Below are 114447 nucleotides of genomic sequence, written 5' to 3' on the forward strand. Positions count from 1 at the left end.
ACAGCGTAGGAAAATCAGCCCAGGCCTCGCCCAAGACGTTCCACCTGGCAAGGCTGCTATGCCCGTCGCAGATTCGGACTTCATCGACCCACCGGTCGAGCCCATCGCCCATCGAGTAGACGAAGAAATGTGCGTCCTCCACAGCTGGGGCCAGCAGCTCGATGAGGCGGTGAAGGTTGCGAATATCGATGTAACAGACGTCCGACAGCATCTCCCAGCAGAGGTAGTCCGCTTCCGGCGGGCCCAGATCGAACTCCCATCCTCTCCCGTGGACCCCCTGGTTGAGCAGATGGACGGGCCAGACCTGCCCAGGCACCTCGGCGGTCAGTACCGAGAGTGTCTCCTCGACCAGGGACCGCCACCCGGCGCGCACTTGAGTGAACGTCCGATGCTGGTCAGGCCACGGCGACACCTGCGGAAATCGCAACCGGAACCGCCCGCACCAGCGATCATCTCGCCCGGTGACGAACGTCTCCGGCAGTTCAACCGGGTAGGGCCCTCTCATCCGTTGAGCATAACGGGGACTTGAGGAGGGGCCTCTTCGAGCGCCCCGAGATACGGCCGCCAGCATGCGCTATCCGGAAGACACAACTATTGACAATTGCTCCCCCTGCCGGCCGCAGACCGACCGCAAGCCGGGGCCGGCCCGGATCGGCTCGATCGTGGACCTGCCCGCTTCCACCGAGGTGCTGGGAATGTCAGGTGTTCTGATCGGGTCAACGCGAGCAGTTCATCTGACCGAATCGACGCACCAGCCCTAGGTTCTTCCACAGAACCGGGTGAGCCCTTCGTAAGGGGGGCTCGCCCAAAGGTGTCGGGCGTGGCCTTGAACCCTCTGCCGACGACGGCGGGTATCGATGCGCTGGTAACCGAACTCCGAAGCCTCGGAGCTCGGAGGTCGGTAATTGCAGACCGTGGCCCATGGGAACATGGCGTCGGGTGGGGCGGGTGGGGGTGAAGAGTACGTGAACGGCAGGAAGAAGCGGTCGCCGAGGCTACACGTGAAGGAACTGAAGAGCCCTCACGGTCTGTGGGAGCCGCGGGCGATCACTGTTTCGATGGCGGCGGTGCTGATGATGGCTCCGACGGCCTTGGAGATCGTGGGCTTCGTGGAGATGGCAGGGGAGTCTCCGATGCGCAGTGAGGGCCCCGGCATCACGCTGTTGGTGTTTCCTTTCCTGCTCTGCTTCGGTCTTCCCGCGTCGCTGGTGGGCACGATGTTCGGGGTGTTGCCGACGTTGTCGGCCGCCGTGTGGGCGGGGCGGTGGTGTGCCGGTCGGTACGTGAAGTGGCGGATTTTGATGGTGGCCAGTTGTTGGGCGGCCGCGGTGGCGCTGTGGCCGGCGGTGACAGGTGGCGGACCGGGGGCCTGGCTGCGGATGTGGTTGTCCGGCACGGCGGCGCTGCTGACTCGCTGGGCCCTCACCCGTGGACGCCCGTACAGGACGGTTATCGGGATCGGCCTGCTGTCGGCGGTCACCGTGGTCGCCGTGGGGTCTTTGGCCTATGGAACCGGGCTGGTGGAGGAGTACTCACCACCCCCGGTCCACGCATCGGACCTGGCCGGCACATGGAACGACGGGCATGGCGGCACGCTGCGACTGGACACAGAGGGGCGTGCGGTCGCCACCAGTACCTGGGGCGACGGCAGTGCAGTGGGCTCGTCGGACGAGCGATGTGAAGGCTCCGGCACGTGGAGGTTCGCATCGGACGACAACCCCTGGCTGCAGAGCGTCAACGTCGATGTCGGCGATTGCTGGCCGGGTCAGTGGACACTGGGCGGCACGGCTGGCCACCTCAAACTGAACTACGAGTACGGAGATCCGGATTCACCCGACTGGTACGTGCTTACCCGGTGAGAAGGGCAGGCGCATCGGCTGGTGCGCAGTACCTGCATTGAGCTGAGCATCGTAGTTGGCCACTGCGGCGAAGCCATCGCCATGGCCACTACCCCAGATATCCGGCTCATCGTCGCCCTGGCAGCCGTCCACGCGGCACGGCCGAAGACGATTCGTACCATGCAGCGGGGCGACGTCGACCTGGGCAACCGGGCGGATCGGCATGCGGCGTTCCTGCGGTTCGCGGAGAACGTTCCGTTCGCGGTGGGTACGCGCGGTGGATGCGATGGACTGGAGAGCCGTGGACTGGGCGGTGGCACATGCGGCTGCGGTCGCCAGGCACGTGGCGGGCGAGCCTGTTACTGGAAGCCGAGCTGTACGCGGCCACCGGTATGGCTCCGCTGAACCCCCACCTGCCCCCGCACCCCGGGCGAGGCGCCGCGTGACCGGTGGGTCAGCCACACGGGCATCGAGCCAGCACGAAGGCACGGCGTCGACGGCCCGGTCGGGGAGGAACGCCCTCTCAAGGGCCGCCTGCAGAGTGATGTAACTGTGCCGCGCAGGGACGTCTCGGTTCCTTGGAGCAGTTCCGAGCATGGGCCGGGCACCGTAGCTTGATGGGGACTGTTCAGTCCAGCCGGTCGTACGCGCCCGCCTCCCAGTCCGCGAACAGCGTCAGTGCCTCCGCTGTCTCGGTACGTTCCGGCGACGTGGAAGTGGCCGGCCACCAGTTCTCCACCTGATGTGCGCCCACGAGGACGAAGTCCCGGTATCCCTCGAAGTCGCCAGGATCGTCCGCCACGCCGATGTGGATGGGCGCGTCATCGGGCAGGTTCTTGAGCGCGTCGCGAAGCTGCGCGGCGCTCCAGACCTGCGGGGTGTGCTCGAAGACATCGGTCATGGGCACAGCGTGCTGGACCGGGCCGCGTTCTCCAGTGGAGACACGACTGCGCCCGGGCCGGAGCACCGCTCTGGAGCACATTGCCGGGTGAAGAACCGTGGTGGATCAGCAGTTCGGCGCGGCCAGGTGATGGCCTGCCACGTCTGTTCGGGCGTACGGCTCATCGGCCGACAGGAACGGTGTCAGCGTTCCCAGGCGGCCGAAGTGAGCAACAATCACGCAGGCATGACGCTGCTGAGTACATCTTCGCCGGACTCCACGAGCCGAGGCGAGCTTTGGTCCGTGCTCAGTTGACTGCCCCGGTATGGGCGTACCGGCCCGGGGTTGTGCCCACGACGCGCTTGAAGTGCCGGGTGAGGTGGGATTGGTCGTAGAAGCCGGCGGCGGTTGCCACCTCTCGCGGTGGTTGTCCGTCGAGCAGCAGGCGGCGGGCCCGGTCGACGCGGCGGGACGTCACGTACTGGTGGGGTGCAATGCCGAAGGCGGCGCTGAAGGCGCGTACGAGATGTGCTGGGTGGGCGTGAACCAGGCGTGCGGCCTCTTCCAGGGTGATGCCTTCGATCAGTCGCTCGTCGAGAAGGTCACGCAGGTCCTGGGCGACACCGCGGTCGGGCGCCGCGCCGGGGACGGCCGGCATGGGGCGAAGGTGCGCGCGCAGGCGCTGGCTGATGAGGGCCAGACGGCTCTCCGCCTCGAACTCGTCTCCTCGGTTGGCGAGGGCTGCGTGGAGCTGCCCGACGCGTCTGCGCAGGACGGGATCGGTGAGGTCCGGGCTGTCCACCGCCGGCCCGATGAAGCGCTCGTCGAGTTGTGTCATATCGAGGTAGAGCACGCGCTTGCGGAAGCCGTGAGCAGTGGCGGGTGAGCCGTTGTGCGGGATCTGCGGCGGGAGCAGGCTGACGGTGCCGCTCGGCGTGCCGCGCTCGCGGCGGTCCAGGTCGTAGCGGACCGCGCCGTCGTCGACGATCAGCAGGGTCCAGGCATCGTGGACGTGCATGGGGTACGCGTGCTCGGTGAAGCGGGCGTGGAAGACCTCCACGACGCCCGTGACCGGCGGGCGCCAGGCGGAGATTTCCTGCCGGGGTATCACGCAAAGAACGTACAAGACGGAGAACGCCTGCATCCTGGAGTCTCAAATCATGAGAACCGAGACCGAGACCGAGACCGAGACCGAGACCGGCTCAGGCGCTGCAAGTGTGCCTGTCCGCTTCGACACGAAAATTGCCGTACTGCTGCGCGAGGACCTGGAGCCCTGGCAGCGCCTGAATGTGACCGCCTTCGTGGTCAGCGGGATCGGCACGGCCGCGCCCGAGGTGATCGGTGAGCCGTACGCGGACGCCGACGGCACCGCTTATCTGCCGATGTTCCGCCAGCCCGTGTTGGTCTTCGAGGGGACGAAGGAGACGCTGACCACCGCGCACGGTCGTGCTCTGTCCCGCTTGCTGCCGAGCGCCGTATTCACCTCGGATCTGTTCGCCACGGGCAACGACCGAGACAACCGGGCAGCTGTACGGGCCGTGGGCACGGACCAGCTCGATCTGGTGGGGATGGCCGTCTACGGGCCGCGCAACGGGGTGGACAAGGTCCTCAAGGGCGCGCGGATGCACCCCTGAGCAACGCGACCTCGCAGCAGAGGATCTTGTGTGCTGCACCGACTGCTGTCGATCGGCCCGGGCCGGGACCGAGGGGCGTACACGTCACCCCGTCCTTGGCCCAGACCGTGCCCGGTGGAATCGGGCGGGGCCAGGACGAGGACGGTGGCGAGCCGAGCGTCGCGGCTGTCGCCGACAGCCGACGCGGCCACATCGCATTCGACCGTCCACATCGTGATCGCGCTGCCGGGCCCGAGCGGATCGCGGCCGCCGAACCTTACGGCCCGGCCGGCCTCCTCCGATGAGCGGCAGCACCCTGCCTGCCGAGCCGACGTGCCCAGGGCCCGGCCCGGTGGGGGGCTCCGGCCGGTTCCCCTAGCGCGGGGGTGTTTCCCGGACAACATTCCGGGGCCTGAGGCGCGCAGTTCCGGGCCGGTCGGGTACCCAGTGCACGTTCACGCGCTGGTCACCTGATATGTCCCGTGGAGCAATGCCGGCAGCGCGCGGACCTGCAAGCTGCGTCACCTGATGGTCCCCGCGATCGATGGAGGATGTACGTGGTCACGAGACAGCGCGTCGTTCGCTCTCGCCGAGCGCGCCGATGTGATCGTCGACTTCACATCCGTGCCGGTCGGGACCGAGCTGTATCTGATCAACGAGGGCTCCGACAAAGCACTCCAGGGCGGGATGGCGGGTACGGACTTCTCCCGACAGGCGGAAACCGCAAGGACGGCGCCCGGTTTGCCCTTGCCCGCGACAATCCCACCACTCCCGGGACTCGTGGGACGACCGCGCCGACGGCCTGACATCGCGCTGGGCGAATGCGGTTACGACCACGACGAGTGCCGCGGCCTCGTCTGGGCCGCGGGTGTCAAACCGGTGGTCGCCCGCCGGGAGTCCCGCGTGGCTCCGGCTTCTCGGTGGCCATGGGCGCATCGTCGAGTGAACGATCGCCCGGCTCCAGGCTTTCGGTTCGGGACCCGGAAAGCTTCGTGGGGGAGTACTGGGACAGGCCTTGCACCTGCACTTCCCCACGGGAAACGGGGCGCCTTTCCTTGGGTCACCAACGCAGTGTCAGTCACTGCAAGTGCCAGCGAACCTTCGAGATCAACCGTAGGGCAAGCGGACCGTCGAATGAACCCGGCCGACGCGCGACGGATTGCCGGGTTTCCAGCTCCGGCGCGATTTCGTTGCCCCGGCGGGGCGGGGCGGGGCGGGGCGGGGCGGGGCGGGGCGGGGCGGGGCGCGGTGCGGCCGGCCACCGGGAGGGTGCAGGTGCCGGTCCTCGTCGGAGCGGCAGCCGGCACTGGCCTCGCTTTCTCGTGCCCTCGTGGACGATGCCGTCGCTCAAGGAGCCGGCCGCGGTCGTTCCATCGGCATTCACTCCGCTCGGCATGGGCGTGCCTTCCCGGCCGGCGGTCCAACGGCAGCCCACTCGATGACCAGAAGTCGATCACTCGGGAAGGTGCGCCCTTCGCATCCAACCCGAGGCCGATCCACAGGTCCTGAGCATTGCGCCCCCCAAGGAAACCGCGTCCACGGCAGCGGAGCGATCCGACCTGGTCCGATGTCACCTCCTGTGCGAATGCCGCCACTTGAAAAAAGTTCGTGCGCTATCGATCCGTTTCTGCAGCTCACCGGAGTGCGGATTGGTCTAGGCCACTAATGAACCGGAAAACTGTTTACCGCACGCGTGCTCCTGTGGCTCACTATGTCGTGTCCGCGTCAATCGACTACGCGTAGATCCCTCTGTGGGAAGCGTGCGGCCGATTCCTCCTGACCGGACGCACGCCGGTCTCTCTGTTGCCGCGCCGCTCTCACACCCGGCGCGCTGAGATCCACCGCACCGAAGGACCGCTCGGTACCACTGCATCTCCCCCCACCAAGCAGGAGGAAGCCTTGTTCCCTCGTAGTCTTTCCCCCACATCCGCACAGCCAAGACTCGCTGCGGCCGGTGTTGTCGGCATGAGTGCCGCACTGATCCTCAGCCTGATGTCGGGCACCGCCTCCTCGGCGCCGCTGCCGTCGGACGGCGCCGTACCGCCGGGCAAGGGTTACATGGGCGTGGGCTACGTCCAGGACAGTAAGGACTTCAAGCCGGACACCCGGCAGTTGCACGGTGACGCGACGCCGGATGCGAACCTCCTGGCGAACCCCGTGGGCGTGGATGTCTCCAGCTGGCAGGGCAGCATCAACTGGGGCGCGGTCCGCAGCGCGGGCATCGAGTTCGCCTGGATGAAGGCGACCGAGGGCACCTCGTACAAGGACCCCACGTTCAGCGCCAACTACCTGGGCGCCTACAACGCCGGTGTGATCAGGGGCGCGTACCACTTCGCGCGACCCGACGTCTCCGGAGGTGCGGCGCAGGCGAACTTCTTCGCCAGCAACGGTGGCGCCTGGTCCCGCGACAATCTGACCCTTCCCGGCGTGATGGACATCGAGGGCAGTTGCTACGGCAAGACACCCGCGGCGATGCAGTCCTGGATCCTCGACTTCTACAACACGTACAAGGCCCGCACCGGTCGCGACGTAGTGATCTACACCAGCCCGAGCTGGTGGAACTCCTGCACCGGCGGCTGGACCGGCATGTCCTCCAGGAGCCCGCTGTGGGTGGCCCACTGGACCTCCGCGGGCAGCCCCAGCATCCCGCAGGGCTTCCCGTTCTGGACCGTCTGGCAGTACACGTCCACCGGTTCGGTGAGCGGCATCTCCGGGAACGTCGACCGCGACCGCTTCAGCGGCGACCGCTCCCGTCTGCTGGCGCTCGCCAACAACACCCCGTGACAGCGGGTGCCGGCAACGGTGACCACCCACGGGGTTCGTGACCCCGGCGCGATCGGAACTGCGAGTCGGAGCAGGCCAACTGGTCTGCTCCGGCCCGGAGTCCCGGTCGATGTCCCGCCCGGGCACAATGACAGTTCACGAAGGAGCAAGTCATGAGTTCGACACCGCAGCCCCTCAGCAGGCGCGGCGCCCTGCTCGCCGGAACGGCGGCCTTGGCCGCCGGGCTTGGGCTGGCGGGCAGTACGGACGCGGCCGTGCGCATTCCCGAGAGGTCGCGCTCCCGCTTGCCCGCCCTGACCCCGGCACAGCGCGCTGGGCAGTCCGTCATCCACTCCTACCCGGGACTCACGCCTCCGGCCCGGCTGATGGACGCGATCAGGGAGGGCCGTACGGCCGGGGTGATCTTCTTCGCGGAGAACATCAAGAGCCTGAGCCAGATCGAGGGCGTCATCCAGACGATGAACGAGGCGAACGCCTCCGCACCCGTGAAGGCCCCGCTGCTCCTGATGACCGACCAGGAAGGTGGCATGGTGCGCCGTCTGCCCGGCGAGCCCGTGATGTCCGCGAAGGACGTCGGTGCCTCCACGGACCCGGAGGCACAGGCGGAATTCACCGGCAGCGGCGCGGGCATGAACCTCGCGGGCGTCGGTATGAACGTCAACCTCGCGCCGGTGCTCGACGTGTACCGCACGGGCGGCGACTTCACCGACCAGTACGAGCGGTCGTACAGCAAGGACCAGGAGACGGTCGGCACCTGCGGCGCGGCCTTCATCACCGCGCAGCAGGACGCCGGGGTGGCGGCCACCGCCAAGCACTTCCCCGGCCTCGGCCCCGCCTCCGCGAACCAGAACACCGACCTGGGCCCCGTCACACTCACCGCGTCCGCGTCGACGCTGCGCAGCGTCGACGAGGTGCCGTACCGAGCGGCGATCGCTGCCGGGACCAAGCTGGTCATGCTGTCCTGGGCCGTTTACCGGGCGTTGGACGCCGACCGGCCCGCAGGCTTGTCCCCGACCGTGGTCGGCGAACTGCGGAACCGGCTCGGATTCTCGGGCGTGACGGTCACCGACGCCTTGGAGGCCGGGGCTCTTCGGGCCTATGGCAGCACGGGAGAACGTGCCGTGCTGGCCGCCGCGGCCGGCATGGACCTGATTCTGTGCTCGGCCCGCGACGCCGCCCAGGGGGAGGACGCGGTGGCCGCACTGAGCGAGGCCCTGACGGCAGGCACGCTCGACGGAACCGCCTTCGACACGGGGGCCGGGCGCGTCAATGCCCTTCGTGTCGGCCTGTCCTGACCAGGCACGACATTCACGCTGGTCAGGAACCCTTGGCGACCGGCTCCTACCCCACGCACGTGTGAGGTCTCCGGAGGCCGTCACAGGGCATGGGCGGCACGGCCGCCTCTTGGGTGATTCGGCGCTGCGCGTCGACCGTGTCGATGGCCGACCTGTACTCCGTCGCGATCCTTGCGTCGGCCACCCTCGCCGCGCCCGTCAGGAAGCTGGACGCCTGCGACAGAACTTGGTAGGTGCCGCTCTTGAAGCGGCCTCTGTGACCACCGCGCACTCAGGGGCCTTTGTTTGGATCACGCCGGGCTCGCGGGGTCCGGCACGCACGCTCGCCACCCTGGCGGCTCACTTCTCAGCCTTGCGATCGCACGCACCGGACCCTGCTTCCTGATCCGGCCCGTGCAGATCTGTTCGTAGGCGCCTGAACGTGGGTGTTCTGCGGGGTTTCGAGGGCCAGGGCGGTGGCGTGGGTGCAGACGGCGGGCATGTTGAGCAGCAGGACGGCGAGGAAGCGGCTGAGCCGGTCGACCTTGTGCCGGGTCCGTTTCCGCCCGCGGCTGGGCCCCGTACGCCGACACGCTCGGCGTACGGCCCCTGTGCCCGTACCTGGACAACTAGGTTGTGCGTCCCGCGTTCGCTGTCCCGGCCTTCGCCCGGCGCGGGCTGGTGGCCTACAGGCCACTGCTGCGGGCAGCGTGCCGCAGCTCCAGACTTGGCTGAACTCCTGGAGCTGGTCAGCCAGGAAGCGACCTCGGTCTTCTTCGAGATGCTCAAGCTTCAACAGAACCGGTAACCCCGGTCAGCGGGCCCGGCCGGGGTCAGCGAGCCTGGACCGGCCCGGCGGCGTGACGATGTCCGGCCGATGCTGCCGTCGCCATGCCCCTCCAGGTCCGCCCCGGGGCCGTGCCGCCCCATGGTCCGAAAGATCCCTCGCCCCCCCCGGAGCCTGTAGGGCGACCAGGACGCCGCCTTTGGTGTGGTGCGGCGGCAGCGGGATCATGAAGCCGCATCCCCGCGCGTTGCGTCGCCGTGCGAGCGGAAGGCCACTTCGGCGTCGGCCGACTGCCGGTGCACGCCGCCGTACGAGCGGCCGGTGTCCTCGGCGAGCGACCGGATGGAGGCACCCGCCTCGAACCTCGCCTTCAGCTCGGCGGCCACCTGCCGCGTTCGAGACCAGGCATCGGCTTGCGGTCCGGATACTTGCGGGACATCGACGGGTTCCTCCCCTTTGTGAGGAAGCAGCTCGCCGTCGTGATTCCCTGCGGCAGCGGCAGCGGCAGCGGCAGACGGCCAGCTCCAGCCCCGGCGGTCCCACGTCAGCGTGCGCTCGCCTCCGGGCCCCATCGCTCGGCCCCGGCCGGTAGATCCGTCCGGGGCGTCGCTCCACAGGTGCCATTGACTCTTACGGGCGCCACCCCCACCCTCCCGGCATGACCGCATCTCATCAGGCCCCGTTCGCCCCGTTCGCCCCGTGCTCCGGCGAGAGCTGGCGCTCGCCGTGGGAGATGTACGCGACACTGCGCGACGCGCACCCGCTCCACCACGTCGCCGACGGCGACTACTGGGTCCTCTCCCGCTACGCGGACGTGCTCGCAGCCGCCCGCGACACCGATCGCTACTCCTCCGCGGACGGCCTGACCATCACCTACGGCGAGCGCGAACGCCTCGGCATCACTGACGCCGCCCCGATGGTGATGCTGGACCCGCCCGAACACACTGCTTTCCGCCGGCTGATCACACGCGGCTACACCCCGCGCCGGGTCGCCGCCATCGAGCCGGATGTCCGTGCCTTCGTCCGCGCCCGCCTGGACCGCATCGCCGATCTCGGCGGCAGCTGCGACATCATCGCCGAACTCTTCAAACCGCTGCCCAGCTACGTAGTAGGCCGCTATCTCGGCGTCCCCGAACACGACCGCGCCCACTTCGACGGCTGGACCCACGCCATCGTCGAGGCCAACGCACTGGGCGACCCGCTCACCGCCGCCGAAGCCGTCACCAGCCTGTTCGGCTACTTCACCGAGCTCATCGAACACCGCCGCACCAAACCCGCCGACGATACCGTCTCCGACCTGGTCGGCCTGATGCCGTCCGACGACATTGGCACCCTGCTGCGCATCCTCGGCTTCGCCTTCACCATGGTCGCCGGCGGCAACGACACCACCACAGGCCTGCTCGGCGGCGCCGCCGAACTCCTCACCGCCCACCCCGGCCAACGCCGCGCTCTCCTGGACACCCCCGCTCTGCTCCCGTCCGCCACCGAGGAATTCCTCCGGCTGACCTCCCCGGTCCAGTGCCTGGCCCGCACTGTCACCGAAGACACCACCCTCCACGGCCGAACCGTCCCTGCCGGCCGCAAGGTACTCCTCCTCTACGCCGCAGCCAACCGCGACCCACGGGCCTACGGCCCCACCGCCCACCACCCGGACCTCACCCGAGAGGGCCCCCAGCACCTCGCCTTCACCCACGGCCCGCACCACTGCCTGGGCGCCTCGGCGGCCCGCCTGGTCTCCCGAACAGCCCTGGAGGAACTCCTGGCCCGCTTCCCGGACTTCGAGGTCGACGCAGCAGCGGGCACCTTCGCCGACGGCAACTACGTACGACGGTACGGGTCCCTGCCGTTCACTGCGGCCGGAGCCTGAGCGGTTTCGTACGGATCAACGGGTGACGATGCCCGCCGCCGGCCGGGTGACCGGGGCGCTTCGCCGTGACCCGTTCCGCGCGCGAATGGAGGACATTGCCTCGATCTCCGTCGCGGCGCGCCCTCTGGTGCCGACCGAGCCGTAGGTCGTGGCGGGGAGATCCTGTGCGACGGCTGGCGGAGCATCCTGAACCGTACCGACGTCCTTGCCGCAGGATGCGCCCGCTTCGGGAGCATCATCGGCACCAAGCGGTCCGGCTCATGCAATGTCACCGCGGCGAATGTCGAGTCCGGTCTGCTGCTACCAGCACGCGGCCGCCTCGGTTTCACCGAGGGCAAGGGGGCGTAGGTACAGGCGGTACGCGGCGGCGAAGTCCTCGGCGCCAGCCGCGTACTGTCACCAAACCCTGGCCTCCTCAACCGCGTTGGCGAGCTGGAGCACGCCGCCCAGGAGCCGTGCCCCCGAGGGGCCGGGAAGCTGTTCGGGCCACGAAGCCCTGCAGGGCGGACGTCGGTGTGCGGGAGACCAACACCTCACCACAGGGTATCCAGCCTGGTACAGGGCGTCCGGGGTGAACAAGTCCGCCGTCACGTCCAGCCGGTAACTAGGGGGCTTTGTAGGTGAATCGCGCCGTTCTCACCCGCGTGACCACTCATCCGAACGCCGGGATGCTCGCGTGCGGGATCATGTTCCCGGTGTGCCGCGCGGCGGCCGACGCGGCCAGAAGCAAGGGCTGTTGCCAGGGGCGAAGCCGAGGCCGGCCCGGACCACTGGCTGCTGTGCATGTCATCGACGTATACGACTGCGTAGTGACCGGCAACGCAAGGCTGATAGGATCACTGATATGGGACTGATTGAAGTAGACAGGTTCTAGCCACCGAACTGCCGGTGGCTTTCACTCGTGTGGGCGTTGTCCACATTAGTGAACGATCGTTTCTCGACGCACGCGTGTGAGTCCGCCTTTCCGGGTGTTGACACCGCAGTGTGAATCCCTCCGGCACGTTCGCATCGCACCGAACTTGGTCCCGAGTGCATGACTGCGAACGCGCGACTACGACCTGCCATGTATGCAACCTCCTCCTGCCCGGAATTCGGGTTGCGGCCCCCATGCCGCAGGAGCGTGGCTCTTTGCCAGTTCCGCTCGCACCCCTCGCCGCATCGACACACGGCCCCGTGGTCGGTTGTCCTGCCAGTTCCGCTGGCTCACACAACCCGTTCACGAAGGGCATTGCCATGCAACATCGCACCTCGCGCTCGCGCACACGTCATTGCCGAGCGCACTGGAAGACCGGCGGTCCGGCGCGCGCCATCTGCACGGATCCCGCTTGTGGCAAGGCCACGCCCCCGTATCACGCCTGCCAGTACTGCGGCTTCTACCGGGGGCGTGAGGTCTTGCCTCCTACGGGTGGTGACGCATGAACACCGTCCTCACCGCAAGAAGCCGTTGGATGCGCATTCGCGATCACCTCGCGCAAACGGGCATGCCCGCATTCCGGTTTCACCAGCTCATCACCGCGTGGCAGAGCTCGACGGCCGAGACTTTCGCCGATGTCCACGCCCTCCCGGCGCGCCTTCGCGGCGACCTCGCGGAGCGGTTCGGGCCGCGGCTGCACCCGCTGACTGCGCTGGAGGTGCAATGCGACGAGCAGGTCGAGAAGGTGCTGTTCGCATCGGACAGCGGAGCGCGGATCGAGACCGTCGTCTCGCACTATCGAGCCGGATGGGACTCCATGTGTATCTCGTCGCAGGCCGGATGCGGTCTGGGCTGTACCTTCTGTGCCACGGGAGCGGTCGGCCTGATCCGCAACCTCACGGCGGACGAGATCGTCGCACAGGTGATGCATCCACGTTGGACGCGCGCGGGCCTGTCGAGGCCGGCCAGCGTCGCGTTCATGGGCATGGGTGAGACGCTCGCCAACCCGCATGTGTTCGACGCGCTGACGCTGCTGACCGATGCCGCCTATGCCGGCATGTCCGCGCGACGGGTCACGGTCTCCACGGTCGGGTTCGCACCGAATCTCGCACGCCTCGTGGACGAGCACCCCCAGGTGACGATCACGCTCTCGGTGCACTCGCCGTTTCCGCAGGAGCGGGCGCGGATCATCCCGCTCGAGGAGACGTTCCCGCTCGCACAGAGCCTCGACATCCTCGACAGACACGCTGCCATCAGTCGTCGCAAGGTCTATCTGGCCTATCTGCTCATTGCCGGCGTCAACGACAGCGACGACCACCGTGCCGCCCTAGCCGAGCTGGTCCACCAGCGCTCCAGGCCCGAGCTGTTCCACGTCAGCGTCATCCGCTACAACGAGGCGGTCGGCGCAGCGCCGGAGTATCGCGCACCGTCCTCGACCCGCGTGGACGAGTTCGTGCGCGGGCTCACCGCGCGCGGCGTGCACACGACCAGAAGGCGCCAGTTCGGCACGGGTATCGACGCCGCCTGCGGGCAATTGCACGCGAGGTATTTCGCCATGCCTTCCCCGGGGGCCGCCCCGGTCGACACGGAACTGATCCCCGTCACACCCGTTGGCTGACGGGCGAGAGAAGAGAGAAGCACTGCCCATGTCCACGAAGTCCGCTATCACACTGCGCGATCTGACCTTCGAGTGGCCCGACGGCACCGTCGCGCTCGCCGGTGTCAACGGCACCTTCACTGCCGGCAGAACCGGGCTTGTCGGCCGCAACGGCGCCGGCAAGTCCACCCTGTTCCGGCTCATCGCCGGTGACCTGCAACCGACTGCCGGGCAGATCGACACCGTGGGCGAGGTCGGCTACCTGCCGCAGACGCTCACACTGCGGCAGGACACCACCATCGCCGAGCTGCTCGGCATCCAAGGGGTCCTCGACGCAATGAAGGCGATCGAGTCCGGTGAAGTCGACCAGCGCTACTTCGATGCGATCGGTGACGACTGGGACATCGAGTCTCGTGCCGACGAAGCGCTGCATCAGATCGGGTTCTCCGCCGCAGACCTCGGCCGCCGCGTGGCCGAGGTCTCCGGCGGGGAGGGAATGCTCATCGCGATCACCGGGCTGCGTATCCGTCGCACCCCCATCACGCTGCTCGACGAGCCCACCAACAACCTCGACCGCGCCACGCGGGCCAAACTTGCCGAGTTCGTCGACCAGTGGCCCGAGACGCTCGTCGTCGTGAGCCACGATCTCGAACTGCTGGAGCACATGGACAACACCACCGAGCTCTACGGCGGCACTCTGGCCACGTTCGGTGGCCCGTACAGCGCATGGAAGGAGCACCAGGAGCAGGAACAGGCGGCCGCAGCGCAGGCCGCACGCTCAGCTCAGCAGGCGCTCAAGGTCGAGAAGCGGCAACGCATCGAGGCGGAGACGAAGCTGGCGCGCCGTGAGCGGACAGGGAAGAAGACCCAGAAGGACGGCGGCATCCCGAAGATCCTCGCCGGCAACCGCGCCAGCAAGGCTCAGGCATCCGCAGGTTCACTGCGCTCCACTCTCGATGACAAGGTCCAAGCCGCGCAGGCAGCCGTCGATGTCGCGGACGCACGCGTCCGCGACGAGGAGCACATCCATCTCGTCCTGCCCGACCCGGACGTCCCACGCGGACGACGGCTGGCGGAACTGGAGGACGAGGGCCGAACCGTCGTGATCCAGGGCCCGGAACGGGTGGCGCTCGTCGGCGCGAACGGTGCCGGGAAGTCGACCCTGATCGAGCAGCTCGTTCAGCGTGTCGAGCCGATTCCGAGGCGACCGCAAGGGCGCCTTGCCACCGAACTCGTCGGTTTCCTCCCGCAACGCCTCGATGGGCTCGATGATGACGCCAACGCGATGGAGAACGTGCAGGCTGTCGCCCCGGGCACGCCGGCCGGCACCATTCGCAATCAGCTGGCCCGGTTGCTCCTTCGCGGTGACAGCGTGGACCGCCCCGTCCGCACACTCTCCGGCGGGGAGCGATTCCGGGTCTCGCTCGCCCGGCTCCTCCTGGCCGCACCGCCTGCCGAGATGCTGATCCTTGACGAGCCGACCAACAATCTCGACATCGCCAGCGTCGAGCAACTCGCCGAAGCCCTCGACGCGTACCGCGGCGCGCTCCTCATCGTCAGCCACGACTTCGCGTTCCTCGAACGGATCGGTGTCGACACCGTCATCGAGCTCGACGGGAACGGGCGGATGCATCAGCGCCGGGGCCTGGGCATTTGACCGTCCTGGATCGGGCACTACGACAAGCGAGCCAGGAGGCAGGTCCTCACATGATTGACCAGCCTCCTCCTTCGCACGCCGTTGTCCACACGCCGATCCATGCGTGCCATCACACGCTCACCGGTGTCGTGGCGCCCGTGGCGTACGGCTGGGTGCGCCAGGTCTTCACCTGCGAGAGCTCCGCCGTCTTCCGCAGCGAGTTCGGTGAATGTCGGATACGGCCGGGTGACCCGGCGGTGCTCGGCATCAACACCCTCTGTGGCAGCCGGCTGATCGACCATTCTTCAGCCACGACGTCGTACCTCGTACCCAGATCACGGAAATATCCATTCTGTTCCAAGACTTTCGGCGAACACATCGAGAGGACGAAAGACGTATGAACAGCAACCGAAATCAGACGCAGCTCACGGCCCCACCCGTGCCCTTCGCCCCCGAACTCGAAGCGGAGTTGGAGAAGCTGGGCGCGCCCCCGGAGAACGCGCCGGCGTCGGCTGACGACATCCCCCGGTGGCGTGCGCAACTCACCACGACAGACCCTTCACTCAAGGAGCTCCGCGACCACGGCAGGTTCGAGATCCAAGAGTTCCTCGCCCCCGGTCCGGACGGCGCGCCGGACGTCTCACTTCTCTTCGCACGCCCCACAGGCCTATGCCGACAAGCACCGGTCATCTACCACATGCACGGCGGAGGCATGATCGGTGGAACCAACCGCACCGGAATGCAGACGATCCTCCACGAGTGGGCTGAGCCCCTCGAGCTGGCGGTCGTATCCGTAGGCTATCGGCTGGCACCTGAGCACCCGTACCCAGCGGCGATCGAGGACTGTTACGCCGGGTTGCTGTGGCTCGCCCGCCATGCCGGCACACTCGGCGTGGACAGCAAACGTGTCATCGCCGTCGGTGGCAGCGCCGGCGGGGGCCTCGCTGCTGTTCTGGCCCTGATGGCGCGCGACCGAAAGGGGCCCGGCATTCTTGGCCAGCTGCTGATGTGCCCCATGCTCGACGACCGTAACGACAGTCCGTCAGCACGTCAGATGACCGGACTGGGCGTGTGGGACCGCCGTGCCAACAACCTGAGCTGGACCGCTCTTCTCGGCAAGGAACGGGAAAGCTCGCAGGTCTCGTATTACGCCGCGGCCGCCCGCGCGGCGGACCTGTCCCAGTTGCCGCCGGCCTATGTCGACGCCGGTGCCGCAGAGACCCTTCGTGACGAGTGCATCCAGTACGCGACGCGCATCTGGCACGCCGGCGGAGATGCCGAACTGCACGTCTGGTCAGGCGGCTTCCACGGCTTCGACCAACTGGCGCCGCACGCCGAACTCTCCCGAGACGCCCGCCGGACCCGCTTCCGTTGGCTCTGCCGTCTGCTGAGCCGAGAGGTCCGCGAAGCGTCTTGACCCGCCACTGTCCATTTCGCGGATGGGGCCAGCGTGTGAGGACGCGGCAGAGCCGGGCGGACGCGGGCCTCCCCAGCTTCCCATGAGACAGCGGCGTCCGGCGCGATCTGGTCGAAGGTGTGGAAGCCGCGCACGGGATCGCGTCCGAGTGGCCACCGGGTGGGCGGCACCCGCCTGCCCACCCAGTCGCCACTGCCGTCGTCCTCCCCGTCGAGCCCTGGCGCGTCCGGCCGCATCGGACGATGAACTCCTCCAGCCGGGCCGGGTACACCTCCCGGGCTCCGCCTGCGCCCTCGCCCATTCAGTTCCGGGCTTGGTACTCCGCTGGCCCGCCCGGACCCCACCAGTTCCTGAGTCACTGGGGGCGATATCGCGAGCCGGGTACCCCTTTGCGACCGGCGCGTCGTAGAGGCGTCCTGCCGGGCGACAAGTCGCCAGGGTTTTCAGCGTCGGACGCTGCTGGTGCGCAAAGGAGTCCCGGAGCCGCCCGACCCGGGGACTCACCTCGGCGGGTACTTCTCCCGGACCTGGCGTGCACGAAGCTCCTCCGGTGATCCCGCTGTCGCCGGGTGCGCGAAGGCTGTGTGGACGGCCGCCCAGTGCGACCGGTAGGCCGTCACGCAGTCAACGGCTGGTCCTCAACAGCCTGCGGTGATGTTCTCGCAGTACACCCAGCCTGTATTGCCGTTGTCATTTCTGACGTAGTACCACTTGTTGCCCGCATCGTTGTATGCGTAGTGCGACCACCAGACGGGCATCTCCGGGAAGATGACGCCCGTCGACGCGCAAGTGGCGCGGTAGCACTCTCGGATGTTGGCGTACTTGGTGGCCTCTGTGGGTGTCCAGGCGGCGGCCTGGGCGCTGGTCGAGATGGACAGGGCGACAGCGACGGTGCCGAAGGCACCAAGAACGGCAGTGCGTTTACGCATGGTGAGATCCTCCTTCTGACGGCACGGAACAACCCTGAACACATCAGTGGACGTCGGTTGTTCCGCTGTAGCCTCTCCGGCTGCAGCTCACTTTGGACGCTCACCGCTGGGAGTGACCAGGGCTTCGGCCTGTCCCGGACATGTCCCGACCGCTGTCCCACCACCGGGTGCGGCGGCATTGATGTGTCTTGTCGGTGTGGACGCCTGGGCCTCGGCGCCGCTCATCACCGATGGCGTGCGCCGTGACGTGGCACAGGCTCATGCGAGGGTTTCCCACGATCTCGTTGGGCGTGGCGGCCGACAGGACGGTGTGGCACGTCAAGTCGGCAGGCGGGATCCATCAGTACGCCGGGGGCCAGCCGAGCTGATCCCGGAAACCGGCGAAGGTGGGCCCACGCGTGACGCGCGTGGGCCCACCTTCGCCCCGGTCGGGGCCTGTCAGGGTGGTCGTGGTGCGAGCAGGTGCAGATGGACGTCCCGGCGGACGGTGAGGCGGTCGGGGCCGGCTTCCCTCCACGGCGCCTCGACAGGGTTGTGCCGTATGCCCCTTCGGTAGAACCGCCAGGCGTCCCAGCCGCGTTCACCCGGACTCCGCCCCCGCCCCGCCGCCGTCCCCAGGACGTCCCCGCCGTCGTGCTCCTGGTCCTGGTCGTCGGTGTCCTTCCGGCGGCTGCGCACGCGGGGACCGGCCGGTGCCGCGGTGGTGTCCGTGTCGTGCACCCCCAAGGCTCCGAGGATGTTTGCAGGCGTCCAACGTCACCATTTCCTCCGGCCGTTCGCCCGGACTGGGGAGTACGGCACGGTCTGGGTCGCGCTTTTCCCGCGCCCGGGACACGTCCGCAGCGCACGCCCGACCATGTGCACCACCGACCCGCGTGCATGAGCGAAAGGCACCGCGTCGCCGGTCGGCCCTTGGTGGAGCCGGCCGGGCGGAGCGGGGTCAGGCGAGAGCGAGGAAGAGTTTCTCCAACTCCTCCTGTGTCATGGGCGAGGCGTCGGATCCTTCGGTGAGGCACTGCCGCATCCCGCTCGCCACGATCTTGAATCCGGCCCGGTCCAGGGCCCGGGAGACGGCGGCCAGTTGGGTCACGACGTCCTTGCAGTCGCGGCCGGACTCAATCATCGTGATCACCGAGGCCAGCTGCCCCTGAGCCCGCCGAAGACGGTTCAGGACGGGCCGCGCCGATTCTTCGTCCACCTGCACGAGATCCTCCTTCACTCCTGACGGATATACCCTTTGGGGGTATATGTCAGAGGTTTACTGTACTTTGCTCGCGTTTCTCCGGCAGAGTGGAGTGCTGGGGCCCGGAGGCGGCCGAATGCGGGCGCGGTGGGTGCTGGGCTCGCCGCAGCCGGGCGGCGACCGCGGCGGCCAGTGCGACTCCTAGCCCCGCCCATGTGGCCGGGTGGGCCCAGACGGCGGTGCCGAGCTGCTGGGCGAGCACGAAGACACCCATGACGACGACGAACCAGCCGAACGTCTTGCGCATGGCGTCCTGAGGGATGCGGCCCGCGAGCCGTCCGCCGACCAGGCTGCCGACCACCGCAGCGGCCGTCACGGTCAGCGCGAGACGCCAGTCGATCGCGACGCCGGAGAGGTGCCCGGCGAGTCCGGCGAAGGACTTCATCGCGATGACGAGGAGCGAGGTGCCGACTGCGATGCCCATCGGGAGCCCGCCGAGGATGACGAGGGCGGGCACGACGAGAAATCCGCCGCCGGAGCCGACCAGGCCCGTCACCGCGCCGACGACGAGACCCTCCACGGCGATGTGTTTCATGGGCAGGTCGCTGTGCGTGGGCCGCGCCCTCGTCCGGCCGTTCCGGGGCTTGCGGAGCATCGCGACCGCTGTTGCCAGCATCATCAGGGCGAAAGCGACCAGCAGGGCCGTGCCCGGGACGTACTCGGCGAGGCGCCCGCCACCGTACGCCCCGAGCATGCTGAACGCGCCGAACAGCAGGCCGGTCCGCCAGCGCACCCGCCGGGCCCGCGCGTGCGGGACCAGCGCGGCCAGGCTCGTGACACCGACCACGAACAGCGAGGTGGCGATGGCCTCCTTGGTGTCCTGTCCGGCCAGGTAGACCAGGATCGGCACCGTCAGGATCGACCCGCCGCCGCCGAGGATGCCGAGGCTGACGCCGATCAGCAGAGAAGCCGCGACGACCAGGGCGGTCACTGTGTGCTCCGCAGCTCCGCGATCACCTTGCGGATGTCGGGGCGCGGGCCCCGGTTGTACGGCAGCTTCGACAGCAGGACGCCCATCATGCAGGAGTTGCTGACGGCCGCGTACGTCAGGCCCGCGCCGATCGCGGTGCCGATCAGGTGCGTGCCGGGAACGAACACGCCGACCAGGCCGGTGGCCAGGACGACGGAGCCGGCCACGAGTCGTACCTGACGCTCCATGTCCCACCGCTCGGGACCTCGGTTGACGGGGGCTCCGACCGTCTCCCAGGCGATGATGCCGCCTTCCAGGACGCGGAGGTTCGGCAGACCGGCATCGGCCAGGGCCTTCTCGGCCTGCGCGGCGCGGGCTCCGGAGCGGCAGACGAGAACGACGTCCTCGTCCAGGTGGGCCAGCAGCTCGCCACGGTGTTCGCGCAGGGTGTCCAGGGGCACGTTGTACGAGCCAGGGATGTGCGCTGTGCGGAACTCGCCGGGCGTGCGTACGTCGAGCAGGCGCGGCGCCCGTCCTTCCTGGACGAGACGGTGCAGCACGGCGGGGGAGAGGGAAGATGAGGGTGCGGGGGCGGCGTTCATGAGGTTCCTTCGGTCGCACCTGTACGCAGGGAGGTACAGGTGAAGGTTGGTGGGGCCAGGGTGGATTGCGGGCCCCGGGAGTCGGCCGGAGCTGCGCCGGTCAGGCGCTCACGTGCTCGGCGGACAGAGCCCAGGCGGCGTACCCGCCGAGGATGTCGGAGACATCGGCGAAGCCCTGGTGTCGCAGCAGGCTCGCCGCGATCGAGGAGCGGTGCCCGCCGGCGCAGTGCAGGACGAGGGGCTGGTCGGCGGGCAGCTCGCCGCTTCGCGCGGGCAGTTCGCTCAGGGGGATGTGCAGGGCGGATTCGATGAAACCGTTCGCCTCGCGTTCGCCGCAGGTGCGGACGTCCACGACGACGGGAGGGTTGCTGCCGGCGAGGGCGGTACGCAGGTGCGCGGCGGTCACGCGGCTCGCCGGGGCGACGTCGTCGGCCAGCGTCTCCAGGGCGTCCTCGGGGTTGCGAAGGTAGCCGGCGGCGCGGTCGAAGCCGATCCGGGCCAGGCGCGTGACGACCTCCTCCTCCCGGTTCTGCGGCGCCATGACGACCAGTTCGTCGGCCGGGTCCAGCACGGTGCCGGCCTGCTCGGCGAACCGCCCGTCGGCGGGCACGTTCACCGCGCCGCGCAGGTGCCCGGCGGCGAACTCCTGCGGATCGCGGGCGTCCACGACGACTGCCCCCGCGGCACGCAGTTCGGTGAACTCGGCGAGCGTCAGCGGCCGCGGGGCCGACGAGGCGTCGTACCTGGCGCGGTCCCTGCGGTTCAGTTCGGCGTCGTAGGCGAAGTAGCCGGGCGCGGCGGACTGGCCGGCGGTGACGAGCGCGACGAACTCTGCACGGTCCATCGACGCACAGGCGTAGTTGGTGGCACGCTGCTCGCCGATGGTCGACTGCTTCGCGGTCGAGAGGTTCTTGCCGCAGGCGGAGCCGGCGCCGTGCGCGGGGAAGACACGGACCTCGTCGGCAAGGCCCATCAGCTTGTTCTGGACGCTGTCGTGGAGCATCGCGCCCAGCTCCTCGGCGGTGACGCCGACGGAGGCGAGCAGGTCCGGACGGCCGACGTCGCCGATGAACAGCGCGTCGCCGGTCAGGACGCCGTACGGGACGGAGTCGTCGGCGCGTTCGTACACGAGGATGCTGATCGACTCCGGGGTGTGCCCAGGCGTCTCCAGGATCTCCAGGGTGACGTCGCCGAGGGAGATGCGCTCGCCCTCCGCGAGCTTGCGGATCGGGTAGTCGGTCTCCGCGCGTCGGCCGTAGCCGATCCAGGCACCGGTCTCGTCCGCCATCTCCAGGTGGCCGGCGACGAAGTCCGCGTGGAAGTGCGTGTTGATCACGCCGACCACTGTGAGCCCGTGCGCGGAGGCGTCGGCCAGGTACTCGGAGACGTCCCGCCGCGGGTCGACCACCACGGCCTGACCGGTCGTCCCGTCGGCGATCATGTACGACGCGTGGGAGAGGCAGTCGAGGTAGTACTGGGTGAAGAACACGGCAATCCCTTCATGAGGAACACGCACGCCGAGGCGGGTGCGAAGGTGCTGGGGCGCGGGGCGGTCCTACGCCCGGAGTGGCGGGGCCCGGCCCGGTGGGTCCCGGTGGTCGGACGGTGTGAGGGGTCGTACCGCGTACGAGTTGACGACCGGTGCGGGCTCCGCCCGCGGTGCCGCCACCCGCGACGGTGACGGCATCCGCCCCGTCGGCCATGAGCTGTTCGGCCGCCCGGACGCTCCGGGTAGCTCTCGATACCCCCATGGGTATTTATGTACTCGACGGTAAAGCGGCTCCGTGAGGGAAGTCAAATACCCCCATGGGTATTGTGGGTCACATGGTGAACCCGCTTGAGGTGTTCGATTCAGAATACCCGTAGGGGTATTCTGAACTGCGTGTATGTAGGCCGATGGCAGCTGCAAGACCCGCTGCGAAGCCCGCTGAGCGGGAGCGGTCCCACGCAAGGCCCGCAGCAGGTGCACCTCCGGCAGGCCATCCGCATACGCCCGACGCTTTGCCCACCCCGTCACGGCACGGAGGAGATCCGCTCGTGAACGCCCTGCCCACGGCCACCTCGCCGACCCGCGCCCCCCGGCCTCCGGTCCGCCTCGGCCTGCGGGAGAACCGGCTGCAGTTCTCCCTGCTCGTCGTCGTCAATATCGCCGTGGGCGGCCTGGTGGGCCTGGAACGAACCACCGTGCCGCTCATCGGCACCGACACGTTCGGTCTGACCGGCGACCTGGCGGTCTTCTCCTTCATCATTGCTTTCGGCCTCACCAAGGCCCTTACCAACCTCGCAGCCGGAACCCTGACGGCCCGCTTCCGCCGCAAGCAGCTCCTCATCGCCGGCTGGCTGATCGGCATCCCCGTACCCTTTGCTCTCGCCTGGGCACCGTCCTGGGGATGGATCGTCGCCGCGAACGTCCTGCTCGGCCTCAACCAGGGCCTGACATGGTCGATGACGGTCAACATGAAGATCGACCTCGTAGGCCCCGCGCGCAGGGGCCTGGCCACCGGCCTCAACGAGGCAGCGGGCTACACCGCCGTCGGCGCCACCGCCCTGCTCACCGGCTACCTCGCCACCGGCTACGGCCTGCGCCCCGTCCCGGAACTCATCGGTGCCGTCTTCGTCGTCGCCGGCCTTGCCCTGGCCCTCGTCGTACGGGACACCGCCGCGCACGTCGCCCTCGAACTCGCCCAGCACGCCGCGCCGCTGCCCACCGGCGAGAGCACGGGACCGGCCGCCACGTTCGCGCGGACCTCCTGGCGCGACCGCTCCCTGCGCGGCGCCAGCCAGGCAGGGCTGGTCAACAACCTCAACGACGGCCTGACCTGGGGCGTCTTTCCCCTGCTCTTCACCGACCACGGCCTGGGGCTGGCCGCAGTCGGCCTCATCAAGGGCCTCTACCCGATCCTCTGGGGCATCGGCCAGATACCCACCGGCCACCTCGCCGACCGCATCGGGCGAAAGCCCCTCATCGTCACCGGCATGTTCGTCCAGGCCGTCGGCTTCGTCCTCGCCCTCGCCCTGCTGGACCGCCCCCTCCTCGCGGGCATCCTGTCCGCCGTCGCCCTCGGACTCGGCACCGCCATGGTCTACCCCGCGCTCATCGCCACCGTCTCCGACCACGCCCACCCCGCCTGGCGCGCCAACGCCCTGGGCACCTATCGCTTCTGGCGCGACATCGGCTACGCCGCCGGAGCCCTGGTAGCCGGCATCCTCGCCGACGCTTGCGGCCTGAATGCAACCGTCATCGCAGCCGCCGTCCTCACCGCCGGCTCGGGACTCCTCGCCGCCCGCTGGATCACCGACACCACGAAGCACTGACGACCACACGCGACTCCTGGCGACGACAAGGTGCCCTCACCGGATCGAACGATGCCACCACACCTGTGGCACCCACCGGGACAGAGTGCTCCTCAAGGCTGCGCGGGGGCGCCCCGGCGCGGGGGCCCGGTCACGGAGGTGGTGGCGGAACGCCGGGACGGCCGGGACCCGGGTCCTTCGGCTACCGCTGAGCCCACCGGGCGGCCCACGCGGCCCGGTGGGCTCAGCGGCGGATCACGACCAGGACGCGGCCACCAGCGAGCGCTCCGCAGCCGCCAGGTGCACGGCGGAGGCGAGCCAGGCCCTTGTGTAGGCGTCGGCCGAGGGGTCGGTCAGACGGCCGAAGGCGTCGCGGGGGCGGCGGCCCGCCTCCGTTGTCAGGGCCTGTGCGAGGTGGGCGGCTCTGCCGAGTCCCGCCCGGGTCAGGCGGGCGGAGAGCGAGGCCGCGTCCGTGCCGCGGCCCGCCTCGGCCACGGCACGGCGACCGCCCGCGACGCCCGTCTCCAGCAGGCGCCGGACACGCCACAGAGGTGCCTCCGCGAGCGGGTCGGGGCCCGCGGCGACCGGCCCGCAGGCCGTAGGTCCTGCGGTCTCGCGGGGGAAGTGCTCGCCCTGAAGCCGGTCGTAGCCCAGGTCGGCACGGCCCTTCCACTCGTCCGGCAGCCGCAGCGTGGCGGACGCCCCCGGCACCGGCCCGACCGCCAGCGACAGGAGCGTCGCCGCCCGGTCCAGGTCGGGGCGGCCGAGTACGCGCAGGGCGAGCCCCCGGTGTTCGGCGATCCGGCGCAGATTGGCTGCGTGCGGGAGCTCCGGGTGGGGGTGTGCAGGACGGAGCCGCAGCATCGGTCCCTCACCGGCGGCGCGGACGACGACAGAATCGCCGGCCGGGCCGATCACCTCGACGTCGCAGCCCAGCAGACTCGGCGCCGTACTACCGGGCGCGCCCGCCCCGGACGCGCCGTCGGCGAGCACGGCGGTCATCGCCTCCTGCACCGGTCGGGCGAAGAGGGCAGCGGCAGGTTCCTCGGACCAGTCCACCCCGCGCAGTGGCGTCGCGCCGACCCCCCGCCCCGCCCCGAGCCGCCCGTCCGCGGAGACGGTCGCGCCGACGATCCGTAGACCCCCGCGCGCCAGCCCGGCGTGGTCGAGGACGGCACCGCCGAGCGCCACGGACGCGGACCCCGCGCCCTTCACACGGGCGAGGCCACCGGGGCGCACGTCGGACACCGTGTAACCGGCGCCGTCCGAACCGACCAGGTGCGTGGTCACTCCGCCGTACCCCGTCGCGGAGAGCACCGGCTCCCGGCACAGGCCGTACACCCGCAGGCTGCCGCCCTGTTCGTAGACCCGGCGCGCGGAGCCCGCCGCATCCGTGCCGGCCGATCCGGATGCGAGCGGGGCGGTGCCGACCAGCAGCTCACGGAAGGCTCCGGTGAGGTCGGCGAGACGTTGTCCCTCGCTCCGCTCCCGCGCGGCCCTCAGGCCCCGTACGACTCGCAGCGCGGCCGCTTCGGCCCGCGGCAGCCCGGCCAGCCGCGCGGTGTGGGCGGCACGGAGCAGCTCGGCCTGCACCACGGCACCGCCCGCCACGACGCCGGCGGACAGGGCCTCGGCGGCGGCGTCCCACAGCGCCGTGGCGGCGCGTACCTGCGCCGCGGTCAGGGCGGCCGGTGCGACCGCCGTGGCCGCAACGTCGGCGTCGGGGGCGGTGGGCGCGGCCGCCTCTGGCCCCGCGCCCGTGTCGGGGGCCGTGCCCGAGCCTGCGGTCCCACCCGTACCCGGGTCGTCACCCCCGCCCGCGTCGCCCTCCCCATCGGCGATGGGCGCCGCGCCCAGAACCGCGGCCCGGTGCAGGCAGCGCGGGGCCAACAGGCAGGTGCACGCGGTCTGTTCCGGGTTCGTGACCGTGCCGGACGGGCCCGGGCGCAGCGTGACCGTGGCGTCCTCGCCGAAGCGGACCTCGACCGCCCCGTCGCCCGTGGCGGAACCCTGGTCGGCGCAGCCCGAGATCGCCGCGTCGAGTTTCTTGCGCAGCCGTGCGCTGAGCCGCTCCACGGCGTCGGCGAGGACGTCGGGGGCGACGGGAGGCAGGAGTTCGTTGCTCAACGGGGTTCTCCACGGAGGCGGTCGCCCACCCAGCGGGCGAGTTCGAGAGGGCTGAGGGCGGCCACCGGCATACCGGCCGCGACGAGTTGGCGCGCCACGGACACCGAGTAGCGCGGCGTGCCGGTGTCGTCGAGCGCCGCGCAGCCCAGCAGGTGGGCGCCGGAGGACGCCAGGGCACGCACCTCGCCCAGCAGCCCGCCGAGCGGCGCGCCCTCCTCGAAGTCGCTGACCACGACGACGAGTGTGCGGCTCGGCACGGTGATCAGCGAACGCGCGTGCGCGAGACCGGCCGCGATGTGCGTACCACCGCCGACCCGGACCTCCAGCAGCAGCGACAACGGATCCTCGACCCGGTCGGTCAGGTCGATCACCTGCGTGGAGAAGGCCAGGAAGTGCGTGGACAGGGTCGGAACCCCGCCGAGAACCGCAGCCGTCAGCGCCGACCAGATCACCGACGCCTCCATCGAGCCGGAGACATCGACGACGAGGACCAGGCGCCAGTCCGCCTCCTTGCTCACCCGCGTGCTGAACAGCGGGCGCTCCGGTACGACGACGAGCCGGCCGTCCTCCGTCCGCCGGGTGTGGGCGAGATTGGCCCGCAGGGTACGGGCGAGGTCGAGGCGCCCGCCGGGCCGTCGGGACGGGCGCGGGGTGGCCAGACCGGTGAGCGCCGGGCGCAGGCGGGTGGCCAGTTGCCGGGACAGCTCGTCGACGAGCCGCTTCACCAGCGGACGCAGCCGGGCGAGTTGGGCCTCGGGCATTCCTCCGGCCAGGGACAGCACCGAACCGAGCAGCTCCACCGACGGGCGTACCGACACCGGATCGAGCTGCGCGAGCACGTCGGTGCGACCCGCGTCGGCGGCCTCCGCGAGGACCTCCTCGCGTACGTCGGTGCCGAAGAGGGCCTCCAGCTCCTGCGCCCACTCCCGCGCGGTGGGGAAGGACGGATCCTGGCCGCCACCTTGACCTGGTGCGCCGCCGTCCAGGTCCTGGGCGCCTTCACCGCGCCCGCGGCCGTAGAGCTCGTCCAGGGCGCGGGCGTACCGGCGCGCGTCGCCGGTGAGCCGTTCCTTGTGACGGCCGAGCAGCAGCCGCCAGCGGTCGGCACGGCCGAGCCGTCGGTCCGCGTCGTCCGCGGCGGCGCTGTCCGCCGCGGGTGGGGACGCGGGGCAGGGAGCGCCGGCCGAGTCCGGGCCCGGGTCCGTTCCCGCGTCGGCGTCGGCGTCCGCGACCGGCAGGCCCAGGGCCTTCAGCGCTGCCGATCCGGCCGCATCGGCCGCTGCCCACAGGGCGAGCAGCCCGGGCGGGGCGTCCAGCGACAGGTCGAGCCGGTCGCCGAGGCGCTCCGTCACGGTGGTGAGTAGCCGCTCGCGTGCGGCCGGGGCCAGTGTGTCGAAGCCGCTGCGCAGGGCCGGGAGCCGGTCGAGGAAGTCCTGGTCGGACAGCGCGTCAACCCGGTCCATGAGTGCGGTGAGCGCATCCGGCGACGCCTGGAGCAGGGGACCGGCGGCGGTGAGCAGCCCGGCAAGACGCTTCGCCAGTGCCCGGCGCGTATCCGGAGCCGTGGCCCCGTCGATCCAGCCGGCGGTACGCTCGCCCAGCCCGGCCGCGTCGTCCAGGTCGAGCAGCACGCGTACGGCCACGGCCGCGCCCTGGATGAGCGGGGAGCCCTCGGCCGCCAGCTCGGCGAGCGCCCGGTCCAGCCGCAGTCCCAGGTGACGGGCGGCCGTCCGGTCCGCCAGCGCCACCAGCGCCCCGGCGTCGGCGCCACTGTCGCTGCCGGCGAGGCCGGGCAGGGACCGGACCGTGGCCTCGAGGAGTTCCTCCGTGAGCGCGCCGGCCGTCGTACGGGCGTCCTGCGTCGTGCCGGGGTAGTGGCCGCGCCGCAGTCCCTCCAACAGGTCCAGGGCCCGGAGGAGCTCGGGCAGGTCGGCGTTGTCGGGCAGCACGGCGGAGGCCTCGTGCAGGCGCGCGTCGACCAGTCCGGGCAGGCCGCAGCGCGCGGCGGCGGTCAGCCCGGCGAGGATCTGGGCCGGGGTGGGGCCGCCCTCGGCGGCCTCGTGACGCGCCGTCGCGGCGAGCGTGCCGGCGGCGGCCTGGGCCGCTGTCACCCCGCGCACGCCCGCGAGGTCGAGGCGTGCGGGCACGGACGGCGTCCACGTCAGACGCCACTTGGTGCCGAGCGCGGTGCCGTCGCCCGTACTCGCCACGTCCAGGGGTTCGCCGTACGAGGCGCCGATCACCAGCAGCCGCTGGAGCAGTACTTCGCGGCGGCCGTCCAGCGGCGAACGGAGCGGGTCGAGGCGCAGGTCGCGTCGGTCGGGGTCGTCCGGTCGGGGCAGCCGCAGTTCCGCGAGCTCGGCCTCGACCGAGGGGCCGAGACCGGACCGGGGCGCGTGCGGACTGATCCGGCCGCGTACGGTGCCGACGAACACGGCCTCCAGCGCGCGGGCCAGAGCCCGGCCCCGGCCGAGGGATTCGCCCTGGCCGAGCACGGTGGTGACGGCCTCCAGGACTTCGCCGCGCCCGGGAGCGGGCAGTCCGCGCAGGGCGGCCAGGTCGCAGGCCAGGCGCAGCGTCTCGGCGGCCTCGCCGGTCCCCGCGGTGTGACCGCCGCGGCGCATCTCGCGACACAGGCCGGTCACCGCGTCGGACGCCGCCTCCCGGATCCGTTCCGGATCGCCGGCGGCGGTGAGCACCGCCTGCTGCCACAACGGGTCGCGGATTCCGGCCGGGTAGCCGGACCGGGAGTCGAGCAGGTCGAAGGAGTACGGCACGAGGGAGGTCACCGCCGAGCCCTCGGCCGCTTCGGTGCCGTCTTCCCCGGCCCTGCCGGCCGCCCGAACCCCTGCCGCGTCCGTACCGGACCCCCACGTGCGGGGCCCCGCACCGTGCGGCCCGGCCTCGGACGGAACGGCCGCCCGCCCCGTGGTGCCGGAAACGTCCGCCGTCCCGGCCCCGGCCTCCGCTCCGGCATCCACCTCCAAGGACGCGAGAAGCGCGGGTGCGTGCAAGGCGCCGATCACGGCTGCCACCCGGCGCCCGTCCGCCGAGGCGGAGGCGATCACCTGCCGCATCCGTTCCTCCCGTGCCAGGTCGGCGGCGGGTACCGCGGCGTCGGCGCGCAGGGCCCAGCCCACGGCCAGTGCGGCTCGGCGCACCGCGTCCGGGGTGCAACCCGGAGCCAGCACCTCCACCGCGCGGTCCCACAGGTCATCACCGTCCCGGCCGGTCCCGGCGGCGGCGAGCCCTTCGGCGTACGAGCGCCGCACCTGCGTCGTCCCGACGCCGGGAGCAGGGCCAGGACCGGCACCGGGATCAGGACCGGCACCGGGACCGGTGTCGGGCGCACCCGTGGCACCCGTGACCCCCGACGGCGCATCGGCCCCCGGACGTACGGCCTCGCTCCTGTCCGGCTCGCCCACCGGTCCGAGGGCCCCCGACGGCGCATCGGCCCCCGGACGTACGGCCTCGATCCCGTCCGGCTCGCCCACCGGTCCGAGTGCCCCCGCCGACCAGCGCGGGTCTCCGAGGGGAAGGTCGCAGCACACGACCTCCACCCCGCGGCTTCCGGCCCAGCGGACCGCGGCGAGCTCCGGCGAGAAGTCCGCGAACGGGTAGAACGAGAGCCGTCCCCCCTCGCTCGCCCCGGCCAGGGCGACCGGGGCAACGGTTTCGGGGTCCGCCAGGTGTTCCAGCCAGGGCTGGAAGTCGGCCGGCAACTCGACGCAGACCACCTCGGCCCGCGCCTCTTCCAGCAGGGCGGGTACCACCGCGGCCAGCGCCGGACTGTGGTGGCGCACTCCCAGCAGGTACGGCGCACGCGATGCGGCCATTGCGTCCACGGCCATCCGTGGATCGGCGGTCGTCAACGCAGGCTCCCGCGCAGGTCCCAGAGCCGGCGCCACATCGCCGAGCCGTTCTCGGCGCGGCGACGCACCGGGCCGTCCCAGTAGCCCAGCAGCCGTGCGTGGTCGGCGGGGTCGTCCTTGCGGACCACGCCGAGCAGATGTCCCGGCAGCAGGTCGAGCACATCCCCGCCGGGCAGGTAGGCGGCCGCGACCCCGAGCGACGCCGTCACCTGGACTGCCTCGGCGGTGGACATGACCGTGCCCGGCCGCTCCACGTCCCAGCCCTCGGTGGAGCGGCCGGAGCGCAGGTCGCGGAAAACGGTGACGAGGGCGTCGAGGACGGCGTCATCGACGGCGAAGGCCGCGCCCGCCCGCTGCACGGCGGCGACAGCCTGGCTGCGTATCAGGACCGCCTCGGCGTCGGCGTCGGCGATCGGGTCGACGGTCTCGAAGTTGAAACGGCGCTTCAGCGCCGCCGACATCTCGGAGACGCCCCGGTCGCGCAGGTTGGCAGTGGCGATGACGGTGAAGCCGGGGGCGGCGCGCACGACCGCGTCCTCGGTGGCGGTCAGCTCGGGTACGCTGATCCGCCGGTCCGAAAGGATGGAGACGAGGGCGTCCTGAACCTCGGGCAGGCAGCGGGTGATCTCCTCGACCCGCACCACCCGTCCGGCCCGCATGGCGGCGAGAACGGGGGAGTCCACCAGGGCCTGCGGGGTGGGGCCCTGGGCGAGCAGCAGGGCGTAGTTCCAGCCGTAGCGGAACGCGTCCTCGGTGGTCCCCGCCGTGCCCTGCACCGTCAGGGCGCTGGTCCCGCTGACAGCGGCCGCGAGCAGCTCCGACAGCATCGACTTGGCCGTACCGGGCTCACCGGTGAGGAGCAGCCCGCGCTCTCCGGCGAGGGTGACCACGCAGCGTTCGACCAGCGCGCGCTCGCCCACGAACTTCGGGGCGATCACCAGCTTCGACGGCAGACCGGCGCGACGCCGGGGCAGGTCCAGCTCCACGCCGTCGCTGCCGCAGACGAACGTGACCACCGCGCGTGGGGTGAGCGCCCAGCCGGGCGGCCGCGGGCCGGGGTCCTGGGCGGCGAGGAAAGCCAGTTCGGTGGCGTGGCGCTCCTCGGCCGGCTGGCCCTGCCGGGCGGGTGCGGTCTGTTCGGTGGCGGTCATCCGGGTGTCCTTCGTCATGGTTCGACAGGTGTGTGTACGGGACGGGGGCCGGCGCGGCGCGCCCGGGGGCGGGCGCGCCGCGCCGTGCTGACGACGGGCGGCCGGTCAGCGGCGGCTCAGGTGCCGTTCGGCGGCTTCACAGCGACGGTGCCTCAGCGGCGGCGCCTCGTACGCCGCACCTTCAGCTCCTCGAAGCGCGGGACGTCGCCGTCGAGAATCCGCTGCCAGGCCCGGGTGAACAGCTCCGCGGCCGGTTCGATCGGCACCAGGGCACCCAGCACCGACCGGCCGCCCGTGGGCACCCCGTACATCGGCAGCTTCCAGTGCTCGACGGGCAGGACGGGCGCCGACTGCTCCGCCCAGGCGCCCGGCAAGAACAGTGAGCGTCCCGCCCGGGTCCGTACGGCCGACACCACCAGGTCGGTCTCGGCCAGTTCGGCCCGCGCCGCCTTGAGACGAGCCGGCTTCCACCCCGTCCATCGCGCGGTGTTGCGGTCCGTCGGGTCGGGCATGGCCAGCAGCATCAGGTACAGCGTCGCCGCGTCGGCGGTCAGGCCGTGCGCCTCGGCGACCTCGGCCACCCGCCCGGGCACCGAACGAGACGGATCCTGTGGCCACCACAGACCCTCGTCGTCCGCCGTGCCGGCCGCGGGTGCGCCCGGGTCGGCCAACAGCCGTGCGAACACCGGGTCGTACGCCCGCCGCAGGGCCGTCTCGACCTCGGTCTGCTGCTGATCGGCGCCGCGCAGTGCCACCAGGTACGGGTCGGAGCCGGTGGAGTCCAGCAGGGCGGGCCGTACGGCCGGCCGGGGCTGGCCGTCCTGCGTGGCCATGAGCACCGCGCCGTACCGCTCGTGGTCCGGTGCCGTCTCCGTCGGGGCGCCGGCCACCTTCCGGAAGTCCGCGAGGCTCGTGTAGTGCCCTGCGAAGAGCAGCAGTTCGGGTGCCGCAAGACGCTGCCGCACGGCGGTCAGCGCGCTCGGCAGCGCCGCCCGCACCGGATCGCCGGCGGGAAGCCGGTGGGCCAGCCAGGCCGTCAGGCCCATAGAGCCGGTCAGCACCGCCGAGGTGAACGGCGCATCGGCGGGCGACGCCGTCGCCGGGTGATCGCCCTCGATGCGCCACGGCACGTCGACGCCGAGCTCCGGCGAAGACGCCGGTTCCAGCAGCGCCGGGAGCGCCCGGTGCACGGGCCAGCTGTTGTGTGCGGCGCGTGCCGCCTCCGCCGCCAGCCAGTCGGGCACCTGCCGGCGCCGTCCCACCTTCTCGTTCCACACGGCGGCCGCCGACGCCACGTCCGGGCCCTCGCTCCACAGCCGTGCCGGGTCGTCGGGCAGGAGCGCCGCGAGCACCGCCCGGCGTACCTCGACCGGGAGCGCGCGCAGTTCGTCGCGGGCGTGTCCCGCCTCGGCCACCTTCAGCCCGAGCGCCTTGCGCAGGTCGGTGGGCAGGAAGTTGTTCTCCCAGCTGTCCACGTCGGGCATGCCCGCGAGAACGATCCGGGCCAGCGCCCCGGAGACACCGGTGAGGCGGCTGAACTCGTCGGCGGACTCCGGCAGGAAGGGCGCTGCCTCATGGGACCGCGCCTCCCCGAGGAAGCCGGTCAGCCAGTCGGCGCCGCGCACCCGGTCGCCCACCGGCGCGTCACCGCTCACGGTGTAGGGGCCGGGCACCTCGAAACGGCCGCTCGGGTCGTGGAGCAGCGCGCCGAACTCCCACCCACCGTCGACGTCGGAGTTGTGCTCGGTGAAGCCGAGCGCAGCACCGCCGCCCAGGGGCAGCACACAGCGGTGCGTGACGTTGCGCCGCTGGCCGTCAGGCGTGTGCAGGAGGGGCGTCGCCAGGCGGACCAGGACCCGGCGCCAGTGACCGGCCGAGGCCGCCGTCGAGGCCAGCCCCAGCGCGTCCACCCGGCCGAGGACTTCGAGCAGGGCCGCCCGGTGTGCCGGGTCGCTGCCGGGTGCGACGGCCCGGTAGGCGATCGCGGCCGGCTCGTCCAGGAGCGAGACGAACGGCAGTCCCGAGTAGGGCAGCGTCGGCAGATCGAAATGCAGCCTGCCCGGCAGTGCTGTGGCGGAGGTGTCCGCGCGCACGGACGCCAGGGTGTCCAGGTAGTGGTGGGTCACGTCGGTGTCCGCGCCGTAGCGGTAGTAGCCGGTACTGACGATGCCGTGCAGCGCCTTGGCGAGCACGTGGTCGCTCGGTCCCTGGACCCGGACCTCGGTGGGCTCGGCTGCGGGGTCGAGCCGTGCGGCCACGGCGTCCAGCGCCTTCTGCTGCCGCACCGCGAAGCGCAGCACCTTCACCACGCCGGCGATCAGCTCGGGTGCCGAGACCTGCGGCAGCGCGGCGCCCACCAGCTCGGGCAGGTCCGCCACCCGCTCCGCGAGCACGGCCGCCTTCAGCAGGGCGCCGGCCGACTCCGTCCCGGCGCGCCGCAGCGCCGCCGACCCCTGCGGATCACGCGCGCGCAGCATGTACAGGTACGGCAGCGGCGGCAGGGCCTGAGCCGCGGTCCCGTACAGCTCGTTGCGGTGGTCGCACTCAGCCGTCGTCGTGACCGTCCCTTCCGGGTCGCTGAGCGACAGTTCGCGCCACTGCTGGGTCAGTGCCCGCGGCCGGTCGTCACCGGGGAACGTCAACGCGGCGATCGGCCTGTCGGCGCCCTTCGGAAGGGTGACGAACCGTCCGGTGGTGTCCTCTCCGTGGTGGCCGCCGTCGGGCAGCCGCACGACCCGCCAGCCGAGGAGCCCGTCCGCGGCCGTCCCCTGGGCCGAACCCGCCACCGCCGGGGCGGGCCGCAGCCAGCACGAGCGGGCCGCCAACTCGGCGCCGGGGGCGTGCCGCAGCAGCGCGTCGGCGAGGAAACCGGGCTGTGAGCGCCGACCGTACGCGCCGCCCACGGGGTCGTACTCGAGCCAGCCGCCCTTGTTCTCCCCGTCCCTGTCCTGCCATACCCAGTACGACGTGCCGTCGGACAGCAGCGCGCGCTCCGCGGGCAGCTTCGTGTCGCCGCTGTGGAGGACCCCGCCGCCGGTGGTGCGGCCGCCGCCGGGCAGCTGCAGGCTGAGGTGGTCCGAACGCATGACCCAGGAGTCGGCGCCGGCGAGAGCGAACACCGTGTCGGGCGCGGTGTGCCAGTAGCCCTGCGGCTCGCCGCGACCGTACGTGCTCCAGAACACCAGCAGCGCACCGTCCACGTAGTGGAAGCCCGTCCGCCACACGGACGTGGTGGGCACCCGCAGGTCGTGCACGAGAACGGTGGAGTCGGCGTCGATGACGCGCGCCTGCGTCGCGTTGGCCACGATCAGATACGGCCAGGCCTCGACGACCGTCAGACCCTCGGTGGTGTGGCGCCCCGGCGCCAGCTCCGTCAGCGCCTCCTCCCACGCCGGCCAGCGCAGCTCCTCCCACAGACCGCCCCGAAGCGTGCGCGCCACGGCCTCACCGAGATCGGCACCGGCCGCGGCCGCGACCTCCTGCGGCGCGAGCGCCAGGGCCTCGGAGGGCAGCCACGAAAGCCGCTCGATCGCCTGCGGCAATCCGGGCAGCCCGGCCGCCACCGACGAGCCGGCCACTTCGCGCATCCACTCGGTGAGCATCGGCCGGCCGCCGGGCGAGGCGGCCAGCCGCCGCATCACGTCCGCACCGGAGGACGCGCTGTTGTAGCTGTTCGCCCCGCGCCCGAAGGCGGGCCGGAAGCGCGGGTCGGCCGCCAGCGCGACCAGGTCCCGCGGTTCATCGCCGCGCGCCCAGTCCGACAGGTTCAGGGCGTTGCCGCGCTGGTGGTGGTCGGACTTCTCCACGGGGTCGGCGACCGCGATCTCCAGCGAGAGCAGGAGGTCCAGCAGGTTCACGTCCTCGACACCGATCCGCAGGAACCGCTCGCCCTCGGGCCGCGCTGCCAGATCGGCACGCAGCCGGACGGCCGCCCGCTCGACCAGCTCCGGCAGGGCTGGCGGCGTCGGGCGCGGTCCCCAACCGCGATGCCGGGCACCGTGGAAGCGCTCCAGCCAGCCCGCCGCGCCGTCGGAGCACTGCTCCTCCTGCGGCAGGCCGGCGTCCACGAGGCCGGCGTCGGCCCCCGACTCCGCCAGGATCCTCAGCCACAGCTCGGTCGTCTCCGCGTTGTCCCCGGGCGGGGTCATCGACAGCAGGGTGCCCCGCACGGACGGAACGCGCCGGGCCAGCGCGACCAGCGCGCCGCAGTGCGACTTCCACCAACCGGCGGCGGCCCGCAAGGTGGCCGGCAGCGGAAGGAGCTCGGCGAGATAGTCCTGCTCCGCCTCGTTGCCGGACAGGGCCGCGGCGCGGGCGAGCCGCTTCAGCTCCACCGCGGCCTGGGCGGACGGCGCGAGACCGCCGGCGGTCCGGCGCACGCACAGCCGCCGGAACCGCTCGAACGCCTCGACGGGTGCCAGCCGGGCCGACAGGTCCTTGCCGTAACCGGTCAGGACCTTCACCGGCAGCGCGCCGGCCAGGGCGAACTCCAGGAACACGGCGTCGAGCCGCTCCTCGTCGACCGTCAGCCCGTGCTGCGCCTCGCTCGTGCGGGCACGGGCGAACAACTGGCCTGCGTACGTGCTGTTCTCGACGCCGAGGAAGACCCGCGCGGCCTGCTCGTAGAAGACGGGCAGGAAGTGCGGGACGGCCGAGGCGAGCCGCCCGGCCAGCTCGTGGCAGGCGTCCAGGGCGGCCTTGGGCTTGGTCCTGGCCTGCCGGGCCAGCCGGTCCAGCTCCGGCACGACCGCCAGGGCGTGGTGCCCGTCCTCGGGGTGGTGCACCAGCACCCACTCGGGAAAGCCGAGTTCCTGGCGCCGGCCGAGACCGACCACGGCCGGCTCGCCCTGCGGCTCGAGTCCGAGGAAGCCGGCGGCGAGGTCCTCGGCGGGGCCCAGTTCTGCCGCGGCCAGCCGCACGACGACCCGGTCGTCGCCGAGCACCGCGTGGCGATAGACCCGCGCGGTCAGCTCGACCGCTGAAGGGCCCGCACCCCGCGAGTCGGCCGGGAGGACCGCGCCCGCCGCGAGCAGCTCCTTGTTGTCGTTCCGAACCGTCCCGGTCACGCGTCCCCACCCTCTTCGATCGTTCGGCCGGCGTACAGCGCAGCGGCCATGCGTATCCCCTCGGACCAGGCCACCGGCCCGACCTCGGTCAGCCGCACCGCGCGGCCGTTTTCGTCGTGCCAGCTCAGCCCGCCGGTCTCCGACTCCCCGTCCCAGTACGGCTCGCCGATCCACACCGACGCCTCCGTGCCGCGGCCCCCGTCACGCACCTTGCATGTGGCGTAGCCACCGGACACCCGGTAGCCGAGGCCTGTGGCGCGCGCCGCGAGACCGAACCGTGAGGCGAACTTCCCGCCCGCGTAGTCCCGTACTTCTGTCGCCGTCTCCGGACGCCCGGCATCCGGCCCGTCCGGCCTGGCCCAGGTCGCCCGGTGGATCTGCTCCACCTTCTGGGTGATGCCGAGGTCGGCCGCGAAGTCCCGTACGTCGTCCAGGTCCGGCAGGAGAACGGGGTGGGGAAGTGTCACCGTGCGCGGCGACAGCCGCACGGTCTCACCGTCGAGGTCGACCACTTTGAGCTCCCCGTCGTCGGTGACGTCCCGCAGAAAGCCGACCTCGTCCGGATCGTCGCCCACGACGGCCATGTCACGCAGCGCCGCCTGCCACGCCTCGTCCGGCCACACCCGCGCGATCAGCTCGGTCGGAACCGGAAGCGACGACACCATCCAGGCATCCACCTGAGCCACGCACGAGGCCGCGTGCCGGTCCAGCCACTCGGCCAGCTGCCTCAGCCGGTCAACCTCGGGACTGTCGCGCAACACCTTCGGCAGCGCCTTCAACTGCCGCCCCCCGACGCGCCGTGCGACCACACGCCCGTCCTCGAGGGTGATCTCGTACCCCTCACCCGCTGCCAGCCACGCCATCAGCCGTGCCCCTCCGTCTGTCCATCAGATGTCAGCGCAGCCCGAACCAAGGGCCACGAAGCCCCTGAACTGCGATATGAGGGGAGACTAACGAGGGCCACTGACAACGCAGGTCGGTCCGCGGTGTCCTCGCTACGGTCTGGCAGGGAACTTGGTGAAGACGGCGACCACGACCGCTGCCGGCGTCCGCGCCGACGGGGCCAGGCACGTGCTTCGGACAACCGAGCCCCATAGCGGGCTTCCTGGCCCCGCACGTCGTTGAGTAGCGGTGAGGCCCGGTCCCGCATGGCCGAATTCGTGTCGCGCACCTATCTGACGGTCCGCTGTTCGCCGGCGTCCGAATCCGGCCGATCGCACGCGGTCAGTGACGGTCAGGAGTGGTCGGCCGCCATGACACGCAGGACGTCGTTGGCGAGCTGCTGGGGGTGGGCGGTCTTCAGGGTCGTGCTCAGCGTCTCCCAGATACCGAAGTGCATGGAGCGGCCGGACGTCTGGCAGTCCGACTCCTTGGCGACCGACCATTCCGAGTCGCCGTAGTAGAAGTGGTACTTCTCGTCGCCACCGACGATCGTCACGCTGCAGCCACATCCGAACCCGTCGTCGTCCTCCGGGTCGTACACGCCGTCCCCGTGAAAGGCGTTCAGTGTCACCGCTCCGTCGTGCTGCTCGGCGAGCAGGGCCGCCACGGCCACCACGGTCTGGTGGGCGTCAGCGGGCACCGGGGCGGAGCCGGGGGCGGCATGCAAGGCGCGCACGGTGGGGGAAGCGTGCTGGGCGACCAGGCCGTGGATCGTGTCGGTCACCGACCGCAGCGCCTCCAGAGCGTTGCTCAGGTTCGTCGGCTGCCCGGCGCCGTCCGGGGCGGGCAGCTCGGCCTCGCCGCGCTCGACGATCCGGCCGACACCGCGCGCGAGTTCCTGGAGCGCGTCGGCGTTGTACTGGAGCTGAACGAAGAGCGCCGAGGCGACCGCTGCGGCATCCTGCGGGGTGTAGAGGGACCAGGGGCTCGACAGAGCCTGGACCGACGCCCCGGCGGTCTCCGCCGCCGCACAGGCCATCTCCACCGAGTCCCCGGGGTCGTGCATGCCGTGCTCGACCGCGGTGCGTACCTCCGTGACGAGGTCGTCGTATGTGTCGGCGGCCTGCTCGTACAGGGCGTTCCATGGAGTGTTGACGTCGAGGCTGGCCGTCAAGGGCTGGCTGATGAACATGCCCCGGATCCTTCCAGACTCGGCCTTCCCCCGCTCGCGTCGGGCGCCCGACTCCTGCTCAGGATGCGGGGATCCGTGAGGTGTTCGATCGTTTCGGTGTCGTGTGCCCGCAGCGCACCAAAATCCTCGCGAGGGTCCCATAGACGATGGATGCCCATCCCTGTGCATGGTGTGGGGACGTCGGGATGTGCTGATGGGCGTGACTGCTCAGCCATCGTCGTCCGTGACTCCCCGTCCAAGGGAACGCTCGGGCGCAAGGCGTGCTGCCGCCCAGGCCATGTCGCTCGCGCCGCCCTTCCCGAGCCGACACGTGGTCGTCGTGCGCGGCATCGAGCGGCGGGCCGCAATGCACGCGAGTCGAGCGCGCACATAGGCCCACCCGGAGGCCTGACCGGGTGCCGCCCGCACAGCCCGCCACCTTGCCGCCGAGTTGTTCCAAGCCCCATCGCCTCTGGCCTTGACCGGCTGTTACAAGACAGCGACAGAGCCCCGATGAACGTCTGCCTCCACAGTGTCGTCGTTTCTAGTGACTACACCAATCGGTATGTAGGTGCCCTTTGGTGTGAAGAGCTGTTCTCAGCATAGAAAGGGTAGATCTGTGATGATCTCGAAGCGGCACTCCCTGCGCACAGCCGTCGTCGGTGTCCTCGGCGCGGCCTCCCTTGCCATTGCGGGCACCGCGATGGCAGCCACCCCGGCCGCGAACGTCGGCGTCGCGCAGAAGGCCGTACCCGCCAAGGCGGGCATCACGGCCAAGCCGTCGGTGTCCTCCGTCCCTGCCTGGCAGCTGTTCCGGGTCACAGGCCAAACCAACGGTCTCAAGCCGGGCAGCAAGGTGACTCTTCAGCAGAAGCAGCACAGCGAGTGGGTCAGCCTGCCCGCTTCCACGACCATCTCGCGGAACGGCTCCTACTCACTCGGAGTCAAGCTCGGGCTGAAGGGCAAAAACGATCTGCGCATCGTCAGCGGCACCACGGCTTCACCGGTCTTCAACGTGACGGTCCGCTGAGACGCGTGCCACTGTCGTAGAGGCGGGCCGGCTGCCGGCACCGGGGTGGTTTCGCCCGCCCCGGTGTCCGGTTCCCGGTGTACTTGTGGTGTTGGTGCGGGCGGAGCCGATGGAGCCGAACGTGTCGCCGACCTGGTGCCCCAGGCCGAGAACGGTGTTGATGCCGCTCTTGCAAATACTGCTTACGCGCTCGGTTCGCTGTACGACCTCGTGGAAGACCTCCTCGTAGCGCTGTGAGGCATCGGCCGGGTAGCTGGTACGGGCGGGGATGAGAACGAAGCCGACTGACTGATCGGCCACCCCACGCATGGGGGGTGAGGTGCCGTGCCATCGGCGGCCGGGAGTTGCCTGCCCCGGCCCTGGGGCTGTTGGGGCTCCGGGGCTACGTTCGCCGTCTCGCAGAGTCCGCGGATCCGAGTTCCCGTTCTGTGGCCGTTGCGACATTCTTCAGGACGGGGCTGCGGCGGGCTCGGGCTCGGCCGTGCTGCGGGCGGCGAGTCAGCACTCGGCCTCGAAGGCGGTGGTGCCGGCGGCGGTGATGGCCTGGCGGCAGGTGTGGTCGACGACGTCACCGGCGGCGAGGACGCAGGGGAGGTTGATGCCGGTGGAGGGTGATTCCACGTTGATGTAGCCCTCGTCGTCCAGGCCGGCCTGCTGGTTGGACTGCCGGTGTTCGGTTGGGTGCGGTCGTTGGGCGGTACCGCGGTGTGACGCCGCTCGCGAGCTGGCCGGGGAAGTCGAGGATCTCCTGGCCGACGGGGGCGGGGTGATGAGTACGCACAGGGCCAGGGCGCTGATCACGGTTGTTGTCTCGTCCAGTCGGCTGTGTGCCTTGGTCCGGTGGCGAGCCGGAGGATGACGGTGATCGCGAGTAGCGCTGCCACGTCGATCGTCAGCAATCTGCTGGACCACCCTGCCGGATCGGGCTGCCTTCGGGCGTGGAGGCGGAGCGCGGCGTGCCGGGCTTTGGGGCCTGGCCGTAGTGCTGGAGGTTCGCCGGTGAGAGACGGTGAACCGATTGTCTGGCCGGATCCGGCATCGGCGGCGCGGCACCCCCGGGGACCTACAGGTGCTGCTGGATCTACCAGGGACGAACCTGGCTGATCACCGGGATCGTGCTTGGCGCACTTGTACTGCTCGCTCGGCTCGTTGCCTGACCCCGAGGTAACCGCAGGCGAGTCTGCACGCGAGGCCGTGAAGACTGGCTTGCGCACATCCCCACCGCGGCGGCCGGTCTTCACGGCCTCGCGATCGGGACCGAGCGCCGCCCGGCATCGCCGGACCGGCGTGGGAGACGGAAGCCGCGGCCGGGTTGCAGGAGGCGGAACGCAAGGTCCGATACCCGCCAGCGCCGATCTCCACCATGTCGCAGCCTGAGGAAGTGGTCAGATGCCGGGCCCGGCCGACCACCGGAACCGCCTCTTTTCGAAAGGTCTCTCCATGTCTTCCCGTCTGGACTCCAAGGTTTTCGTCGTCACTGGCGGCTCTTCCGGCATCGGCCTCGCTGTCGCCCGGCGGCTCGCCTCGGAAGGCGCTGCTGTCGTCATCGGCGCCCGCCGCAAGGATGTCGGTGAGGATGCTGCCGAGAACATCCGCGCCACGGGTGGTCAGGCGTTCTTCGTTCCCACCGACGTCTCCGTCGAGGCCGACGCTGCCGCCCTGGTCGCGGCGGCGCTCTCCCAGTTCGGCCGCCTGGACGGGGCGTTCAACAATGCCGGCTCCGTCAACGCTTCCGGCCCGGTGTCCAGCATTGACAGCGCCGCGTGGAACGCCGAGATCGCACAGAACGTCACCAGCGTCTTCAACTGCCTCAAGCACCAGATCCCGGAGGTACTCAAGACCCGTGGAGCGATCGTCAACAACGCCTCGAACATGGGTGTCGTCGCGCTGCCCGGTGTTGCTCCGTACGTCGCCGCCAAGCATGCGGTCGTGGGCTTGACCCGGGCCACTGCGCTCGAAGTGGCCGAGCAGGGTGTGCGTATCAACGCCATCACCACTGGCGGCGTCGACACACCGCTGGCCCGCGGCTCCATGATGACCAGCGACGAGGCTGTCGCGCAGATCTCGGCGATGCATCCGGTGAACCGCATCGCCCGGCCCGAGGAGATCGCCCCGCTCGTAGCGTTTCTGCTGAGCGATGAGTCCTCGTTCATAACAGGTGCGGCCCTCGCGATCGACGGCGGATTCACCACCCGCTGATCCGGACGGAGTCCTGGTCGGCCGCTGCCGCAGGGCAACGCGCTCGGGAGAGGCCTTGAAACAGCCCCGGGAGGCCGTCCTGCCTGCGGTTTCCCTCCTGGGGGATTGGTGCAATCGCCCAGGGCTGCACGCATGAGAACGGTGCTGCACCGCAGGGTGCAGCACCGTGGTGCCCGGCCGGGTGGCCGGGTCGGGAGGTGGTGGAGGTGCCGGACGGGCGCTGGGGGAGTGCCGGTTGGTTGCACCCACCATAGGATCGGCCGGCCGCGGAACGGCAACAGGCGGGAGAGTGTGGTGGCCGGGCAGGTCGCTGATCGCCCCATTGTTGCCGGTGCCTTGTTCGCAGCCGCCACCGCAACCTTCGTGGTGATCGCGGAGGTGCTGCACAGCCATCGCCGGGCCCAGCGGGAGACGAGGCGGCAGGTGACCGAGCCGGTCGACGAGTCATGGTTCACCAGCGGCGCCCTGGACAGCTTCCCCATGGATGCCGTCCGTCTCCTCCTGCTCGCACCGGGCGTCCCAGCCTGCGTCGGCTCCGTACCGCGTGGATCCTCGCCACCCACGGGCACGATGCTGCCTGGCTGGCACACAATCTCGATCTGCTGACGGACCTGGCCCGCCCCCTGACCGACGCCGCCACCCGCGAGCGGCACTGACCGGCACGGTTCACACGTCGGCCCGGGTGCCGGGTTCCATCACCAGTGTCGTTGTCCGGCGAATATGGGCAGGGAAGCGTTGTCCGGCCTGGAGGTTCGCAGAATCATCGAGCCAGGCCCGGGATAGCTGATAGCTGCGTTCAGCGGATCTGCCTGGTTGTGCCATCTCATGGCATCGGTTCCTCGCTTTCAGGCCTGGCGGGCGTAGGACGCGAGGCGATCGGCGAGCCCGATGACGAGGTCGCGCAGTTCATCGGGGCGCTCGATGACGAACGGCAGGTCGAGTGAGGCGAGTACCGGAGGCAACCAGTCGAGCCGCTCCGCCCGCAGCTCGACCCGCAGCCAGCGCTCGGTTGCCCGGTCCTCGCCTGTCGCGGGCTCGTGCTCCTCCAGGCTCGCGACGCTGGCGGGAAGGCGGGCGCGGATCTGCTCGGCTGTCCCGTGGATCCGCAAGGTCACCTCATGCTGGTACTCGGCCGTGGCGAACCCTGACAACACGCGCTGTGCCGGACCGGGACCTGCAGGCGCTTCGAACGAGCCGGGCAGGGTCCGCGCGTCGGTGATGCGATCGAGCCGAAAGGTTCGGTCCTCGCCGATCCGGGCGTCCCTGCCCGTGACGTACCACCGGCTCGAATGGGTGACGACCCCGTACGCGTGCAACGTGCGTTCGCTGCGCCGTCCGTCGCGGTCGGTGTAACGGATCGAGACCGGTCGACGGTGGCGCACCGCGTCGGCGAGGGTGAGCAGGACCCCGGCGTCCGGGGTGTCGGACTCTCCGGGCTGTTCGGTGAAGGCGAGGGATTCCAGGAGTGCGTCGAGCCGGCGGGCGATGTGCTTGGGCAGCACCCGCCGGATCTTGGCCGATGCCGTCTCGTTCGCCGTGTGCTGAGTTGTCGTCAGCCCGGCCCGACGGCCGGCGACCAGGCCGAGCAGCACGGCCAGCGCCTCATCGTCGCTGAGCATGAGCGGAGGCAAGCGGTACCCGGGGGCGAGCCGGTATCCGCCGTAGCGGCCGCGCATCGATTCCACGGGCACGTCGAGGTCGATCAGCTGATCCACGTACCGCCGCACGGTGCGCCCGTCGACGCCGAGCCGGTCGGCGAGTTCGGCCACGGTTCGGGTGCCGCCCGACTGCAGCAGCTCCAGGAGTGTCAGCACGCGGCCAGTGGGTCCAGGCATGTGCACAACCTAACGCGAATACAGGACCGATTCTGTCCACTAATTCTCCTAGCCTGCGACGTGCACGTTTCCACACAGCCAAGGAGATCCCCCATGGACTTCGTCTCGATCCGCATCATCACCAGCGATGTAACGCGTCTCGTCGAGTTCTACGAGCGAGCCACAGGAGTGCGGGCGGGGTGGTCCACCGAGGACTTCGCCGAACTCAAGACCCCGGGCGCCACCCTCGCGATCGCCAGTACCCGTACCGTCCCGCTGTTCGCCCCGGGCTCTGCCCGCCCGGCGGACAACCACAGCGTGATCACCGAGTTCCTCGTCGACGACGTGGACCGCGTTCACCAGAACCTGACGGGCTTCGTCACCGATTTCGTCAACGAGCCCACCACGATGCCCTGGGGCAACCGGTCGCTGCTGTTCCGCGACCCCGACGGCAATCTCGTCAACTTCTTCACCCCCGTCACTCCGGCGGCTGTCGAAAAGTTCGCGCGCTGACGCCACACACAACCGCGCACCGGGGCCCTGAAATCCCGGGGCCCCGGTGAACGCGGCCGCGTAGTCCAGGAGCGCAGTCGGCAGGGGGCACGGGAACACACGAGCGCCATCAGCAGGGAGCGCAGGAACGTACCGCTGACCCTCGAAGGACGGCTGCGCTCCGTAGCGGTCGGGCGAGACGGTGCTGCTGTACCACGGCGGGTGCACCCGCGCGCAAAAGTCCCCATCATGCGCACGCCTTCGCCTCCTGCCATCCAGGTGCACCTCGCGCCCCGCATGCATGCCGTGGCCGGGTGTTCGCGCAGGCCAATCGTGGCTGTCACGTCGGTCCTCTCACATCCGACGCTGCCACCGTTCGGCGTCTGTTGCGCAGATCGCCGGACCCCGGGGCGGGGCGGAGGGGGGAAGTGCGGGCTGTTCGGCGCGCCAGACGAGGGTCATCTGGAGCAGGTCACGGCGGCGGTCGTGGCCGCGCAGCACCGCTTCGGCATCGACGTCTCCGGCCAGTCCTGCCCGGTCGGTTCCTTCTGGCCTCGGCCGCACCCACCGGCAGGGCCCCGAGGACACCCGTCCTCTGCGGCTCGTCACCGCCGTCCGGGCCGCGGTGACGTCCTGGTGCTGGCGACCATCCGCACCGATATGGCGGTTCACCATCCGATGCCCGCCGACACAGATCTGGCACAGGCGGTCTCCCGCCGGCTCGTGCCCAGCAGGACGCAGTCGGGGACCGGCAGCAGGTCGCCAATCAACTCCACTCCCTGCCGAGGGAGTACTTCCTGGTGATGATCGAGGCGTTCAGGGACAATCCGGGTACCCTGACCTGCCCATATGCCCGCATTGTCCTCGCCGTTGCGCCCACACCTGCCCTGGCAGCCAATGCGCAGATGTGGAAGCCGACCGCCATGCTCCGGCGAGCTGGCTGCGCAGGGGCATCAAGACGGACCCTGAACGACTGCAGTAGCTCTTCCGCCAGGAGGTACCGCGACAGCTGCCCTTCGTCGAGGAGGCTGTGGGCAGGCAGACACCAGCTCTGCTGTTGCAGCTGGATGCCGCCTGCGAAGCCGCCGATGACCTGGCACGGGCTACGGAGTAAACCTTCCGTGCACACCCGGACGCGTCGACCATGCCGAGCTTCCGCGGAATCGGTCCCTGGGTGGGTGCCCGTGTTCCAGGAGAGATCGGTGACGACGGAAGCCGGTTGGCCACGGCTGGAGGGCTGAAGACGTACGTGGCTGAAGACGTACGCCGGTGGCGCCCCGATCACGCGAGCTTCTGGGAAATGGCGCTGCGCCGGACGCTGGTTCGTGAAGAACTACCGGCTCAACCAGGTCGGCCACCTGCGGGCCTTCTTCTCTCAGTGGTTCATCCGACGCGGACACTCGCCATTCCTGCAGTGGCGCCGGCAGCAGAAACAGCCGCCACGTGAGCGGAACGGCGTCGTTTGGCCCGGACGGCAGGGCGGACGATGATTCGGCCATGCGACCCGAAGCGCAGAGGTTCGTTGCGAACGGGCCGCTTCCCGGCTGGGACGCGAGCGAGAAGGAAATCGACAGGCGTGACGGCCAGCCGGCAGCGATCTCCCGGCCGGTCACGCCCGAAGAGGCCGCAGCGTTGGCCACGTGCGTCGGTCCCGACGACTGTTACGGAGCTGCCTGGACGTTCGTGCACCTCATCGAGACAGCCCCGGCCCGGTGCCGCAGCTGAAGGACCCGGGGCCGGAGGCGGGCGACTGGGTCCAGACCTTGTGGGTGCGATGGGGCGGCGAACCGGCAACGACTTGACGGCTTTGACCGCTTGAGGAGTCTTTCCGGTGGCCAGGAAGAGGCCCTCCACCCCTTGGGCTCGGCGGCGGCCGGCAGCGTCGGCAACCTGGGGCGTGACGGCGGTCGACGCTGCCCGAAGCGCGCGATGACAGGTCACCTGCGAGCAGCCCGGATACAACCCTCGCGGCCCGCCGCGAGTCAGTGACGCCGCGGTGAGGTGAGGACCCTCGCGTAACCGGGCCACAGGAATGGCATACGATGCGCGCGACCCTTGTAAAGATTACTTAAAAGGACGTACACGTCATGGCAATCCGTGCTTCGCGCCGTTCCCTCCGCGGCATATCCGCCGTTGCCGCCCTGCTCGCGATCGGTGCGGTGGGATGCTCGGACGTCTCCGACGCCGTCGACAGTGCCAAGGACAGCGCGAAGAAGGTGACTCGTCAGCGCTCGGTGTTCTCGCTGGACACCGGCGACTGCTACAACCCGAACGGCAAGGCCGAGGAGACGGCGTACGCCGTCGAGATCGTGCCCTGCGACGAGGCGCACAGGGGCCAGGTCGTCGGCGAGTTCGCGATCGACAACGGCAAGGGGTACCCCGGCGACGACGGGATCGCCACGATCGCGGACACCCGCTGCCCGGTCGAGGCACAGAATTACGCCCCGGACACCTGGGCGCTCCCCAAGGGCGTCGCCCTCTTCTACTACACCCCGACCAAGGAGAGCTGGGCGACGGGTGATCGCGCGGTGAGCTGCACCTACACCGTGGAGAAGGGCACATTCAGCGGCTCGCTGGCCACCGCGAAGTCCCTCAAGCCCGAGCAGACCACGTACCTCAAGGGCTCGAACGCGGTCTACGAGGCCCTGTGGGCGCACCAGTCCGAGAAGGACGCCGTCGAGGACGACCTGGCCGGGTACAAGGCGCAGGCGAAGGCCGTCGCGGCCGCCCTCGACGCACACGTCAAGGGCCTGGACGGCATCGAGGGCACCGAGGTCGGCAAGCTCCGCGCGACGCTGACGAAGGCGGCCGGGAACTGGAAGAAGGCCGCGAGCGCCGCCGACGCCGACACGTTCTACATCGCCTACGACCCGGCGTTCACCGACATCAACCCGAGTAAGTCGGTCGCCGCCCGAAAGGAACTGGGCCTGGCCACCACCGTCCCGGCCGACGAGGCGGAGGTCTGGGCGGGCTGACGCTTTGTCGGAGTAGCGGGGCCGTGTCCGTCAAAGAGAAGGGGACGGCCTCCGCCAACGCGTACTGGGCAGCACGAGCAGTCCCGGAAGAAGACCCAGATCGCGGATTACCGGGGCCGGGGGTTTCAGGGCCTTGCCTACCTGTGCCTGCGGATCGACGCTGGGCCTTGACACCCAGGTCGACCGCGGGCCCGGCCCTCGGGCCGACGCGGGCCGACCACCGCAGGCCGGTGCCGGCACGCTGCTCCTGGGCCACGATCCCGGCCGCCGTGCCGACACCCCGCTGCGCGCGAACCTCGGCGGCCGGGGCGATCGGGTATGTGTTGCCCGTGCGATGACCGGCGTGACTGTCCGTCGCGCTCTTGGCGCCGGTCCTCAGGCTTTCGCGGGTGCGGGTGTCAGCCCGCTTGGAGGGCCAGGTTCTTCGGCCGGCCTGCCGGCTCTGGCCTGGTCGAGGCGGGAGAACCGGTCCTTGGGCCCGGTGGGCGTGAGCTTGGCGCAGCCCTTGGACTTGTAGTCGAAGTCGGCGTCCCAGCGCCAGAAGTCGTCGTCCTTGAGAGGAACGCCGACGGCCTGCGTGCCGTCGTCGAGCATCTTGCTGTGGATGAGCATGTCGGTCCGCTTGACGGGCTTCTGGCCGGGCGCGGACACGCAGTACGGGCCGCGTCGCCCTGCACTGCTATCTCCGCGAGTCCGGCGAACGCCTTCGCCTGATCGGCGAGCTCGCGCGGCTGCTTGACCTTGATCGCCGCCCCCGAGGTCTTCGCCACGGCCACGGCCACGTCGTCGTGGAGGCAGAGCGCCTCCAGCGGTCACACGGTGCGCTGCGCGGTGAACGGGATGATCCCCAGAGAGACAGATGTGAGCGACATCGCAGCCAGGAGGAGGCGCAGCTGCCCTTCTACGGCGTCGAGGCCGGCGGTGCGGTAGCGCAGGACGGATCCGGATCCCTCTATGAGGACGACGTAGTCGTGACCGCCCTCGTGGGGGAACCGGAAGCGGGCGTCCCGGGCGGCGACGGCTCCGGCCTCGTTGGAACCTACGGCAGGCCACATGTCAAGCAGCGACTTGCCGAAACTTCCCACCGCGCATCGGGTGAGTAGGCGTCAGAAGATCACCTGCAAGGGCTAATTGATTTTCAATCTCCCACGCTCAAAGTGATTTTGACGGTTATTCAGCTCATCCTCGGGGTGCCATGAAGAAGCTCTGTAGACCCGATCGGCCCACCAAAACAGGGATCTCGATTTTCTCGATATGACAGCAATAAGGGGTGTTAGTACGTTCAGTCATGCACCGGCTGTCACAGCGGGACTGTCTCTGATTCCGAGAAGGAGAAACAAGCGACATGATCATGACCCGTTCACACGCGATCGCCACGGCCGTCGCGGCCGCCGCGGCACTGACCGCGACCGGCATCACCTACGCCTCCGCCGTCACCGCCCCCCAGGCCCAGGTGGCCCCGGCCGTCCTCCCCGCCCAGGCCCCCATGGGCGGGGACAGCGGCAACGCGGGCAAGGGCAACGAAGGCAAGGGCAACGAAGGCAACGAGCGCGGCGGCAACGAGCGCGGTGGCAAGCGGCATCACGAGGAGGGCCGGATCCACATCAACGAGCGCGAATACTCCGGCCGCCCCGACGGCTGCATCACCGTCGTCAGCGGCCTGGGCGCCAAGAGCTTCAACATTCGCAACGACAGCCGCAACGAAGTCGAGGTCTTCCGCGGAGCCGTGTGCGACAACGGTGCTCCCATCGCCACCGTCGGCCGCTACAGCTCCGCCAACAACATCCGCCCCGGCAAGGACGAGGACGATGACTGCGAGAAGATGGATGGCGGCGTGAAGGTCAAGCACGGAGTCGTCGCCAGCTTCCGCGTCATCAAGCGCCACCACGACGAGAGGGGCGAGGGCGGCGAATTCGGCGGTTACTAAAAATAGCAACCGCCTGATGCACATGCCAGAGAATCCCGGCCCGCCGTAATCGGGCCGGGATTCTCGTCCGGCCTCCGGCCCGAGAATATCCCTTCTCGGAACATCCGGCCCGGGACCGCGGACGCGCGGAGGCGCCGAAGAGCGCGGCATACAGCCGTACCGGCATAGAACGGATCCACGCGCGGAGTGGCGCCCCGCACCCCATACCCATGACGTGTCGACCAGCAGCACTGCTCTCCACGACGCTGGCCAGAACGGCCCTCCCAGGCCCGCCTACCAGCGCATACCGAGGACATCGAGGACGGGAAGGTGCTGGCCGTACTGCACCGACGGCCCGGTTCTGGACGCGCATGCCAAGTCCCTGCCCTTCCTGGTGGACTGGACGCTCAACGAGGCGAAGCTCGGTCAGCCGAAGCTGTCCGGTCCTCGCAAGGCGCCGGCCCGCTGCTCGTGCTCACCCAGGCCGCGCTGGAGCGCTACGGCCTCCCGGCCACGCTCACCGACGGGGGAGCGGCTCGCCGGGCGCCTGACAGAGGGCCACAAGGTCATCAAGCAGTTGGTCCGTGCGGAGTGGAAGGTGACGAAGCGCGGGTTCGGGCCGTGGGTGCGGATCCACCGCCCGGCGCAGGGTTCGGAGCGGGCCTGCGTGCAGCTGTGCATCCCGTCGCGGAACGCGCTGGACACCCGGCACTGGGGCGAGGCCGGGCAGCCCCGTCGGCCGAACTTGCCCATGTGTCGAACGTGTATGCGTCCCGGGTGATGACGCCACGTGGTTCTCACCGCGGTGATTGGGCTGGAGCTGATGACCGTGCTGCACCGGCGACCCGGGCCTCCGAGCCGGATGCGAACGGCAAACGGCACTCCGAGTACAACCCCGTCTCGCTGGGGAAGGACCCGGCGAACTGCGCGCCGCGCGAGGCCCCCGACGGGCACCCGCTCCCGGCGGACCTGCCGCGGTTCCATCTACGAGGCCTCGGGGAGAGACTGTTCGAGGAGGCGTACGACTGGGCGCGGCCGATGACGGGCGCCGAGTGCACCCTGCGGCACCTGGTCGGCATCGACGTCAACCTGGTCTTCGCCGCGGGCGCGAACGGGCTGACCGTCGGTCTCGGAGTGCCGACGCACATCAAGGCCCCAGTAGTCGCCCCGAAGCTGCCCGGCAGCAGGCTGGTGGAGCTGTCCCACGTCGGCCTGTCGAGGGTGAAGGTCGCCAAGGACAGGTGGGCGTAGCTGGACGCGAGTCTGCTGCCCAACCCGTTCACGGCGAAGGGCGATTGCCCCGAGGGGCCGGCCCGGTACGCGACGCCGACCGTGGCGTACGCGGTGGAGCTCGGCTACGAGGTGCGGCCGGTGGAGGCGTGGGTGCGGCGAGAGAAACGGCCGCTACCTGGACGGCTGGTACAACCGGCTGCGCGACGCCTGCCTCGCCACGATGGCTGACCTCGGCGTCGACGCCGACCTGGCCCCGGCCGGCTTCCTCGTGGCGGTGGACGGCTACCGCGGTCGTGACCCGGGGATGGCGATCGTCGCCTCGGCCATCGAGGCGACGGTGAGGGGCGGCCTGGGCAAGGTGCGCGAGCGCCCGCGCGGGGAGGGTTGGTGGCCCGGTCAGTCGTGGCGCGCCCTGTCACGGCCGACGTGGTGGCCGGACATCCGCGCGGCGGTCATCTCGCGCACGAGGATCAACCTGCACCGGGAGATCGTCAAGCCTACGGCGTTCACCGGGCAGTGCCCGGTCGCGATCCTCTCGGACTGCGTCGTCTACGCGGCCTGTGGGCCCTCGCCGCTGGACTTCTTGCCCCACTGAAGACAAGCCGCTGCCGGGCCGCTTCAACCTCGGCATCAACCCCGCCTGGTCGAGCACGAGGGCACCCGGTCCGTGCTGCGGGGCGAAGAGGTCCGCGAGCGGCTCAACGCCCCGGAGCTCAACCTCGCCCGGTACATCAAGGACGGCACCGTCACCGATGTCGACAACGGAGCGCAGAAGAGAGCGATGAGCTTGTTCGCGGACGGCCTGGACGCCGCCGTGCAGAGGGCGTTCACCCGCCCGGCGCCCAAGAGCGCGGGCCTGCAGATGCGCTACCTGGTCAAGCAGCTCAAATGGGTGCCCAAGTGCCCTTTCCGGTGTTCGGTGACAGCGAACCGCAAGTGCTTGCCATCGGTCCTTGACGGGCGGGGGTTCGTGTCACCGAAATTGGAGCACGCGGCGCCGCCGTCTGCGGGGCAGGGCGGTACCCTGCGCCGTTATGATCACTGCACGCGAACTCAATAGGGCGGCTCTCAGCCGCCAACTGCTGCTGGAGCGTGAGCCGCTGGCCGTTCCCGACGCGGTGCGGCGCGTGGTCGCGCTCCAGGCGCAGCATCCGGCCTCGCCGTACCTCGCGTTGTGGAACCGGGTCGCCGGTTTCACTCCGGCCGAGCTCGACGCCGCCTTCGCCGGTCGCGCGGTGGTCAAGGCGACCCTGATGCGGATCACCCTGCACGCCGTGCACGCCGAGGACTATCCGGTTCTGCGTGCGGCGATGCAACCCACCCTGTACGCCTCCCGGCTCGGTTTCCGTTTCGCCGACGCGGGGCTGACCCCAGCGGACGCCGACGAGCTGGTGCCGGAGCTGCTGGCCTTCGCCTGCCGGCCGCGGACTTCGGCACAGATGCAGGCTTGGGTCGAGAAGCGGCTCGGTGCCGAGAAGAAGGACGGGGCGTGGTGGGGGCTGAAGGCGTACACGCCTCTGCACCATGCCCCGACGGACACGCCGTGGTCATTCGGCCTCCGGCCGTCCTTCGTCGCGGCCGGGACCGGGCCCATCCCTGCAGGACGGGCAGTGGATCCACACGCGCTGCGGACCCTGATCCTGCGCTATCTGGCAGGCTTCGGGCCCGCGTCGGTGGCGGACGTGGCACAGTTCGCCATGGTGCAGCGGGCACCCGTCCGCGAGGCGCTGCGCGTTCTGGACGGCGCTGTCGAGCGGCTCCAGGCTCCGGACGGCGGCACGCTGTTCGACGTCCCGGACGCCCCCCGGCCGCCCGCGGATACTCCCGCGCCACCCCGGCTCATGGCGATGTGGGACAGCATTCTGCTGGCCTATGCCGACCGCAGCCGGGTGATACCCCCGGCCTACCGCCCCCTGGTGATCCGCAGGAACGGAGACGTGCTGCCCTCCCTGCTCGTGGACGGCTACGTCGCTGGTGTGTGGCGCCCGGTGGACGGCGGTATCGAGGCCACGGCCTTCCATTCCCTGTCGTCCTCTGCGTGGGACGGACTCGCCGCGGAGGCCCAGTCCCTGAGGGCGCTCCTCAGCGACCGCGAGGTGGAGGTCTACAGGCGCTACCACCACTGGTGGGCGAAGCTCCCCGAGGCCGAGGCCGAGGTGCGGATGCTGTGACCAGCTGACTTCTTGCTCAGACTTCAGCGGTGACCGTTCTGGGTTCGCCGACACGGGACACCTGTCTGCAGAGGTCGGCGCGGCGCTTTCGCAAGGGCGGGTGGGGGGTTGCTGACAAATCCCCTACTTCGCACGGGCCGGTGACAAGTGGCTTGCTTCGCCATTCACAACTACGGTGCCGCGCACACTGCAACTCGCAGGTCGGCGCGGCCCGGGGGTGACAACTACCCCGTGTCGGCTCTGCTGTGACTGAGTGTTTCAGTTGGCTGCTGGGTGTTCCGATTGGCCGGTCTGGTGCTCAAAGTCGGCGTTGGTGTGGCGGGTTCGCAGCCAGGGTGCCAGCTGGACCATTCCCCACGCGACCTCGACGGTGAGGAACAGCCACAGTAGCTGCGAGGCGCCGTTGACCAGTGCGTATGCCATCCAGGCAGAGAACAGCGTGCGGGCGGCGCCGTCGTACAGTCCGTGTACCGGCAGCGGCCGGACGATGCGCAGTGCCGCCCAGACGACCACTACCGAGCCCATCAGATTCGCGTACAGGGTCTGCCATGAATCGAGTTCGGGCAGAGTGCCCCACATGAGTGCGTCGCCCAATGAGGACAGCGCGTCGTGCACCAGTGCGTACGTCCACGGTGTCACGAACCCCGCAGTGACCGCGAGGTCGTACCAGGCGCTCGCGCGTACGGTGTGAAGATAGATGGGGCGTGCGGGGGCGTCGAGATGGATCATGTCGGGGCTCCGGCCGGTCGGGTTTCAGTGACGCCTCACGCTAGACAGTGGAGTACGGTCCAAGGTCAAGTTCATCATCCGAAGGGGGCGTTGAGGATGCGCATCGGAGAGCTGGCCGCGCAGGCGGGGGTGACCAGGGACACGATTCGGTTCTATGAGAAGGTCGGTCTCGTCGTGGGCCGACGCCTGGCCAACGGCTACAGGGACTTCCCGCCCGAGGCGGTGGCCTGGCTGCACTATGTCCGCACCGCACAGACACTCGGATTCTCATTGGCGGAGATCGCGCGGACCGGCGAGGAATTGCGTAAGGCGCCGGACGCCTCGGAAGCGCTGTCCGCGCTCTTCGAGGAAAAGATCAAGCTCGTCGACGCACGTATGTCCGCACTTGCCACCCTGCGCGCCGAACTCACCGAGCGTGTCGGTACCGGATGCCCGTTGCGGGCAGTCGACCCCGATGAGGACGGCGTCGGGAGCATGACCGACCGACCGCTGCCCAGAGCATTCAGGCCGGTCAACTGAAGCGCTCGGTCAGACCCGAATGTGACCGAGCGCTTCACTTGGCGAGTGAGCCATCGACCTGGCGGGTCGAGCGCTTCAGTCTCCCTCCGGCCTGCCTGACTCGGTTCGCTGTGGCGGCTTGTCGGATGTGCAGGGTGCAACCTGGATCACATGGGCCGAGCTTGCCTTCACCAACCGGAAGGAGACAGGCAGCTCCGGCACGCGGGCCGCGTATTGGTTGCCGGAGATGAATCCGGCTGAGCCAATCCGGTCGGAGCAGTAGCCCGCGTCGAGGAGCGCCTGACGTGCGTGGATTCCGGTGTTCGCGGCGGATTGGTCGAGCCTGCCGGTGTAGTTGAGTGCGTCGGCGGGGTTGGTCGTGACGTCGGCGGCGGTGATGATCCGGTGCGTGTCGTCCACGACGGCCTGGGCGTTGTAGGCCTGGATGAACGCGCCGTGAGTCATACATCGGGCTCGCCGGACGTGCTACCACTGTCATGAGATGAGAGATCGGGGGTGTCGGTACTCTCACCGGGCTGTATACGCGCAGGTCGCGTACTGACACGAAGACAAGAGATCGCAGTTCACTGACAGCAGCAGCGTTTGTCCACCAGTTTGGGTTCTGGCTCAACTCCTGTGATGCCGGCCCGTCGATCGCAAGGACGGCGCGTCGGACGCGGGAAACCAGCAGGTCGGCGGGATCGCCCTGATGCGGGTACGAGCGGGAGCGCCGTACGACCAAAGAAGTTGAGCCAGAGCCCCAGTTCGGGAGGCGGGGGAGAGGCCGAGCATCCGTAGATGTTCATGAGACAGCACTCCAGATGTTCATGAGACAGCACTCCGGGCTGACGAGTCCCGACCGCGCCTGGTTGGGCAACGGGGCGGCTGATAATGCGTTGTCGGCCTCAGATGGGCTGCGAGAGCATCCGGTGCATGGAAGAGCCTGCCGAAAGTCTCAGTTCTGATGAGGTTGAATTGCGCCGGTGGCGCATGAGCGACCTCGACGCCTTGGAACGCCTGATCCACGAGTCTCTGGACCATCTGGCGCCATGGATGCCTTGGGCAGCCGACCACGGCAGACAGCAGACCTCCGATTTCCTCGCCCGGAGCCAGGCAGAGTGGGAGGCCAGGCAAGTCTTCGGCTTTGCGATCACGTCAGATGCTGCGGTGATCGGCAGCTGTGCCCTCTTCCGCCGCATCGGTGCGGGCGGCCTGGACATCGGCTACTGGCTTCACCCTCACTGGACCGGACAGGGTCTGGCCACGATGGCCACGGCGGCTCTTGTCGGCCAAGGCTTCCAACTGGCGGGCATCGACCGCATAGAGATCCATCACGATGCTGCCAACCCTGCCAGCGGAGCCGTCGCCCTCCGCTTGGGGTTCACTGAGGTCGAACGGACACGAGCACCTGAAGGACCCGTCGCTCCTGGCGAAGTGGGGATCAACGTCGTCTGGCGGATGACTACAGACCAATGGAAGGCGAGGACGGCTGAGCACGCTGAACGAGCAAGCTGAACAGGAGATATTCCACATCAGCGCCGTGCTCCTGGTGAAAGGGCCTGGTCATGCCGCAGATGTCCAAGGTTGAGCTGTACATGGCGATCCGACGCGGTCACCGTGCTGGCATGAAGTTGGTCCAGCGCTACGTCTCGGACCGGCGACACCCAGGGTGGAACCCAGGGCCGCCGTCGCATTGATGGACACAGCCAGGAACGGCCACACACGCTGACGGGCCCCGGCGCTCGTGACCCTCCCCTGCAATCGAAAGCCACCGTCACCCTCCGCGACGGCTCCCCAAGATCTGTGCCAGAACCCACAACTCGCGTATAGAGCCACACCGGTCCTGGTGTCATCCGTCCTTTCGGCCGACGTGCCCGACGCTGCCATGTCCGCGGAGCAATCTCCGCTGTCTTCGCGCTATGGCTGCGGTCAGCAGGGTTGTGGCCACCAGCAGGGATCCCATGGCCCGGGTCACACGGCGGTTTCGGAGCGTACGGCGGTGCGTGGCCATGCCGGCGGCGAGGAAGTCCGCTTCGAGGGGGGTGATGTCGTCCCGCTCGCCATCTGGGGCGTGCGCGGCGAGCTGTGCCAGGCGGATCGGGGATATCCGCACGCCCCGTTCCCGTCCGATCGCTTCCCACGCGCCGGCGGCTTCGGTCAGCCAACGCTGGAAGTGCAGCTTCTCGCGGCTCTGTTCGATCCAGTCGTTCAGCCGGGGCCAGGCGTTGATGAGTGCCTCGTGTGTCAGGCTGACGCCGACGCCATCGAGTGTGATCAGTCCGGCGCGGCCCAGTGCCTCCAGGAGACCGGCCGCTCCTGGCCTGCCGGAGAGGGCTTCGAGCTCCGCCCGGGTCGTGGAGCGGCGTGTGTCGGGCATGTCGTCGGTTCCTGGGGTGATCAGCCGTAGCAGGATCCGTCGTGCGATGTCCGCCCGGGTGGCGTCGAACCGGGCATAGACGCCCTCGGCGCTCTGTGCGATGGCTCCTTGGAGACCTCCGGCCCGTTCGTAGGAATCAAGGGTGAGCGTCCGCCCGCTCCGGCGCTTCCAGGTCTCCAGGAGGGCATGGGACAGCAGGGGCAGCGCGGACCCGCTCTCCGCGACGTCGGCGATGAGCCGGGCTGTCAGCGCGCGCTCGACGACCAGGTTGTGTGCGCGCGCCGGTCCGACGACGACCTCGCGCAGTTCGGTCGTACTCATGCGGGTCATGGTCAGGCTCGCGCCGCGTATCACCTTGGCGAGGCCGGAGTACTCGTGGCAGCGCCTGGCGAAGTCCGTGCGGATCCCCAGGACGACACGAACGCGGCTGCCCGGATCCCGGGCCGCGAGGAGCGCCGCGACGAACTCCTCCCGCTCGGCCGGATGGGGACACAGCGTGAAGAGCTCCTCGAACTGGTCGACGACGACCCAGGTCTCCCCGCCCGCCGACGCGGGGACGAGCGCGGACCGGTGACGGTCGAGCGGGTGCGCCCCGGGGGTTAGGACCCGGATGGCAGCCGGGCCCTCCTCACCGGACCGGACCGCCTGCTGCAGTCGGGGAATCAGACCGGCACGCAGCAAAGAGGACTTGCCGCTGCCCGAGGGACCGAGGAGGGCGACCACACGGTGCTCCCTCGTGAGGGCCAGAAGATCGTCGCTCAGTGCTTCCCGGCCGAAGAACAGGTCCTTGTCCCCGGGTTCGAACCTTGCCAGACCCCGATACGGGCCCGGCGCATCCGCCGGCTCACGGGCCGCCAGTTCCTGGGACACGGCATACCAGCGTTCCTCCCATTCCTCGGGGTCGGCGCCGCATGCCGTCGCGTAGGCCCGCACGACGGGCAGAGAAGGCAACTGCTCGCCCGCAGCCGCCCGTGACAGTGTCGCCACCGAGTACCCGGCACGGCGAGCCATGGCGGCGTACGTGGGCCCACCCGCCTCCCGACGCAACCGGCGCAGGTCATGGGCCAGCCGCGTCACTGGGCCCTGTCCCGGATCGAGCGGCTTCTCCTGACGCCCCATGCCCGCCCCGTCTCCCGTACAACACCATCCGCCCCTGACCTGCCGATCACGCACCTAACCGGTTCCGGTGCTCCGCTGACAAGAGGGTTTCGCGTCGGGCGTCACAGTCGGGGCCGGATTGTTTCGTCGCCGGAACCGGGCTGCGCAACAACCTCCCACCAGCGAAAACTCAAAGCAACGGGGGCGACAGGCCACCACGACAGAGAGGACGCCGTCATGCCGCTGAGCGACGACGAACTGCGCATCATCGAGGAAGCGCGCAGGCGCTCCGAGCAGGAGTACGCGGAATTCCAGGCCAAGCAGGAGGCCGACCGCCAGGCGCGGTTCGCCGAGGAGGCCCGCCGCCGCGCGGAGGAGCGCCCACACTCCGGGCCCACCTGGTAGGTCATTGCGACAGTTCCGCCCCTCGCACCACCACGTTTCGAGATCAGAGGAGACGGAGCTTCGGTAGGGCGGCCGGCGCTTTGGTGTTCATGGCTGCCATGGCGCTCGGCTTCGGCGGCGTCGCCGAAGCCGAGCCGACGTCCGCGTCCGTGCAGGCATCGACGCGCGTTTCGCAGGCGGCCTCCGTAGCGATGCAAGGCACGCAGCAGTACCGAACCACCCAGGTCACCAACATCGGGGGCATGTACTCCTGGCAGTGCCGTTTACGGCCAGGAGTACATGGCCTACGGGCTACGCACGCGGCTACCGCTGCATCCCCGTGACCTGGCTCTACTCATACCTCGTCGTGTCTCGGTAAAAGCGTCTGAGAAGCGGTTCTCCTGGTCAGCGGATGCCGCTGAGAGCGGACAGCGCAAGATCTCTGTAGGCGGACAGATCAGCTCCTTCTCTGCGGACAGCTGATCTCCCTCTTGGCGGAAACCGCCGCAGTCACCCGGCCGAGACTCCCGTTCGACCGACAGCCTTCGAGATCGGTACGGGTAACAACCACTTACGTGTCGGGATGCTGCGGAAGGGCGAGCCAGTCCGACCAGGAGATCTCGCGGCCGAGGAAGCGCGGCTGCTCGAACGGCCAGTCGGCGGCGATCCACTGCGGCACCAGCGCGTCGAGGGCCTGCTCGACCTTGCTGCCCACCAGCTCGTCCACCACCCACCAGGAGATCTCGCCGTCCGCGCCCGTCCTCTCCGGTGGGTCGATGTAGACACAGCCGAGCAGAACTGTCTCCGCCGCGTCGAACAGCGCGTAGTTGAAGGACTGGTGCGCGGCGATCTCCTTCTCGTGCCGCAACAGGTCGGCCTGGTCGGCCTCGTAGGTCATGGTGTCCGCGGGCCAGCCCCAGGCCGGGCCGAAAATGGTCCACAGCCGCTCGCGCGAACCCATCACAGCCGGATAGTCGAGCGGGGTGTCCACCTCCCGGATCGGCCGGAGGTGATGACCACCGCCCGGCAGCGGTACCAGGACAGGGTGGACGAAGTCATCGGGAAGCCAGCTCATGGCACCCGACCGTAGCAGCGCGCGGCTGTCCGCTCCCCTGGATTTTCCCCGCATACCGCCAGGCCCTGCTCTCATGCCGGGCAAGGCCCGCGATCACCCGGTCGAGACTCCCGTTCGATCGACAGACTCCATGATCGGTATGGCAACGGCTTCTCAGGCGCGGACGCAGAATCGTGAGGGCCTGAGATCTGCGCAGCCGAATCGGTGCGCCGTAGCGACGCCCTTTCTGGGCACCGTTCTCGAACACCGGCAGTTCCGCCTGCCTGTGCCGCGCTGACGGTGTTCGAGAACCGGTCGATGGATGAGCACGCTTCGTTGTCCGTATAGCGGAGTGGGTCTATTGGGATGATGAGCGCGAGACTGCATCGCTTCCAGGTGGCCTTTGCTGCATCACGGCACCCAAACTCCTGCGTGCCTGTCGCGTGATGACTTGGACAATGTGCCGGCGCCCTCGGCTCGGCGGCTCCGATCTACCGCCCGGCAGGCGCTCACGGCGAGGCGCCGGGCTCCCCCCGTTTCCTTGGGTCCGAACGCCTGCAGCGCTCATTGATCGGCGGTGCTCGTGGCCGATGCCTCAAGTGAGGCGTCGCCATGGAGGTAGCGTCCTGGGGAGGTGCCGACGGTTCGTCGAAACGCCGCGAGGAAGGCGCTCGGTGTCGCGTATCCGATGGTATGTGCGACGCGGGAAACGGGCTGGCCCTCGGCGAGGAGGGGAAGGGCGGCACGCAGCCGCACATGGGTTCGCCAGCGGTCGAAGTTCATGCCGGTGTCCTGGACGAACAGCCGGGTCAGGGTGCGTCGGCTTACCCCGGCGGCCCGTGCGTGTGCTTCAAGACTTCGGGGGTCGGCGGGGTTGGCGAGCAGCGCGTCGGCCACGGCGCGTACGCGGTCATCGGCGGGGTCCGGCACATCGATGGGCGTGGCCGGCAAGGGGCGCAGCAGATCCAGCACGACCGCCTCGGCCCGTAGCCGGGCGTCATCGGGGAGATTCTCGCGGCTGAGGTAGGCGATCAGGTGGGCCAGCAGCCCGTCGACTCCGACCGGCGTGGGTTCCGTCCAGTCCTGATCGCATCTGTCCGGTTCGAAGTAGAGGCTGCACAGCACCGCGTCGCGGGTCGCGCCGGTCCGGTGGACAACCCCCGCGGGCAGCCACAACGCCCGTGTACGCGGCAGGACCCAGTAGGCATCGTCGACAGCGACGCCGAGCACCCCACGCCGCGCCCAGGCCAACTGGTGCTGCGGGTGGCTGTGCGGGACAAACCACTGCCCGGACGCCAACGGAAAGTGCCCGACGACGATTGCGCCCACCCCGGCCGGGACGGCCCCCACGACGGCATCGGTCATGCTCCCAAGACTATGTCCCCGATGCGATACAACATGGCCCCATAGCGCATCGCGGCCGACACAGCCGGTGCATAGCGTCCTCTCATGCCGATCAATCATCCGCGCCACCGGCGCTACCACGGTTCGCACAAGCCGCTTACGAGGACAGGGCGTCCGGCATGACGTCGCTATCAACCGCAGCCACAACCAACGTCGTTGGGCGCCGGGGGCCGGCCCTGGTAGTGCTGTGCTTCGTGCAGTTCATGCTCGTCCTGGACGACAACGTGGTGAGTGTCGCGCTCCCCAGCATGCGCGATGACCTGGGCTTCAGCACCGCGGGTCTGGCCTGGGTCGTCAACGCCTATTTCCTCGCCTTCGGCGGGCTGTTGCTGCTGTTCGGCCGCATGGCCGACCTGCTGGGCCGCAGACGCGTCTTCCTGACCGGTGTGGCGCTGTTCGGTGCGGCGAGCCTCGTCTGCGGGCTCGCGCAGGAGCCCTGGCAGCTCGTGACCGGGCGTTTCATCCAAGGTGCGGGAGCGGCCATGGCCAGCCCCGCCGCGCTGGCACTGATCACACTCCTCTTCCCCGGTACCGAGGAGCGCACCAAGGCGTTTGGCATCTGGGGCGGCATCGCGGGGCTTGGCGGAACGACGGGCCTGGTGATCTCCGGCGCGCTGACCGGCCTCGCATCCTGGCGCTGGATCTTCCTGATCAACCTGCCGGTGGCCCTCGCGGCCCTGGCGCTGCTCCCGCGCCTGGTCCCCGAGAGCCGGGCCGGGCGCGCGGTACGCCTCGACGTACCCGGTGCCCTGCTGGGTACCGGCGCCCTGGTGTCCCTGGTCTACGGACTGCTCCGGACAGGGCAGTCGGGCTGGGGAGACACCACCGCCGTCGGGCCCCTGGTCCTGGCCGTGTTCCTGGCCGTCGTCTTCGTCGCGGGCGAGGCACGAACCGCCGAGCCACTGGTGCCGTTGTCGTTCCTGTCCTTCCGGTTCCGCGCCGCCGCCAACGGGGCGACCTTGCTGTTCTCCGCCGCCATGTACGCGATGGCCTTCCTGCTGATGGTTCACCTGCAGACCGTGCTCCACTACCGTCCCCTCACGGCCGGCCTCGCCTACCTGCCCTACTGCGCAGGCATCCTGACGGGCATGTGGCTCTCCTCCCGAGCAGTGATCAGGCTCGGCGTACGCCCGGCCCTCATCATCTCGTTCCTGATCAGCGCGGCCGGACTCCTGCTGCTGTCCGGCGTGGCACCGGGCGACGGCTACGCCTCCGGAGTGCTGCCCGGCATGCTCGTCACGAGCCTCGGATGCGGACTGAGTCTGCCCGCCCTGACCGTCGCCGCGCTCACCGGTACCACCGAGGAGAACGCCGGGCTCGGCTCAGCTGTTCTGAGCTCCGTTCAACAAGTCGGCGGCGCCGTGGGGGTGGCAGTGCTCGTCGCTCTGGCCACGCGTCGCAGCGACACCCTGGCCGCACAGGACGACCTCCTCCACGCTGCGACGGAGGGCTTCTCACTCGCGCTCATCGTAGGTGCCGTCCTCCTCACGCTCGGCGCTGTCCTCATAGCCGTATTGCTGAAAAGGGACCAGCGCCCAGCTGACGCACTCAACGCCCAAGAAGCTCCGGTCAACCACAGGAATTGTACGTAGAGGTGGGACGGCACAAGGGTTCGGCTCGGCGACCGGGACGAAGCCTCGACCGGGCCTCGCGAACTCGACCTCGCAAATCACGATCCGAGGGGCCAGGTTCGGCCGTATCCCCGAACCGGTCCGCGACTTCACCGACCAGTACGGCTACGATTCCACGGACTGGACCGGGCTCTCCGGGCTGATCAGGACGCGCGACCTCCACACCTTGGGCTTGTTCCTCCGCCGCGCGGTCCGAGACGACTCTCGGACCGCACAAGGACTGAGCTTTCGCATCGTCAATCTGCAACGGAGCGACTCGCGAACCCTCTGGTCTGCAAGCTGAATCCAGTCCCACCGCCAGACCTGTGACAAGAAGTGAGCACGCACATGAACAACAACTTCGAACCCGAAGCCGAGTTTCAAAGCGGTGTACCCCACTCGGCCCGAGTCTGGAACTACTGGATCGGGGGCAAGGACCACTATCCGGTGGATCAAGCCCTGGGGGACCAGGTCATCGCGAGCTACCCCCAGACACGGGATCTCGCCCTGGCCTCACGCGCGTTCCAGACCCGAGCAGTCCGATACCTGGCAGGCGAAGCGGGAATCACCCAGTTTCTCGACATCGGGACCGGGCTCCCTGTTCAGAACAGCACCCACGAGGTCGCGCAGACCGTCCAGCCCAAGGCACGCATCGTCTACGTCGACAACGACCCCCTGGTCCTGGCCCACGCCCGCGCCCTCCTGAAGAGCGCACCGGACGGCATGACGAACTACGTCCACGCCGACATGCTCGACGCCGAACAGGTACTCCACGAAGCCGCACAGACCCTGGACATGACGCAACCTGTAGCCGTCATGGTGCTGTCCACGCTGGGGCACGTCGAGCCCCGGGCCGGGATCGACCTCATGCGCCGCTACATGGCCGGCACGGTGGCAGGCAGCCACCTGGTCCTGTGCGACACGATCGCCACCCCGCAGACACTGGCGGCCCAGGAGGCCTACGCGGCCGGAGACACTCCGGCCTACCTGGTGCGCAGCCCCGAGGAGATCCTCGCGAGCGCCGACGGGATGGAGTTGGTCGCCCCGGGATTCGGGTCCATTTCCCTGTGGCGTCCGAACCGAGGCGACGAAGGTATTGAGCCTGTCGATCAGTGGGGCTTCGTCGCCCGCAAGTGAGCTCGGACCTCGCGGCCGGGAAGCGACGGGGGACGCCCCTGGACCGGCTGGCGCCTGCATCCGTAGCTTGAGTCAAGACGATGCTGCGTGTGTGGGGAGTACAACGACAATCTCTCCTGCTCCTGCAGACCAGAACGAGAAGGCAGAAATCCAATGTCTCGCGAGACCCCGATCTACAGCCAACTTGTCCAAGAAAGGGGCGATGTTCCTTCCAACGTTCGAGGGGTCGCTCAGCGCCTGGAACGGGACCTGGAATGGGTCATACGGCCGACGCAGCTGCCCATAGAGGCCGTTGTGGCCCAGCGCGGTGATGCTCTCCGGTGACCTGGACCGTGCACAGCGTCCCCGAGGCGGGCGGGACCGCCGTCCACACCGGGTTGCTGCCCGCCCGCACCTGCCCGTCCTTGGGTACCTTCGCCCCGGTCCTGAGGTCGCCGACACCCGCGGTGCAGTTACGCGTCCGGCCCTCGCGGTCCGCGACGCTCGCCGGCGCGGCAGGCGTCCGGTCGTCGAGCACCAAGGCGTCCAGGCTGCTCTGAACGGTGTCCGGCCTGGCGGCGGAGGCCGCGGACGGCTGGACCTCGTCTCCGCGGGTCGTCCCACTGCGGATGTGGAGCGGGCGCTACGGATCGCGCTCGAGGGTGGGTTCCTCGACCGTGAGGAGGCGGAGATCGCGCTGGCGGAGCCGGACATCGAGCCGTGCCAGATCTGCAATCCGCAGACGGGGCTGGGACGGCGCGGCTGAGAGTCCCGCCTTGGCGCGGAGTTCCTTGCCGCGATGGAGCAGCACAGGCAGATCGCCCCGGCCTTGGCCGCTGTCCTGTCCGCGATCAAGGCCACGGTGAAGGGCGGCGTCGGCAAGCTCCGCGAGCGCCCGCAGGGCCGCCACTAGAGGGAGGGCGAGCGGTGGCCGGCCCTGTCGCGGCCGACGTGGCGCCCCGACATCCGGGCCGCTGTCATCAGCAAGGTCCGCGGGTCAATATGCACCGCAAGCTGCGCAACATGGCGACGATGACGGGCCTGTTCCCGCTCGTCGTGCTGTCCGACTGCGTCGTCTACCCGAGCCCCGGCAGCAGCCCGCTGGACTTCCTCCCGTACGCGGCCTCGGGCAAGCCGCAGCCGGGCGGGTCCAGCCTCGGGCCCACGCCCGGCCTGGCGAAGCTGGAGAGCGTCCAGTCGATGCTGTGGGCGGTCGACCTGATGGAGAAGGGGCTGAACCCGGCCCGCCACATCCAGGGCGGCGATGCCGTCCTGGACGAAGGGGAGTAGGGCATGGGGGGATCGAGGGCGCCATCGAGCGGGCCGACCGGAAGCGCTTCACCCGGGAGCCACCCAAGACCCTCCCGGCCGCATCAACTACCTGCTCAAGCAGCTCAAGACAACCAGGGCCGTCGCCGAAGAACTCGGGGTCACCCAAAGATCGGTGGAGCGCTACCGCAAGGGCGAGCGGAAGCACCCGCCCAAGGACATCACTGCCCGCATCGACTCCGCGGTGCGCTCCCGCTGGCAGCCGCAGGTCCGCAAGCGCCGTCGTAAGCAAGCCGCCACCACCGGCGGCATCACGGTCGAGACCCGAGCCCGGTTCGGCTACACCGCGCCGGTCGGCACGACCGACGACGGACGGTTCCGCCGCCTCACCGTGCACCTCCCCCCCCCGGAGTACGCGCAACGCCTCTTCGATGCCGGCGACTCCGGGGCCGGCGACCAGCAGATGCTCGGAATCATCGCCGAAGGATTCAAGGACGTGTATTTCCAGGACGGCGGAGTTCGCGCCATGGGACTGTCAGACGTGGTAATCAACGACATCGACTACCTGGATCTGGATTACTGACCAGGAGCGAATGCGTGACCGCCGAATTTCCGCCCACGAGCCGAAGCACGATAGTTGACACCAAGGCAAGCGTGCTGTCATCAGGGTCACCGGGCGGCCAGCATTGGGCAGAGTTCTGGTGTCCTGTCGCACTGAACCCGGCGGATTCTCACTCGGTCTCAACCGTGTTGTCGGATTCGCACTGCTTCACCCGCCGCGCTGGTGTTCCTGACCTGTCTCAGCGGAGTCTGATCAATCTCACCAGCGCGTGAGTGGTGCCTCCTCTACCGTGTCGCACCATGACCATCCTGATCGTCGGCGGCAGCGGATTCCTGGGCACCGAGCTGGTCCGCCAGGCAGCAGCAGCGGGCCATTCGACGGCTGCGACCTTCGCCACCCGGCCCGTCAGCACTCCGGAGGTCTCATGGCACGCCCTCGACCTACGCGACTTTGACCGCATCGAGGCAGTCATGGCCAAGGTGGAACCTCGCGTGGTCGTCAACGCGACGAGCGGCGGGCCCGATTGGACGGTCACGGCCGAGGGACCGGTCCGCCTGGCGATGACCGCGGCGAAGCGTGGCAGCCGCTTGGTCCATGTATCCAGCGACGCCGTGTTCTCCGGCGCCCGCGTCCACTACGACGAATCCTGCCTTCCCGACCCGCTCACCCCCTACGGCGCCGCGAAGGCCGCGGCGGAGACCGGCGTCCGCCTCGTGAACCCGGGCGCCGTCGTCGCCCGAACCTCCCTGATCATCGGCGACCGGCGATCGGAACACGTCCGCGCGGTGCACGAGTTCGCGGCAGGCACCCGTACGGGTGTCCTGTTCACCGACGACATCCGCTGCCCCGTACACGTCGCCGACCTGGCCGCCGCCCTGCTGGAACTCGCGTCGAGCGACCTGTCCGGCGTCCACCACCTGGCAGGAACCGATGCCGTGAGCCGCCATGAACTCGGCACCCTCATCGCCCGGCGCGACAGGCTCGACGACTCCCGGCTCCCTACCGGCCTGCGGGCCGAGAGCGCATATCCCGGAGCACTCGACGTCCGCCTCGACAGCCGCGCCACCCAGGACCGGCTCCGGACCAGGCTCCGCGGCGCCCGCCGGTTCCTCGCCCCAGGGACGTGAGTCCCTTTGCGACGCCGTGCTCGAGGCATTGTGACGCCCGCGCCGCTCCCGGGCGGAGGCGGTCAGGGAGTGCTCTACGAAGCGACAGCCCGGTCGCAGACGAGTTGCATGAGCTCCTGGCCCGCTCCAGGAAGTCGAGCCTGTAGGGGCCGTCGCCGATCGGGCCGAAGGTCATGTCGATGAAGACCGTCCCACCCGAGCCCGCACCTCGACATGATCGCCGTTCGAGTCTCTTTGCCCGCCGGTGTCGGTGTACCTGGTCGCGAAGCTCTCATCACCACACCTCGGCATGGCGATACGCGTCTCTTTCGGATCGCTGGGGTTTCGACACCCTTCAACAACTCCGCAAACACATCGATCACCGTTCGGACGTCTCGGCACGCGGTCACGTGGTAAAGTACCTGGAGATTGCCCGAGTTCTCTTCCGGGTTCTCGTAGATCGCGGTTCCCTCGCTACAGCTCTTGTCTCTTTCGGAGGGGAATCCGTTAGGTACGCTGAAGACTGCCCAGCCTGACATCATGTCCTCCAGTCGAGGCACCACGTTCTCCGTCTCGGCCTCAGACCGTGTTTGAGATCTCGCCTGGTGGTCGGGTAGCCGGAGACCACCGCTGGTCTCCGGCTACCCGACCACACGCATTCACGAGAGAATCGTCTGGTGGCTGTATCTATCGACCGTAGTCGGTCCCTTGAGGAGCTCGAACGTGATCGCTGGCAGGCGCCCCCGCCCGACGCCACCTATCTCATGGCGACGGCGCATGCTCTGCGGAGCCGGCCGGTCGGGACTCTGACCGTTGAGGACTTGCGCCTGCTGATCGGGCAGGACATTGGGCTGCCGGTGCTTCTTCCGCTCGCGGTGGAGGTGCTTCGCGACAACCCGCTGGCTGAAGGCGACATGTACGAGGGCGACCTGCTGCGCGCGGTCCTGACCAGGAACCCAGCTGTCTGGAGCACCTATCCGGAGCTTGCAAGGCAACTGACCTTCATCGTCGACGGCCTCTCCGGCCTCTCGTCAGATCTGCGGAGCAAGGTCGAACGGTTCGTAGGCGCCGTCCAGAATTCCTGACGCGTTGCAGATGCCTGCCACCTACTACGGGCCTGTCCACTGAAGGCGCCGTGGTCCTGGCCGTTTGGCCGGGCAACCTCGGGTGAGCCGGCGGACCATGATGCCGATCATCGCCCACCGGATCATGGTCTCGGACCGGGCGGGATCGGTCTCGTAGTCACGGGCAAGCCGCCGGTGCGCGGTCATCCAGGCGAACGTCCGCTCAACGGCCCAACGCTTGGGCTGGACCTGAAAGCCCCGCTGGTCAGGCGCTTTACGGACGATCTCCAGCTCACGGCCGAGGATCGAAGCGCTCCAATCGACCAGCCTTCCGGAGAAGCCCTGGTCCGCCCAGACCTTCCGGATGCTCGGATGGTCGAGGCGAGTCCAAAGCAAAGAACGTTTCGCGCCGTCACGGTCCTGGACGCTCGCAGCAACAACGTGTACCGCCAGCAGGAGGCCGAGCGTGTCGGTGACGATGAACCGCTTGCGGCCTTTGACCTTCTTGCCTGCGTCAAACCCTCTGGTGGAAACGGGGACGGTGTCGGCCGTGCGCACGGACTGCGAGTCGATGAGCCCCGCGCTAGGTTCGGCGCTGCGGCCGTCGGCCACTCGGACCTGGTCGCGCAGCGCGTCGTGCAGCCGCTCTACGGTTCCGTCATCGTGCCACCACGTGAAGTACCAGTACACGGTCGGCCAGGGCGCAAAGTCCTTCGGCAGCTGACGCCAGGCACACCCGGTCCGCACGACATAGAAGATCGCGTCTACGATCCGCCGCCGTGGATGCTTCTCCCTCCGTCCGCCCTTCGGCCCCACCCTCGCGGCCGGTAGTAGTGGCTCCACCAGAGCCCACTGTTCGTCCGTCAGGTCCGACGGATACCTGCCCCCAGAAGCACTCACGCAGTCCCCAACGACCGCACCGGCCATGCGACACGCCAGATCTCAAACGCCCTCTCAGTCAGCGCCCGAGGCGTAGTGGTCCTCTCGTCGCTGCCGCTGCCTGACGCCGAACCATCGTTCTTGTCGGCTGTCGCGGATGTCGAGCTGCGGCCGCTTTCCGGAGAGTCGTCAGAACCAAGGATCCGGTCCCGCCGTACACGGCGAGGACGATCACGGCGAGGACCACCAGCACGCCCAGCACGAGCGCCACCACGCCGGCCGCTGATATCGGCTTCCTGAAGTTGAGCGTCCCGCTGCCGACCAGGATCGGGTCGTCGCCACGCATCCGGCTGCGGGCGATGACCACACCGACTACAGCATGCGGTGCGCTCAGGCGAACCGTCAGTGCGTGCTGCAACTGGGGATCGGTCTCGATCTCCTCGGCGAGAACCGCCGATGCCCCGGCCCGGGTCTCCGGGGATGCCCCGGTCTCCTCAAGATCTGCCAGTGCGGCCCGACCGCGGTCCGACGCCCCCAGCCGGTCTCGAGCAGCTGCCAATTGTTCCGCCCGGCCAGCGAGTTGTCGGACGGCAACTGGGGCCGCCGTCGCGCAGGTCGTATATACCTGGTCATTCTCGACCGGCCTGCGGTAGGAAGGTCCAATGACTCGTCTCCCTGCCTGCGGGCCTGAAGGGCCCATCCGCGTCTGTGGCGCCTCGCAGGCGCCACTGGCCGTACGGGCCGTCCTCTTCGACTTCTCCGGCACCTTGTTCCAGATCGGCGCTTATTCAGACCGGATCCGAGCGGCGATGCCTGAACCCGTGGACGAGGCAGCGATGGACGTCATGCTGAGCGGGCTCGAAGCCGGCCTGTCGGATCCCGACGTGATCGAGGCCCAGCGTGGCCGCGACGTGTCCTCAAGAGCACATCGCCATGCCTTCACCACCTGGTACGCCTCAGTTCGCGAGTTGGCACCGGTCGCTGGCGTGCTCTATGAGCAGCTCCAGGCCCCGGAACATTGGGTGCCTTACGAAGACACCGAGTGCACACTGGTCCGACTGACTCAGAGCGGCGTGGCTTTGGGGGTCGTCAGCGATGTGGGCTGGGATCTGCGGGCCACCTTCGCCCACCATGGCCTTGACCACTACTTTTCGTCCTGGGTGCATTCCTACGAACACGACACGGAGAAGCCGGATCCGTTGCTGTTTCAGCATGCCTGCCATGAGCTGGGTGTCGCTCCGGAGGAGACACTGATGGTGGGCGACCATCCCGCGAAGGACGGTGGCGCGGCCGGGGCGGGACTGCGCTCGTATGTGCTGCCCGGTCGAGCCACTCCCGGTTCGTGCCGCGGACTGGATGCAGTACTCCGCCTGGCCGATCGAGTCTGACCAAGAAGTGGGCCCGTACGGCCTTGTCCCATCCCGCCTTCTGCGGCATCTCCCGTTCACATATCGGCTATTTGATCGATGAGTTGGCCGATCCCTGGCTCGTCCGGTGTGAGTCGGAGCTCCGTGAGCGCCGTGGTGCTGAGCGGCAGTGAGAGGCCGGTGCCGGGCCGAGGCACGACCTGGTCCTCACCGACCGCCTGCTCGTCACCCTGGTCCACCCGCGCACCGGGCTCCCGCACGCCGTGCTCGCCGAGCTGTACGGCACCGCCCGCTCCACAATCTCCCGTACCATCGGCGAGATCCGCCCACTGCTGGCGGCGCGCGGCTTCGCCGTTCCTGACTGTCCAGGTATCCGACCGCGCACCCTGGCGGCTGTGTTCGCCTACGCCGAGGCCGAAGGGATCCGGTTGCGGATCGACGGTGCCGAGCCCCAGGTCCGCCGCCCGAAGGCACCCGGCCCGGGCGACGGGCCTTCGTTTCCGGCAAGAAGAAGCAGAACACCATCAAGACCACCACCATCAGCGACGGCCAGGGCCGCCTACTGTGGTCGGGCGCGGACCGCCCGGGCCGCATGCACGACCAGACTGCCATGCGCACCGAGGGCATCGCCGAGCAGTTCCGCCTCCGCCCGAATGACCGCCGAGGCCGATGAGGGCTGGCCAAGGAATTCCCCGACCAGATCGGCGCCCCGCCGAAGAAGCCGAAGGAGGACGCGCCGCTCGGCGAGCATCACGCCTGGCGGGAGATGCGCCGACGGCAGTCCTCGGAGCGGATCTGCGTCGAACACGCCAACGCCGAGCTGCGGCAGTGGCGCCCGCTCCAGCGCTGCACCAGCCCCCGCGAGGACTATGCCGAGACCCACCAGGCGATCGCCTCACTGATAGCGGACCGCTCAGCCCACCGACCGACCAGCCACAAGCCGAGTACCGAACTCGTGCTCGCCCGGCAGGCTGCCTGCTGATCAATCATCAGCCGACCTGCCAGCCCGGCACGCCCCGACCGCAATCGCGGACCGATTCGTGGGCGGTGTATTGGGAGCGAGTGACTCCGTCTCAGGTGCAGAGCCACAGCCGGATCGAGGCGACCGCGACGGTACCGTGGAATACGTAGGCTCGCTTGTCTTAGCGGGTTGCGACCGCGCGGAAGGTCTTGAGCCGGTTGATCGTTCGCTCCACTTCATTGCGACGCCTGTAGATGTCTCTGTTGAAGCCGGTCGGACGGCCACCGTTGCTGCCGCGGCGTTGACGGTCAGCCCGTTGGCCTCTGCGTTCCGGAATGGTGTGCTTGATCTGGCGTCGCCGCAGGTAACGACGGTTGCGGCGCGACGAGTAGGCTCTGTCGCCTCCAAGATGGTCGGGCCGAGTGCGCGGGTGTCCGCCGTCCGGCCGAGGAACACGGATTTTTTCCAGCACGGGAATCAACTGTGGGGCGTCACCCCACTGGCCAGGCGTGATGACGAAGGCGAGCGGGTAGCACCCGCCCTCACCAACCAAATGGATCTTGCAGGTCAGTCCGCCCAGCCACACCGAGAACACCGGGCCGTAGCAGGTGAGTAGTTCGGTGAGCTGGGCGATGCAGAGGTCGTCGTAGCCGGTCCCCGAGCCGAAGGACGCCTCGGCGCGGTCCCACGGGGACAGGTAGTCGCCGACCTTCAGGCGGCCGTGCTCATCACGTCAGCATGAGACGGGCACCGGACGTCACTCCGGGATGAGACAGGCCGTCCGGCCACTCCATGCGAGGAAGGCCAGGCGGGGCACGTCGCAGCCGCTCAGAGGCGGGCGACGGTGTAGCGGTCGACCACTGACTCGTCGAGCTCGATGCCGAGACCGGGGCCGGTGGGGACGGTCAGGGCGCCTTCGCGGAACTCCGGCGGATTGACCAGGATGTTCTCGCGGATGGGGTTGGGCAGTCGGTTGTATTCGTAGGTGCGCAGGTTGGGGGTGGCCGCGCACAGGTGCAGGGCCGCGGCCAGGCTGACGCCGGAGCCGACGCCGTGCGGGGCGATGTCGACGTGGAAGGCGGAGGCGAGGGCCGCGATCCGGGTGGCCTCGGTGATGCCGCCGCATCGGGCCACGTTGGGCATGAAGACGTCGATGGCCTGGTGCAGCAGTGAGTCGCGCAGGTCGAACCGGGTGAAGTGGGTCTCGCCGTTGACGATCGTCAGACCGGTACGGCGGCGCAGCTCGGCCAGGTTGCGCAGGTCGTCGACCTGGAGGGGCTCCTCGTACCAGTTGATGTTCAGGTCGCGCAGGACCCGGCCGACGCGGGTGGCCTCGTCGAGGTCGTAGGCGCAGTTGACGTCGGTGAGGATGTCGATGTCAGGGCCGACAGCCTCGCGCACGGCAGTGAGGTGGGCGTGATCGGTGCGCTCGCCTCGGCCGATCTTCACCTTCAGGGCGCGGAATCCCTTGCCGACGTAGTCCAGTGCCTGGCGGGCCGAGTCCTCGGGGTCGCCGTGCAGGGAGACCGGGCTGGCGTAGCAGTCGATGCGCTCGCGGACCGGTCCGCCGAGCAGCCGGTGCACGGGCTGCCCGGCTACCTTGCCCCGCAGGTCCCACAGCGCGAGGTCGATGCCCGCCAGCGCCTCCAGGTAGAACCCGCGGTTGTGGCCGCCGGCCGCCTGTCCCTTGAAGAGCCGGTCCCAGACCGCCGTGGTGGCGAGGGCGTCCTGTCCCACCAGCAGTGGCGCCAGGACAGTGGCGACCACGGTGGCGGTGACCTGGGGAGAGGGCAGGCCGTAGCACTCGCCGATGCCGACGCTGCCGTCCTCGGCATGCACTTTGACGAGCGTCGCGTACTGGCCGTGGCGTGGCAGAACGCGGTGACTGGAGGCTGGGAAGCGCAGCCAGTCAGGGACGTCGTCGGGCGAGTTGTACAGGTCGGCGAAGCTGGCGGACAGGGCCAGTGCCTCGACCTTGGTGATGGGAAGAGAGGTATTGCTCATGTCGTACTCCACTGGGTAGATCCGGGCTGCGGTGCGGTACCGGCTCAGGCGGGGGTGGTCGCGTATTCCTCGGGTGCGCTGTGCGCCGTCTCCTTGCCCGCGAACACGGCGATCAACGTCACGACGCAGCCGGCGATGACGTACAGCGCGACGGGGGCGACGGAGTGGCTGGATGCCAGCAGCGCTGTGCCGATGAAGGGGGCGGTGCCGCCGAAGATCGCACCGCCGATCTCACGGCCGGCGCTGACGCCGCTGAAACGGACGCGGGCGTCGAACTGCTCGGCGACCAGGGCGGCCTGGGGCCCGAAGACCATGTCCTTGCAGATCGGGATGGCCAGCACCATGGCCAGGTAGATCAGCGGGGTGCTCTTGGTCTCCAGCAGGGAGAAGAAGGGGAAGGCGTAGGCGACCGTGCACACCAGGCCGATTGTGACCATCATGCGACGGCCGATCTTGTCGGACAGCCAGCCCCAGAACGGGATGGCGACGATCTCCAGGGTGGAGGCGAGGGCGATGGCCCACAGCATGGTCGACTTCGACAGGTGCAGGGTGCCGGTGGCGTAGGCGAGGGCGAAGGCCTGGATCAGGTAGCCCCAGACGAACCCGGAGACGGTGATGCCCATGGTGCGCAGCATCGCGCCCGGCTGCTTCTTGAGAGCGACGAGGAGCGGGAAACGCTCCCTCTGACCGTGGTCCTCCAGCTCGGCGAAGACCGGCGTCTCGTCGATGCCCTTGCGGACCCAAAGGCCGAACAGCACCAGCACCGCGCTGACAAGGAACGGCACGCGCCAGCCCCAGCTGTTGAACGAGCTGTCCGGCAGCATGGAGACGAGACCGAAGACGGCGCTGGCGAGGACGAAGCCCGCGCCGGTGCCCATTGCGGGAATGGCGCCGTACAGGCCTCTCTTGCCCGGTGGGGCGTTCTCCACCGTCAGCAGCGTGGCGCCGGCGAACTCGCCGCCCACGGCGATGCCCTGGCATACGCGCAGGACGATCAGCAGGACGGGGGCCCACACGCCGATCGACGCGTGGGTGGGCAGGACGCCGACCAGGGCTGTGGCCAGGCCCATGCCGACCATGGTGATCAGCAGGACGGTCTTGCGCCCTATGCGGTCGCCGAGGTGGCCGAAGAGGATGCCGCCGATCGGGCGGGCGGCGAAACCGACGGCGAACGTGGCGAAGGAGGCCAGAGTGCCGCCGGTGGAGGACGAACCGAAGAACAGCGGGCCGAACACCAGCGCCGAGGCCAGGCCGTAGAGGTTGAAGTCGTACCACTCCATGACCGTGCCGACGGTGCTCGCCACCATCGTGCGGCGGTTGGCCTTGGCGCGCCGCGGGTCCATCTCATTGTCTTCGGTAACCACGACTGTGGTCATGGGAGTCTCCATCTTTGAACAGGGGACGGGCGAGAGGAAGGTATTCGATATACGAAATAAGCGCCAGCCCTCCGGAGAAGAAAGCCGACGATCCTTCGGTTGTGCTGCTACGCAGAGTGCTGTGCGGATTCCGGGCGGAACGTCTGCGCGGCCGGCGCCGACCACGGCGTCCGGCATGTCAGTACCGCTCCGGCCAGCGGGTCCGGACACTCCAAGCGGTGACGTGCTGTGCTCACGTACATGCGGCCGTGTCCGAAGGCCACGCTGCTGGGGTTGGGCGTCGGCAGGCGCAGGCGCGCTGACACGCTGCCGTCCGGTGCGTAGCGGCGCACTTCCGCACCGCCCCACAGTGCGACCCACAGATGGCCCGCATTGTCCACGATCATGCCGTCGGGACGTCCCTCGGTCGGCGCGAGCCGCGCGAACGTCTCGTGTGCGCCGAGGGTGCCGGTGTCCGGATCGACGGTGAACCTCCTGATGATCCGCTCGGCGCTGTCGGCAAGATACATAAGGTTGCCACGGGCGCTGAAGGCGGGACCGTTGGGAACGGTGAGGCCGGGCAGCACGCGGTGGACACGGCGGTCCGGATCGACCCGGTACAGGCTGCCGACCGCGCCGGTGCCCGTGCGGGCCATGCTCGTGACCCAGAAGCGCCCGGCCGGGTCGCAGGCGGCGTCGTTCATTCTCATGGGGGCCGCGGCGCTCTCCTCCGGCCGGGCCAGCCACTCAAGAGACCGTCCGCGCAGGGCGAGGGCGATGCCCGGACCCGCGGCCACGATCCAGTCGCCGGGGGAGCCCGCGAGAGGTGCCACCGCCCCCAGCGGCACGTCGAGGCGAAGCAGCCGCTCGGCGGTTTTGCCGGCCCGGTCGGGACAGCGGTACAGCGCACCGCGCAGGAGGTCGACGAAGACCATGATGTCGTCGTGCAGACGCAGCCCCTCCGCCAGTTGGTAGCGCCCTGGGGTCCACGCCTGCCATTCGGTGTCCGTGTCGAGGGGTGGCCGGTCCTGGTCCGGTGGTGGCTGCGCCTGCATACCGTGGCCCGGGGGAGTGCGGGGGGCGCGGGATCTGCCGTCGTGTTCCGTGCTCATCTGCGGTCACCTTCCATGAAAGTCACCTGATCGTGCTGCCTGGTGCGACGGACAGCAGGTCTATCTCCTCACGTGTCGGCGAGCCTTCCCAGTCACCGCTGGAGGCGACCGCGAAGGCACCGGTCGCAACGGCTCGTGCCAGCCGGGCCGGCACCGGATCGCCGTCGAGAAGGCCGGAAAGGTAACCGGCGACGAACGCGTCGCCCGCGCCGACCGTGTCGCGGACCTGGACCGGCCGGGCCGGAAGGGACGTCGAGCCGCCGGCGTGGAACACCTCGGCCCCGTCGGCCCCGCGCTTGATCACCACTTCGTTCACGCCCCTCTCGAAAAGCGACTCCACGCGGTCGCGTTCCGTCGTCGCCCGCTCGTCGGCCACCAGGGACAGCTCGTCGTCGGAGGCGATGAGGATGTCGGTGTACCGGGCCAGCGGACGCAACGCCGATGCGGCCTCGCCGGGCGGCCACAGTCGGCTGCGGTAGTTCACGTCCATGCAGACGAGAGCCCCACGATCCGCCGCGCGCTGTACGGCTTCTGCGACGGCTCCCCCGGGACCGGGGCCAAGGGCTGCCGTGACGCCGGAGACGTGTACGAGTCGGGCGCCGTCATCGAGCGCTTCGCGCAGATGGGCGGCGGACAGGGAACTGCCGGCGGAACCTGCCCGGTAGTAGGTCACCCGGACCAGGTCGGCGATGCGGGGCTCGAACACCACCAGGCCCGTGGGGCCGACGTCGGTGGTGCCGGCAAAGGAGACATCGACATTTTCTGCGCGCAGGGTCCGCAGCACCAGGCGCCCGAACTCGTCGTTGCCGGTCAGCCCGGCCCATCGGGCCGTGTGGCCGAGCCGGGCCAGGCCGATGGCCACGTTCGACTCCGCGCCCGCCACGGACAGGTTCAGGGAGCCACCCAGCTGTAGCGGCTGACCTGCCCGGAGGGCGGCCATGGTCTCTCCGAAAGTCAGTACGTCAATCATCGAGACGTCACCTCTCGAAAGCGCGCCGCACGTTCGGCGAGCGCGTCGAGCGACCCGCCGCGTGCCGCGTCACCGACGAGCGGGCCGCCGACCCCGACGGCCAGGGCGCCGGCGGCCAGATAGTCCCGGGCGGCCTCCGCGTCCACACCGCCCACGGGTACGAACGGGATGTCGGGGAAGGGATCGCGCAGGGCCTTGAAGTACTGCGGTCCGCCAACGGAGGCGGGGAAGAGCTTGACGGCACTCGCGCCCTCGTCCACCGCCGCGGCGACCTCCGTAGGGGTGAGGGCGCCGGTGAACACAGGCAGGTCCAGGGCCCGGCACTCCGCGACGGCGGCGGTGATACCCGGCGTGACCCCGAAGCAGGCGCCGGCCTGCGCAGCCGAACGGGCTTGCCGCGCCGTCAGGAGGGTTCCGGCGCCCAGTAGGGCGTCCGGACCGAGCGCGGCTCGGGCCTTCTCGATGACGGTGAGTGCGTCGGTGCTGGTCAGGGAGACTTCGACGATGTCGACCCCGGAATGGAACAGGGTGAGCACCGTGTCGAGCGTGGCTTGCGTGTCGGTTCCGCGCACGATGGCCAGCAGTCTTTCCCTGCCGAGTTCGCTGAGGAGCTGGGGGGTCGGCATGGGCGCCTCCTGGTGCCGTTGCTGTTATTTAGTAGATCGTATACCTTTCTTTCGATCCTTCAACCCCGCCCCGGGACTGGCCCCGAGGCGGCACTGCCGTAGAACAGGTGGTCGTTTCCGGATGAGCAGAACAGCGTTGGTCACTGGTGCCGCGGGCGGCATCGGCCGCGCGGTCGCGAGCCGCTTCGTCGCAGACGGCTTCCGCGTGGTGGGTGCCGATCTCCATGACCCGAAACTGAACGGTGTCTTCCCCCGCCGTGCCGACGTGACGTGCGCGCAGGACGTGCGAGAACTCGTCCACGGTGTGATCACCGACCACGGCGGCATCGACGTCCTGGTCACCTGTGCGGGACTGACCGAGGGGACGGCCCTCCACCGCACCAGCGAGGAGGAGTGGCACAAGGTCCTCACAGCCAACCTCACGTCCGTTTTCCTGTGTGTGCGAGAGGTGCTGCCATCGATGATCTCGGCCGGTGGTGGCCGCGTCGTCATGATCGGTTCGGTCCTGCACCGCACGGCGGCTCCCGGGCTCCCGGCCTACGCGGCCGCCAAAGCGGCACTGGCCGCCCTCGGCCGGCAGCTCACCGTCGACTACGGGCGCCACGGCATCTCTTTCGTGACCGTCTCGCCGGGCTGGGTGCGCACCCCGGCCACCGAGTCACGCCTGGGCTCGGGCGACGACGAGGAGAGATTGCGCGAGTCCAACCCCATGGGCATGCTCGGCACCCCGGAACAGGTCGCCGCCGCGGTCGCCTACGCCGCGTCCGAAGAGGCGGCGCTGCTTGCCGGCTCGGAACTGGTGCTCGATGCGGGCGCCTCAACCGTCAGCGCTGCCAGCCTGCTCCGTGACGGGCACCGGGAGCGCATGGGGCTGCCGCCTCTGTACCAGGACTGAGGGATCCGGCTTCGAACCCGGAAGGAGGGAACTCGTCCGTGCCGGGCCTCAGGCGTGGTCGGCCACCTCGTGGCCGGCCTGTGAAATGGTGTGTGCCTGCGCGGCGGTGGCCGCTGCCACGGGGTCTTCGCGGCGCAGGGCGTCCATGATGGCGTCGTGTTCCTCGATGATGATGGACCAGTTCTGGGTGTCCTGTGGAGCCGCAATGCGGTATCGGCGAATGGTCAGCAGCAGCTGCTCGGTCAGCTCCGCCAGGATGCGGTAGCCGCTGGCCTGGGCCAGGAACCCGTGGAACTCGGAGTTGAGCCGCTGCAGCTCGTCGGTGTCCCCGGTGCGCAGGGCGGCCCGCATCTTGTCCTGCACGCCCTGCAGGTCGGACAGGAGCCGGTCGTCGCTCTTCTCGGCTGCCAGCCTGGCGACCAGCCCGTCGATTGCCTCGCGAGCCAGGAACACCCCGCGCATCTCGGTTTTGTCGACATGGGCCACGACCACACCGGAGTGGACGCGTGATGTGACCAGCCCCTCGGACTCCAGTCGCTTGATGGCTTCGCGGATCGGGATCTTGCTCACTCCCAGGTTCCGGGCCACCTCGTCCATGTTGATGCGCTCGCCCGGACGCACGTGACCGGCAACGATGGCGTCGTGCAGGCTGTCGTAAGCCAGGTCGGCCTTGCTCTTCACCTCGGGGAGCCGGGTGGCCCAGGTCTTCTCTGCCATTCGTCCATCGTATGCGATATTCGTTCCGGCTCGGAGGTGCTTTCCGATCCTCCCGGACCCGTCTCCTGCCTCCGGGCGACGGCCGACAAGGGCCAAGTGGCTGCGTAGGTTCAGACAGAAGCGAGAGCACCGCGAACACCGACCGCTTCATCGTCACCGCTGACCATGCACGAGGTCGTCAGGCGTACACCCCGACCACCCGCAGCAGCCGGATCGCCGCGATCGGCTGGTGGCGCGGACGGTCCTCGGTCAGGAGTACGCGCAGCAGCTCGTGCGGTACACGGTCGGCCCAGGGCAGGGGAGCCGCGGTCGCCTGCCGGACCGCCGCGGCTGACGGGTCGTCCAGGAGAGGCCGGACGCCGTCGACGCGCACCGCCTCCAGCGCCCGCAGGCCTGCCACCGCGCAGACACGCACCCTCGGGTACGGGTGTGCGAGCAGTGCCCGGACCGAGTCCGCCTCCTCGCGAACCCCGCACTCGCCCAGGCCCACCGCGGCGGCGGGCCGGACTGCGGGGTCGGCGCGGCGGGTGTGGCCGGCCGGTGCGGGGATGCCTCGGCCAGGAGCACGCGAGCCCGTTCGCGTACCGGTCCCGCCCGGTCAGCACAGCGAAGGACGATCAGGCCGAGCAGGGCGGGCCGCTCCTCGGCATGGCCCAGCGCGGCCTCCCGGATCCGGCCGTCGGGATGACAGAGGGAAACAGCGAGCTCGGCATCACCTGGCGTCGCGGGGTAACGGTCCTGCTGCCTGTCCAGGCGCAGGCTGCTTCCGGCTCGGTTCACCTTCACAAGATCTACTACGACTCGCCGGGCAAGGACACCCGCTCCGACGCGAGCCTCACGGGCCGGCCCATGGGGCCGTCCTGCACCCTCTGCGGCAGGCCGGCTGACGCCGCGCCGCCGAATTCCGTTTCGGTCGGGTGCGAGTCTGCCGATGCGAAACGTGGACCGGAACCCTTGTTGCGTTCCCATACGACCTGCCCGACCCCGTCGCCATGGCCGTGGCGCTCAAGCCCGAACTGATCACCGAACAGGAACAGGCCCACGTCGAGATCTCCCTCACCGACGACACACGCGGACAGATGATCATCGACCGGCGCGTGTCCGCTCCCGCCTCCAACCTCACCCTTGTCCGCCGGGTCGACGAGAGCGGCTTCAAGAAGCTCCTGTTCGACACCGTCACCACACCCGTTCCCGACGGCTCGCCGCTCGCCGACGCGGTTCCTTCCACCCTCTGACCTCCTGGACCGACTTCATGAGCACCCCCACGGCGCGGATCCCGCGCTACGAACTGCACTGCCACCTCGACGGCTCCGTCCGCCCGGGGACCGTCGGCGACCTCGCCCGCGAACAGGGCATCGCCCTCGACCGGCCGGTCGAGGATCTGGTCGTGGCCCCGGCCCACTGCGGCAGCCTGACCACCTTCCTGACCTACATCGACCTCCCCCTGCAGGTTCTGCAGACTCCCGACGCCCTCACCCGGACCGCCCGGGAACTGGTCGAGGACTGGAAGGCCGACGGCGTCGTCTACGGCGAGGTGCGCTTCGCCCCGCAACTGCACGGCCGCCACGGCATGACCCCCGACGAAGCCGTCCAAGCGGTAGCCGAAGGACTGGCCCAGGGCCGGGCGACCACTGGCGTGGGCACCGCAATGCTGCTGTGCTGCCTGCGTCACCAGAGCCCGGACGAAAGTCTCGCCGTCGCCGAGACCGCCCTGCGACACCGGAACGTCGTCGCGGGCCTCGACCTCGCCGGCGACGAAACCCTGTACACCGCCCAGCCCCACCGGGTCGCCTTCGACCTCGCCCACAGCGCCGGCCTGCCCTGCACCGTCCACGCCGGAGAAGCCGCAGGCCCGAAGAGTATGTGGGAGGCGATTGACGTCCTCGGCGCCCGCCGCATCGGCCACGGCGTCCGCTGCACATCCGACACCGCACTCCTGAACCGGCTCCGCACCGACAAAATCGCCCTGGAGATGTGCCCCACCAGCAACGTGCAGACCGGCGCCGTCCTCAGCCTCACCAACCACCCCGCCACCCCACTGCTCGCCGATGGACTGCCGGTCACCATCAGCACCGACACCCGCACCACCTCCGCTACCACTCTGCAGCGCGAGTTCGAGTCGCTGCGCCAGGCAACCGAATGGACCAGCCGGCACGAAGCCCTCGCCCAGGAAAACGCCGCACAGGCGTCCTTCAGCCCCCGAAACGAGCAGTAGGGGCAGGCACGACGGCTACGCGACGCGCCCTCTTCTGTCACCTGGTGCCCGTCAGGGGCCCTGTCGCAGTACATACCGGATTCACTGCGACAGGGCCCCTGCGATGATCACCGCGACCTGCGGTGGAAGCCTCCGGCCGCCGGGGCGAGGTGTACGCATTTACTGCGGCAGAGCCGGAGGAGCCGGACAGATATGGCGATCGAGCCGGTGACCGAACTCGCGAGCGGGAGCGTGCTCCGGTTACCGCGCGCCCGGGTGGTACCCCTGTCCGCCCCGCCCACGTCGTACACCGCAGCGGTCGACCGGTACCTCACCGGCGCGGGCACCACGAAGTCTTCCGCACGGATCTATCGGATCTCGCTGACGACGTGGGGATGGATGGTCACCGGCGAACCGGCGAACCGGCGAACCGGCGAACCGGCGAACCGGCGAACCGGCGCCGACAGCGGCCCGGACATCGGCGACCAGGCGCAGCCGCTCACGGCCCGCCGGAGCGCCGATCCGCGCGTCGCTCAGGCCGGACATGCCCATGTCCTCGGCATCTGAGGCACTCCCGGGGTGCCTACAGGCCCAGCTCGGCGGTGAACTCGCCCGCCTCGAGGATCTGCTTGACCGTTGTCAGGTAGCGGGCCGCGTCGGCGCCGTCCACCAGGCGGTGGTCGTAGGAGAGCGTCACGTAGGTCATGTCGCGCACGGCGATCGTGTCACCGAGCTCCGGGTCGGAGACGACGACCGGGCGCCTGACCGTGGCGCCGATGCCCAGGATGGCGACCTGGTTCGGCGGGACGATGACCGTGTCGAACAGCGCACCGCGCGACCCCGTGTTGGAGATCGTGAAGGTGGCGTCGGCCAGGTCGTCCGGGGCGATCTTGTTCGTACGGACCTTGTCGGCCAGCTCGGCGGTCCGTTTGGCGACGCCGGCGATGTTGAGGTCACCCGCGCCCTTGATGACCGGGGTCATCAGGCCCTTCTCCGAGTCGACGGCGATGCCGACGTTCTCGGAGCCGAAGTAGGTGATCGTGCCCTTCTCGTGGTTCAGGCGGGCGTTGATGACCGGGTGGGCCTTCAGCGCCTGGACGGCGGCCTTGACGAAGAACGGCATCGGGGAGAGCTTGACGCCCTCGCTGGCGGCGAAGCCGTCCCTGGCCTTGGCGCGGAGCTTCATCAGCTTCGTGAGGTCGACCTCGATGACCGAGGACAGCTGGGCCTGCTCGTGCCGGGCCTTGTGCATGTTGTCCGCAATGGCCTTGCGGATGCGCGGCAGCTTGACTGTCCGGCCACGCAGCGGGGAGGCCTCCAGGACGGAGGCCTCCGGCGCGGCCGTCTTCGTGGCCTCGGCGGCGGTGACGTCCTGCTTGCGGATGCGGCCACCGACGCCGGTGCCCTTGATGGTAGACAGGTCCACGCCGTTCTCCGACGCGAGCTTGCGCACCAGCGGGGTCACGTAGGCGCCGTCGTCCGAGGGGGACACGGCGGCCGGGACGACCGGCGCGGGAGCCGGAGCCGGAGCCGGATCCGGGGCGGCGGGTGCTGCCGGGGCGGCGGCCGGAGTTGAACCGGCGGCACCGATGACGGCGAGCTTGGCGCCGACATCGGCGGTCTCGTTCTCGGCGACGGCGATCTCCAGGAGAACACCGGCGACGGGCGAGGGGATCTCGGTGTCGACCTTGTCGGTCGAGACCTCGAGCAGCGGCTCGTTCTCGGCGACCTCGTCACCGATGGCCTTCAGCCAGCGCGTGACGGTGCCCTCGGTGACCGACTCGCCCAGCGCGGGCAGGGATACAGAGACGGACATGGTGGTTCACTCCTTCCCGGTCAGGCCGTAGTGCTGGGCGGCGAGTCCGGGCACGTCCGGTTCGACGTTGCCGCGGGCGGCGAGCGTGCGCAGGGTGTGCACGACGATGGAATCGGCATCGACACCGAAGTGGCGCCGTACATTGTCCCGGTTGTCGGAGAGGCCGAAGCCGTCGGTGCCCATGGAGGTCCACTGCTGCGGGACCCAAAGGGCGATCTGGTCCGGAACGGCGCGCATCCAGTCGGACACGGCGACGACCGGCCCCGGCGCGCCGGCCAGCGCCTCGGTGACGTACGGGGTGCGGCCCTGGGCCTCGGCCTCCATGGCATCCCGGCGCAGCAGTGTCCAGGAGGGAGCCGACCACACGTCGGCAGCGACGTTCCAGTCGGTGGCGAGCAGCTCCTGGGCTCTCAGGATCCAGTGGATCGCTGTGCCGGAGGCGAGCAGTTGTACGCGCGGAACATCTGCGGCGGCCGCAGCGGCGGGCCGGTAGCGGTACAGGCCGCGCAGGATGCCCTCCTCGACTCCTTCGGCCTGCGGCATCGGCGGCTGGAGCTTGGTCTCGTTGTAGACGGTGAGGTAGTAGAAGACATCCTCGGGGCTCTTGCCGTACATGCGGCGCAGTCCCTCGCGGACGATCACGCCGACCTCGTAGGCGAAAGCGGGATCGTAGGGAAGACACGCCGGGTTGGTGGAGGCGATGAGGTGGGAGTGGCCGTCGGCGTGCTGAAGGCCCTCGCCGGTCATGGTGGTGCGTCCTGCGGTGGCGCCGACGACGAAGCCGCGGCCCAGCTGGTCCGCGAGTGCCCAGAATTGATCGGCTGTGCGCTGCCACCCGAACATCGAGTAGAAGATGTAGAAGGGGATCATCGGCTCGCCGTGCGTCGCGTACGAGGTCGCGGCGGCGGTGAAGGAGGCGAGTGAACCGGCCTCCGTGATGCCCTCGTTGAGGATCTGACCGCTGGTGGATTCCTTGTAGTAGAGGAGCTGGTCGCGGTCGACGGGCTCGTACGTCTGGCCCTTGGGGGAGTAGATACCGGCGGACGGGAACAGCGACTCCATGCCGAAGGTGCGAGCTTCGTCCGGAACGACCGGCACCCAGCGCGGGCCTGTCTCCTTCTCCCGCATCAGATCCTTGACCAGGCGGACGAAGGCCGTGGTGGTGGCGATCGCCTGGTTGCCCGAGCCCTTGGCGAGCGCGGCGAACGGTTTGTCAGCGGGGGCGGGGAGCGGCCGGGCGACGACCCGGCGCGCCGGGGCCGGACCGCCGAGCGCACGGCGGTGCTCCTGAAGGTAGGCGACCTCCTCGGAGCCGGCCCCCGGATGTGCGTAGGGGACCAGGTCCTCACCCAACCGGGCGTCGGGGATGGGTAGCCCGAGGAGGTCGCGCATGACGCGGAACTCCTTGCCGGACAGCTTCTTCATCTGGTGGTTGGCGTTACGCGACTCGAAGCCGGGGCCGAGCGTCCAGCCCTTGACCGTCTGGACCATGACAACGGTGGGAGCCCCACGATGCTCGAGCGCGGCCCGGTAGGCAGCGTGGATCTTGCGCGGTTCGTGTCCGCCGCGCGAGGTGCCGACGATCCGGGCGAGGTCCTCGTCGCTGTAGGGGCGGGCGAGTCCGGCGAGCGCGCCGGTGAACAGACGCTCGCGGATGTACGCACCGTCGCGGGCGGCGAAGGTCTGCAACTGCCCGTCGGGCAGTGTGTCGAGAGCGTTGAGAAGCAGCCCGTCGGCGTCGGCGGCAAGCAGGCCGTCCCACTCCACGCCCCAGGGCACCTTGACGACGTTCCAGCCGGTCGCGCGGAACCGGGCCTCCAGCTCCTGCATGATCTTGAAGTTGCCGCGTACCGGGCCGTCGAGGCGCTGCAGATTGCAGTTGACGACGAAGGTGAGGTTGTCGAGCTCCTCGCGGACGGCGAGGGCGAGCGCGGCCATGGACTCCGGCTCGTCCATCTCGCCGTCGCCCAGGAACGCCCACACATGGCTGTGGCTGGTGTCCTTGATCCCGCGGTGATACAGGTAGCGGTTGAAGCGGGCCTGGTAGATCGCCGATAGCGGGCCGAGCCCCATGGACACGGTGGGGAACTCCCACAGCCAGGGCAGCCGCCGCGGGTGCGGGTAGGACGGCAGACCGCCGCCACCCGCCTCCATCCGGAATCGGTCCAACTCGGTTTCGTTCAGGCGCCCTTCGAGGAAGGCGCGGGCATAGATACCTGGGGAGGCATGGCCCTGGATGTAGAGCTGATCGCCGCTGCTGTCGGCCTCCTTGCCCTTGAAGAAGTGCTGGAAGCCGACCTCGTAGAGCCAGGCGGCCGATGCGTAGGTGGCCATGTGCCCGCCCAGGCCGCCGCGTTCGTTGCCGCGAGTGACCATGACTGCGGCGTTCCACCGGTTCCACGCCGTGATCCGCGCTTCCATCGCCTCGTCGCCGGGATAGGCCGGCTCGGCGGAGGTCGGGATCGTGTTGACGTACGGAGTCACGGACTGCGGCGGCAGAGGTACTCCAACCTGGCGAGCGTGGTCGACGACTCGCTGTAGCAGTCGCCCTGTGCGCTGCGGACCGACGGCGCCGACCGCACCGTCCACGGAAGCGAGCCATTCGGCCACTTCCTGGGGATCGGGTTCGGGCAGCTGGTCCAACTGGTGGTTCAAGGACATGGGATCACCCTTCTGTGGCGCGGGCCGGACGGAACCGGATAGGCCTTTTGGCGGCCGGTTGTGTGGTGGAACCGGCGAGCTGTGGCCGCCGAACCCTTGCGCTCAATCTTCCGCATTACGGAAGGCCGATTTCCTTCTTCAGGAACTGCGTGCCGTCAGATCGCGCGATCAAGCGCTACTGACGCAGTAATGTTCAATGATCGATCAAATGCCTCTCGTGTCATCGCTGGTCGGCCAGTTCGTCGGCGGTGCGCAGGATCCTCTCCCATGCGTTGGGATCGTCTCGAGTGATCGTCGGGAAGCCGGTTCCGTAGGTTCCGTGCCAGGTCGCCTCGACGCCGGGATTGGCCCACTCGCGACCGTCGGACGCGAAGACGTGCGGGCTGCATCGAACTCGGTGGCGGCGGGCGCATTCGAAGTCGAGCGTCACGAGGCGGCGGGCCCAACCTTCGTCCAGGCCTGCCGCGATCAGCTCTTCACGCACTTCGGGGGTTTCGCGAGCAAGGGCGATGATCTCCGAGCGGGCACCGATGGGCCTGCTGTGGGCCCAGAACGCCCGGCGTATGGCCAGGTCGAGCGCCTCGGCTGCGGCAGGCCCCTGCTTCTTGGCCAACTGCACCGCTTCCAGGGCGAACATTGAGGTGGACGGGAACTTCCAGTCGGGTGAGTGCCACATCTGCCATCCGGCGTTCGGTTCGATATGCGCGATCCCTCCGATCTCGGAGTCGGTGCCGCGGCGTGGACTTGGCCCGTCGTTGAACAGTTCCAGAGGGAAGGCGCGGTGGTTGATCCGGATCCGCTCGGTCAGGCCGAGTCGTTCCCGTGTGCTGTGCAGGCGATGCAAGGCGACGTGCGCGAAGGAACACCAGATCTCCGAGAAAATCGTCAGAGTGCCGGGGAGTGTGGTGGTGCGTGGGTCGGCGAGCCGCGCGACATCGTGCGGCGGTACGTCGTCTGCGAGGTTCTGGGCGTCGGTCGTAGGCATCAAGCATTCCTCGATTCATGCGCGTGATCCATGATGTGCAGTTCCGTCAGGCGTCCCAGGTGCGGGTCGCCCCGATGTGGACCTTCGACCATCTCTTCGTGGTCCTCCGCGTTGTCGTGCAGCTCGGTGCGCAGCCATCGAAGAGAGAGGCGGGTCGAGGCCTCCACGCCGAGCCGGTCCCGGTGCCGGATCAGTACGGGGTTCAGGTGCCCGACCTGGTGGCTCCAGGAGGGCAGGGGAGTCGCGGGGGCATCGGGGTCGTGTGAAGCGGCAAGTCAACTCTCCTCGGCTGTTTTGCGCGATGATCGATCATTGCACCCGTCGGACTCCGCCGCGCGCAGTACGTCCATGCCGCCGGCCTTGCCGACCGCGGGGACGGCAGGGTCGACCGTGCCCTTGGGGTAGTGGACCACGGCCGGAGCTTCCTCGACCAGCAAAATGTTCAATGATCGATCAATTAGTTGCGCAGCATCAGCTGTTCCAGGGGACCGGGGTCCTCGGCGTCAGGCGGTCCTTGATTCGTGTGCGTAGTCCATGACGTGTAGTTCCATGAGGCGTCCCAGGTGCGGGTCGCCTCGGAGTAGGCCTTCGGTGATCTCCTCGTGGTCCTCCGCGTTGCTGTGCAGTTCCGTGCGCAGCCACCGCAGGGAGAGGCGGGTCCAGGCCTCCACGCCCAGCCAGTCCCAGTGCCGGATGAGCACGGGATTTCCGCATGCGTGGACGATGGTGCGGTGGAAGGCCACGCCGTGCAGGGCCTGGCCGTCGATGTCCCCCTCGACGGCCGCGCGGCGCATCGCGAGCAGGTGCCGCTCCAGTGCGGCGACGTTCCCGGCCAGCCGGGGGGCGGCCAGCATGACGGCACGGCGCTCCAGGGATGCACGCACAAGGTACACATCCCGGAGCTGATCCAAGGTCAACTCCCGTACGCGGACGCCCTTGTTGGGTGTGGATGTCACGAGCTCCATGGTCTCCAGCTCGCGCAGTGCCTCGCGCACCGGCGCCTGGCTGATGCCTAGTTCGATCGCGATCCGGCGCTCGACGATGCGGTCTCCGGGTTCCCAGCGGCCGGCCACCAGGCCTTCGAGGACGAAGGTGCGCACGCGTTCATGCAGGGGGATCCGCTCCAGTGAGAAGCCAGGCCTGGCCACTTTGGAGGGCGGGGGAGCCGCGGGGCTCGTGGGGTTCGTGGAACTTGCGGGAAGTGGCAACTCGACTCTCCTCTGCTCACGGTTTGAGCAATGATCGATCATTTACGCACTATAGTACTCGACACGAAGAATCACGTCCGCGGCTGCCTCTGTTGCCGCGTATGGATGGTGCGCATGTGGGCCCGGCACCGCGATCTGCCGATTGCTCACCAGTGCCGCATCGCGCTTTCCTCTCACTCTCCTCGGCGAATGACCGTAGAGCCTGTCGCCGGGCGGAGCCGCACAGCAGCCGCTCGGCCTCGCCCAGGGAGAAGCATGGCCGAGCAGTTGCTCGACCTCACTCAGAATGTGCCCCCTGCGCGCCCCGGACACCGCCGAGGATCGAGTTCCGAGCTGCTCTCGCCGGGCAGTCGGTGAATGCAACCGACCCGGTGACAGGCTGACGCCATGGGCAGTGGCGTGTCCGAAGCCTGTCGGGGTCAGATGCTGAGGGCGTGCCCGGTCGTTGCGTCGACGTGGTCCGGGATCTCGTCGTGGCGATCGCCCACGGTCGGTGTCCCGGTGGGCTCGAACATGAGGATTGCGGCGCCGGACGGAGCGTGCGGCTTGTGCTCTGTGCCTCGGGGGACGGTGAAGACCGTCCCCTGCGGGAGCAGGACCGTGCGCTCCCCGTCGGGCTCGCGCAGGGAGATGTGCAGTTCGCCGCCGAGTACCAGGAAGAACTCATCCGTGTCGTCGTGGACGTGCCAGATGTGTTCGCCCTCGACCTTGGCGATGCGGACGTCATAGTCATTGACGCGCGTGACGATGCGGGGGCTCCACAGGGCATCGAAGGAGGCCAGAGTCTTGCTGAGGGGGATGGGTTCACTGTTCATGGACTCATCCTGAGCCGTTTCGCATGCTGGCAGTGAGTGCTAGAAATTGCATATGGCGAAAGAATCCTCGCACACAGCTCACGCGGCGGGCGTACACCGGGTCGTCGTGATCGTGGACGAGAACTCGAACCCCTTCGAGCTCGGCTGCGCGACCGAGGTCTTCGGTCTGCGCAGGCCGGAGATCGGCCGTGATCTCTACGATTTCAGGCTCTGTTCCCCCGAGCCCCGCACCCTGATGCGAGACGGATTCTTCACGCTCACGGGAGTCGCCGGCCTGGCAGCGGCCGATGCGGCGGACACCTTGATCGTCCCCAACCGCCCGGACACCGAAGTGCCCCGGCGTCCCGCCGTGCTCGATGCCATCCGCCGGGCACACTCCCGCGGCGCGCGCCTGGTCGGCTTCTGCAGCGGCGCCTTCACGCTGGCCGAGGCCGGAGTCCTCGACGGGCGCCGGGCCACCGCGCATTGGCAGTGGGCGGATTCCTTCCGGGCCCGCTTCCCCTCTGTCCAGCTCGAAACAGACGTGCTGTTCGTCGATGACGGTGACATCCTCACCGCTGCAGGGAGTGCAGCTGCTCTCGATCTCGGGTTGCATGTGGTTCGCCGCGACTACGGCGCGGAGGTCGCCAACTCTGTGAGCCGGCGGCTGGTCTTCGCGGCGCACCGGGACGGTGGGCAGCGGCAGTTCGTGGAGCGTCCCATGCCCGACCTGCCGGACGAGTCTCTGGCGCCAGTCCTGGCCTGGGCTCAGGAACGGTTGGACTCACCGCTCACGGTGCCAAACCTTGCGGCGCGTGCGGCGGTCAGTCCGGCGACTCTGCATCGCCGCTTTCAGGCGCAACTGGGCACGACGCCGCTGGCGTGGCTGACGGGGGAACGGCTTGCTCTGGCGTGTCGGCTGATCGAGCGAGGTGAGTCCCGGTTCGAGGTGGTCGCGCGGCGCAGCGGGCTTGGCACTGCTGCCAATCTGCGCATGCTGATGCGCCGCGAGACCGGCATCACGCCGTCGGCGTACAAGCGCCGGTTCGGGCCGGAAGCGAACTGACGGCGGACATCTCTCGCGGCGAACCATGTGTGCTTCACCGTCTGCTGTCGCCAGGAGCGAAAAGGCTGGTCAACTCCGGGATCGCCTCGGGGGAGGGCTTGAAGCAGCGGCGGACGTTCTTTCAGGTGCGAGGCAGGCTTCACCCGCCGTCCGCCCCAGGGACGCACCTGGGGCCGACGGGGCCGCACCACGGTCGTGACGGCCGGCGGACGGCATTCTGTACGCCTGTCGGTGGCCGGGCCGATCGCCACGCGGCCCGGCCTCCCGCGCCCGGCTGTGCCACCGCCTGCGCTCCCGCCCCGCGGGCTGAGGCAACGTCGCAGCATGGGCGAGCGCGCATTCATCACCCTGATCGGGAGGTGCGCACCGGCTGGTCAAGGCGCCGATCGTGCTGGTGCGGGAAGCGCTGAACACCGACGTCTCCCACGCCATGCGTGAGCTGATCAGCCAGCGCGAGTAGCTGACGGTGTTCCTGCTGCCCGCCTACTCGCCCGCCTCGACGCCGGAGGGACCGTGCTCGTCACGCCACCGTTTGGTGGCGCTGCCCGCCATGACCACCGATACGACGTCTTCGGCAAGTTCTGGCGTGATGGGCAGGTGCCCGAAGAGCACACGGTAGTACGTGGTCGACGCCAGCATGTCCAGCAGAAGATCGATGTCCGCATCGGGCCGGATGTCACCCCGGTCGATGCCGCGACGCAGTGCTTCGGCAGTGGTGGCGCGGCGCGGATGGAAGAAGGTGTCCCTGAACTCCTTTTCCAGTCGCGGGTCGTCGGCTAGGTCCGCAACGAGCCCCGGCAGCGCTCTTCGGCCCACGGTGCTGGTGAACGCCTCGCTGAGGGTGCCGATACCGGCAATGAGGTCGCAGTGCGTGCAGCCGGTGTCAGGGGTCGGCCTAGTGCCGATGGTCCGGGCCAGAGCCGACACGACCAGGTGCTGGCGGGAGCGCCAGCGGCGGCGCAGCGCGGGTTTGCTCGTACCGGCGCGGGCGGCCACGGCCTCCAGGGTGAGGCTGCCGTAACCGACCTCGTTGAGGATCTCCATCACCGCTTCGGGCACGGCCTCGTCGATTCGGATATCCCGCGGCCTGCCGGAGGCTTTGCGGGCCCCGGCTCTTCCTCCGTCACTGCTGGTGTTGACCATGCGGCAAGTATAGGTAGCATTCAATTGCGTTCCGATACGGAACGGAATGAAATCTTTCGAGGAGTCCACTCCATGTCCCACACCTCCGCCGACGCGACGGACAGCGACCCCGCGCACGCCCCTGAAGAAGCCCCACCCTCTTCCCCCGCAGAGAACAGAGCCGGTAAGGAGAGCGTCTTCTCGGGCGCATACCGCGCGCTCACCCTCGGCGTCCTGCTGTCGGTCGGCATGGTCGCGTTCGAGTCCCTCGGGGTGGCGACCGTGCTGCCCGGCATCGCGGAGGACCTCGACGGCCTGGGCGCTTACGGGTGGGGCCTGTCGGCACTGATGCTCGCCAACATCATCGGCACCGTGCTCGCCGGGCGCGCCGCCGACCGCCGGGGCCCCTGGCGCCCGATGGCCGTGGGCATGCTCGTCTTCGCGGCGGGCTGCGCGGTGGCCGGGGCCGCCCCCTCCTGGCCACTGTTCCTGGTCGGCCGCTTCGGACAGGGCCTGGGCGTAGGAGCGGTCATGTCCATGGCCTACACCATGATCGGACTTGCCTACCCCGAGCGCCTGCGGGCCCGGATGTACGCCCTGCTGTCCTCGGCCTGGACGATCCCTTCCCTCGTCGGCCCCGCTATCACAGGCATCCTCGCCGACCACATCACGTGGCGCTCGGTCTTCCTGCTCATGCTGCCGATCGCCGCGGTGGCCGCGCTGCTCAGCCTGCCCGGCCTGCGCCGCCTGCACCGCGCAGAAGCAGCCGTCACCGCCCCGGCCTCGGCCGCTCAGTGGTGGAAGCGTCCGCTGCCCAGCGCGATCCTGCTCACCGTGGGCACCGGCGTACTGCTCCAGGCGCTGCTGCTGGAGAACCTCGTCCTGCTGATCGTGTTGGCCGTGGCCGGAGTCGCCGTTGCCGTGCCCGCGCTGCGCTGGGTCGCCCCGGAAGGCACCCTCAGCGCCCGGGCCGGCCTCGGTGCGGGTGTCGTCGTCCGTGGCCTGCTGTGCGGTGTCTATTTCGGCAGCGAAGCCTTCCTGCCCCTCGGGCTGCAGCAGCTGCGGGGCATGGGCACCACACCGGCCGGTCTGGGTCTGTCCGCCGGTGCCATCACCTGGGTTGTCGGCTCAGGTCTGCAGGCCAAGCGGGACAACGGGAAGAACGGCACGCGCACGGCTTCCACCGTGCTGGGTTTCGCCATCCTGCTGGCGGGCGTCGCGCTGATCGCGCTGACGATCCTGACCAGCACAATCCCCTCCTGGATCGCCCTGGTCGGATGGGCCATCGGCGGCCTCGGCATGGGTATCGGCTTCAACGCCTCCACCACCGACACCCTGGAGCAGGCCCCGCCGGAGCAGCAGGGCGAAGCCGGCGGCGCGCTGCAGCTCGCCCAGACCCTGGCGACCGGCGTGATCGCCGGGCTCGGCGGCGCGGCCATCGCATTCGCCCAGAACCACGGCGGCTCCACCCACACCGCACTCCTGGGCGTCTTCGTCCTCACCGGCCTGCTCGCCATCGCGGGCATGCTGATCGCCCGTCGGCTGCGCCCCGAGGCAGCACGGCAGGGCTAACGCCCGTAATGCCGCGTCGGACCGCGTCACCGCGCGCCTGACAGGGCGCCGCAGTACATGCGCCAGAGCCCTGGGCCCTGTCGTCGAACTCCCGCTGAAAAAGAGACGACCGTGGACGAAGTACGTATGCTCGGTCTGTTCGCCGGCGCAACCACCGACCCCTTCGGGGAGCTTCTGCTACGCGCACTCGCCGGGCCAGGGCCCAGCGGTGTACGCATCGACCTGTGCCAGGTGCCCGAGGATCTGCCCGCGCACGCCAGCCCCGGCACCTCTTCCCTCCCGCCGCAGGTGCAGAAGCTGCGGGCGCTGGTGGCGGACACGCACCTGCTGCTGATCGCTCTGCCCGAAGCTGACGGGCCACTGCCATGGCCTTGGTCCACAGCCCTGAACTGGCTCGGCCGGCCGTCCACGGGCTCTCTGCTGCCGGCCCTGCCGACCGCCGTACTGACCACGGAGGCCGCCGTCACAGCACCTTCGTTCACCTCCGCCGAGGAACTGCTCACCAGCGCGCGCTGCAACCTCGTCGGGCACCGAACCGCAGCGGAAGCCCGCTCCGCCGCCAGGAACTCCGGGCCACAACAGTGAGCACAACTGTGCCCCGCCAGTCGCCTGGCTGGGCACGTTCGGCGGCCCGGATGACCATCACCTCGGTATTGCACACCGAGTAGATCACCCGTCAGCACCAGCCCCAGCCGGCCGACGAGTAATTGTCAAGACCTGTGGATCGATCCACAGCTCACCTCGGAGTTGGCCAGGGCCGGGCTGGAAGCAGTGGGCGCCGGCGGTGGGCCCCTGCTCCGCGCCGTTCCGAGCAGCCGGTCCTGCAGGACCCGGTCGTCCGAGCTGCGACGTGGCGACGGGGTGCGGGTCTGGGGCGAGGGCCCGTTCCAGACCTGCTCGCGTCCGTGTGCCAAGGCTCGGTAGGTGTCACCGACCGCGCCGCACAGGCTGCGCATGGCTTTGTCCACGAGAACGGGTTCTGGCACGACTTCTGTGATGCCACTACGCCTCTACTTGCGCATGCGCCAGGTCAACCCGCTGGCCTGCCGTTTCCGCGTGCCTCCCGAGCCGACGCAGCGATCGGCGGGCCGTAGTCACAGAAGTTGTGCCAGAACCCGAGAGCGGAAGTCGTCTGTCGACGGCTTCGGGAGTCACCGCGTGGGCCGGTTCCTTGATCAATGTCGATGAGTTTGGGAGTCACTCACGGCCCGGCGGGTGGTTTGCGTGACCTCCCTTGAGTGGCCGAGGTACAGGAAGTCCTGGCGAGATGGGTCTCGGGCGGAACGCCTGGCCGAGGAAACGCGGCCGGGCGTTCCGGGTGAGCGGCTACGATTCCGCGGTCAGAGTTCGCCGCGGCGTGCGAGCTGATTCAGCACGTTCTCGCGGATGATCTCGTTCCCATCGCCGCGCAAACCTTCGAGGGCGTCCCGGGCTTCCGGACCGGGAATGGCGCCGAGAGCCCAGATCGCCTTCACCGCGAGTGCCCGGTTCTCGTCCCAGTCCAGGTGCTCTGGGACCCAGTGGGTTGCCAGGGCCAGTGTCGGCACCGTCCTGGGCGAGCGGAGCCTGCCCAGCATGCGTACGATGTCCTCGTGGTCCCTGTGCCATTCGGCGGGGAACAACTCGGTCAACGGCTCCAGGAACTCCTCGACGGAGGCGCCGGCAGCGGCATGGAGGATCAGCGCCATCTCGACGTCGTCGGCGTCCTGGCGCTCCATGGCGTCCCGGAGCAGGCTCAGCGCCAGGGCCTCGCCGTCGGACTCGCCGAAGTGGGCGAGCACCTCGTCGAGCGTGCGCGTCGGACCCTCACCCAGTCCGACCGCCAGACCCATGATCAGTTCCTGCTCCTCGGGGGTCATCGCTTGACCACCTCCCACGCGTTGAACGCCCCATATTGGGGTGGACTCTAGCAAGATCATTCTCGGCGGGTGCCTCCCGAACTCGTGAACAGCGGTCTGGCCGCCAGCAGGGCGCCTTCTGAGCTCATCGACAAACGACTCCCGTTCTCGGGTTCTGGCACAACTTCCGTGACGACGGCCTTGCCAGGGCAGCACCGGGGTGGTCCTGGTGAAAGACCCTGCCGCAGATGCCCAAGGTCGAGCTGCATGCGGCGATCCGGCGTGATCACCGTGCCGGCATGAAGATGCGTGACTGCTGGCCAGGCACGTCGCACGCCCGGCGCCACCGAGCGGGCAGGACCCTGACCTGCGTGTGAGAATTGGGTACTGGATCGCAGTTCGGCGTCCGAGGCCCGCCCGTCGCTGCATGGGGGAGCAGGCGCGGTACGTGACGTCCCCTGCCGCTGATCCGATCGACACGTTGGGAGGCTCTCTGTGAGCGAACGTCTCAATGCGTGGCCGACGCTGGATTATGAGGACCTGGCACCCATGGTTGACTACGTGAACCGGGTGGTACAGGTCGCAGGCAAGTACACCCTTGATGAGCCCTTCGAGGTCGGCTGGGGAAACATCGTTCTCGATGTCACCCCTCGGGGGCTCAGTACGCCAACCCTTCGGCAGCGAGGCGTGACCTTCTCGGTGCACTACAACTTGCTCGACGGTGGCGTGGTCATCGAGGCCGACAATGGCTCGCGGACGGTGCCATTGTCCAAGGGATCAGTCGCCACTTTCTATGCGTCCTTCTGCGATGCGGCAGACGAGCTCGGCATACATCGACCACGCAGCTCGTTGATTTGCGAGATCCCGGGTGCCCCGCCGCGCTTCGAGGACGATCACGTCGAACGCACCTGGGATGGCCACGCGGCCCGACTGATCTGGACAGCGCTCAACCTCGGCGCTGACGGGCTCGAGGCGTGGCAGGCCCCCTTTCTGGGACACCACCCCCGGGTCGGTGTGATGTGGGGTGGCTTCGACCTGTCCGCCACGCGTTACCGGGCACAGCCCACGGTGCCGCCGCCCCACCAGCCGCCGTTCATGCAGAACGCCCAGCTCGACGCGTACGTGTCGGTGGGATTCTCCTTCGGGGATGCCAAGGCACCGAACGTCGGCATGTACGCGTACATCTGGCCCCAGCCGGACGGTCTCGGGGGTCGGTCCTGGGGTGTCGAGGGCGCCGCCTGGGATCCCGACGCCGGTCTGGTTCGTCTACCGTGGGCCAAGCTCAGGGAGACAGCGGACCCGCACCAGGCCATTGTGGCGTTCGGTGACGCCGTCTACGATGCCGCCGTCGAGACGGCCGGCTGGCCGTCCGACCTCGTCGGACCCCGCGTCGAGGGTTGGTACATGAGCAGGACACCGCCCGCGCTCGTCCAGCACCAGCACGGCTGAACCAGGTCGGGATTGGTCCTCAAGGCCGACACCCTGCGGGCTCCATCTCGGCTATTCGGTGGGTGCACAGTACGCCGGGATGCAGACAGACCGTCATGCCAGAGACTGGCAACTTGAGGTTCAGTTGATTGCCTGTCAGCCACCGACGAGTACGCATGTCCACTCGATGGCCAGACTTCCCGAGGGGCAGAGAGTGCTCCAACCAACCGTCACTCACGGTGCATGCTTCACGGAATGCGTGCCAGAACCCGTTCTCGTGTACAAAGCCACTGCGCAGGAACCGGGCCGGAGCAGCCGGACTATCACCAGAAAGGCGCTGTAGTTGTCACTGGGAGTTCTCGCTCCCGTGTCCGGGATGTTCTCATTCTGGTGTCCGGTCTTGGGCGCTGCGGGCCGGGCCGGTTCGGGTGTTTCTATGGGGTGTTGAGCAGTGACGGCCGGGCGCTGCTGCTGGACAAGCAGTGAGGATCGGCTGGTCACTGAGTAAGGAATACCTGGTCAGCGGAGCGGGAGCTCCAAGAGGGGTGGGCGCGGCGTCAGCCGGGCACAGGCGTCCCGGCTGCTCGACGTCGCCCACGCCCTGGGGCCGTCCAGGACGCCATGGCCGCAGGAGTCCCGCATGCGTGACCCGTCCTGTTCTCCTGGTGGGGCGATACGGCCTGCGACTTTGCGGCCGCCAGCGTATGCGGCCCGACCGCGGTGGTCGACGTGTGGTGCGATGACCTGTACCGCGATCGCGCCGGCGCTCTCCTGCCCAGGAGGTGAGCGGCCGCGCGAGGCCTGCGCACCGATCCTCCCCTCCGTCTGAGGAAGAGGACCAGGCCCCGACCTGTCGGCGCCGACCAGGACGACGACACCGTGGAGCCGCTCACGCCCTGGTCGCGGGTGTGGGACCGCCCGCCCTGTCCACTGCGGTACGCCGCTCGAAGCCGGCAGGAGGCCTCCACCCCTCGTTGCGCCGGCGGCCCGGTGCCGTTCGAGTAGACCGTCGCGCCGGAGGAGGACCTGGTGACGCGCCGGCGCGAGGAGTTCGCGGTGACGGGGCGGCAGGCCCGCAGTCCGGCCAGGGGAGAATGCGGGCATGGCGATGTGCAAGAAGTGCGGTGCGCGAAAGCGCAGGTGGCCCCGTTCCTGTTCGCGGTGCCGTTCCGGGCCGGACCGCGTGGACGCGGCTGCGGATGCCGCCGAGGTGGCGGTGGAGACGGGGCTGCTCGGGGGGATCGGGCGGGGGATCACAGAAGTTGCGCGCCTGGTGCTGCGCGCGTTCGACTGACCGGGCTCACGCGGGCGTGGCGCGGCGGCCAGGGGGTGATCCGGCGGGGAACGGCTGTTCCGGCCGTCAACCGGCTGCGCGGGGCGCTGATCAACGCCGGGGAGGCGGACCTCGCCCGGACCCCGGCGACCGGCCGGCGTGCAATGTGGTGCCGGGCTCCCCACCGCGCCGCCGTCCGGCCGCTGCGCTTCTCGGGACGCCCGTGTCCGGCCAGGGTCGGCCTGGCCGGGAGGTCCCGGGTCCGGTTTCCGAAGCCGCCGGGTACGGGGTCAGAGCAAGCGCGAGAACATCTGCTCGCCGGGGAGCGGTGAGGCACCGACACCGGTGTGCTTGGAGCCGCCGGTGAGGAAGACCGGCTCGCCCGCGGAGTGGATGGTGAACCCCTGGCGCTGGTAGAACCGGGCCAGGGCGGCGTCCCCGGCGGTGAATCGGCACCCGCAGCGCGATGCCCGGTAGGCGCCTTCCGGGCCGATGACCCGCAGCCGCACGAACCGCGCCGGGGCTGCGGGGTCGCGTTCCTTGCCGGGCCGGCTTCCGTTCGCGGCTCAGAGGGACGTGCGACGGCATCGACTACATCGAGCTCGACTACCAGTAGCCGCGTGCTGTGGGGCTGGGCTCCTCTGGCGTGGCACGCCCCGTCACGACCGCCGCTGGCCCACTCGACCGGCTCTCGTGCCCCGTGCAAGGGCGGCCGGATCAGCAGGCGGAGGCATCGGTCGGGGCCTGCAGGTCGTATCGGACGATGCTCGCGTTGTCCTTGAAAGAGATCCCCACGTTCCCGAAGGCGCTGCTCCCCTCGTACTGCGACCAGCTGATGGTCTTGATGTCGCCGGGCCCCACCTGCTTGCCGAGCGACATGATCATCAGATGCCCGGTGCACGTGAAGCCAGAACTGCCGCCGCCTGAGGGCGGGTTCGCCTCGACCAGCGCTGAGCCGTCGACGGTGAAGTGCTGCCTGTCGACCGTTTCCACCGTGTAGCCCCGCTTCGGCTTCGCCCCGTCCATGACGGTGGTGAAGGACACGTCGAAATAGCCCACGTGGACGGTCACGGGTTTACAGAGCTTCGGCGGCCCGCCGAACTCGATGGGAAGGTAGCCGGTCACGCTGCGCCCACGCAGATTGCTGTCCAGCCATTCCTTGTCACCCCGGACACAGGAAGGCGTGGGGGACGGAGGCGCCGCGGGGGTGGCCGCGAAGGAGGACAGCGGACTCGCCGACGTGGCTGAGGAGGCGCCCGGGGCAGCGGCGTCGCCGCTGTCACCGCTGCCGCAGCCGGAGAGGCTGAGTGTTCCCGCCAGGACAGCGAGCAGAGCGATGCCCCGTAACGGTGATGGTCCTGCCTGGTCTGTCACCGGGCCATGTTGACCGAACGGCACAGGCGAGTCAACGAAACGGTCGGCGTACACGTGAACGTTCACTTGTACACCGACAGGTGTACAGGCGAAGGCCCGGAGCCATCACCAGGCTCGTGCCGAGTGCAAGCAGCGCGCCTGGACCTTGTCCGCCCGGCCGCACGGTCGGCTACGGGTGGCGGGGGCCTGCACCGCATCACCCAGCAGATCTCCGCGGGCGTACTCTCCGCACACACGAGGGTCGGTTCACTCGGGGTTCTCGAGTTGTTCCGCCGCACGCACTGCCAGCGACGCCGCGAGCGTCACCCCGGGGTGCGCGGCCAGTGCGACGACCCCCGGAGCACTCGCCAGCGATGCGCAGAGCACGCCGTCGCCGGCCGGGATCGGGCGGAGGCCTATTGTCACGTCCCTCGGCACCGGCTCATGGGGCAGTCCGAACGCCGCCCTCACGGCACTCAGGGACGCTCGCACCCGCGCCCGGGTCGCCGTCTCCGTCTCGCCCGGGACCACGTCTTCAGCACCGACGAAGCCGTGCCGGGCTGACGGCCGGATCTCGAAATCCGGCGTGGACACCACCCGGTCGAGGCGTAGTTCCGGCGCGGAGAAGGTGAAGCGCGCAGCCGGGACACCAGGCACTTCGATGTGCTCGCCGAGCTGCTCCGCGAGGGCGGGCAGGCTCGTCCCGCAGGCGAATACGATCCGATCGACGACGAGCGCCTCTCCGGTGCCCTGCAGCTCGTAGCCGCCCGCCCGCCCCGCCCGGACCCGATCCACCCGCACGGTGACGACGGTGGCCCCGCCGGCCCGCGCGCGGCCGAGGAACGCGTGGCGCAGGTCGTCCGGCTCGACCATGCCCTCGTCGCTCGCGTGCGCGACGACTGGAGGCGGCACTCGCAGGCCGGGAAGGATCTGCCGCAGAGCCTCGGTATCGACCGTATCGACGGTCGCGACGCCAGGCCCCGATTGCTCGGCGAATCGAGCCGTCGCGGCCGCGGTCGATGCCCAGCTCACGGCGCCGTTCCAGGTGATGAGACCGTGCATTGGCGGCGTTGCCGTGACACTGCGCAACACGCCGAGCGACCGGGCGCGCCCCTCCCGATCGCGCGCGTCCGACGGCGAGTCCGCCGCCGACCCGTGCGAGTTGAGCCAGCCGAACGCCACATCCGTCACCGGAGGCCGCGACTCCTCCGCCGTGCAGACCACGACGGACAGGCCGCGGCGCACGAGCTCATCCGCCACCGCCGCCCCCAGCACGCCCGAGCCGACCACGGCGACACGCATTATGCGCTCCCGATTCATTGGCCCACCTCTGTTTCCTCGACGATCGCCGCCGGCACGAGATGGTCACGGGCGACGTCGGCGTGACCCCTGACGTGAGGACGACCTCTGACGTCCCACGGCCCGTGGGTCCATGCCCGGGACAGCCTGTCAGCAACACGCGGCCTGTGCGAATTTCGCTTGCTGCCCATCCGACCATTTCGACTGAAGCTGCGGAGACCGCCTCCGCGGTGTCACCGTGCTCTCCGCGATGAAACTTCCTGTTCCGTTCTACCGCACCCTGTTCAGCCGCTCGGCCCGCCGCATCCTGGATGACGGGAGCAGGAACAGAGCAACGCCCGGGCGGTCGCCCACCGTTGTACCAGGTCGGCCATCACCGCGATCACTGTTGCCTCGTCGGGTGCGGTGATGTCCAGGACCGTCAGGCCGGGCCTGCTGACGTGCTGCTCGTCGATCGGCCTGCCCGACGCGGTTGGGGGGCGTGCCCGGTTCACCGGCGGTGTGGATCGCACCCGCACGGGTGAGCCGAGCAGACCCGGGGCCAGCTGCGTCCGAGGATGGGGGCGCACGGCCGCGTGGAGGGACTGCGACTGCGGAGCGACCCTGGGACCGGTTCCGTCGCGGTGGGTCGGCTACCGCGGTTGAAGATCCTGATCAGGGCCACGGTGAGGGTGACGACGGGAGTGATCGCCACCGCGCCCGCGTTGATGGGGGCGGTGAGTGCGGGGTGCTGCCAGGTCAGATAGACGGCCGCGGCGCCGATGATGAGCAGCCTGATCACGTAGACGAGGACGAGCAGGGCGTAGAGCACCCGCAGGGCGGGGTCCGGAGGGATCGGCCGGGGAGAGGCGGACAAGTGTGGCTGAACCCCGAGTTCGCAGGATCGGTTCGAGCTGGTCGAGTGCCCGGTGAACGACGTGTTGCTCATCGGGCGTCATGCCTCAACTGACGGCCCTGCCCCGGTGCCCGGTTCGCCAGCCGCTGGAGAAGCAAGCCGTACGAGGAAGTCCGGCAACCAGTTCGCCCGACACCGGTCGCGTCAACCACGCCCAGCCCGTGTACAGGGAAGCGCAGCCACGCCCGCTGACAGGGCCGGGCGGGCTGCGCCTTCTGGTTTGAACTCCTGCGTGTTCTGTGGCCCGTTGGCGGATACTAACGGAGCCGCGCCCTACTGCCAGGTCGCGGTGTCGGGGTCGATGCCGTGGGCGCGCGCGTCGGCGTCGACGATTTGACGGAACCACGCGGCAAGGCCGGTGCGGATGCCGTCGTAGTGGGCGGCGAATGCCGGATCGGCCTCGTACATGCGGCCGAGACAGACCTGCATCTGCCTGGTGAGGGGAAAGTACGAGGCAAAGACTTCACGGTGCCGCTCGACGAGTTGATTCGCTTCCGGGCTGCCGGGTGTGACGCCGGCGTCCATCGCATCGGCGAGGGCGCGGTCGAGGGCGGCGACGGCGTCGGCGATGGCCTGCCATTCCTCCGGGCCGCGAGATGCGGAGCGTTCGGCGTACTGTCGCCATTGCGTCGTGTCTCCCCAGCGCTGACGGGCTTGGGCGGGCCCGTCCGGGTTCCACTGGGGGCCGAAGATCGTGGCCTGCTGCTCTGCGGTCAGCAGCAGGCCACGTTCGTGGGCGTCGATCATCCGGTCCAGTCCGACGCTGAGCTGCTGGAGGCGGTCGATCCGTTCGCCGACCTGGGTGAGCTGCGCGCGCAGTGCGCCGGGTACGTCTGCGGCCGAGTCATCCAGGACGGCCCGGATCCTGTCCAGGCCGAGACCGATCTCGCGGTAGACGACGATGCGGTGCAGGCGTTCGAGGTCGCCGGCGGTGTAGAGCCGGTATCCGGCAGCCGTGCGCAGCGATGGTCGCGCGAGACCGATCTCGTCCCAGTGGTGCAGCGCGCGGACTGTCACGCCCAGGCGCGTCGAGACCTGACCGACGGGCAGGCCGTCGGCTTCAGTGGCATTAGGCATGTTCCTGATTGTCGCCGGGCCCAGTGCCAGGTGGGGTGATGCCGATGGCCTCAAGGTTCCGTGCCTCTTGACTGGCCGGATCGAAGGGCTTTGCCGCGGTGAGAACGATCCGTGCGTTCTCGGGGGTGACCACCTCCACGTCGCGGGTGTTCCAGGGAGTGTCCCGTGGGCCGTCGACCGAGTCCGGGCGCAGCGCACGACAGGCCTCTACGAGGGAATCGACCTGGCTGAGCACGCACGAGAAACTGAGGCTCATCGCCGGTGCCTGCTCCGGAACGCTCTCCGCCCGGAGAAGGAGTACGTCCTGGAACGCCCACCGGCGCAAGTGCACGAGTGTGCCGGGGATGCTGAACAGCTCGAAGAACCCGAGCCCTCGAATCCAGAAGTCCACCGACTCCGCCAGGTCGGTCGTGGGGATCGTCGCAAACGCGGGCATTCCATAGATGCCACGGAACAGCTCCGGCGGAACCGCATCCGGGCCGGGGATGGGTACGGGACTCATCTCGAAGGCGTTGAAGTGGTTGCTCATGCACCCAACCCTCCGGCCTCACGCAACGTGAGGGTCAAGCCGGATTCCGAAGTGCCCGCGCGGACAGGGAGAAGCAGGGGAACTCGCCCCCTCGCCAAGGGCGTTGGGCAGACGTGGTGATGTTGCCGAGCCTGCTGGTCACGGCTGTGCTGATGATGGCCCGAGGTGCCGGTCGCCGTGCGGGTTGATCAGGTGGGTAATGAAGGGCAGATCGTGCGGGCCCGGCTCAGGGCTGTTCCTGCTGGCTCAACGCATCCTCCGCCGGCGTTCGGTGATCACGACCACCCGAGTCTGTCAGGGCCGGTTCCCGGGGCGCAGAGCTCCACCGAGGCCGGCGCCGCCGACTGCAGCACCCGGCCCCGTCAACGAAAACGCGGCTCGTGAAACACCGCCTCGCGTTGCACCCTTGGCCTGCGGCGATACCACCCGAGGGGCCTCGTTGGCCCTGTGCTGCACCCCGCGTTGCAAGATCGGCCCCGGCGGAGCCACCAGCCGCCGTCAGCACGAGACCCCGGGAGTCAGCGACTTCCTGGGGCCTCTGTGCACTTCGCTTGACCGTGAGATCCAACGACCGACCGCAGCCTGTGTCACGCCCACTCCACGCCCAGCTCCCGCAGCGCGTCCAGCTGCTCCGCCGTGAGCTTGTCGCGCCCCGACTTGGTGTTCGAGACCCACACACCCAGCTTCACGACCCCCCGGCTCCGCCTCGCCGTCGACCGCGATCGGCTCACCGTGGGCGCGCGGCACCGACCGGGCCGCGCCTTCCCGCTCCACCCACTGCGCGAGGGCCAAAAGGCCCCGCTGGAACGCCTGCCGCGCCTTGCTCGGGCCTCCTTTCGTCGCACGAACGGCTGCCGGGGCGGAAGACGGAGCCTCAGCGGCCTTGATGCCCAGCGCGGACGGCCGCGTGCGCGCCCCACACCATCGGCGTGTGCAGGGCCGACAGCGCGCACCCGGCAGGCGTCGCCGCGCAGTGCAAGGACGGGACCTACAGCTCCTCGAAGACGTTCCGAGGCACCTGCAGCCACCCCGGAGGCGTCCGCTACGGGTACAAGTAGCCACGCCCGCCAGCAGGGCGGTATCGCCGGAACAGCTGGAAGGCCGGACGGCGGACCGTCTGGTCACGCGCCGGTGGTAGGGGGCCATTTCTCCCGCATCGCCTCACCAGCCTCCGTGAACAGGCCCGTCTGCAAGGGAGACTCCCCAAGCCCCGCCGACCGCCGCCGGGACAGCACATCACGAGCAGAACGAGTATCGGGGTGGTCGTTGCCGAGGAGTCGCTCTCTGAGTCGTACCCCGCCCGTGCGCAACGTTCACGCACGGGCGGGGTGTGGGGCCGGTCAGGTGGCGGGCAGGACCTTCCAGGAGCCGGTGCCGGTGCCACGGTCGGTGTAGTGGCTTGTGACGACGTCGTACTTGGCACCGGACTGGTTGGCGCCACCGTTGGTGTCGAGGAACCCGCCGTTGGCGGACCCGTAGTCGTTGAGCAGGTGCACGATGTCATCGGTCCGGATGTAGCCGTCCGTGGGAGAGGACGTCTCGCCGAAGATGTGCCACTTTCCGGTGCCCGGGCCGCGGTCCTTGGTGGCGGTGGCCGACACCATGTACTTGGCGCCGCTCTTGGCGGAGACGCCGTTGGTGTCGAGGTAGGTGCCGCTGCCGTACTGGTTGATGAGGTAGACGACGTCGCCGCTGGTGACGCGGGTACCGGTTGCCTTGCCGGTGGCGGAGACGACCTTCCATTCGGATGTCGCCGGGCCCCGGCTGTTCGGGGTCTGGTTGGTGTTGACGTTGTACGTGGCGCCGGGCTGGCCGGAGATGCCGTTGGTGTCGAGGTAGCCGCCGTTACCGCCGTACTGGTTCTGCAGCAGGATGTTGCTGCCGTAGGTGAGGTCAGTGGCGGCCTTGGCACCGACGGCGGTGGCCGGGGCGGAGAGCGAGGCGGTGACGGCGGCGAGGGCCACTGCGGTGGCACAGGCTGCCAAGCGCTGCTTCATGGTACGGAACACAACATCCCCTTCATTACGTCTCGTCAGTGCTTGATCACTGTAAGTGAGTGGAGTGGAGAGGTGGAAGCCGCCGGGCCGTAACACCGGAGGCAGTTAGTTTCGGTGCCGGGTGGTGTATGAGCAGGGGCCTTGACAGCTGGCTGAGACCAGTAGTCATCGCTGCGCGGCCACCAGCTGCTCCCACCCGTCCCTCTGCGCGGTGACTCAGCGTCCGAGGCCCTGGCCCTGACGACGCCGGCGTCTGGGAACTCGGCCCGGTGAACCGTGCCGGAGCGCCGGATGCCCCCGTCCGGCCTGACCTGCCGCGGGGGAGGGCCCTGCCCGACCCTCTTCGGCTGTGGCGCCCCAACCCCGGCCCGCAAACCCACAGCGCACATGGACCGGCAGCACGATTGAGGTCCGGCTTGTTGCCAGGTGCTGGCCGTACCTCAGTTGCCTCGGAGAGGTGTAGACGTCAGCTATTCCGGCCAGGGTCGTTGGCCTCGTCGTCCGCCTGGGAGTCGGGACCGCAGGGGGGAAGGTCCCAGGACAGAGCTTGGTGAGCCTGGGCCCGCTGGATGGACTTCCAGGTTTCCGTCCCTGTTGATCAGAGCGCGTCGTTTTGTGTACACGCGCTCGGCGGCGGCGACGTCCCGCTCGTCGAACTCGCCGTAGAAGTAGAGCACGCCGACTACGGGCTCGCGTTTCCACGCTCCGGTGGGCCACGAAGTGGTCCTGGAAGCGGATTTCTGCTCGGAGTGGTACGTCCGCCCGGTCGCGACGGGTATCGAGGGGTGACCTGGCCCTGCTTGCAATGGCCAGCTCAGGCGACGCTCGCCCTGTTGACCACCGCGCGCAGGCGCTCGTCGGCGGCGCGCTTGTTCCGCCAGATGATGTAGCGGCGGATCATGCTGCCCTGGGCCTTGTGGCTGGGGTGGTCGGTGCCGTCAAGGGCGAAGTAGCGCAGAGCGGTGAACCGGGCCTCGATGCGGTTGAGCCAGGAGCTGTTCGTCGGGGTACAGGCGATCTCGACGTTGTTGGCCTCGGCCCAGTCCGCGACCTGACGGCGGCGCTTCGTGGTCAGGTGCGGGGAGTAGTTGTCGCAGATGATCGCGATGCACACTTCGGCTGGATGCGGTGAGCGTAGGTAGCGGCAGAACTCCAGTTACTTGGAGCGGTTCTTGGTCTTCTTGATGTGGTCGTAGAGCTGGTCCTTGCCCAGGTCGTAGGCGGCGAACAGGCGCCGGACGCCGTGCGGGCGGGTGTAGGTGGCCCGGCGTCGGGGGCGGGGCTTGCGGTCGGGGTCCTTGTGCGTGCCGCCGCGGTCGGCCCACTGCCGGCCAGGGTGAGGCTGCAGGTTGATCGGGCCGAACTCGTATGCAGAAGACGATTTGCGGCTCGCCTTCCTCGGGTATGGCCTCGCCGTCGGCTATGGCGTAGAGGTGCTCGACGCGGGCCTTCTTGGCGGTGTAGCCCGGGTCCTTCGAGGTTCTCCTGGTCTTCACGCGTTGAAAGCTGACGCCTTCTTCGCGGAGCAGGATGCGCAGGCCCTTGTGGCCGATGTCGTCGACCACCCCCCTCGGCAACCAGGAAGTCGGCCGGCTTGGCCAGGATCCAGGTCGAGAAGGGAGGCCGTGCTCGGCCGGCCTGGACTTGGCGATCTTCTTGATCTCCCGGCGTTCCGGCAGCGTGAACGTCTTCGGCCGGCCTCCCCGGTACTTCGGTACAGGGAGTCGAAGCCGTCGGCGTTGAAGTTGTGGATCACGTCGCGGACCCGGTCCGCGCTGGTGAACGTCACTTCGGCGATCTTGCCGACGTTCACGCTCTGTGCGGACAGCAGCACCATCTGGGCCCGCCGCCAGGTCACCACCGACCCGTGCCCCGCCGGACGATCCGCAGCAGCCGCTGCCCTTCGTCGTCGTCGATCTCTCTGACCCGTACTCGCTCTGCCACCCTGCACAGCTTGACGTAGAAGCGTCACCTGGAGCATTCTCCGGACGCCGCGTCACGTCACAACGGGGCGAAAGTTGTCTGATGCGGCAAACGGTCACCATCCGACGACAATGCGAAAGCCTATGCAGAACGTGAATGAGTGGGGCAGTCACCTGATCGGGGCGATTGAGTCGCCAGCTTGAATGACGTGGGTTCTCATTGAGCTACAGCGCAAATGGCGTTCGAGTGGAAGGTGGCGGAGGTACAACATGTGCGCCGAAGGCGTAGCGACGGAGAATGACTCCGGAGTGGCCACGGACTCTCGGGGCATGGTGTCTTCCTCGATGCCAATGCCCTGTGCGCTCGGCTCTTCGGCGACAAGGCAGCGTCGACACCAGACGGCGTGTGCGACCGTGACGGCTACTGCCGCAGCTGCATGAACTTCGTTGCCCAGGCAGTTCGTACTTCTCCCGTCACGGCGGATTCAACCACTCCGGCCGGCGATGCCAGGCAGCAGAACGCGGACCCTGTTGCGCCGAATCCGGGAGGTCACCCTCGTGGTCACTGATACGTCCCAAGAGCTGAACCGGTCTCGGCCGCCGCTCGTCGCACGCTGGCGCGAATCGGCAAGCCAGCACCTCACCCCCACGAAAAGATCACTGATCGTGACGTGGTTCGCCTTCGGGGTCACATGGGGAAGCGTGCGGACCATTACCCACGGTATTCGCGGCGGATGGCTGCCCTGGGGGAACATCTCCGCCGGCGGCAAGCACCTGCACCACTACAACTTGGGCATCGGCATCCTTGCCGGCATTGGCATCATCGCCGTACGCGGCGACGAGCGCGCCGTCGGCCACCCGGCCGTTGCTGCTGCCTACGGCGCAGGAACCGCCCTCATCGCCGACGAATTCGCTCTGCTCCTCGATCTGCAAGACGTCTACTGGGCCAAGCAAGGTCGCCTCAGCGTGGATGTCTCCCTGGGCATCCTTTCCGTGCTCGGCGCGTACCTGACCGCCACACCGTTCTGGCACGAGTGCGCCCGTGCGACCCATCACCACGTAGTCTCCGCTGCCAAGCACCACCTGGCACACGCCAAGTAGGCACGGACGACCAGCGCCTACAAGACATCATCGACAGGGCGAACGTTGCCTGATGTGGCACTAGTGGATCAGGGCGGCCATAGCCTGCCGCATCCGGTCCGAGGCTGACGTCTGATGGCCGACCGGGCCTGTCCGACGATGAACGAACTGCCCAACCCGCCGATCTCCTTCATCGAATACGGGGTCTGCCTGTTCTCCAGTTGGAACTTGCGGTAGAAGTCCGTCATCACCGCAGCGATCGGGGCGTGGCGGGTGAGGATCGCCGCGACCTGCTGACTCTTACTTCCCTGCCGTAGGTGATTCTCATTCCAATGTCATTTGAGATGGCGCACGTTAGCATCGGCGCAGGGTCGATCTGAGGTTGCTTCAGACATGCTATGAGAACTACTGATGCAGGTACATGAGAATCGACCGTTCGCTCCGCTGAGAGTTGCAATACGAGGACGTCTTTGACCTGCCGCTTTGTGCTGAGGTGGCCTCTCCGCGGCTCGGCATCGCGTGCGCCGGGCGAACTCGCCGGTCGGCGAACGAGTTACCCCCTTCGTATGGGCCCCGCTCGGTAAGCGGCGGGTCAAGGCCATCGAGAACCGGCTCACTCCCGCTCGAGCCGGCTTCCCGAGGGTGTCAGCGGCCGCGCCGAACACGACAGCGGGTCATCCCGCTTGCGGGGTGCTCCGCAGCGGCTGTCACTACTCTCCTGGACAGGAAGTTCGGCCAACTCCCGCTCGCGCGGGCTCTACCCTTTCCGACTTGGGTGTTGGGCGACGTTCGGGGCGGCGGCACCTCGGTGGGTGGGATGGGTTGGCGCTGGGTGGGTGCAGCTCTCATCGCACACTGTGCGGGCCCGACCAACCTGGTGCGTGGAGGCGTGGGCAGAGCCGGTCAAGGTCCGCAGACTGACCGACCAAGAAGGGCAGAGGCTTCAACAGATCGTGCGTCGGGGCAGCACCAGCACGGTGCGCTACCGGCGGGCGGTGATGATCCTGGCCTCGGCCGGAGGCAACCGGGTCCCGGTGATCGCCCAATTAGTCCAGGCCGATGAGGACACCGTCCGCGACGTGATCCACCGGTCCAACGAGATCGGCCTGGCCTGCCTGGACCCTCAATGGGCGGGAGGCCGTCCCCGCCTGCTCAGTCCTGACGACGAGGACTTCGTCGTCCAGACGGCCATCACCCGCCCCCGTGAACTCGGCCAGCCCTTCACCCGCTGGTCCATCTGCAAACTCGTCGCCTATCTGCACAAAGTCCACGGCAGGGTGATCCGCATCGGCCGTGAGGCCCTGCGGACTCTACTTGCCCGCCGCGGGATCACTTTCCAGCGCACCAAGACGTGGAAGGAGTCCACCGACCCCGACCGCGATGCCAAGCCCGACCGGATCGAGCATGTCCTGGAGCACTTCCCGGACCGAGCGTTCGCCTTCGACGAGTCCGGCCCGCTGGACATACGCCCCACCGGCGGCACTTGCTGGGCCGAACAGGGCCGGCCCGACCGGCTGCCGGCGACCCACCACCGTACCCACGGCGTCACCTACTTCCACGGCTGCCACTCCGTCGGTGACGACACCCTGTGGGGCATCAACCGCCGCCGCAAAGGCGACGTCAACACCCTCGCAGCCCTGGAGTCGATCCGGGCCGCCCGCCCGGACGGCGCCCCGATCTACGCGATCCTGGACAACCTCTCCGCCCACAAAGGCGCCAAGATCCGCTGCTGGGCGAAGAAGAACAAGGTCGAGTTGTGCTTCACCCCAACCACACCGTCCAGACCCGCGAACTGCAGAGTTACCTGCGCTGGCGCAACACCAATGCCCGCCACCCCGACGTGCTGGCAGCCCAATGCCGCGAACGCACACGGATCCGCAGCGAGAAGGGCATCCGCTGGGGAGGGCGGTCCCTTGCCACGGCGGCCCGACCGTCCCTGCGCCTCGGTCGTAGCGGCAGAGAGCCGGACCGTCGATCAGCCGACATGCGCGGCGATGGTCCGTGCGCACTCCATCGCCTCGGTATGCGCGGTGTCCACCTCCAGGTCATAGACCACGCCCCGGTGGACCACGTCCGCCTGGGACGCCGCCATTCCGATGGTCCGGTCGCCTCGTGCGAGCTCACGGCCTGCGGCAACCGCACTGTCGCACCGGACGCCGACCCACAGCACGCGCAGTTCGCCCAAGGCCTTCTGCCATCGCTTCTGCGAGTCCGCTCCGCCGAGGAAGACTTCATCGACGATGACCCGGGCACCCGCACGGGCCATCGCGGCGACCCCCTCGATCCATGCCGCCTCCAGCGTCCGGAACTCCGGGCCGACGATCACCTGTCCGTCCGGAGCGAACTCGATTCCCGCGTCCGATGCCTGCATGGACGCGGGCATCGCGTCGACCAGCGTGTCCGTCCCGAGGGCCAGCCATGGATCCGGCAGGGCTGCCTGCAGACACCGGGCGATCCCGGACTTCCCCGAGCTGGATCCACCGTTGAGAACGATCACATCAGTCATCACCGCGCCACAGTAGAGGAAGCGCAGCAACACTCGAAACGAATTTCCGCGAACGCGGCCCGCCTGCCACACCCCGGTGAACCTTCCCTGTCAGAGCAACTAGCCCTACGGGCCGTGGCGCGGTCGTTCTTCGCCCACACCCTGATGGGATGACCCGCCCAGGTCGCGGTGACTGGGGGAGGAGGTGGCCGTGGGTTGCGGCGTACTGCTTGGCGACGGCTCTCCGTCCGGCCAGGCCGCTCCCTGCTCGGACCACACCTTCCCGAGCTGCTCCAGCTCGGCGACCTGCCCGGACTCCAGCGTCCCGGCCGCATTCGCGCGGCGCTGCTCGGCGATCCACTGCCTGAGCGGATACCCACCGACCCCGCCCCAGTCGTCCGGTGTGACGGCCGTGTACGGCACCCGCAGCACACCGTTCCCGGTCTCGCGCAGCCACCGCCCGGCCGCCTCGATCCCACGCCGCCAGTACGCCCCTTCCGGGTCGATGATCCGCAACCGCACGAACTGGTCCAGCACCGCGGGGTCGCGGCCCTCGCTGAACCGCAGCACCCCGGCCGCCCCCTCATGTAGGGCACCCGCACCACGACCCCGGTCCCGGGGCCGACGACGAACCAAGCCTTGAATCCGGCCCGGAACCTGGCCGTGTAACCGCGCTGGAGTGCTCCCCAGGTGATGCGCAGACGGTTGGGTCCGGGCGCCGGACGGAAGGCGACGTTGAATCGGTCGTGACCCGGCTCGCTCGCCCATCCGTCGCCGGTCGGCACCCGGTCGGATCCATAGGCACGCTCGGCCGCATCTCCTATGACCGCGCCGGCTTCGACCGCGGGCCTCGCTATGCATCCACGAGCTGGAGACACCGTGGATCCTCTCCACGTTGCCCGTGCCGCTGAGGTCACTTCGCTCTGGCGTCTTGCCGGCACTTGACGATCCGCGCCGGTTGTGGCCGGGGACGAGCAGGCTGGTGACCTTGGCGATCGCCTCCGAGCAAGGGAGGAAGCGCACTTCCGGACGCGCGCTGGTGGTCGGTGTCGGCATCGGGCCGGGACTCACGCCATCCGGTGGATGCGATCGCAAGGCGGTGGAGGCACCGGCCGCGCAACCGTTCGAGTTCGACAAGGGTCTAGTGACCGGAAACTTTTCTCCTGGAAGCCACCGCCCGTTTCCCCGCGTCCCAGCAGAGGATCTCTCCAATGCCGATTCCCCCGCACAACCGTCGCGCCTCCCATGCCGTTGCTTCCGCACTCAGTGCTGCCGGCCTGATCGCACTGGCTGCGGCTCCTGCCGCCTTCGGCGATGAAACCGCACCTGAGTTGGTCATTGGAGGCATCGAGCCGGTCAACGGGGTGAAACCTGGGAGCAGCTTCGATCTGTCGGCAACCGTGGCGAACAAGGGCACGAGGGCGGCCGAGAAGGTGTGGGTCTCCTACGGCGTCACCCGAGGACTCGACTTCGCGGAGGTTCCCTCCAACTGCCGGACACAGCAGGTCCGGTCCTACGACGAGATGCCCGAGAGATGGATCGCGGTGTGTGCGTTCGACCAAGTGGTGGAGCCGGGCACCGTTTACACGCCCGAGAGGCCTCTCCGTGTCGAGGCACTGGACCGCGCGCTCAACGACGAGCTGCGAGTGAATGTCTGGGATGTCGATCCCGGAGCGGACGAGAACGGCACCCAGCCGGTGGCGGGAACCGCGCCGGCGGTGAAACTGGTCGAGGGAAAGGCCGGGAGCGAGGGGACCGAACGCATTGTCAATGTGCCTGTCAGCTCCGTCAACACGGCCGACTACCAGGTGACGGGTGCCATGCTGGAGGGAAGCGTCGGTGACACGGTGAAAATGAAGGTGAAGTTCATCAACGCCGGGCCCGCCTGGATCCTGACCAAACAGGGGGAACGGTCCGTCAGCGTCATGATCACGCCTCCCGCCGGAACGTCCGTCGTCACGCGCGGCCAGTTCTGCCAGGCCAAGGGCAAGGCGTACGTCTGCGGCATGCGGTCGCTAAACGAGGGCAGCCAAGAGACCTACACCTTCGAGCTGAAGATCGACAAGTGGGTGGCGAACGCCAAGGGCCAGGCGGCCCTGAGTACCGAGGCACGGCCATTCGACCCCAACAAGGCCAACGACAAGGCCGACATCACGCTGGACGTCACGAGTGGGGGGCCGACTGGCTCGACGGGCGGCTCGGCCAAGGTCTCGGCCGGCTCGCCCGGCGGGTCGTCGACGGCCGGCGACGACGGGACCACGACGAACGGTGGCACCCTGGCAGAAACCGGTTCCTCGACGCTGCCGATCACGGGAGCGGCTGCCGCAGCGGTGACCACGGGCGCGGGCATGCTCTTCATCGTGCGCCGTCACCGGACCCGGTGCCCGAGCTGACGGTCTAGCCTCGCGCTTTCGTGAGGCCGAGTGTCCGATGCTTGATCAAGTAAGCAGAGAGGGCGCTGTCGCGTTGGCGGATGCGTGAGAGGATCCTCGGGTTGATCACGCTGGAGGGGATCGTCGGTGGGGAGCACGTGCCGTCGTGCAAGGGGCACCGGTATCCGATCGAGGCGATCTCCCACTGTGTGTGGCTGTATTTCCGCTTCCCGCTCAGCTTCCGTGAGGTGGAGGTGCTGATGCTCCAGCACGGCGTGATTGTTTCCTACGAAACGGTCCGGCGGTGGTGCCGGAAGTTCGGGCAGGCCTATGCCGACGGACTGCGCCGCCGGGACAAGGCCGCCGCCCGGCGCTTCTTCCGCAGGCTGATGAAGAAGACGAGCACGGTGTTGCGAGTGATTGTCACGGACAGGCTCCGCTCCTACGGCGCGGCCCACCGCGAGGTCATGCCCTCGGTCGAACACCGCTCCCACAGGGGCCTGAACAACCGGGCCGAGAACAGTCACCAGCCCACCCGCCAGCGCGAACGTGCGATGAAGGGCTTCCGCAGCGTCGGCGCGGCCCAGCGGTTCCTGGCCGCGTTCAGCGGCATCTCACCCCACTTCCGCCCCCACCGCCACCTGATGACCGCCCCCGACCACCGGGCCGAGATGACCATCCGCTTCGCCATCTGGGACCGGACCACCGGCGCTGTCAGCCGACCCACTACGGCCTGAACACAGGCCCGGAGCGCAAGTCCACCATCCCCGATGCACCGTCAGACACTCATACGTCCAACAACGTGACAATGCCCGCCGCCGTCTCCTGGTGCGCTTCGGATACGACCCGGGCGCCGACTGAGCCGGTGCGCTGACAGCGGCCGAGATCTTTTCCCCGCGTACGGCCAGTAACTCCCCACAGGCGGTCCCCGCTGATGTCCGGTTCCGCTCCCGGCTTCGCGCCGCCTGATGCGGTGTGTGACCGAGCCGCGGCGAGGCCGGCGGCCGTGGCGGGGCGGAGACGCCCCGAGCTGCGGACGGAACGTGAAGACGAGACTGACCGCGCCGACTTCGGCAAGCGGCGAGTGGCGAGCGGTCGAGGCTGAATGGCAGCCGGCCAAAGCTGAGGCGCGATCGGTCGGACACCGTCGTCCTCGTGGGCGATGCCAGCTGGCTCCGTCGTTGGTCTCGTCGACGAGGAAGCCGCGATTCGGCGACAGCCCGCCGTGACGCTCGTAGGATGCTTGGATGCCTGAGCCGATACGGATGAGCCGCCGTGCGTGGGTTGCCGCGTGGGCGGTGCTGTGCGCGGCTGGCCTCGCCGCCACCGCCGAACTGAACGCCTCCTCTGTACCGGACCCACAGTTCGAGAAGCCCGTCAGTGCCGAGTGCGCCGAGCGCATCGCGGACATCGAGACGCAGCTGGCCAAGGCCAAGCAGGAAGGCAATGGAGACGGAGTGCTGGTCTTCTCGCGAGTCCAGGTCGGCACCGAGGACGACTGCCGTGACGATCTCCGTAACCGCTTCCGGGGCGATCAGTGAGCCGCGGTACCTGGCTCGCCGCGATGGCAGGGCTGACCTTCGTCGGTGTCGGGGCGATCATTGTCATGGGCGACACGTCGGAACCGAAGCCGCGGCCCACGCCGCCGCGGGTGTACTCCTCCTGCCTGGCGGCCGACACCAAGCCGGTGTCTGCGGACGGCGACCCGTGCGATGGCCGCTGAAGAAGGTCCGAGCGACCGTCCGCCGCATGGCAGAGCACCCAAACCCAAGTCGGCCTCATGGCCGACGGCGCCACCACAAGATGTGGGCGTTGTCGTGGATCGCCGCCCACGGTCGCCCAAGATCACCGGCGGTTCCGTGGGCCTCGTCCGTTTTACGGAATGCCGTCGTGTGGGGAATGCTGCTGAGCTGGTGCTTCAGGTGCCGTACGTGTTCGCGACGTCCGGTGCCTCCTTGGGGAGGGGTCTTCGAGTGCGATGCCGTCCGCGTGAAGGCGGCCTTGGGGTCGGTGCTGGCAGCGCGGCGCTAGCCGTGGGCAGCTCGGCTGCGAGGGCGGCGACGTGCTGCGGCACCCGCATGGAACACCTGCTCAGCGTCACCGCGACTGAGACCGTGTCCTATGTGGTGAGTCGGACGAGTCGTTTGTAGCTGCAGAGGGCGGCGGCGAGTCCGAGGAAGGTCAGGTAGTTGCGGGGTTGGCGTTCGTAGCGGTGGTTGAGCCGACGGTAGCCGGACAGCCAGGACATGGTGCGTTCGATGACCCACCTTCGGCGTCCGAGCCGTTCGCTGGATTCGGTTCCTTTGCGGGTGATACGCACGCCGATACGCTTCCCGCGGAACCATCTTCGCAGTTCGGCGATGTCGTAGGCCTTGGCGGCGTGGAGTTTGCGGGGTTTGAGGTTCCAGCCGCGGTGGGGATCGTGTCTCGATCGGAGACCGGCCACCATGGGCTTCAGGCCCTGGCTGTCGTGGGTGTTGGCGGCGGAGACGCCGACGACCAGGGGCAGTCCGTTCGCGTCCGACAGGACGTGCATCCTGGAGCCCGGCTTGCCCCGGTCCACGGGGCCCGGGCCTGTGAGTTCGCCCCTTCTTTGGCCCGTACGTGGGCGGAGTCGAGGACCACGCAGGTCAGGTCGAGCAGTCCGCGCTCGTCGATGCGGTCGAGCACCGCCCCGTGCAGCCGGCCCCAGACACCGGCTCAGGACCAGATCACGAAGCGCCGGTGGGCGGTCGACATCGAGACCCCGAAACAGGGCGGCAGTGCCCGCCAGGCGCATCCGCTCACCAGCACGTAGACGATCCCGGCGAACAGCGTCTCATCAGGCGTGTCCTGCGTCCCGCCACCCTGCGGCCGCACCTTCGACGGCGGAATCAGCGGCTTCGCGATCTCCTACAGCCCGTCCGGAACAATTCAACTCCACGTATCCCGCCCCATGAACAGCCCAGCGAGCGACCGCCACATAGGATACGGTCTGAACCGGGCATGGGCCGGTGGCTCTCTCTGGATGACTGGGGCCCTAGCCAGCCGCGGCCCGCCCTGGCCGGCCGAGGCCGATCCCGCCGCCCTCGACGCGTTTGGGCACGACATGGCCCTGGGCGACTTCGGCGGCATGTACTTCTTCGTCTGTCGCAACTGCCCCGACACCCGTACACCCACCGCTACGACTGCTGAGTGCCCGCTTTCAGGGTCCGGTGCGTGATCTTTGGGCGGCTGTGGGCCGTCCTGAACTGGAGATGTCGGCGCCGAACGCTGTTTCTGTCACTCGGCTGCAGAGCAGCCGTGTCGGCATGCCACTTGGTTGTAAGCGCGCGGTGTGATGGCTACGCCGTTACACGGGGCGCTGCCACGTTTGGAGCGCGGGGTCATCGTTGCCAAAAGCCAGTTGAGATGATGTCCTCGATGAGGAAGGGTCTGTGGTCATGGAGTTCTTCTGCTACCACCGTGACCGGCCCGGCTCCCTAGCGTTACGCGAGGAGTTGCTGGAGGAGCACTGGGCCTACATGGACCGGTACGCAAAGGAGCTGATCGCTCGCGGCCCGACCTTTGCCGATGATGGTGCAACACCCACCGGCAGCGTGCACATCGTCGACCTGCCCGATCCCGCTGCCGCCCGCGCGTTCGCCTTTGACGAGCCCAACTACCAGGCCGGCGCGTACCGGGATGTTCTGCTGCGCCGGTGGCGCAACGCGCTGGGGCGCACCATGTGGGATTTCCCCGGTGGCCGGACCGATGGCAACCGGTACCTGGTGCTCGGGCTCGGCGAGGGCCTGGCCGCCGACCTTGCCCTGCCGCTCGACCGGGACGAGCTGGTCGCGTACGGACCGCTGCTGTCCGACGACGGCGACACCTGGCTGGGTACGGCGGTGCTGCTCAGGGCCCCGGATCCGGACACGGCACGAGCCGTCCTGAATCCGGACCGGTACGCGGACATCGAGGTCCACGACTGGGAGTTCGGCGGGCGTCGATGAGCCACGAAGGCGCGGGGTTGATGTCATCTCCGTGGCACGTTGACCTGGGACAGGAGCGGTGACGGTGGCGCTGCGGGCGGTTCCGCTGGTGGGTGGGCCGGTGGAGTTACGGGGTGCGCTGGACCTGGAGACCACACCGGTAGGGGTGATGCCGCGCCGGTTGCCCGCGTGGACCAAGGAGCAGTACCAGGACCCGTCGGTCTACGGGGTGACCGTGATGCCTTCGGGGGTGCGGCTGGTGTTCCGCACCGATGCGCGCGCATTGGAGTTCGAGGTACTCACCTCTACCGGCCAGCTCGACTCCGACCTCCACCCTCGCCCGACCGGGATGCTGGAGCTGTTGGTGGACGGCGCCTTGGCCGGGCGTCACCAGGCACCGCTGGGCAACGTACTGCGGATGGCGGGCCCCGGGGCCGTACAGCGACTCATCCCGGGCGAGCCAGGGACCGTACGGTTCGCCGGACTGCCAGCCGGCATGAAGAGCGTCGAGTTGTGGCTACCACAGCAGACTCCAACGGAGTTGGTGGCACTGCGCGCTGACGGTGACGTACTGGCACCGCTGCCGGACGGGCGGCGCCGCTGGGTGCACCACGGCAGTTCCATCAGCCACTGCATCGAGGCTGACGGCCCGACCGGGACCTGGCCGGTGGTGGCAGCTGTGCTCGGAGGGGTGGAGGTGA

The 114447-nt window shown here is 69.2% G+C and carries 93 protein-coding genes and 16 pseudogenes (2 of these 109 running past the window's edge); 51 read left to right on the forward strand and 58 right to left on the reverse strand.

All coding sequences use genetic code 11. The features are described from left to right. On the reverse strand, window positions 1-505 hold the 5' portion of the coding sequence (locus tag AB0D53_RS20365; protein WP_362448395.1) for a hypothetical protein. Its footprint begins 74 nt before the window's first position; 505 of the gene's 579 nt are visible here — the first part of the coding sequence; the start codon lies at window positions 503-505; its stop codon lies beyond the left edge, outside the window. 496 nt (window positions 506-1001) lie between these two features. Here AB0D53_RS20365 and AB0D53_RS20370 point away from each other — a divergent pair, with 496 nt between their 5' ends. Then, a complete protein-coding gene (locus AB0D53_RS20370) occupies window positions 1002-1859 on the forward strand; it encodes a hypothetical protein (RefSeq protein WP_362448398.1) in 858 nt (285 codons plus the stop codon). A 607-nt stretch (window positions 1860-2466) separates the two neighbouring features. On the opposite strand, the gene AB0D53_RS20375 is transcribed toward AB0D53_RS20370, so the two are convergent. Further along, window positions 2467-2739 carry a DUF6225 family protein gene (locus tag AB0D53_RS20375; RefSeq protein ID WP_362448401.1) on the reverse strand — a complete coding sequence of 91 codons (273 nt, stop codon included), beginning with the start codon at window positions 2737-2739 and terminating at the stop codon, window positions 2467-2469. Window positions 2740-3025: 286 nt separating this feature from the next. Further along, window positions 3026-3829: an AraC family transcriptional regulator gene (locus AB0D53_RS20380; protein WP_362448404.1), complete on the reverse strand. Its 804-nt coding sequence runs from the start codon at window positions 3827-3829 to the stop codon at window positions 3026-3028. Between the two features lie 49 nt (window positions 3830-3878). Here AB0D53_RS20380 and AB0D53_RS20385 point away from each other — a divergent pair, with 49 nt between their 5' ends. The 3 genes from AB0D53_RS20385 to AB0D53_RS20395 all read left to right on the forward strand — a co-directional run bounded on the left by AB0D53_RS20385 (window position 3879) and on the right by AB0D53_RS20395 (window position 8410). Then, on the forward strand, window positions 3879-4352 hold the full coding sequence (locus AB0D53_RS20385) for a DUF2000 domain-containing protein (RefSeq protein ID WP_362448407.1): 474 nt from the start codon (window positions 3879-3881) through the stop codon (window positions 4350-4352). Between the two features lie 1944 nt (window positions 4353-6296). Continuing rightward, window positions 6297-7115: a GH25 family lysozyme gene (locus AB0D53_RS20390; protein ID WP_362448411.1), complete on the forward strand. Its 819-nt coding sequence runs from the start codon at window positions 6297-6299 to the stop codon at window positions 7113-7115. Between the two features lie 152 nt (window positions 7116-7267). Next, window positions 7268-8410, forward strand: coding sequence for a glycoside hydrolase family 3 N-terminal domain-containing protein (locus AB0D53_RS20395; RefSeq protein WP_362448414.1), 1143 nt, complete (start codon window positions 7268-7270; stop codon window positions 8408-8410). Between the two features lie 990 nt (window positions 8411-9400). Here the strand turns inward: AB0D53_RS20395 and AB0D53_RS20400 are convergent. Continuing rightward, entirely contained in the window at window positions 9401-9562 is a 162-nt protein-coding gene (locus AB0D53_RS20400) for a helix-turn-helix domain-containing protein (protein WP_362448417.1), read from the reverse strand. Between the two features lie 272 nt (window positions 9563-9834). Here AB0D53_RS20400 and AB0D53_RS20405 point away from each other — a divergent pair, with 272 nt between their 5' ends. From AB0D53_RS20405 to AB0D53_RS20430, 6 genes are all read left to right on the forward strand, one after another. Beyond that, entirely contained in the window at window positions 9835-11043 is a 1209-nt protein-coding gene (locus AB0D53_RS20405) for a cytochrome P450 (protein WP_362448420.1), read from the forward strand. A 1233-nt stretch (window positions 11044-12276) separates the two neighbouring features. Beyond that, a complete protein-coding gene (rpmF, locus tag AB0D53_RS20410; RefSeq protein ID WP_362448423.1) occupies window positions 12277-12462 on the forward strand; it encodes a 50S ribosomal protein L32 in 186 nt (61 codons plus the stop codon). Window positions 12463-12491: 29 nt separating this feature from the next. Continuing rightward, window positions 12492-13574, forward strand: coding sequence for a radical SAM protein (locus tag AB0D53_RS20415; RefSeq protein ID WP_362448426.1), 1083 nt, complete (start codon window positions 12492-12494; stop codon window positions 13572-13574). Window positions 13575-13602: 28 nt separating this feature from the next. After that, a complete protein-coding gene (locus AB0D53_RS20420; protein WP_362448429.1) occupies window positions 13603-15210 on the forward strand; it encodes an ABC-F family ATP-binding cassette domain-containing protein in 1608 nt (535 codons plus the stop codon). 50 nt (window positions 15211-15260) lie between these two features. Beyond that, entirely contained in the window at window positions 15261-15590 is a 330-nt protein-coding gene (locus tag AB0D53_RS20425; protein WP_362448432.1) for a hypothetical protein, read from the forward strand. Then, a complete protein-coding gene (locus tag AB0D53_RS20430; RefSeq protein ID WP_362448435.1) occupies window positions 15587-16606 on the forward strand; it encodes an alpha/beta hydrolase fold domain-containing protein in 1020 nt (339 codons plus the stop codon). Before AB0D53_RS20425 ends, AB0D53_RS20430 begins: the two co-directional genes overlap by 4 nt. 638 nt (window positions 16607-17244) lie before the next feature. Here the strand turns inward: AB0D53_RS20430 and AB0D53_RS20435 are convergent. From AB0D53_RS20435 to AB0D53_RS20460, 6 genes are all read right to left on the reverse strand, one after another. Next, window positions 17245-17535: a hypothetical protein gene (locus tag AB0D53_RS20435; RefSeq protein ID WP_362448438.1), complete on the reverse strand. Its 291-nt coding sequence runs from the start codon at window positions 17533-17535 to the stop codon at window positions 17245-17247. 438 nt (window positions 17536-17973) lie between these two features. Further along, window positions 17974-18261 carry a hypothetical protein gene (locus tag AB0D53_RS20440; RefSeq protein WP_362448441.1) on the reverse strand — a complete coding sequence of 96 codons (288 nt, stop codon included), beginning with the start codon at window positions 18259-18261 and terminating at the stop codon, window positions 17974-17976. Window positions 18262-18475: 214 nt separating this feature from the next. Next, on the reverse strand, window positions 18476-18739 hold the full coding sequence (locus AB0D53_RS20445) for a metal-sensitive transcriptional regulator (RefSeq protein ID WP_362448444.1): 264 nt from the start codon (window positions 18737-18739) through the stop codon (window positions 18476-18478). A gap of 46 nt (window positions 18740-18785) precedes the next feature. Beyond that, window positions 18786-19709, reverse strand: coding sequence for a sulfite exporter TauE/SafE family protein (locus AB0D53_RS20450; RefSeq protein WP_362448447.1), 924 nt, complete (start codon window positions 19707-19709; stop codon window positions 18786-18788). Further along, window positions 19706-20290, reverse strand: coding sequence for a rhodanese-like domain-containing protein (locus tag AB0D53_RS20455; protein WP_362448450.1), 585 nt, complete (start codon window positions 20288-20290; stop codon window positions 19706-19708). Before AB0D53_RS20455 ends, AB0D53_RS20450 begins: the two co-directional genes overlap by 4 nt. 100 nt (window positions 20291-20390) lie before the next feature. After that, window positions 20391-21779 carry a rhodanese-like domain-containing protein gene (locus AB0D53_RS20460; RefSeq protein WP_362448453.1) on the reverse strand — a complete coding sequence of 463 codons (1389 nt, stop codon included), beginning with the start codon at window positions 21777-21779 and terminating at the stop codon, window positions 20391-20393. Window positions 21780-22327: 548 nt separating this feature from the next. Here AB0D53_RS20460 and AB0D53_RS20465 point away from each other — a divergent pair. Next, window positions 22328-23605, forward strand: coding sequence for an MFS transporter (locus tag AB0D53_RS20465; RefSeq protein ID WP_362448456.1), 1278 nt, complete (start codon window positions 22328-22330; stop codon window positions 23603-23605). Between the two features lie 234 nt (window positions 23606-23839). On the opposite strand, the gene AB0D53_RS20470 is transcribed toward AB0D53_RS20465, so the two are convergent. The 6 genes from AB0D53_RS20470 to AB0D53_RS20495 all read right to left on the reverse strand — a co-directional run bounded on the left by AB0D53_RS20470 (window position 23840) and on the right by AB0D53_RS20495 (window position 37874). Beyond that, on the reverse strand, window positions 23840-25711 hold the full coding sequence (locus tag AB0D53_RS20470; RefSeq protein WP_362448459.1) for a hypothetical protein: 1872 nt from the start codon (window positions 25709-25711) through the stop codon (window positions 23840-23842). Then, the gene (locus AB0D53_RS20475) at window positions 25708-29562 is read right to left on the reverse strand and encodes a DUF5682 family protein (RefSeq protein ID WP_362448462.1); all 3855 of its coding nucleotides are present in this window, start codon (window positions 29560-29562) and stop codon (window positions 25708-25710) included. Before AB0D53_RS20475 ends, AB0D53_RS20470 begins: the two co-directional genes overlap by 4 nt. 17 nt (window positions 29563-29579) lie before the next feature. Then, window positions 29580-30734 (reverse strand): AAA family ATPase, encoded by a 1155-nt coding sequence (locus tag AB0D53_RS20480; protein WP_362448778.1) that lies wholly within the window; start codon window positions 30732-30734, stop codon window positions 29580-29582. Between the two features lie 152 nt (window positions 30735-30886). Next, entirely contained in the window at window positions 30887-35800 is a 4914-nt protein-coding gene (locus AB0D53_RS20485; protein ID WP_362448465.1) for a DNA-binding protein, read from the reverse strand. Further along, window positions 35797-36663, reverse strand: coding sequence for a DUF4132 domain-containing protein (locus tag AB0D53_RS20490; protein WP_362448468.1), 867 nt, complete (start codon window positions 36661-36663; stop codon window positions 35797-35799). The genes AB0D53_RS20485 and AB0D53_RS20490 overlap by 4 nt, the downstream gene beginning before the upstream one ends. Before the next feature lie 371 nt (window positions 36664-37034). Continuing rightward, window positions 37035-37874 carry a hypothetical protein gene (locus AB0D53_RS20495; protein ID WP_362448471.1) on the reverse strand — a complete coding sequence of 280 codons (840 nt, stop codon included), beginning with the start codon at window positions 37872-37874 and terminating at the stop codon, window positions 37035-37037. A gap of 601 nt (window positions 37875-38475) precedes the next feature. On the opposite strand from AB0D53_RS20495, the gene AB0D53_RS20500 reads away from it, so the two are divergent. Beyond that, window positions 38476-38883 carry a hypothetical protein gene (locus AB0D53_RS20500; RefSeq protein ID WP_362448474.1) on the forward strand — a complete coding sequence of 136 codons (408 nt, stop codon included), beginning with the start codon at window positions 38476-38478 and terminating at the stop codon, window positions 38881-38883. Between the two features lie 498 nt (window positions 38884-39381). Here the strand turns inward: AB0D53_RS20500 and AB0D53_RS20505 are convergent. Continuing rightward, a pseudogene (locus tag AB0D53_RS20505) lies at window positions 39382-39528 on the reverse strand (thioredoxin-disulfide reductase); the annotation flags it as partial. Window positions 39529-40323: 795 nt separating this feature from the next. Between AB0D53_RS20505 and AB0D53_RS20510 the strand changes: the two are divergent. Together AB0D53_RS20510 and AB0D53_RS20515 are read left to right on the forward strand one after the other, a co-directional pair. Beyond that, window positions 40324-41082 carry an SDR family oxidoreductase gene (locus AB0D53_RS20510; protein ID WP_362448477.1) on the forward strand — a complete coding sequence of 253 codons (759 nt, stop codon included), beginning with the start codon at window positions 40324-40326 and terminating at the stop codon, window positions 41080-41082. Between the two features lie 294 nt (window positions 41083-41376). Then, a complete protein-coding gene (locus AB0D53_RS20515) occupies window positions 41377-41688 on the forward strand; it encodes a hypothetical protein (protein WP_362448480.1) in 312 nt (103 codons plus the stop codon). 239 nt (window positions 41689-41927) lie between these two features. Here the strand turns inward: AB0D53_RS20515 and AB0D53_RS20520 are convergent, their stop codons facing one another. Beyond that, entirely contained in the window at window positions 41928-42917 is a 990-nt protein-coding gene (locus AB0D53_RS20520) for a YafY family protein (protein ID WP_362448483.1), read from the reverse strand. Between the two features lie 93 nt (window positions 42918-43010). On the opposite strand from AB0D53_RS20520, the gene AB0D53_RS20525 reads away from it, so the two are divergent. Then, on the forward strand, window positions 43011-43409 hold the full coding sequence (locus AB0D53_RS20525) for a VOC family protein (RefSeq protein WP_362448486.1): 399 nt from the start codon (window positions 43011-43013) through the stop codon (window positions 43407-43409). Window positions 43410-45475: 2066 nt separating this feature from the next. Continuing rightward, a complete protein-coding gene (locus AB0D53_RS20530) occupies window positions 45476-46363 on the forward strand; it encodes a septum formation family protein (protein WP_362448489.1) in 888 nt (295 codons plus the stop codon). 375 nt (window positions 46364-46738) lie between these two features. Here the strand turns inward: AB0D53_RS20530 and AB0D53_RS20535 are convergent, their stop codons facing one another. Both AB0D53_RS20535 and AB0D53_RS20540 read right to left on the reverse strand, forming a co-directional pair. Then, on the reverse strand, window positions 46739-46975 hold the full coding sequence (locus AB0D53_RS20535) for a hypothetical protein (RefSeq protein WP_362448795.1): 237 nt from the start codon (window positions 46973-46975) through the stop codon (window positions 46739-46741). Window positions 46976-47019: 44 nt separating this feature from the next. Beyond that, a pseudogene (locus AB0D53_RS20540) lies at window positions 47020-47400 on the reverse strand (Scr1 family TA system antitoxin-like transcriptional regulator); the annotation flags it as partial. Window positions 47401-47708: 308 nt separating this feature from the next. Here AB0D53_RS20540 and AB0D53_RS20545 point away from each other — a divergent pair. The 4 genes and pseudogenes from AB0D53_RS20545 (at window position 47709) to AB0D53_RS20560 (ending at window position 51673) form a co-directional block, all read left to right on the forward strand. Beyond that, window positions 47709-48290 (forward strand): hypothetical protein, encoded by a 582-nt coding sequence (locus AB0D53_RS20545; RefSeq protein ID WP_362448492.1) that lies wholly within the window; start codon window positions 47709-47711, stop codon window positions 48288-48290. Between the two features lie 85 nt (window positions 48291-48375). Next, window positions 48376-50268 (forward strand): annotated as a pseudogene (locus AB0D53_RS20550) (transcriptional regulator); the annotation flags it as partial. Between the two features lie 15 nt (window positions 50269-50283). Further along, a pseudogene (locus AB0D53_RS20555) lies at window positions 50284-50391 on the forward strand (XRE family transcriptional regulator); the annotation flags it as partial. A gap of 145 nt (window positions 50392-50536) precedes the next feature. After that, complete coding sequence (locus tag AB0D53_RS20560) at window positions 50537-51673, forward strand: winged helix DNA-binding domain-containing protein (RefSeq protein ID WP_362448495.1); 1137 nt, start codon at window positions 50537-50539, stop codon at window positions 51671-51673. A 258-nt stretch (window positions 51674-51931) separates the two neighbouring features. On the opposite strand, the gene AB0D53_RS20565 is transcribed toward AB0D53_RS20560, so the two are convergent. After that, window positions 51932-52402, reverse strand: a complete 471-nt coding sequence (locus AB0D53_RS20565) for a hypothetical protein (protein WP_362448498.1) — start codon at window positions 52400-52402, stop codon at window positions 51932-51934. Between the two features lie 96 nt (window positions 52403-52498). On the opposite strand from AB0D53_RS20565, the gene AB0D53_RS20570 reads away from it, so the two are divergent. Continuing rightward, on the forward strand, window positions 52499-52921 hold the full coding sequence (locus tag AB0D53_RS20570) for a MerR family transcriptional regulator (RefSeq protein WP_362448501.1): 423 nt from the start codon (window positions 52499-52501) through the stop codon (window positions 52919-52921). A gap of 252 nt (window positions 52922-53173) precedes the next feature. Here AB0D53_RS20570 and AB0D53_RS20575 read toward each other — a convergent pair. Next, window positions 53174-53362: pseudogene (locus AB0D53_RS20575) on the reverse strand (IS1182 family transposase); the annotation flags it as partial. Window positions 53363-53833: 471 nt separating this feature from the next. Here AB0D53_RS20575 and AB0D53_RS20580 point away from each other — a divergent pair. Further along, a complete protein-coding gene (locus AB0D53_RS20580; RefSeq protein WP_362448504.1) occupies window positions 53834-54415 on the forward strand; it encodes a GNAT family N-acetyltransferase in 582 nt (193 codons plus the stop codon). A gap of 334 nt (window positions 54416-54749) precedes the next feature. Here the strand turns inward: AB0D53_RS20580 and AB0D53_RS20585 are convergent, their stop codons facing one another. Further along, entirely contained in the window at window positions 54750-56396 is a 1647-nt protein-coding gene (locus AB0D53_RS20585; RefSeq protein ID WP_362448507.1) for a helix-turn-helix domain-containing protein, read from the reverse strand. Window positions 56397-56612: 216 nt separating this feature from the next. On the opposite strand from AB0D53_RS20585, the gene AB0D53_RS20590 reads away from it, so the two are divergent. After that, complete coding sequence (locus tag AB0D53_RS20590; RefSeq protein WP_362448510.1) at window positions 56613-56780, forward strand: hypothetical protein; 168 nt, start codon at window positions 56613-56615, stop codon at window positions 56778-56780. A gap of 550 nt (window positions 56781-57330) precedes the next feature. Here the strand turns inward: AB0D53_RS20590 and AB0D53_RS20595 are convergent. Beyond that, window positions 57331-57834: an N-acetyltransferase gene (locus AB0D53_RS20595; RefSeq protein WP_362448513.1), complete on the reverse strand. Its 504-nt coding sequence runs from the start codon at window positions 57832-57834 to the stop codon at window positions 57331-57333. A gap of 543 nt (window positions 57835-58377) precedes the next feature. Further along, window positions 58378-59178, reverse strand: a complete 801-nt coding sequence (locus AB0D53_RS20600; protein ID WP_362448516.1) for a helix-turn-helix transcriptional regulator — start codon at window positions 59176-59178, stop codon at window positions 58378-58380. Window positions 59179-59336: 158 nt separating this feature from the next. Here AB0D53_RS20600 and AB0D53_RS20605 point away from each other — a divergent pair, with 158 nt between their 5' ends. Both AB0D53_RS20605 and AB0D53_RS20610 read left to right on the forward strand, forming a co-directional pair. Continuing rightward, window positions 59337-60809 carry an MFS transporter gene (locus AB0D53_RS20605; protein ID WP_362448519.1) on the forward strand — a complete coding sequence of 491 codons (1473 nt, stop codon included), beginning with the start codon at window positions 59337-59339 and terminating at the stop codon, window positions 60807-60809. A 366-nt stretch (window positions 60810-61175) separates the two neighbouring features. After that, window positions 61176-61964 (forward strand): SAM-dependent methyltransferase, encoded by a 789-nt coding sequence (locus tag AB0D53_RS20610; RefSeq protein ID WP_362448522.1) that lies wholly within the window; start codon window positions 61176-61178, stop codon window positions 61962-61964. A gap of 358 nt (window positions 61965-62322) precedes the next feature. On the opposite strand, the pseudogene AB0D53_RS20615 reads toward AB0D53_RS20610, so the two are convergent. Further along, window positions 62323-62574 (reverse strand): annotated as a pseudogene (locus AB0D53_RS20615) (serine hydrolase); the annotation flags it as partial. On the opposite strand from AB0D53_RS20615, the gene AB0D53_RS20620 reads away from it, so the two are divergent. The 5 genes and pseudogenes from AB0D53_RS20620 to AB0D53_RS20640 all read left to right on the forward strand — a co-directional run bounded on the left by AB0D53_RS20620 (window position 62575) and on the right by AB0D53_RS20640 (window position 65965). Continuing rightward, on the forward strand, window positions 62575-62709 hold the full coding sequence (locus AB0D53_RS20620; RefSeq protein WP_362448525.1) for a DUF6233 domain-containing protein: 135 nt from the start codon (window positions 62575-62577) through the stop codon (window positions 62707-62709). It begins immediately after the preceding pseudogene. 18 nt (window positions 62710-62727) lie between these two features. Then, a pseudogene (locus AB0D53_RS20625) lies at window positions 62728-63233 on the forward strand (transcriptional regulator); the annotation flags it as partial. 11 nt (window positions 63234-63244) lie between these two features. Next, window positions 63245-63795, forward strand: a pseudogene (locus tag AB0D53_RS20630) (XRE family transcriptional regulator). A 278-nt stretch (window positions 63796-64073) separates the two neighbouring features. Continuing rightward, window positions 64074-64901: a sugar nucleotide-binding protein gene (locus AB0D53_RS20635; protein WP_362448528.1), complete on the forward strand. Its 828-nt coding sequence runs from the start codon at window positions 64074-64076 to the stop codon at window positions 64899-64901. A 656-nt stretch (window positions 64902-65557) separates the two neighbouring features. After that, a complete protein-coding gene (locus AB0D53_RS20640) occupies window positions 65558-65965 on the forward strand; it encodes a contact-dependent growth inhibition system immunity protein (RefSeq protein WP_241196923.1) in 408 nt (135 codons plus the stop codon). Window positions 65966-65989: 24 nt separating this feature from the next. On the opposite strand, the gene AB0D53_RS20645 is transcribed toward AB0D53_RS20640, so the two are convergent. Next, a complete protein-coding gene (locus tag AB0D53_RS20645; protein ID WP_362448532.1) occupies window positions 65990-66871 on the reverse strand; it encodes an IS5 family transposase in 882 nt (293 codons plus the stop codon). 31 nt (window positions 66872-66902) lie between these two features. Then, window positions 66903-67241, reverse strand: coding sequence for a hypothetical protein (locus AB0D53_RS20650; protein WP_362448535.1), 339 nt, complete (start codon window positions 67239-67241; stop codon window positions 66903-66905). A gap of 244 nt (window positions 67242-67485) precedes the next feature. Here AB0D53_RS20650 and AB0D53_RS20655 point away from each other — a divergent pair, with 244 nt between their 5' ends. The 4 genes and pseudogenes from AB0D53_RS20655 (at window position 67486) to AB0D53_RS20670 (ending at window position 69172) form a co-directional block, all read left to right on the forward strand. Next, on the forward strand, window positions 67486-68211 hold the full coding sequence (locus tag AB0D53_RS20655; protein WP_362448538.1) for an HAD-IA family hydrolase: 726 nt from the start codon (window positions 67486-67488) through the stop codon (window positions 68209-68211). Between the two features lie 209 nt (window positions 68212-68420). Next, window positions 68421-68477 (forward strand): annotated as a pseudogene (locus tag AB0D53_RS20660) (hypothetical protein); the annotation flags it as partial. 251 nt (window positions 68478-68728) lie between these two features. Then, entirely contained in the window at window positions 68729-68863 is a 135-nt protein-coding gene (locus tag AB0D53_RS20665) for a hypothetical protein (protein WP_362448781.1), read from the forward strand. A gap of 93 nt (window positions 68864-68956) precedes the next feature. Further along, entirely contained in the window at window positions 68957-69172 is a 216-nt protein-coding gene (locus tag AB0D53_RS20670; RefSeq protein WP_362448541.1) for a hypothetical protein, read from the forward strand. A gap of 91 nt (window positions 69173-69263) precedes the next feature. Here AB0D53_RS20670 and AB0D53_RS20675 read toward each other — a convergent pair. The 6 genes and pseudogenes from AB0D53_RS20675 to AB0D53_RS20700 form a co-directional block, all read right to left on the reverse strand. Then, a pseudogene (locus AB0D53_RS20675) lies at window positions 69264-69728 on the reverse strand (IS5 family transposase); the annotation flags it as partial. Window positions 69729-69979: 251 nt separating this feature from the next. Then, a complete protein-coding gene (locus tag AB0D53_RS20680; RefSeq protein WP_362448544.1) occupies window positions 69980-71155 on the reverse strand; it encodes a mandelate racemase/muconate lactonizing enzyme family protein in 1176 nt (391 codons plus the stop codon). 44 nt (window positions 71156-71199) lie between these two features. Further along, a complete protein-coding gene (locus AB0D53_RS20685) occupies window positions 71200-72531 on the reverse strand; it encodes an MFS transporter (protein WP_362448547.1) in 1332 nt (443 codons plus the stop codon). 107 nt (window positions 72532-72638) lie between these two features. Beyond that, window positions 72639-73622 (reverse strand): SMP-30/gluconolactonase/LRE family protein, encoded by a 984-nt coding sequence (locus AB0D53_RS20690; RefSeq protein WP_362448550.1) that lies wholly within the window; start codon window positions 73620-73622, stop codon window positions 72639-72641. 22 nt (window positions 73623-73644) lie between these two features. Continuing rightward, window positions 73645-74592, reverse strand: coding sequence for a sugar kinase (locus AB0D53_RS20695; protein ID WP_362448553.1), 948 nt, complete (start codon window positions 74590-74592; stop codon window positions 73645-73647). Beyond that, the gene (locus AB0D53_RS20700) at window positions 74589-75218 is read right to left on the reverse strand and encodes a bifunctional 4-hydroxy-2-oxoglutarate aldolase/2-dehydro-3-deoxy-phosphogluconate aldolase (RefSeq protein WP_362448557.1); all 630 of its coding nucleotides are present in this window, start codon (window positions 75216-75218) and stop codon (window positions 74589-74591) included. Before AB0D53_RS20700 ends, AB0D53_RS20695 begins: the two co-directional genes overlap by 4 nt. Before the next feature lie 121 nt (window positions 75219-75339). On the opposite strand from AB0D53_RS20700, the gene AB0D53_RS20705 reads away from it, so the two are divergent. After that, window positions 75340-76113, forward strand: coding sequence for an SDR family oxidoreductase (locus AB0D53_RS20705; RefSeq protein WP_362448560.1), 774 nt, complete (start codon window positions 75340-75342; stop codon window positions 76111-76113). Between the two features lie 48 nt (window positions 76114-76161). On the opposite strand, the gene AB0D53_RS20710 is transcribed toward AB0D53_RS20705, so the two are convergent. Beyond that, on the reverse strand, window positions 76162-76830 hold the full coding sequence (locus tag AB0D53_RS20710; RefSeq protein ID WP_362448563.1) for a GntR family transcriptional regulator: 669 nt from the start codon (window positions 76828-76830) through the stop codon (window positions 76162-76164). 178 nt (window positions 76831-77008) lie between these two features. After that, the gene (locus AB0D53_RS20715; RefSeq protein WP_362448565.1) at window positions 77009-77230 is read right to left on the reverse strand and encodes a hypothetical protein; all 222 of its coding nucleotides are present in this window, start codon (window positions 77228-77230) and stop codon (window positions 77009-77011) included. Between the two features lie 517 nt (window positions 77231-77747). Between AB0D53_RS20715 and AB0D53_RS20720 the strand changes: the two genes are divergently transcribed. From AB0D53_RS20720 to AB0D53_RS20730, 3 genes are all read left to right on the forward strand, one after another. Beyond that, a complete protein-coding gene (locus AB0D53_RS20720; RefSeq protein WP_362448568.1) occupies window positions 77748-78065 on the forward strand; it encodes a nucleoside hydrolase in 318 nt (105 codons plus the stop codon). Window positions 78066-78082: 17 nt separating this feature from the next. Next, complete coding sequence (add, locus tag AB0D53_RS20725) at window positions 78083-79045, forward strand: adenosine deaminase (protein WP_362448571.1); 963 nt, start codon at window positions 78083-78085, stop codon at window positions 79043-79045. A gap of 192 nt (window positions 79046-79237) precedes the next feature. Continuing rightward, window positions 79238-79591 carry a hypothetical protein gene (locus AB0D53_RS20730; protein WP_362448574.1) on the forward strand — a complete coding sequence of 118 codons (354 nt, stop codon included), beginning with the start codon at window positions 79238-79240 and terminating at the stop codon, window positions 79589-79591. 16 nt (window positions 79592-79607) lie between these two features. On the opposite strand, the pseudogene AB0D53_RS20735 reads toward AB0D53_RS20730, so the two are convergent. The 6 genes and pseudogenes from AB0D53_RS20735 to AB0D53_RS20760 form a co-directional block, all read right to left on the reverse strand. Beyond that, a pseudogene (locus tag AB0D53_RS20735) lies at window positions 79608-80828 on the reverse strand (2-oxo acid dehydrogenase subunit E2); the annotation flags it as partial. A gap of 18 nt (window positions 80829-80846) precedes the next feature. After that, window positions 80847-83501, reverse strand: coding sequence for a pyruvate dehydrogenase (acetyl-transferring), homodimeric type (gene aceE / locus AB0D53_RS20740; RefSeq protein WP_362448577.1), 2655 nt, complete (start codon window positions 83499-83501; stop codon window positions 80847-80849). Between the two features lie 220 nt (window positions 83502-83721). Further along, entirely contained in the window at window positions 83722-84486 is a 765-nt protein-coding gene (locus AB0D53_RS20745; protein ID WP_362448580.1) for a hypothetical protein, read from the reverse strand. A 275-nt stretch (window positions 84487-84761) separates the two neighbouring features. Next, window positions 84762-84932 (reverse strand): hypothetical protein, encoded by a 171-nt coding sequence (locus AB0D53_RS20750; RefSeq protein ID WP_362448798.1) that lies wholly within the window; start codon window positions 84930-84932, stop codon window positions 84762-84764. A 57-nt stretch (window positions 84933-84989) separates the two neighbouring features. Then, window positions 84990-85586: a GntR family transcriptional regulator gene (locus tag AB0D53_RS20755; RefSeq protein WP_362448583.1), complete on the reverse strand. Its 597-nt coding sequence runs from the start codon at window positions 85584-85586 to the stop codon at window positions 84990-84992. 527 nt (window positions 85587-86113) lie between these two features. After that, window positions 86114-86509 carry a cupin domain-containing protein gene (locus tag AB0D53_RS20760; RefSeq protein ID WP_362448586.1) on the reverse strand — a complete coding sequence of 132 codons (396 nt, stop codon included), beginning with the start codon at window positions 86507-86509 and terminating at the stop codon, window positions 86114-86116. A 52-nt stretch (window positions 86510-86561) separates the two neighbouring features. Between AB0D53_RS20760 and AB0D53_RS20765 the strand changes: the two genes are divergently transcribed. Then, window positions 86562-87554, forward strand: a complete 993-nt coding sequence (locus AB0D53_RS20765) for a helix-turn-helix domain-containing protein (protein ID WP_362448589.1) — start codon at window positions 86562-86564, stop codon at window positions 87552-87554. 34 nt (window positions 87555-87588) lie between these two features. On the opposite strand, the pseudogene AB0D53_RS20770 reads toward AB0D53_RS20765, so the two are convergent. Both AB0D53_RS20770 and AB0D53_RS20775 read right to left on the reverse strand, forming a co-directional pair. Beyond that, a pseudogene (locus AB0D53_RS20770) lies at window positions 87589-87675 on the reverse strand (site-specific integrase); the annotation flags it as partial. 362 nt (window positions 87676-88037) lie between these two features. Further along, a complete protein-coding gene (locus AB0D53_RS20775) occupies window positions 88038-88697 on the reverse strand; it encodes a TetR/AcrR family transcriptional regulator (RefSeq protein WP_362448592.1) in 660 nt (219 codons plus the stop codon). Window positions 88698-88769: 72 nt separating this feature from the next. On the opposite strand from AB0D53_RS20775, the gene AB0D53_RS20780 reads away from it, so the two are divergent. Further along, a complete protein-coding gene (locus AB0D53_RS20780; protein ID WP_362448595.1) occupies window positions 88770-90248 on the forward strand; it encodes an MFS transporter in 1479 nt (492 codons plus the stop codon). 111 nt (window positions 90249-90359) lie between these two features. Then, on the forward strand, window positions 90360-90833 hold the full coding sequence (locus AB0D53_RS20785) for a hypothetical protein (RefSeq protein WP_362448598.1): 474 nt from the start codon (window positions 90360-90362) through the stop codon (window positions 90831-90833). 755 nt (window positions 90834-91588) lie between these two features. On the opposite strand, the gene AB0D53_RS20790 is transcribed toward AB0D53_RS20785, so the two are convergent. After that, the gene (locus tag AB0D53_RS20790) at window positions 91589-92107 is read right to left on the reverse strand and encodes a HEAT repeat domain-containing protein (protein WP_362448601.1); all 519 of its coding nucleotides are present in this window, start codon (window positions 92105-92107) and stop codon (window positions 91589-91591) included. 474 nt (window positions 92108-92581) lie between these two features. Between AB0D53_RS20790 and AB0D53_RS20795 the strand changes: the two genes are divergently transcribed. Then, window positions 92582-93535, forward strand: a complete 954-nt coding sequence (locus AB0D53_RS20795; protein WP_362448604.1) for a DUF5996 family protein — start codon at window positions 92582-92584, stop codon at window positions 93533-93535. Window positions 93536-95077: 1542 nt separating this feature from the next. Here AB0D53_RS20795 and AB0D53_RS20800 read toward each other — a convergent pair. The 8 genes and pseudogenes from AB0D53_RS20800 to AB0D53_RS20835 all read right to left on the reverse strand — a co-directional run. Then, entirely contained in the window at window positions 95078-95296 is a 219-nt protein-coding gene (locus tag AB0D53_RS20800; RefSeq protein ID WP_362448607.1) for a hypothetical protein, read from the reverse strand. A 208-nt stretch (window positions 95297-95504) separates the two neighbouring features. Beyond that, window positions 95505-96227, reverse strand: a complete 723-nt coding sequence (locus AB0D53_RS20805; RefSeq protein ID WP_362448610.1) for a hypothetical protein — start codon at window positions 96225-96227, stop codon at window positions 95505-95507. 180 nt (window positions 96228-96407) lie between these two features. Continuing rightward, window positions 96408-97442 (reverse strand): FAD-dependent oxidoreductase, encoded by a 1035-nt coding sequence (locus AB0D53_RS20810; RefSeq protein WP_362448613.1) that lies wholly within the window; start codon window positions 97440-97442, stop codon window positions 96408-96410. A gap of 281 nt (window positions 97443-97723) precedes the next feature. Next, entirely contained in the window at window positions 97724-98008 is a 285-nt protein-coding gene (locus AB0D53_RS20815; protein ID WP_362448616.1) for a DUF6207 family protein, read from the reverse strand. Next, complete coding sequence (locus AB0D53_RS20820) at window positions 97930-98295, reverse strand: hypothetical protein (RefSeq protein ID WP_362448801.1); 366 nt, start codon at window positions 98293-98295, stop codon at window positions 97930-97932. Before AB0D53_RS20820 ends, AB0D53_RS20815 begins: the two co-directional genes overlap by 79 nt. Window positions 98296-98607: 312 nt before the next feature. Beyond that, entirely contained in the window at window positions 98608-99411 is an 804-nt protein-coding gene (locus tag AB0D53_RS20825) for a MerR family transcriptional regulator (RefSeq protein ID WP_362448619.1), read from the reverse strand. Beyond that, the gene (locus tag AB0D53_RS20830) at window positions 99404-99940 is read right to left on the reverse strand and encodes a VOC family protein (RefSeq protein WP_362448622.1); all 537 of its coding nucleotides are present in this window, start codon (window positions 99938-99940) and stop codon (window positions 99404-99406) included. The genes AB0D53_RS20825 and AB0D53_RS20830 overlap by 8 nt, the downstream gene beginning before the upstream one ends. A gap of 587 nt (window positions 99941-100527) precedes the next feature. Further along, window positions 100528-100852, reverse strand: a pseudogene (locus AB0D53_RS20835) (helicase associated domain-containing protein); the annotation flags it as partial. 17 nt (window positions 100853-100869) lie between these two features. Here AB0D53_RS20835 and AB0D53_RS20840 point away from each other — a divergent pair. Beyond that, on the forward strand, window positions 100870-100998 hold the full coding sequence (locus tag AB0D53_RS20840; protein WP_362448625.1) for a DUF3761 domain-containing protein: 129 nt from the start codon (window positions 100870-100872) through the stop codon (window positions 100996-100998). A 282-nt stretch (window positions 100999-101280) separates the two neighbouring features. On the opposite strand, the gene AB0D53_RS20845 is transcribed toward AB0D53_RS20840, so the two are convergent. Next, entirely contained in the window at window positions 101281-101937 is a 657-nt protein-coding gene (locus tag AB0D53_RS20845; protein ID WP_362448628.1) for a hypothetical protein, read from the reverse strand. 814 nt (window positions 101938-102751) lie between these two features. Beyond that, a pseudogene (locus tag AB0D53_RS20850) lies at window positions 102752-103881 on the reverse strand (IS630 family transposase). Window positions 103882-104417: 536 nt separating this feature from the next. On the opposite strand from AB0D53_RS20850, the gene AB0D53_RS20855 reads away from it, so the two are divergent. Together AB0D53_RS20855 and AB0D53_RS20860 are read left to right on the forward strand one after the other, a co-directional pair. Then, window positions 104418-104960, forward strand: coding sequence for a hypothetical protein (locus AB0D53_RS20855; RefSeq protein ID WP_362448631.1), 543 nt, complete (start codon window positions 104418-104420; stop codon window positions 104958-104960). Between the two features lie 977 nt (window positions 104961-105937). After that, window positions 105938-106866 (forward strand): annotated as a pseudogene (locus AB0D53_RS20860) (IS630 family transposase); the annotation flags it as partial. Between the two features lie 48 nt (window positions 106867-106914). Here AB0D53_RS20860 and cpt read toward each other — a convergent pair. Then, entirely contained in the window at window positions 106915-107445 is a 531-nt protein-coding gene (cpt, locus tag AB0D53_RS20865) for a chloramphenicol phosphotransferase CPT (RefSeq protein ID WP_362448783.1), read from the reverse strand. Between the two features lie 105 nt (window positions 107446-107550). Further along, entirely contained in the window at window positions 107551-107994 is a 444-nt protein-coding gene (locus AB0D53_RS20870) for a helicase associated domain-containing protein (RefSeq protein WP_362448634.1), read from the reverse strand. A 641-nt stretch (window positions 107995-108635) separates the two neighbouring features. On the opposite strand from AB0D53_RS20870, the gene AB0D53_RS20875 reads away from it, so the two are divergent. The 4 genes from AB0D53_RS20875 (at window position 108636) to AB0D53_RS20890 (ending at window position 111519) form a co-directional block, all read left to right on the forward strand. Beyond that, window positions 108636-109817 (forward strand): hypothetical protein, encoded by a 1182-nt coding sequence (locus AB0D53_RS20875; RefSeq protein WP_362448637.1) that lies wholly within the window; start codon window positions 108636-108638, stop codon window positions 109815-109817. 80 nt (window positions 109818-109897) lie between these two features. Beyond that, a complete protein-coding gene (locus AB0D53_RS20880) occupies window positions 109898-110533 on the forward strand; it encodes a DDE-type integrase/transposase/recombinase (protein WP_362448640.1) in 636 nt (211 codons plus the stop codon). A gap of 510 nt (window positions 110534-111043) precedes the next feature. After that, window positions 111044-111337: a hypothetical protein gene (locus tag AB0D53_RS20885; RefSeq protein ID WP_362448643.1), complete on the forward strand. Its 294-nt coding sequence runs from the start codon at window positions 111044-111046 to the stop codon at window positions 111335-111337. A 23-nt stretch (window positions 111338-111360) separates the two neighbouring features. Then, window positions 111361-111519 (forward strand): hypothetical protein, encoded by a 159-nt coding sequence (locus AB0D53_RS20890; protein ID WP_362448646.1) that lies wholly within the window; start codon window positions 111361-111363, stop codon window positions 111517-111519. Between the two features lie 396 nt (window positions 111520-111915). On the opposite strand, the pseudogene AB0D53_RS20895 reads toward AB0D53_RS20890, so the two are convergent. Further along, a pseudogene (locus AB0D53_RS20895) lies at window positions 111916-112709 on the reverse strand (IS5 family transposase). A 509-nt stretch (window positions 112710-113218) separates the two neighbouring features. Between AB0D53_RS20895 and AB0D53_RS20900 the strand changes: the two are divergent. Together AB0D53_RS20900 and AB0D53_RS20905 are read left to right on the forward strand one after the other, a co-directional pair. Then, a complete protein-coding gene (locus AB0D53_RS20900; protein WP_362448786.1) occupies window positions 113219-113767 on the forward strand; it encodes a YciI family protein in 549 nt (182 codons plus the stop codon). A 58-nt stretch (window positions 113768-113825) separates the two neighbouring features. Then, window positions 113826-114447: the 5' portion of a GDSL-type esterase/lipase family protein gene (locus AB0D53_RS20905; RefSeq protein ID WP_362448649.1), read on the forward strand. The gene runs 530 nt beyond the window's last position; only the first 622 of its 1152 coding nucleotides appear in the window; the start codon lies at window positions 113826-113828; its stop codon lies beyond the right edge, outside the window.

It is taken from the genome of Streptomyces sp. NPDC048295, assembly GCF_040652135.1.
Lineage (GTDB): Bacteria > Actinomycetota > Actinomycetes > Streptomycetales > Streptomycetaceae > Streptomyces.

What these genes read in the sequence shown, in the direction of transcription:
- AB0D53_RS20375 (WP_362448401.1), bottom strand. Translation starts at nt 2,739, where the DNA reads ATGACCGATGTCTTCGAGCACACCCCGCAGGTCTGGAGCGCCGCGCAG.
- AB0D53_RS20385 (WP_362448407.1), top strand. Translation starts at nt 3,879, where the DNA reads ATGAGAACCGAGACCGAGACCGAGACCGAGACCGAGACCGGCTCAGGC.
- AB0D53_RS20390 (WP_362448411.1), top strand. Translation starts at nt 6,297, where the DNA reads ATGAGTGCCGCACTGATCCTCAGCCTGATGTCGGGCACCGCCTCCTCG.
- AB0D53_RS20395 (WP_362448414.1), top strand. Translation starts at nt 7,268, where the DNA reads ATGAGTTCGACACCGCAGCCCCTCAGCAGGCGCGGCGCCCTGCTCGCC.
- AB0D53_RS20405 (WP_362448420.1), top strand. Translation starts at nt 9,835, where the DNA reads ATGACCGCATCTCATCAGGCCCCGTTCGCCCCGTTCGCCCCGTGCTCC.
- rpmF (WP_362448423.1), top strand. Translation starts at nt 12,277, where the DNA reads ATGCAACATCGCACCTCGCGCTCGCGCACACGTCATTGCCGAGCGCAC.
- AB0D53_RS20415 (WP_362448426.1), top strand. Translation starts at nt 12,492, where the DNA reads ATGCGCATTCGCGATCACCTCGCGCAAACGGGCATGCCCGCATTCCGG.
- AB0D53_RS20420 (WP_362448429.1), top strand. Translation starts at nt 13,603, where the DNA reads ATGTCCACGAAGTCCGCTATCACACTGCGCGATCTGACCTTCGAGTGG.
- AB0D53_RS20425 (WP_362448432.1), top strand. Translation starts at nt 15,261, where the DNA reads ATGATTGACCAGCCTCCTCCTTCGCACGCCGTTGTCCACACGCCGATC.
- AB0D53_RS20430 (WP_362448435.1), top strand. Translation starts at nt 15,587, where the DNA reads ATGAACAGCAACCGAAATCAGACGCAGCTCACGGCCCCACCCGTGCCC.
- AB0D53_RS20435 (WP_362448438.1), bottom strand. Translation starts at nt 17,535, where the DNA reads ATGCGTAAACGCACTGCCGTTCTTGGTGCCTTCGGCACCGTCGCTGTC.
- AB0D53_RS20455 (WP_362448450.1), bottom strand. Translation starts at nt 20,290, where the DNA reads ATGAACGCCGCCCCCGCACCCTCATCTTCCCTCTCCCCCGCCGTGCTG.
- AB0D53_RS20475 (WP_362448462.1), bottom strand. Translation starts at nt 29,562, where the DNA reads ATGGCCGTGGACGCAATGGCCGCATCGCGTGCGCCGTACCTGCTGGGA.
- AB0D53_RS20480 (WP_362448778.1), bottom strand. Translation starts at nt 30,734, where the DNA reads ATGACCGCCACCGAACAGACCGCACCCGCCCGGCAGGGCCAGCCGGCC.
- AB0D53_RS20490 (WP_362448468.1), bottom strand. Translation starts at nt 36,663, where the DNA reads ATGGCGTGGCTGGCAGCGGGTGAGGGGTACGAGATCACCCTCGAGGAC.
- AB0D53_RS20495 (WP_362448471.1), bottom strand. Translation starts at nt 37,874, where the DNA reads ATGTTCATCAGCCAGCCCTTGACGGCCAGCCTCGACGTCAACACTCCA.
- AB0D53_RS20500 (WP_362448474.1), top strand. Translation starts at nt 38,476, where the DNA reads ATGATCTCGAAGCGGCACTCCCTGCGCACAGCCGTCGTCGGTGTCCTC.
- AB0D53_RS20510 (WP_362448477.1), top strand. Translation starts at nt 40,324, where the DNA reads ATGTCTTCCCGTCTGGACTCCAAGGTTTTCGTCGTCACTGGCGGCTCT.
- AB0D53_RS20520 (WP_362448483.1), bottom strand. Translation starts at nt 42,917, where the DNA reads ATGCCTGGACCCACTGGCCGCGTGCTGACACTCCTGGAGCTGCTGCAG.
- AB0D53_RS20525 (WP_362448486.1), top strand. Translation starts at nt 43,011, where the DNA reads ATGGACTTCGTCTCGATCCGCATCATCACCAGCGATGTAACGCGTCTC.
- AB0D53_RS20530 (WP_362448489.1), top strand. Translation starts at nt 45,476, where the DNA reads ATGGCAATCCGTGCTTCGCGCCGTTCCCTCCGCGGCATATCCGCCGTT.
- AB0D53_RS20535 (WP_362448795.1), bottom strand. Translation starts at nt 46,975, where the DNA reads ATGCTCATCCACAGCAAGATGCTCGACGACGGCACGCAGGCCGTCGGC.
- AB0D53_RS20545 (WP_362448492.1), top strand. Translation starts at nt 47,709, where the DNA reads ATGATCATGACCCGTTCACACGCGATCGCCACGGCCGTCGCGGCCGCC.
- AB0D53_RS20560 (WP_362448495.1), top strand. Translation starts at nt 50,537, where the DNA reads ATGATCACTGCACGCGAACTCAATAGGGCGGCTCTCAGCCGCCAACTG.
- AB0D53_RS20565 (WP_362448498.1), bottom strand. Translation starts at nt 52,402, where the DNA reads ATGATCCATCTCGACGCCCCCGCACGCCCCATCTATCTTCACACCGTA.
- AB0D53_RS20570 (WP_362448501.1), top strand. Translation starts at nt 52,499, where the DNA reads ATGCGCATCGGAGAGCTGGCCGCGCAGGCGGGGGTGACCAGGGACACG.
- AB0D53_RS20580 (WP_362448504.1), top strand. Translation starts at nt 53,834, where the DNA reads ATGGAAGAGCCTGCCGAAAGTCTCAGTTCTGATGAGGTTGAATTGCGC.
- AB0D53_RS20585 (WP_362448507.1), bottom strand. Translation starts at nt 56,396, where the DNA reads ATGGGGCGTCAGGAGAAGCCGCTCGATCCGGGACAGGGCCCAGTGACG.
- AB0D53_RS20590 (WP_362448510.1), top strand. Translation starts at nt 56,613, where the DNA reads ATGCCGCTGAGCGACGACGAACTGCGCATCATCGAGGAAGCGCGCAGG.
- AB0D53_RS20595 (WP_362448513.1), bottom strand. Translation starts at nt 57,834, where the DNA reads ATGAGCTGGCTTCCCGATGACTTCGTCCACCCTGTCCTGGTACCGCTG.
- AB0D53_RS20600 (WP_362448516.1), bottom strand. Translation starts at nt 59,178, where the DNA reads ATGACCGATGCCGTCGTGGGGGCCGTCCCGGCCGGGGTGGGCGCAATC.
- AB0D53_RS20605 (WP_362448519.1), top strand. Translation starts at nt 59,337, where the DNA reads ATGACGTCGCTATCAACCGCAGCCACAACCAACGTCGTTGGGCGCCGG.
- AB0D53_RS20610 (WP_362448522.1), top strand. Translation starts at nt 61,176, where the DNA reads ATGAACAACAACTTCGAACCCGAAGCCGAGTTTCAAAGCGGTGTACCC.
- AB0D53_RS20635 (WP_362448528.1), top strand. Translation starts at nt 64,074, where the DNA reads ATGACCATCCTGATCGTCGGCGGCAGCGGATTCCTGGGCACCGAGCTG.
- AB0D53_RS20645 (WP_362448532.1), bottom strand. Translation starts at nt 66,871, where the DNA reads ATGGCCGGTGCGGTCGTTGGGGACTGCGTGAGTGCTTCTGGGGGCAGG.
- AB0D53_RS20655 (WP_362448538.1), top strand. Translation starts at nt 67,486, where the DNA reads ATGACTCGTCTCCCTGCCTGCGGGCCTGAAGGGCCCATCCGCGTCTGT.
- AB0D53_RS20670 (WP_362448541.1), top strand. Translation starts at nt 68,957, where the DNA reads ATGCGCCGACGGCAGTCCTCGGAGCGGATCTGCGTCGAACACGCCAAC.
- AB0D53_RS20680 (WP_362448544.1), bottom strand. Translation starts at nt 71,155, where the DNA reads ATGAGCAATACCTCTCTTCCCATCACCAAGGTCGAGGCACTGGCCCTG.
- AB0D53_RS20685 (WP_362448547.1), bottom strand. Translation starts at nt 72,531, where the DNA reads ATGACCACAGTCGTGGTTACCGAAGACAATGAGATGGACCCGCGGCGC.
- AB0D53_RS20690 (WP_362448550.1), bottom strand. Translation starts at nt 73,622, where the DNA reads ATGAGCACGGAACACGACGGCAGATCCCGCGCCCCCCGCACTCCCCCG.
- AB0D53_RS20695 (WP_362448553.1), bottom strand. Translation starts at nt 74,592, where the DNA reads ATGATTGACGTACTGACTTTCGGAGAGACCATGGCCGCCCTCCGGGCA.
- AB0D53_RS20700 (WP_362448557.1), bottom strand. Translation starts at nt 75,218, where the DNA reads ATGCCGACCCCCCAGCTCCTCAGCGAACTCGGCAGGGAAAGACTGCTG.
- AB0D53_RS20705 (WP_362448560.1), top strand. Translation starts at nt 75,340, where the DNA reads ATGAGCAGAACAGCGTTGGTCACTGGTGCCGCGGGCGGCATCGGCCGC.
- AB0D53_RS20710 (WP_362448563.1), bottom strand. Translation starts at nt 76,830, where the DNA reads ATGGCAGAGAAGACCTGGGCCACCCGGCTCCCCGAGGTGAAGAGCAAG.
- add (WP_362448571.1), top strand. Translation starts at nt 78,083, where the DNA reads ATGAGCACCCCCACGGCGCGGATCCCGCGCTACGAACTGCACTGCCAC.
- AB0D53_RS20730 (WP_362448574.1), top strand. Translation starts at nt 79,238, where the DNA reads ATGGCGATCGAGCCGGTGACCGAACTCGCGAGCGGGAGCGTGCTCCGG.
- aceE (WP_362448577.1), bottom strand. Translation starts at nt 83,501, where the DNA reads ATGTCCTTGAACCACCAGTTGGACCAGCTGCCCGAACCCGATCCCCAG.
- AB0D53_RS20745 (WP_362448580.1), bottom strand. Translation starts at nt 84,486, where the DNA reads ATGCCTACGACCGACGCCCAGAACCTCGCAGACGACGTACCGCCGCAC.
- AB0D53_RS20760 (WP_362448586.1), bottom strand. Translation starts at nt 86,509, where the DNA reads ATGAACAGTGAACCCATCCCCCTCAGCAAGACTCTGGCCTCCTTCGAT.
- AB0D53_RS20765 (WP_362448589.1), top strand. Translation starts at nt 86,562, where the DNA reads ATGGCGAAAGAATCCTCGCACACAGCTCACGCGGCGGGCGTACACCGG.
- AB0D53_RS20775 (WP_362448592.1), bottom strand. Translation starts at nt 88,697, where the DNA reads ATGGTCAACACCAGCAGTGACGGAGGAAGAGCCGGGGCCCGCAAAGCC.
- AB0D53_RS20780 (WP_362448595.1), top strand. Translation starts at nt 88,770, where the DNA reads ATGTCCCACACCTCCGCCGACGCGACGGACAGCGACCCCGCGCACGCC.
- AB0D53_RS20790 (WP_362448601.1), bottom strand. Translation starts at nt 92,107, where the DNA reads ATGACCCCCGAGGAGCAGGAACTGATCATGGGTCTGGCGGTCGGACTG.
- AB0D53_RS20810 (WP_362448613.1), bottom strand. Translation starts at nt 97,442, where the DNA reads ATGCGTGTCGCCGTGGTCGGCTCGGGCGTGCTGGGGGCGGCGGTGGCG.
- AB0D53_RS20825 (WP_362448619.1), bottom strand. Translation starts at nt 99,411, where the DNA reads ATGCCTAATGCCACTGAAGCCGACGGCCTGCCCGTCGGTCAGGTCTCG.
- AB0D53_RS20830 (WP_362448622.1), bottom strand. Translation starts at nt 99,940, where the DNA reads ATGAGCAACCACTTCAACGCCTTCGAGATGAGTCCCGTACCCATCCCC.
- AB0D53_RS20845 (WP_362448628.1), bottom strand. Translation starts at nt 101,937, where the DNA reads ATGAAGCAGCGCTTGGCAGCCTGTGCCACCGCAGTGGCCCTCGCCGCC.
- cpt (WP_362448783.1), bottom strand. Translation starts at nt 107,445, where the DNA reads ATGACTGATGTGATCGTTCTCAACGGTGGATCCAGCTCGGGGAAGTCC.
- AB0D53_RS20875 (WP_362448637.1), top strand. Translation starts at nt 108,636, where the DNA reads ATGCCGATTCCCCCGCACAACCGTCGCGCCTCCCATGCCGTTGCTTCC.
- AB0D53_RS20880 (WP_362448640.1), top strand. Translation starts at nt 109,898, where the DNA reads ATGCGTGAGAGGATCCTCGGGTTGATCACGCTGGAGGGGATCGTCGGT.
- AB0D53_RS20885 (WP_362448643.1), top strand. Translation starts at nt 111,044, where the DNA reads ATGCCTGAGCCGATACGGATGAGCCGCCGTGCGTGGGTTGCCGCGTGG.
- AB0D53_RS20890 (WP_362448646.1), top strand. Translation starts at nt 111,361, where the DNA reads ATGGCAGGGCTGACCTTCGTCGGTGTCGGGGCGATCATTGTCATGGGC.
- AB0D53_RS20900 (WP_362448786.1), top strand. Translation starts at nt 113,219, where the DNA reads ATGGAGTTCTTCTGCTACCACCGTGACCGGCCCGGCTCCCTAGCGTTA.